Annotated in this window: 100 protein-coding genes, 1 other RNA gene and 1 pseudogene (2 of these 102 cut by a window edge); 71 read left to right on the forward strand and 31 right to left on the reverse strand. The window is 66.5% G+C overall.

Features of this window, described 5'->3' with window-relative positions; translation table 11 throughout:
• The 6 genes in view from HB681_RS01050 to HB681_RS01075 are tightly spaced (at most 53 nt apart) and all read left to right on the forward strand, a layout consistent with a single transcriptional unit that may run on beyond the window.
• On the forward strand, nt 1-295 hold the 3' end of the coding sequence (locus tag HB681_RS01050) for an ABC transporter substrate-binding protein (protein WP_213952889.1). Its footprint begins 1,289 nt before the window's first position; 295 of the gene's 1,584 nt are visible here — the last part of the coding sequence; its start codon lies off the left edge, out of view; it ends in the stop codon at nt 293-295.
• Nucleotides 296-305: 10 nt separating this feature from the next.
• Nucleotides 306-1,247: an ABC transporter permease gene (locus tag HB681_RS01055; RefSeq protein ID WP_213952890.1), complete on the forward strand. Its 942-nt coding sequence runs from the start codon at nt 306-308 to the stop codon at nt 1,245-1,247.
• Between the two features lie 32 nt (nt 1,248-1,279).
• Complete coding sequence (locus tag HB681_RS01060; RefSeq protein WP_256734798.1) at nt 1,280-2,218, forward strand: ABC transporter permease; 939 nt, start codon at nt 1,280-1,282, stop codon at nt 2,216-2,218.
• A gap of 4 nt (nt 2,219-2,222) precedes the next feature.
• Nucleotides 2,223-3,851 (forward strand): ABC transporter ATP-binding protein, encoded by a 1,629-nt coding sequence (locus tag HB681_RS01065; RefSeq protein WP_213952892.1) that lies wholly within the window; start codon nt 2,223-2,225, stop codon nt 3,849-3,851.
• Nucleotides 3,852-3,904: 53 nt separating this feature from the next.
• Complete coding sequence (locus HB681_RS01070) at nt 3,905-5,407, forward strand: M81 family metallopeptidase (protein WP_213952893.1); 1,503 nt, start codon at nt 3,905-3,907, stop codon at nt 5,405-5,407.
• A gap of 50 nt (nt 5,408-5,457) precedes the next feature.
• Entirely contained in the window at nt 5,458-6,642 is a 1,185-nt protein-coding gene (locus HB681_RS01075) for a M20 aminoacylase family protein (RefSeq protein WP_256734781.1), read from the forward strand.
• A gap of 60 nt (nt 6,643-6,702) precedes the next feature.
• Here HB681_RS01075 and HB681_RS01080 read toward each other — a convergent pair whose 3' ends face one another.
• Nucleotides 6,703-8,163 carry an amidase gene (locus HB681_RS01080; protein WP_213952894.1) on the reverse strand — a complete coding sequence of 487 codons (1,461 nt, stop codon included), beginning with the start codon at nt 8,161-8,163 and terminating at the stop codon, nt 6,703-6,705.
• A gap of 114 nt (nt 8,164-8,277) precedes the next feature.
• On the opposite strand from HB681_RS01080, the gene HB681_RS01085 reads away from it, so the two are divergent.
• The 6 genes from HB681_RS01085 (at nt 8,278) to HB681_RS01110 (ending at nt 14,179) form a co-directional block, all read left to right on the forward strand.
• Complete coding sequence (locus HB681_RS01085) at nt 8,278-9,279, forward strand: LysR substrate-binding domain-containing protein (RefSeq protein WP_213952895.1); 1,002 nt, start codon at nt 8,278-8,280, stop codon at nt 9,277-9,279.
• Between the two features lie 159 nt (nt 9,280-9,438).
• Nucleotides 9,439-10,890: an aspartate ammonia-lyase gene (locus HB681_RS01090; protein ID WP_213952896.1), complete on the forward strand. Its 1,452-nt coding sequence runs from the start codon at nt 9,439-9,441 to the stop codon at nt 10,888-10,890.
• Nucleotides 10,891-11,023: 133 nt separating this feature from the next.
• Entirely contained in the window at nt 11,024-11,917 is an 894-nt protein-coding gene (locus HB681_RS01095) for an amino acid ABC transporter substrate-binding protein (RefSeq protein WP_213952897.1), read from the forward strand.
• Between the two features lie 99 nt (nt 11,918-12,016).
• Nucleotides 12,017-12,736 (forward strand): amino acid ABC transporter permease, encoded by a 720-nt coding sequence (locus tag HB681_RS01100; RefSeq protein WP_213952898.1) that lies wholly within the window; start codon nt 12,017-12,019, stop codon nt 12,734-12,736.
• Nucleotides 12,737-12,738: 2 nt separating this feature from the next.
• Nucleotides 12,739-13,428, forward strand: a complete 690-nt coding sequence (locus HB681_RS01105) for an amino acid ABC transporter permease (RefSeq protein WP_213952899.1) — start codon at nt 12,739-12,741, stop codon at nt 13,426-13,428.
• Nucleotides 13,429-13,441: 13 nt separating this feature from the next.
• A complete protein-coding gene (locus HB681_RS01110) occupies nt 13,442-14,179 on the forward strand; it encodes an amino acid ABC transporter ATP-binding protein (protein WP_213952900.1) in 738 nt (245 codons plus the stop codon).
• A 146-nt stretch (nt 14,180-14,325) separates the two neighbouring features.
• Here HB681_RS01110 and HB681_RS01115 read toward each other — a convergent pair whose 3' ends face one another.
• The gene (locus HB681_RS01115; RefSeq protein ID WP_213952901.1) at nt 14,326-15,240 is read right to left on the reverse strand and encodes a LysR family transcriptional regulator; all 915 of its coding nucleotides are present in this window, start codon (nt 15,238-15,240) and stop codon (nt 14,326-14,328) included.
• 181 nt (nt 15,241-15,421) lie between these two features.
• On the opposite strand from HB681_RS01115, the gene HB681_RS01120 reads away from it, so the two are divergent.
• The 7 genes from HB681_RS01120 to HB681_RS01150 all read left to right on the forward strand — a co-directional run bounded on the left by HB681_RS01120 (nt 15,422) and on the right by HB681_RS01150 (nt 26,784).
• Nucleotides 15,422-16,279 carry an alpha/beta hydrolase gene (locus HB681_RS01120; protein ID WP_213952902.1) on the forward strand — a complete coding sequence of 286 codons (858 nt, stop codon included), beginning with the start codon at nt 15,422-15,424 and terminating at the stop codon, nt 16,277-16,279.
• A 155-nt stretch (nt 16,280-16,434) separates the two neighbouring features.
• Nucleotides 16,435-17,673 (forward strand): efflux RND transporter periplasmic adaptor subunit, encoded by a 1,239-nt coding sequence (locus HB681_RS01125; protein ID WP_213952903.1) that lies wholly within the window; start codon nt 16,435-16,437, stop codon nt 17,671-17,673.
• A gap of 29 nt (nt 17,674-17,702) precedes the next feature.
• On the forward strand, nt 17,703-20,939 hold the full coding sequence (locus HB681_RS01130; RefSeq protein WP_213952904.1) for an efflux RND transporter permease subunit: 3,237 nt from the start codon (nt 17,703-17,705) through the stop codon (nt 20,937-20,939).
• 36 nt (nt 20,940-20,975) lie between these two features.
• Nucleotides 20,976-22,436, forward strand: coding sequence for an efflux transporter outer membrane subunit (locus tag HB681_RS01135; RefSeq protein ID WP_213952905.1), 1,461 nt, complete (start codon nt 20,976-20,978; stop codon nt 22,434-22,436).
• Between the two features lie 305 nt (nt 22,437-22,741).
• Nucleotides 22,742-25,483 carry a type VI secretion system Vgr family protein gene (locus HB681_RS01140; protein ID WP_213952906.1) on the forward strand — a complete coding sequence of 914 codons (2,742 nt, stop codon included), beginning with the start codon at nt 22,742-22,744 and terminating at the stop codon, nt 25,481-25,483.
• A gap of 1 nt (nt 25,484) precedes the next feature.
• Nucleotides 25,485-26,285, forward strand: a complete 801-nt coding sequence (locus HB681_RS01145; RefSeq protein ID WP_213952907.1) for a hypothetical protein — start codon at nt 25,485-25,487, stop codon at nt 26,283-26,285.
• Between the two features lie 76 nt (nt 26,286-26,361).
• Nucleotides 26,362-26,784, forward strand: coding sequence for a hypothetical protein (locus tag HB681_RS01150; RefSeq protein ID WP_213952908.1), 423 nt, complete (start codon nt 26,362-26,364; stop codon nt 26,782-26,784).
• A 450-nt stretch (nt 26,785-27,234) separates the two neighbouring features.
• Here the strand turns inward: HB681_RS01150 and HB681_RS01155 are convergent, their stop codons facing one another.
• The 4 genes from HB681_RS01155 to HB681_RS01170 all read right to left on the reverse strand — a co-directional run bounded on the left by HB681_RS01155 (nt 27,235) and on the right by HB681_RS01170 (nt 30,650).
• On the reverse strand, nt 27,235-28,272 hold the full coding sequence (locus HB681_RS01155; protein WP_213952909.1) for a DctP family TRAP transporter solute-binding subunit: 1,038 nt from the start codon (nt 28,270-28,272) through the stop codon (nt 27,235-27,237).
• A gap of 25 nt (nt 28,273-28,297) precedes the next feature.
• Nucleotides 28,298-29,596, reverse strand: coding sequence for a TRAP transporter large permease (locus tag HB681_RS01160; protein WP_213952910.1), 1,299 nt, complete (start codon nt 29,594-29,596; stop codon nt 28,298-28,300).
• Entirely contained in the window at nt 29,593-30,147 is a 555-nt protein-coding gene (locus tag HB681_RS01165) for a TRAP transporter small permease (RefSeq protein ID WP_213952911.1), read from the reverse strand. Before HB681_RS01165 ends, HB681_RS01160 begins: the two co-directional genes overlap by 4 nt.
• Nucleotides 30,148-30,275: 128 nt before the next feature.
• Nucleotides 30,276-30,650 (reverse strand): GFA family protein, encoded by a 375-nt coding sequence (locus HB681_RS01170; RefSeq protein ID WP_213952912.1) that lies wholly within the window; start codon nt 30,648-30,650, stop codon nt 30,276-30,278.
• Nucleotides 30,651-30,710: 60 nt separating this feature from the next.
• Here HB681_RS01170 and pyrC point away from each other — a divergent pair, with 60 nt between their 5' ends.
• The 4 genes from pyrC to htpX all read left to right on the forward strand — a co-directional run bounded on the left by pyrC (nt 30,711) and on the right by htpX (nt 34,296).
• Nucleotides 30,711-31,751: a dihydroorotase gene (gene pyrC / locus HB681_RS01175; RefSeq protein ID WP_213952913.1), complete on the forward strand. Its 1,041-nt coding sequence runs from the start codon at nt 30,711-30,713 to the stop codon at nt 31,749-31,751.
• Nucleotides 31,748-32,578, forward strand: coding sequence for an NYN domain-containing protein (locus HB681_RS01180; protein ID WP_256354255.1), 831 nt, complete (start codon nt 31,748-31,750; stop codon nt 32,576-32,578). The genes pyrC and HB681_RS01180 overlap by 4 nt, the downstream gene beginning before the upstream one ends.
• Nucleotides 32,579-32,582: 4 nt before the next feature.
• The gene (locus HB681_RS01185; protein ID WP_213952914.1) at nt 32,583-33,317 is read left to right on the forward strand and encodes a DUF3025 domain-containing protein; all 735 of its coding nucleotides are present in this window, start codon (nt 32,583-32,585) and stop codon (nt 33,315-33,317) included.
• Between the two features lie 103 nt (nt 33,318-33,420).
• Nucleotides 33,421-34,296, forward strand: coding sequence for a protease HtpX (htpX, locus tag HB681_RS01190; RefSeq protein ID WP_213952915.1), 876 nt, complete (start codon nt 33,421-33,423; stop codon nt 34,294-34,296).
• A gap of 31 nt (nt 34,297-34,327) precedes the next feature.
• On the opposite strand, the gene HB681_RS01195 is transcribed toward htpX, so the two are convergent.
• From HB681_RS01195 to cysK, 3 genes are all read right to left on the reverse strand, one after another.
• Entirely contained in the window at nt 34,328-34,882 is a 555-nt protein-coding gene (locus HB681_RS01195) for a VUT family protein (protein ID WP_213952916.1), read from the reverse strand.
• A complete protein-coding gene (locus HB681_RS01200; protein ID WP_213952917.1) occupies nt 34,882-36,552 on the reverse strand; it encodes an NAD(P)/FAD-dependent oxidoreductase in 1,671 nt (556 codons plus the stop codon). The genes HB681_RS01195 and HB681_RS01200 overlap by 1 nt, the downstream gene beginning before the upstream one ends.
• Before the next feature lie 129 nt (nt 36,553-36,681).
• A complete protein-coding gene (gene cysK, locus HB681_RS01205) occupies nt 36,682-37,602 on the reverse strand; it encodes a cysteine synthase A (protein WP_213952918.1) in 921 nt (306 codons plus the stop codon).
• A 64-nt stretch (nt 37,603-37,666) separates the two neighbouring features.
• On the opposite strand from cysK, the gene rnpB reads away from it, so the two are divergent.
• Together rnpB and HB681_RS01215 are read left to right on the forward strand one after the other, a co-directional pair.
• An RNA gene (gene rnpB, locus HB681_RS01210) (RNase P RNA component class A) lies at nt 37,667-38,037 on the forward strand.
• Between the two features lie 49 nt (nt 38,038-38,086).
• Nucleotides 38,087-39,115, forward strand: a complete 1,029-nt coding sequence (locus tag HB681_RS01215; protein ID WP_213952919.1) for an NADP-dependent oxidoreductase — start codon at nt 38,087-38,089, stop codon at nt 39,113-39,115.
• 166 nt (nt 39,116-39,281) lie between these two features.
• Here the strand turns inward: HB681_RS01215 and HB681_RS01220 are convergent, their stop codons facing one another.
• Together HB681_RS01220 and HB681_RS01225 are read right to left on the reverse strand one after the other, a co-directional pair.
• Nucleotides 39,282-40,055: an RNA pseudouridine synthase gene (locus HB681_RS01220; protein ID WP_213952920.1), complete on the reverse strand. Its 774-nt coding sequence runs from the start codon at nt 40,053-40,055 to the stop codon at nt 39,282-39,284.
• On the reverse strand, nt 40,052-41,725 hold the full coding sequence (locus tag HB681_RS01225; RefSeq protein ID WP_213952921.1) for an MBL fold metallo-hydrolase: 1,674 nt from the start codon (nt 41,723-41,725) through the stop codon (nt 40,052-40,054). The genes HB681_RS01220 and HB681_RS01225 overlap by 4 nt, the downstream gene beginning before the upstream one ends.
• 189 nt (nt 41,726-41,914) lie before the next feature.
• Here HB681_RS01225 and HB681_RS01230 point away from each other — a divergent pair, with 189 nt between their 5' ends.
• The 3 genes from HB681_RS01230 to HB681_RS01240 are packed head-to-tail and all read left to right on the forward strand — an operon-like array spanning nt 41,915 to nt 44,006.
• Nucleotides 41,915-42,295, forward strand: a complete 381-nt coding sequence (locus tag HB681_RS01230; RefSeq protein WP_213952922.1) for a VOC family protein — start codon at nt 41,915-41,917, stop codon at nt 42,293-42,295.
• A 25-nt stretch (nt 42,296-42,320) separates the two neighbouring features.
• Nucleotides 42,321-43,508, forward strand: a complete 1,188-nt coding sequence (locus HB681_RS01235; protein ID WP_213953296.1) for an amidohydrolase family protein — start codon at nt 42,321-42,323, stop codon at nt 43,506-43,508.
• A 12-nt stretch (nt 43,509-43,520) separates the two neighbouring features.
• Nucleotides 43,521-44,006, forward strand: a complete 486-nt coding sequence (locus tag HB681_RS01240; RefSeq protein ID WP_213952923.1) for a nucleoside deaminase — start codon at nt 43,521-43,523, stop codon at nt 44,004-44,006.
• An 18-nt stretch (nt 44,007-44,024) separates the two neighbouring features.
• Here the strand turns inward: HB681_RS01240 and dkgB are convergent, their stop codons facing one another.
• A complete protein-coding gene (dkgB, locus tag HB681_RS01245) occupies nt 44,025-44,840 on the reverse strand; it encodes a 2,5-didehydrogluconate reductase DkgB (RefSeq protein ID WP_213952924.1) in 816 nt (271 codons plus the stop codon).
• Between the two features lie 158 nt (nt 44,841-44,998).
• Nucleotides 44,999-46,156: pseudogene (locus tag HB681_RS01250) on the reverse strand (MFS transporter); the annotation flags it as partial.
• Between the two features lie 96 nt (nt 46,157-46,252).
• Here HB681_RS01250 and HB681_RS01255 point away from each other — a divergent pair.
• Complete coding sequence (locus HB681_RS01255) at nt 46,253-47,167, forward strand: LysR substrate-binding domain-containing protein (protein ID WP_213952925.1); 915 nt, start codon at nt 46,253-46,255, stop codon at nt 47,165-47,167.
• Nucleotides 47,168-47,278: 111 nt separating this feature from the next.
• Here HB681_RS01255 and HB681_RS01260 read toward each other — a convergent pair whose 3' ends face one another.
• Nucleotides 47,279-47,875, reverse strand: coding sequence for a GNAT family N-acetyltransferase (locus HB681_RS01260; RefSeq protein ID WP_213952926.1), 597 nt, complete (start codon nt 47,873-47,875; stop codon nt 47,279-47,281).
• 193 nt (nt 47,876-48,068) lie between these two features.
• Between HB681_RS01260 and HB681_RS01265 the strand changes: the two genes are divergently transcribed.
• Nucleotides 48,069-48,413 (forward strand): I78 family peptidase inhibitor, encoded by a 345-nt coding sequence (locus tag HB681_RS01265; RefSeq protein WP_213952927.1) that lies wholly within the window; start codon nt 48,069-48,071, stop codon nt 48,411-48,413.
• A 178-nt stretch (nt 48,414-48,591) separates the two neighbouring features.
• Here the strand turns inward: HB681_RS01265 and HB681_RS01270 are convergent, their stop codons facing one another.
• Entirely contained in the window at nt 48,592-49,335 is a 744-nt protein-coding gene (locus HB681_RS01270) for a hypothetical protein (protein ID WP_213952928.1), read from the reverse strand.
• Between HB681_RS01270 and dapF the strand changes: the two genes are divergently transcribed.
• The 27 genes from dapF (at nt 49,334) to HB681_RS01405 (ending at nt 79,628) form a co-directional block, all read left to right on the forward strand.
• Entirely contained in the window at nt 49,334-50,209 is an 876-nt protein-coding gene (gene dapF, locus HB681_RS01275) for a diaminopimelate epimerase (RefSeq protein ID WP_213952929.1), read from the forward strand. The genes HB681_RS01270 and dapF overlap by 2 nt on opposite strands.
• The gene (locus tag HB681_RS01280) at nt 50,206-50,895 is read left to right on the forward strand and encodes a DUF484 family protein (RefSeq protein WP_213952930.1); all 690 of its coding nucleotides are present in this window, start codon (nt 50,206-50,208) and stop codon (nt 50,893-50,895) included. The genes dapF and HB681_RS01280 overlap by 4 nt, the downstream gene beginning before the upstream one ends.
• The gene (locus HB681_RS01285; RefSeq protein WP_256354256.1) at nt 50,892-51,521 is read left to right on the forward strand and encodes a YdcF family protein; all 630 of its coding nucleotides are present in this window, start codon (nt 50,892-50,894) and stop codon (nt 51,519-51,521) included. The genes HB681_RS01280 and HB681_RS01285 overlap by 4 nt, the downstream gene beginning before the upstream one ends.
• Nucleotides 51,499-52,524, forward strand: a complete 1,026-nt coding sequence (locus HB681_RS01290) for a tyrosine recombinase XerC (RefSeq protein WP_213952931.1) — start codon at nt 51,499-51,501, stop codon at nt 52,522-52,524. The genes HB681_RS01285 and HB681_RS01290 overlap by 23 nt, the downstream gene beginning before the upstream one ends.
• 22 nt (nt 52,525-52,546) lie before the next feature.
• Nucleotides 52,547-53,755 (forward strand): class I SAM-dependent methyltransferase, encoded by a 1,209-nt coding sequence (locus HB681_RS01295; protein ID WP_213952932.1) that lies wholly within the window; start codon nt 52,547-52,549, stop codon nt 53,753-53,755.
• Nucleotides 53,756-53,991: 236 nt separating this feature from the next.
• Nucleotides 53,992-55,038: a GTP-binding protein gene (locus HB681_RS01300; protein WP_213952933.1), complete on the forward strand. Its 1,047-nt coding sequence runs from the start codon at nt 53,992-53,994 to the stop codon at nt 55,036-55,038.
• Nucleotides 55,039-55,795: 757 nt separating this feature from the next.
• Nucleotides 55,796-56,341 (forward strand): RNA polymerase-binding protein DksA, encoded by a 546-nt coding sequence (dksA, locus tag HB681_RS01305; protein WP_256354257.1) that lies wholly within the window; start codon nt 55,796-55,798, stop codon nt 56,339-56,341.
• A gap of 3 nt (nt 56,342-56,344) precedes the next feature.
• Nucleotides 56,345-57,931: an STAS domain-containing protein gene (locus HB681_RS01310; protein ID WP_213952935.1), complete on the forward strand. Its 1,587-nt coding sequence runs from the start codon at nt 56,345-56,347 to the stop codon at nt 57,929-57,931.
• A 46-nt stretch (nt 57,932-57,977) separates the two neighbouring features.
• Nucleotides 57,978-58,523 carry an ATP-dependent protease subunit HslV gene (gene hslV / locus HB681_RS01315; protein WP_213952936.1) on the forward strand — a complete coding sequence of 182 codons (546 nt, stop codon included), beginning with the start codon at nt 57,978-57,980 and terminating at the stop codon, nt 58,521-58,523.
• A gap of 140 nt (nt 58,524-58,663) precedes the next feature.
• Nucleotides 58,664-59,992, forward strand: coding sequence for an ATP-dependent protease ATPase subunit HslU (gene hslU / locus HB681_RS01320; protein WP_213952937.1), 1,329 nt, complete (start codon nt 58,664-58,666; stop codon nt 59,990-59,992).
• A gap of 259 nt (nt 59,993-60,251) precedes the next feature.
• Nucleotides 60,252-60,683 (forward strand): division/cell wall cluster transcriptional repressor MraZ, encoded by a 432-nt coding sequence (gene mraZ, locus HB681_RS01325; protein ID WP_213952938.1) that lies wholly within the window; start codon nt 60,252-60,254, stop codon nt 60,681-60,683.
• A gap of 8 nt (nt 60,684-60,691) precedes the next feature.
• Nucleotides 60,692-61,615 carry a 16S rRNA (cytosine(1402)-N(4))-methyltransferase RsmH gene (gene rsmH / locus HB681_RS01330; protein WP_213952939.1) on the forward strand — a complete coding sequence of 308 codons (924 nt, stop codon included), beginning with the start codon at nt 60,692-60,694 and terminating at the stop codon, nt 61,613-61,615.
• A gap of 9 nt (nt 61,616-61,624) precedes the next feature.
• Entirely contained in the window at nt 61,625-61,966 is a 342-nt protein-coding gene (gene ftsL, locus HB681_RS01335) for a cell division protein FtsL (protein WP_213952940.1), read from the forward strand.
• A 1-nt stretch (nt 61,967) separates the two neighbouring features.
• Nucleotides 61,968-63,716: a penicillin-binding protein 2 gene (locus HB681_RS01340; protein WP_213952941.1), complete on the forward strand. Its 1,749-nt coding sequence runs from the start codon at nt 61,968-61,970 to the stop codon at nt 63,714-63,716.
• On the forward strand, nt 63,716-65,215 hold the full coding sequence (locus HB681_RS01345) for a UDP-N-acetylmuramoyl-L-alanyl-D-glutamate--2,6-diaminopimelate ligase (RefSeq protein ID WP_213952942.1): 1,500 nt from the start codon (nt 63,716-63,718) through the stop codon (nt 65,213-65,215). The genes HB681_RS01340 and HB681_RS01345 overlap by 1 nt, the downstream gene beginning before the upstream one ends.
• Nucleotides 65,215-66,642 (forward strand): UDP-N-acetylmuramoyl-tripeptide--D-alanyl-D-alanine ligase, encoded by a 1,428-nt coding sequence (murF, locus tag HB681_RS01350; protein ID WP_213953298.1) that lies wholly within the window; start codon nt 65,215-65,217, stop codon nt 66,640-66,642. The genes HB681_RS01345 and murF overlap by 1 nt, the downstream gene beginning before the upstream one ends.
• Nucleotides 66,643-66,660: 18 nt before the next feature.
• Nucleotides 66,661-67,839, forward strand: a complete 1,179-nt coding sequence (gene mraY / locus HB681_RS01355) for a phospho-N-acetylmuramoyl-pentapeptide-transferase (RefSeq protein ID WP_213952943.1) — start codon at nt 66,661-66,663, stop codon at nt 67,837-67,839.
• Nucleotides 67,840-67,846: 7 nt separating this feature from the next.
• A complete protein-coding gene (murD, locus tag HB681_RS01360; RefSeq protein ID WP_345944605.1) occupies nt 67,847-69,970 on the forward strand; it encodes a UDP-N-acetylmuramoyl-L-alanine--D-glutamate ligase in 2,124 nt (707 codons plus the stop codon).
• A complete protein-coding gene (gene ftsW / locus HB681_RS01365; RefSeq protein ID WP_213952944.1) occupies nt 69,967-71,268 on the forward strand; it encodes a putative lipid II flippase FtsW in 1,302 nt (433 codons plus the stop codon). Before murD ends, ftsW begins: the two co-directional genes overlap by 4 nt.
• Nucleotides 71,265-72,323, forward strand: coding sequence for an undecaprenyldiphospho-muramoylpentapeptide beta-N-acetylglucosaminyltransferase (murG, locus tag HB681_RS01370; RefSeq protein ID WP_213952945.1), 1,059 nt, complete (start codon nt 71,265-71,267; stop codon nt 72,321-72,323). The genes ftsW and murG overlap by 4 nt, the downstream gene beginning before the upstream one ends.
• Nucleotides 72,320-73,777, forward strand: a complete 1,458-nt coding sequence (gene murC / locus HB681_RS01375) for a UDP-N-acetylmuramate--L-alanine ligase (RefSeq protein ID WP_213952946.1) — start codon at nt 72,320-72,322, stop codon at nt 73,775-73,777. The genes murG and murC overlap by 4 nt, the downstream gene beginning before the upstream one ends.
• 8 nt (nt 73,778-73,785) lie before the next feature.
• Complete coding sequence (locus tag HB681_RS01380) at nt 73,786-74,796, forward strand: D-alanine--D-alanine ligase (protein WP_345944606.1); 1,011 nt, start codon at nt 73,786-73,788, stop codon at nt 74,794-74,796.
• Between the two features lies 1 nt (nt 74,797).
• Nucleotides 74,798-75,595 (forward strand): cell division protein FtsQ/DivIB, encoded by a 798-nt coding sequence (locus HB681_RS01385; protein ID WP_213952947.1) that lies wholly within the window; start codon nt 74,798-74,800, stop codon nt 75,593-75,595.
• Between the two features lie 18 nt (nt 75,596-75,613).
• Complete coding sequence (ftsA, locus tag HB681_RS01390; RefSeq protein ID WP_213952948.1) at nt 75,614-76,843, forward strand: cell division protein FtsA; 1,230 nt, start codon at nt 75,614-75,616, stop codon at nt 76,841-76,843.
• A gap of 192 nt (nt 76,844-77,035) precedes the next feature.
• On the forward strand, nt 77,036-78,247 hold the full coding sequence (ftsZ, locus tag HB681_RS01395) for a cell division protein FtsZ (RefSeq protein WP_213952949.1): 1,212 nt from the start codon (nt 77,036-77,038) through the stop codon (nt 78,245-78,247).
• Between the two features lie 261 nt (nt 78,248-78,508).
• Nucleotides 78,509-79,432 carry a UDP-3-O-acyl-N-acetylglucosamine deacetylase gene (lpxC, locus tag HB681_RS01400; protein WP_213952950.1) on the forward strand — a complete coding sequence of 308 codons (924 nt, stop codon included), beginning with the start codon at nt 78,509-78,511 and terminating at the stop codon, nt 79,430-79,432.
• A 19-nt stretch (nt 79,433-79,451) separates the two neighbouring features.
• Nucleotides 79,452-79,628, forward strand: coding sequence for a hypothetical protein (locus tag HB681_RS01405; protein ID WP_213952951.1), 177 nt, complete (start codon nt 79,452-79,454; stop codon nt 79,626-79,628).
• A gap of 221 nt (nt 79,629-79,849) precedes the next feature.
• On the opposite strand, the gene ruvC is transcribed toward HB681_RS01405, so the two are convergent.
• From ruvC to HB681_RS01445, 8 genes are all read right to left on the reverse strand, one after another.
• Complete coding sequence (gene ruvC / locus HB681_RS01410; RefSeq protein ID WP_213952952.1) at nt 79,850-80,392, reverse strand: crossover junction endodeoxyribonuclease RuvC; 543 nt, start codon at nt 80,390-80,392, stop codon at nt 79,850-79,852.
• Nucleotides 80,393-80,616: 224 nt separating this feature from the next.
• Nucleotides 80,617-81,651, reverse strand: coding sequence for a phosphatidate cytidylyltransferase (locus HB681_RS01415; RefSeq protein WP_213952953.1), 1,035 nt, complete (start codon nt 81,649-81,651; stop codon nt 80,617-80,619).
• 64 nt (nt 81,652-81,715) lie between these two features.
• Nucleotides 81,716-82,477 (reverse strand): lysophospholipid acyltransferase family protein, encoded by a 762-nt coding sequence (locus HB681_RS01420; protein ID WP_213952954.1) that lies wholly within the window; start codon nt 82,475-82,477, stop codon nt 81,716-81,718.
• A gap of 36 nt (nt 82,478-82,513) precedes the next feature.
• Nucleotides 82,514-83,263, reverse strand: coding sequence for a monofunctional biosynthetic peptidoglycan transglycosylase (gene mtgA / locus HB681_RS01425; protein WP_213952955.1), 750 nt, complete (start codon nt 83,261-83,263; stop codon nt 82,514-82,516).
• 9 nt (nt 83,264-83,272) lie between these two features.
• A complete protein-coding gene (aroE, locus tag HB681_RS01430) occupies nt 83,273-84,112 on the reverse strand; it encodes a shikimate dehydrogenase (protein ID WP_213952956.1) in 840 nt (279 codons plus the stop codon).
• Between the two features lie 46 nt (nt 84,113-84,158).
• The gene (locus HB681_RS01435; protein ID WP_213952957.1) at nt 84,159-85,013 is read right to left on the reverse strand and encodes a TonB family protein; all 855 of its coding nucleotides are present in this window, start codon (nt 85,011-85,013) and stop codon (nt 84,159-84,161) included.
• Nucleotides 85,010-87,064 carry an RNB domain-containing ribonuclease gene (locus tag HB681_RS01440; RefSeq protein WP_213952958.1) on the reverse strand — a complete coding sequence of 685 codons (2,055 nt, stop codon included), beginning with the start codon at nt 87,062-87,064 and terminating at the stop codon, nt 85,010-85,012. Before HB681_RS01440 ends, HB681_RS01435 begins: the two co-directional genes overlap by 4 nt.
• A 79-nt stretch (nt 87,065-87,143) precedes the next feature.
• Nucleotides 87,144-87,737, reverse strand: a complete 594-nt coding sequence (locus tag HB681_RS01445; protein ID WP_213952959.1) for a YqiA/YcfP family alpha/beta fold hydrolase — start codon at nt 87,735-87,737, stop codon at nt 87,144-87,146.
• A gap of 204 nt (nt 87,738-87,941) precedes the next feature.
• Here HB681_RS01445 and HB681_RS01450 point away from each other — a divergent pair, with 204 nt between their 5' ends.
• From HB681_RS01450 to HB681_RS01480, 7 genes are all read left to right on the forward strand, one after another.
• A complete protein-coding gene (locus HB681_RS01450; protein WP_213952960.1) occupies nt 87,942-88,697 on the forward strand; it encodes a response regulator transcription factor in 756 nt (251 codons plus the stop codon).
• Nucleotides 88,697-90,523: a histidine kinase gene (locus HB681_RS01455; RefSeq protein WP_213952961.1), complete on the forward strand. Its 1,827-nt coding sequence runs from the start codon at nt 88,697-88,699 to the stop codon at nt 90,521-90,523. Before HB681_RS01450 ends, HB681_RS01455 begins: the two co-directional genes overlap by 1 nt.
• 59 nt (nt 90,524-90,582) lie before the next feature.
• Nucleotides 90,583-91,560: a tripartite tricarboxylate transporter substrate binding protein gene (locus HB681_RS01460; RefSeq protein WP_213952962.1), complete on the forward strand. Its 978-nt coding sequence runs from the start codon at nt 90,583-90,585 to the stop codon at nt 91,558-91,560.
• A 72-nt stretch (nt 91,561-91,632) separates the two neighbouring features.
• The gene (rodA, locus tag HB681_RS01465) at nt 91,633-92,787 is read left to right on the forward strand and encodes a rod shape-determining protein RodA (RefSeq protein ID WP_213952963.1); all 1,155 of its coding nucleotides are present in this window, start codon (nt 91,633-91,635) and stop codon (nt 92,785-92,787) included.
• 82 nt (nt 92,788-92,869) lie between these two features.
• Nucleotides 92,870-94,180: a serine hydrolase gene (locus HB681_RS01470; protein ID WP_213952964.1), complete on the forward strand. Its 1,311-nt coding sequence runs from the start codon at nt 92,870-92,872 to the stop codon at nt 94,178-94,180.
• Between the two features lie 198 nt (nt 94,181-94,378).
• Complete coding sequence (gene tldD / locus HB681_RS01475; protein ID WP_213952965.1) at nt 94,379-95,839, forward strand: metalloprotease TldD; 1,461 nt, start codon at nt 94,379-94,381, stop codon at nt 95,837-95,839.
• Nucleotides 95,840-96,078: 239 nt separating this feature from the next.
• On the forward strand, nt 96,079-97,200 hold the full coding sequence (locus HB681_RS01480) for a 3-deoxy-7-phosphoheptulonate synthase (RefSeq protein ID WP_213952966.1): 1,122 nt from the start codon (nt 96,079-96,081) through the stop codon (nt 97,198-97,200).
• Between the two features lie 42 nt (nt 97,201-97,242).
• Here HB681_RS01480 and HB681_RS01485 read toward each other — a convergent pair whose 3' ends face one another.
• Nucleotides 97,243-97,752, reverse strand: a complete 510-nt coding sequence (locus HB681_RS01485; RefSeq protein WP_213953301.1) for a cupin domain-containing protein — start codon at nt 97,750-97,752, stop codon at nt 97,243-97,245.
• Nucleotides 97,749-99,194 (reverse strand): UDP-N-acetylmuramate:L-alanyl-gamma-D-glutamyl-meso-diaminopimelate ligase, encoded by a 1,446-nt coding sequence (mpl, locus tag HB681_RS01490; protein ID WP_213952967.1) that lies wholly within the window; start codon nt 99,192-99,194, stop codon nt 97,749-97,751. The genes HB681_RS01485 and mpl overlap by 4 nt, the downstream gene beginning before the upstream one ends.
• 69 nt (nt 99,195-99,263) lie before the next feature.
• On the opposite strand from mpl, the gene HB681_RS01495 reads away from it, so the two are divergent.
• The 7 genes from HB681_RS01495 to HB681_RS01525 all read left to right on the forward strand — a co-directional run bounded on the left by HB681_RS01495 (nt 99,264) and on the right by HB681_RS01525 (nt 105,676).
• Entirely contained in the window at nt 99,264-99,866 is a 603-nt protein-coding gene (locus HB681_RS01495; RefSeq protein WP_213953302.1) for a hypothetical protein, read from the forward strand.
• Nucleotides 99,863-100,417 (forward strand): TlpA disulfide reductase family protein, encoded by a 555-nt coding sequence (locus HB681_RS01500; protein ID WP_213952968.1) that lies wholly within the window; start codon nt 99,863-99,865, stop codon nt 100,415-100,417. Before HB681_RS01495 ends, HB681_RS01500 begins: the two co-directional genes overlap by 4 nt.
• Before the next feature lie 101 nt (nt 100,418-100,518).
• Nucleotides 100,519-100,980: an acetyl-CoA carboxylase biotin carboxyl carrier protein gene (accB, locus tag HB681_RS01505; protein ID WP_213952969.1), complete on the forward strand. Its 462-nt coding sequence runs from the start codon at nt 100,519-100,521 to the stop codon at nt 100,978-100,980.
• Between the two features lie 3 nt (nt 100,981-100,983).
• Nucleotides 100,984-102,333 (forward strand): acetyl-CoA carboxylase biotin carboxylase subunit, encoded by a 1,350-nt coding sequence (gene accC / locus HB681_RS01510; protein ID WP_213952970.1) that lies wholly within the window; start codon nt 100,984-100,986, stop codon nt 102,331-102,333.
• 12 nt (nt 102,334-102,345) lie between these two features.
• Nucleotides 102,346-103,227 carry a 50S ribosomal protein L11 methyltransferase gene (gene prmA, locus HB681_RS01515; protein WP_213952971.1) on the forward strand — a complete coding sequence of 294 codons (882 nt, stop codon included), beginning with the start codon at nt 102,346-102,348 and terminating at the stop codon, nt 103,225-103,227.
• A gap of 97 nt (nt 103,228-103,324) precedes the next feature.
• Nucleotides 103,325-104,725, forward strand: a complete 1,401-nt coding sequence (locus tag HB681_RS01520) for a DUF3426 domain-containing protein (RefSeq protein WP_213952972.1) — start codon at nt 103,325-103,327, stop codon at nt 104,723-104,725.
• A 48-nt stretch (nt 104,726-104,773) separates the two neighbouring features.
• Nucleotides 104,774-105,676, forward strand: coding sequence for a carbohydrate kinase family protein (locus tag HB681_RS01525; protein WP_213952973.1), 903 nt, complete (start codon nt 104,774-104,776; stop codon nt 105,674-105,676).
• Nucleotides 105,677-105,821: 145 nt separating this feature from the next.
• Here the strand turns inward: HB681_RS01525 and HB681_RS01530 are convergent, their stop codons facing one another.
• The 6 genes from HB681_RS01530 to HB681_RS01555 all read right to left on the reverse strand — a co-directional run.
• Complete coding sequence (locus HB681_RS01530; protein WP_213952974.1) at nt 105,822-106,280, reverse strand: histone H1-like DNA-binding protein; 459 nt, start codon at nt 106,278-106,280, stop codon at nt 105,822-105,824.
• Nucleotides 106,281-106,473: 193 nt separating this feature from the next.
• Complete coding sequence (locus HB681_RS01535; RefSeq protein ID WP_213952975.1) at nt 106,474-107,715, reverse strand: ribonucleotide-diphosphate reductase subunit beta; 1,242 nt, start codon at nt 107,713-107,715, stop codon at nt 106,474-106,476.
• Nucleotides 107,716-107,856: 141 nt separating this feature from the next.
• A complete protein-coding gene (locus HB681_RS01540; RefSeq protein WP_213952976.1) occupies nt 107,857-110,781 on the reverse strand; it encodes a ribonucleoside-diphosphate reductase subunit alpha in 2,925 nt (974 codons plus the stop codon).
• Between the two features lie 383 nt (nt 110,782-111,164).
• A complete protein-coding gene (gene ampD / locus HB681_RS01545; protein ID WP_213952977.1) occupies nt 111,165-111,758 on the reverse strand; it encodes a 1,6-anhydro-N-acetylmuramyl-L-alanine amidase AmpD in 594 nt (197 codons plus the stop codon).
• The gene (locus HB681_RS01550) at nt 111,755-113,287 is read right to left on the reverse strand and encodes a sigma 54-interacting transcriptional regulator (RefSeq protein WP_213952978.1); all 1,533 of its coding nucleotides are present in this window, start codon (nt 113,285-113,287) and stop codon (nt 111,755-111,757) included. The genes ampD and HB681_RS01550 overlap by 4 nt, the downstream gene beginning before the upstream one ends.
• A gap of 4 nt (nt 113,288-113,291) precedes the next feature.
• Nucleotides 113,292-114,302, reverse strand: partial view of an ATP-binding protein gene (locus HB681_RS01555; RefSeq protein WP_213952979.1) — the 3' portion only. It continues 690 nt past the right edge of the window; 1,011 of the gene's 1,701 nt are visible here — the last part of the coding sequence; its start codon lies off the right edge, out of view — the gene reads right to left on this strand; its stop codon occupies nt 113,292-113,294.

The following is a 114,302-nucleotide window of genomic DNA, read 5'->3' on the forward strand; positions in this document are numbered from 1 at the left end:
CGTGGCCGACAACATGAACCCGATGTTCTTCGCACCGATGACCGGCAACGGCGAGAAGGGCTGGTTCGGCTGGACCACCGACGAGCCGCTCGAAAAGCTCAAGGGCGAATTCCTGGCCGCCTCCACCGAGGAGCAACGCAAGCCGCTCGCCACCGCGATCCAGGAGCGCGTGCTCGACGCGGCGGTGTATGCGCCGATCGGCGAGTGGACCTTGTACTCGGCACTGCGCAAGGACGTGGTGACCGGCCTGGTGCCATCGCCCGTCGGTGTGTTCTGGGGTCTGAAGAAGAACTGATCCCAGCGCCATGCTCAGCTTCCTCCTGCGGCGCATCGTCGCCACGATCCCGGTGCTGGTCGTCGTCGCCCTCATCGTGTTCCTCATGACGCGGCTGGCGCCGGGCGATCCGGCGGCCAACATCGTCGGCGACAACGCCAGCGCCGAGAACCTGCAAAAGGTTCGCGAAAGCCTTGGCCTCAACGACGCGCTGCCCACGCAGTTCGCGCGCTGGAGCTGGAAGGTCGTGCAGGGGAACCTGGGTGAGTCTTTCTTCATGAAGAAGCCGGTGACCGAACTCATCGGCCAGCGCATCGAGCCCACCGTCTCCCTGGCCGGCGTCACGCTGGTGCTCACCATCCTGATCGCGGTGCCGCTGGGTGTGATCGCGGCCTGGCGGCACGGCGGCTGGCTCGATCGCGGGCTGATGGGCTTCTCCGCGCTGGGCTTCTCGATACCGGCCTTCGTGATCGGCTACGTGCTGATCTGGATCTTCGCGCTCAAGCTGCAGTGGCTGCCGGTGCAGGGCTACAACCGCATAGGGGACGGCGTCGGGCCGTGGCTGCGAAACCTGATCCTGCCGGCGATCACGTTGTCGATCATCTACGTGGCGCTGATCGCTCGCGTGACGCGTGCCGCCGTGGCCGAGGCGATGACGGAGGACTACGTGCGCACGGCGCGGGCCAAGGGCATTTCCGAGGCGCGCGTGCTCATCAAGCACGGGCTGGCGAATGCGGCGGTGCCGATCGTCACGGTGATCGGCATCGGCATCGCGCTGCTGATCGGCGGCGTGGTCGTGACCGAGTCGGTGTTCGCCATCCCGGGCCTGGGGCAGCTCACGGTCGATGCGGTGCTGTCGCGCGACTTTCCGCTGATCCAGGGCATCACGCTTTTCTTCTCGGTGATCTACGTCGCCGTCAACCTGCTCGTCGACATCAGCTACCTGGTGTTCGATCCACGCATCCGCTACTGACCGCAGGTCGAGGACACAAAGACATGACCGAGATGACTTCGGCGCTCGACGAGGCGCCCCTGCCCGTCGAAGCGGCGACCCCTTCCAGGAAGCGCCGCCCGTTGTGGAAGCGCGTGCTCGACAACTGGTCGGTGCGCATCGGCGGCTGCGTGCTGATGGTGCTCATCGTCATGGGCATCGCCGCGCCCTTGCTGGGCACCATCGACCCCGGCGCGATCGATCCCGGCAGCGCCAACCTGCTGCCCGGCACGCGTGGGGAGTTCAACAGCCTGGACGGCAATACCTTCGAGCACCTGTTCGTCATGGGCAGCGACAGCCTCGGCCGCGACATCTGGAGCCGCACGCTGTACGGTGCGCGCGTGTCGATCACGGTGGGCATCGCGGTGGCGCTGTTCACGCTGGTGTTCGGCCTCACGGTCGGCCTGCTGGCGGGCTACTTCCGCAAGCTCGACGGCATCGTCATGCGGCTCATGGACGGCGTGATGGCCATCCCCGGCATCCTCTTCGCCGTGAGCCTGGTGGCGCTGTTCGGCGGCACGCTGCCGATCGTGATCTTCGCCATTGCGGTGCCGGAGATTCCACGCATGGCGCGGCTGGTGCGGGCGGTGGTGCTGAGCGTGCGCGAGGAGCCGTATGTGGAAGCGGCCATCGCGCTCGATACGCCGACCTGGAAGATCCTCTTCAAGCACATCATGCCGAACGCCATTGCGCCGATGATCATCCAGGGAACCTACGTGTGCGCGACGGCGATCCTCGTCGAGGCCATCCTGTCCTTCCTCGGCGTCGGCCTGCCGGCCGAGATGGCGACCTGGGGGAACATCATGGCCGAGGGCCGTGCGCAGTTCAACCAGTTCCCGCACAACGTGCTGTTTCCGGGCATCTTCCTGGCGCTCACGGTGCTGTCGGTCAATGTGATGGGCGATGGGCTGCGTGACACCCTGGACCCCAAGTTCAACAAGCGCGGTGAATGAAGCCATGAATCCATCCACTTCGCCCACGCCCGTCCTCGCGGTGCGCGACCTCGCCATCTCGCTGCCGCGCGGCGCCGACCGTCCCAATGCGGTCGAGAAAATCTCCTTCGACGTGCCGCCCGGCAAGATCGTCTGCCTGCTCGGCGAGTCGGGCTCCGGCAAGTCGGTGATCGCCAACGCGATCATGGGTCTGCTGCCTTCGGGCCTGGCGCCCACGGCGGGTTCGATCAAGCTGCAAGGCAAGGAACTCGTGGGCGCGCCGCAGAACGAGTTTCGCAACCTGCGCGGCCCTTCGATGGCGATGGTGTTCCAGGAGCCGATGACCGCGCTCAACCCGGTCATGACCTGCGGCGACCAGATCGACGAGATGCTGGTGCAGCACGTGAAGATGGGCGCAGCCGAACGGCGGCAGAAGATCCTCGCGATCATGGCGCGCGTCAAGTTGCCGGAACCCGAGCGCATCTATGCCTCGTATCCGCACCAGCTGAGCGGCGGCCAGCGCCAGCGCATCGTGATCGCCATTGCATTGATCCTGAAGCCCGTGCTGCTGATCTGCGACGAGCCGACCACCGCGCTCGACGTGACCACCCAGGCCGAGATCCTCAAGCTCATCCTCGAGTTGCAAACGGAGAACGGCACCGCGGTGCTGTTCATCACGCACGACTTCGGCGTGGTGGCGGAGATCGCGGACGAGGTGGTGGTGCTGCAACTCGGCCACATGATCGAGAAGGGCGACAAGCACGAGGTGCTGACGCGTCCGCGCGAGCCCTATACCAAGATGCTGCTCGATGCGGTGCCCGAACTTGCCTCGCAGTCGCGCCTGCCCATTGCCGACGTGGAACCGCTGCTCGACGCGAAGAACATCTGCAAGACCTACGTGACCGGCTCCTGGCCGGGCAAGCGCCGCCGCGTCGATGCGGTGCGCGATGTGTCGCTGAAGGTGCGGCCGCAAGAGACCGTGGGCATCGTCGGCGAATCGGGCTCGGGCAAGTCGACGGTGGCGCGCTGCATTGCGCGGCTGATCGATCCGACCTCGGGCGACATCCATGCGAGCGGGCGATCGGTCGCGCACCTGAAGGGACGCGGCCTGTCGCCCTATCGGCGCGACGTGCAGGTGATCTTCCAGGACCCGTACCGTTCCCTGAACCCACGCCAGACGGTGGGCGATTCGATCATCGAAGGCCCGCTCAACTTCGGCGTGAGCCGCGACCAGGCCTGGAAGGAAGCCGAGGACCTGATGCACCTGGTGCGCCTCAAGCCCGAGGCGCTGCGCCGCTATCCGAGCGAGTTCTCGGGCGGCCAGCGCCAGCGCATCTCGATCGCGCGCGCACTGGCCTGCAAGCCCAAGCTGATCATCGCGGACGAAGCCGTATCGGCGCTGGACGTATCGGTGCAGGCGCAGATCCTCAGGCTGCTCGACGAGATCCAGCGCGCGACCCACATCGGCATCCTCTTCATAACCCACGACCTGCGCGTGGCCAGCCAGATCTGCGACCGCGTGATCGTCATGCATCAAGGCAAGATCGTGGAGCAGGGTGCGGTGGCGGAGGTGTTCTTCCAGCCGAAGGAGGACTACACGCGGCGACTGCTGGCGGCAGCGCCGGGCCGCGACTTCGCGTTCGCCCGAAGCTGATCCGCGCCGCAGCGAATCCAGAAAAAATCTGCCCAACCAAAAAAGGACCTGAATTGAGAGTCTTCATCGCCGGTTTCCAGCACGAAACCAACACCTTCGCCCCCACCAAGGCCGACTGGGCCGCCTTCGAAGCCGGCTCGGCCTTCCCGCCGTACCGGCGTGGCCAGGCCATCATCGACGCCTACCGCGGACTGACGCTGCCCATCAGCGGCTTCATCGACCATGCCGAGGAACGGGGCTGGTCGCTGGCGCCGTCGGCATGGGCCGGCGCGGTGCCCTCGGCGCACGTCACGCAGGACGCCTTCGAACGCATCGCCGCGGCGATCGACGAAGACCTGCTCGCGGCGCTGGCCGGTGGCCCCGTCGATGCGGTGTACCTCGACCTGCATGGCGCCGCGGTCACCGAGCACCTGGAAGACCCGGAAGGCGAACTGCTCACGCGCATCCGCGCGCGCGTGGGCGCGGCGGTGCCGATCGTGGCCAGCCTCGACCTGCATGCCAACGTGACGCGGCAGATGCTCGACGTATCCGATGCGCTGGTCGCCTACCGCACCTATCCGCACGTGGACACGGCCGACACCGGCCGGCTGGCCGCCAAGTTGCTGGAGCGCCGGTTGGCGCGCGGCAGCAAGGAGCCGATGGCGGTGCGCCGCCTCTCCTTCCTGCTCTCGCTCAACGCGCAGTGCACCATGATGGCGCCGGCCGACGGGGTGTATGAGACGCTGAAGTCGCTCGATGCGCGCCATGACTGCGTGCTGAGCTTTGCCATGGGCTTTCCGGCGGCCGACATCGCCGAATGCGGGCCGGTGGTCTGGGGCTATGGCGACGAGGCCGAGGCAGCGGTGCAGGCGCTGTTCGAGCGCGCCGACCAGCCGCGCAGCCAATGGATCCTGGACATCCTCTCGCCCGAGGCGGCGGTGTCCAAGGCAATGGCGCTGGCCGCAGACGCCAGCAAGCCCGTGGTCATTGCCGATACGCAGGACAACTCCGGCGCCGGCGGCGACAGCAACACCACCGGCATGCTGCGCGCGCTGCTCGCGCTCAAGGCCGGCGAACGCATGCCGGGCCAGGTGGCAATCGGCCTGCTGTTCGACCCCGAGGCCGCCGCTGCCGCGCATGCGGCAGGCGAGGGCGCGCAACTCGATGTGACGCTGGGCAAGTCGGTGCCGACCTGGGCCGGCCAGTTCAGCGATCCGCCGGTGCCGGTGCGCGCCGTCGTGCGCAAGCTCAGCGATGGCAAGGTCATGATGAAGGGCCCGATGGGGCGCGGCAGCAAGGTGTCGCTCGGCCCCAGCGCCTGCCTCGACGTCGATGGCGTGCTTGTCGTGGTGAGCTCGCAGAAGACACAGATGCTGGACCGCGAGTTCTTCCGCTACGTCGGCATCGAGCCCGAGGAAATGAAGATCCTCGTCAACAAGAGTTCGGTGCACTTCCGCGCCGACTTCACACCCATCGCCAGCACCATCCTCGTCGCCAAGGCCGCCGGCCCGATGGCGGTGGAGCCGGGCGACCTGCCCTGGACACGGCTGCCCGCGACGATGGCCCTGCGCCCCTGAACCGGGCCGGCGCTCCCTCTCAAGAACCACGAATCAACGCTCGACAAATCATGCCCAAGACACCGGACCATTACCTGAAGTACATGCACCAGCACGCCGCGGAGTTCATCACGGTGCGCCAGACCATCCACGAGAATCCCGAACTCGGCTTCGAGGAGCACGCCACCAGCGCGCTGGTGGCAGAGCGGCTCGGCGCCTGGGGCTATCAGGTCGAGCGCGGCCTTGGCGGTACCGGCCTGGTCGGCCAGCTGAAGCGCGGCAGCGGTTCGCGCAGCGTGGGCATCCGTGCCGACATGGACGCGCTGCCCGTCGAGGAAAAAACCGGGCTGGCCTACAGCAGCAAGCGGCCCGGCATCATGCATGCATGTGGCCACGACGGCCACACGGCGATGCTGCTCGGCGCGGCCAAGTACCTGGCGCAAGAGGGCGACTTCTCGGGCACGCTCAACCTGATCTTCCAGCCGGCCGAAGAAGGCATGGGCGGCGCGACGCGCATGATGGACGACGGGTTGTTCGAGAAGTACCCCTGCGATTCGATCTACGCCATGCACAACATGCCCGGCCGCCGCCAGGGCGACCTGGCGTTTCGCGAAGGCCCGACGATGGCGTCGTCGGACTACGCGACAGTGACGCTGTTCGGCGTGGGTGGCCATGGCGCGATGCCGCACTATGCAAAGGACCCGATCGTCGCGGCTGCCAGCATCATCATGGCGCTCCAGACCATCGTGTCGCGCAATGCCGACCCGCAGGAGACGGCGATCGTGACGGTGGGCGCGATCCATGCCGGCAAGGCGAACAACGTGATTCCGCAGACGGTCACCATGGAGATCAGCGTGCGCGCGCTGACGCGCGAGATGCGGGTGCAGATCGAGCAACGGTTGAAGGCGATCGTCATCGGACAGGCCGAGAGCTTTGGCGTGCGCGCGGAGATCGACTTCCGAAAGGGCTACGCGGTACTGGTCAACACGCCGGAGGAAACCGAATTCGCACGCAGCATCGGCCGCGCACTGGTCGGCGACGAGCATGTGGAAGCGCAAGCCAAGGCGGTGACGGGCAGCGAAGACTTCGCGTTCATGCTGGAAAAGCGTCCGGGGTCGTACCTGATGATCGGCAACGGCCGCGGCGATGAGCACGGCGCATGCATGGTGCACAACCAGGGCTACGACTTCAACGACAGCAACCTGCCGATCGGCGCGGCTTACTGGGCGTTGTTGGCTGAGACGTATCTGGTCTAGGTTCTCCCCGTTTGCGGCGGCGCCCATCGCATTTCGGGCGCTGCGCGCAGCGGGGCAATTTCAGCCGGGCAACCCCAACGCCAGCACCGGCGGCTGCAACGCCGACCATTCGCACGCGGTGTCATACGCATGCCCCAGGCGCAGCACCGCCAGGTCCGCATTCACCGGCCCCGCCAGCTGCAACCCCATCGGCAACCCCTGCGCGCCAAAGCCCGCGCGCAGGTTCAGCGTCGGCACGCCGGCCAGCGTGAAGGGCGTGACGATTTCCATCCAGTGGTGGTACGTCTTGCTGGGCACGTTGGCCACTTGTGGCGGCCAGTGCATCTCGGCATCGAAGGGGAACATCTGGGCGGTGGGGGCCACCAGGAAATCGAAGCGCTCGTACAGCCGCGCGAAGGCCCGATAGACGTTCGACCGGAACACCGAGGCCTGGTGCAGCGACGCGGCGTCGAGCTGCTTGCCCTGTTCCATCTCCCACAGCGCCTCGGGCTTGATGTGCGCGTGGTAGGCGGGGTCGGCGCCCAGCACGCTGAGCTTGCCGCTCACGATCAGTTGACGCAGGCGCAGCCAGGCGGTCCAGTTCTGTTCGCGCGGAACATCCAGCACACAGGGCTCGACCTCGCAGCCCAGCGCGCGGAAAGTCTGCAACGCGGCTTCGCACAGCTCGCGAACGCCGTCCTCGATGGGCAGGTCCGGCCAGATGCTGCCGAGCCAGCCGATGCGCAGGCCCTTCTTCACATCGCCATCCAGGTCGAGCGCGTCGGCCGAGGGCAGGGCGTCGGTCATCGACAGCGGCAGGCGGGTGTCGAAGCCGGCCTGCACGCACAGCAGGCGCGCCGTGTCTTCCACCGTGCGGCCCATCGGCCCCTCCGTGCCCAGTTGCTGGAAGAACAGTTCGTCGTCGGGTGACCCCGGCACGCGGCCGCGAGAGGGTCGCATGCCGATCACGTTGTTGAAGCCGGCCGGGTTGCGCAGCGAGCCCATCATGTCGCTGCCGTCGGCCACCGGGAGCATGCCCAGCGCCAGCGCCACTGCCGCGCCGCCGCTGCTGCCGCCGGCCGTCTTGCCCGGGTCCCAGGCATTGCGCGTGATGCCGAAGACCTGGTTGTAGGTGTGCGAGCCCAGGCCGAACTCGGGCGTGTTGGTCTTGCCGATGATGACGGCGCCGGCGGCGCGTGCGCGGGCGACATGCAGGCTGTCGGTGCGCGCCGGCGTCTTCGGCGCGAGCGGCGAGCCCATCGACGTGGGCAGTCCGATCGCGTGGCTCAGGTCTTTTACCGCGAGCGGGAAGCCGTGCATCCAGCCCATGCGCTCGCCGCGCGCGAGTTGCGCATCGCGCTCTCGGGCATCGGCCAGGCAGGCGTCTGCGTCGCGGCGCGAGACGATCGCGTTGAAGCGTGGGTTGAGGGCGTCGATGCGCGCGAGCGAGGCTTGCATGACCTCGACGCAGGACACCTCGCGGCGTGCGATGCGGCGGGAGAGCTCGGTGGCGCTGAGTTCGTTCAGTTCTGTGATTGGCATGGCACGGGCATCGTAGTCCTGTCGCAACCGGCTGCAAACCGGGCGGTTTCGGCGTTTTCCCTGCCTCCACAAGGCGTTTCAGGCCCATGCCGGAAGAACATAATCCTCCGACCTATGGAAACCAAGTGGCTGGAAGATTTCGTTAGTCTGGCTGAAACGCGCAGCTTCAGCCGCTCCGCGCAACTGCGGCATGTGACGCAGCCGGCGTTCTCGCGCCGTATCCAGGCGCTCGAAGGCTGGGCCGGCACCGACCTGGTCGACCGCACCTCCTATCCCACCAGCCTGACACCCGCGGGCCAGACGCTCTACGGCCAGGCGCTCGAAATGCTGCAGGGGCTGCAAAGCACGCGCGCCATGCTGCGCGGCCACACCGCGGCGGCGCAGGACGTCATCGAATTCGCAGTGCCGCACACGCTGGCCTTCACCTTCTTTCCGGCATGGGTCACGATGCTGCGCGAGCGCTTCGGGCCGATCAAGAGCCGGCTCATCGCGCTCAACGTGCACGACGCGGTGCTGCGCCTGGTGGAGGGCAGTTGCGACGTGCTCATCTCCTACCAGCATCCCTCGCAGCCGCTGCAGCTCGATGCCAACCGCTACGAGATGGTGAGCCTGGGCAACGAGCGGGTGTCGGCCTGGGTCAAGCCCGATGCCGATGGCGCCCCGCGCTACCGGCTGCCGGGCCGCGCCGGCCGCCCGCTGCCGTACCTCGGCTATGCGCCGGGCGCCTACCTGGGGCGCGTGGTGGACCAGTTGCTCAAGGAGTCGGGCACGGCCATCCATCTCGATCGCGTGTATGAGACCGACATGGCCGAGGGCCTCAAGGTGATGGCGCTGGAGGGCCATGGCATCGCCTTCCTGCCGGAGAGCGCGGTGCGGCGCGAGGTCAAGGCGCGCAGGCTGGTGAGCGCATTGCCGCCGGAGGTCCAGGGCCTGGATGTCACGCTGGAGATACAGGCCTACCGCGAGTTGCCCAGCGCCCCACCGGCTGCAAAGACTTCGGGTCGCGGCAAGGGCGCCGCCGCGGAGGCCGCGCCGGCTGGCAAGAGCGCGGCCGATGCTTTGTGGGCCTATCTGCGGGCCCATCCGGTGGCGGTCGCGCGCGACGGCGCGAGTTGAAGAACCTGTGAACGAATCGGCCGGGCACGCACACGTCCAATTCATTCTCAGGTTCTGAGCATCCATGTCAGCCGTGCATGACGGCCCCCGCATACGGCATTGGCGCTGGCCGGCATGCGAATCTACAGTCGCCGCACTTCTTCCAACCGAGGGCTCGCCATGGATTCCAACTTCCGCACCGAACACGACTTCCTCGGCGAAAAGCGGATTCCCGTCGCCGCCTACTGGGGCGTGCACACGGCCCGCGCGGTCGAGAACTTCGCGATCTCCGGCACCCGCATCTCGGCCATGCCCGACCTGGTGCGCGCGCTAGCCCATGTGAAGAAGGCGGCGGCGCGCGCCAACGCGGACCTGGGTGCGCTCGACCGGGATCGCGCCGGCGCGATCATCCTGGCCTGCGAGGACCTGATCGAAGGCAAGCTGCTCAACGAGTTCGTGGTCGACGTGATCCAGGGTGGCGCCGGCACCTCGACCAACATGAATGCGAACGAGGTGATCTGCAACCTCGCGCTGGAGAAGATGGGCCACGGCAAGGCCAGCTACGACGTGCTGCATCCGAACGACCATGTGAACGCGTCGCAGAGCACCAACGATGTGTATCCGACCGCGGTGCGGCTGGCGCTGTGGTTCGCCATCGGCCGGCTGCTGGTCTGCATGGCCGACCTGCGCAAGAGCTTCGAGGCCAAGGCGCTGGAATTCCGCGACATCCTGAAGATCGGCCGAACCCAGTTGCAGGACGCGGTGCCGATGACGCTGGGCCAGGAGTTCCTGACCTACGCGATCATGATCGGCGAGGACGAGGAGCGCTTGGCCGAAGCCCGCGCGCTGATCGAGGAAATCAACCTCGGCGCCACCGCCATCGGCACCGGCATCAACGCGCCGCATGGCTATGCCAACCTGGCCTGCCAGTACCTGGCCGAGCAGACCGAGGTGCCGCTGAAGCAGGCGGCCAACCTGATCGAGGCCACGCAAGACACCGGCGCCTTCGTGCAGCTTTCGGGCGTCCTCAAGCGCGTGGCCACCAAGCTCAGCAAGACCTGCAACGACCTGCGCCTGCTCTCCAGCGGCCCACAGGCCGGCTTCGGCGAGATCCGCCTGCCGGCGCGCCAGGCCGGCTCGTCGATCATGCCCGGCAAGGTCAACCCGGTGATTCCGGAGGTGATGAACCAGGTCGCCTTCGAGGTGATCGGCAACGACATCACGGTGACGATGGCGTCGGAGGCCGGCCAGCTCCAGCTCAACGCCTTCGAGCCGATCATGGGCTGGAGCCTGTTCAAGAGCATCCAGCACCTGGGCAACGCCTGCGTCACGCTGCAGAAGAATTGCGTCGAAGGCATCGAGGCCAACCGCGAGTTCCTGGCCAAGCGGGTGCGCGAGTCGGTCACGCTGGTCACGGCGCTGAACCCGATCATCGGCTACGAAAAGGCTGCGCTGATCGCCAAGACGGCGCTCAAGTCCGGCGGCGCCATCGACGAAGTGGCCGAGGCGCTGGGCATCATGACGCGCGAGCAGATGGCCGCCTTGCTCGTGCCCGAGCACCTGACGCAGCCCGTGCGATTAGTCACACCGGTGCCGCCGGCGGCGCAGCCTTCGGGCACAAAGCCTGCTTAACACTAGGTGACAATCACCTCACGCGTCGATCCTGGAGGGTGCCCCGCGCACCAAATGCGGGACACGGGTATTCCCGAAAACGTGAATGCTTAAAATTTCAGACGATTTCCACCTTTTTATTCAAGGAGCCTTCATGAAGAAACAGATTCTGGTGCTTGCCATTTCGGCATTGGCCGCTGGCGGCGCGTTCGCGGAGGAGACGCTGGCCAAGATCAAGGCCTCAGGCGTCATCACCGAAGGTGTGCGCGAATCGTCGGGCCTGTCGTACACGCTGGGCAACGGCCAGTACACGGGCTTTCACTACGACATCTGCGCCAACATCATCAAGGACCTCGAGAAGGCCGTGGGCAAGAAGCTGGAAACCAAGTACCAGCCAGTGACCTCGCAGAACCGCGTGCCGCTGGTGCAGAACGGCACCGTCGACCTCGAATGCGGCTCCACCACCAACAATGCCACGCGCGCCAAGGACGTGTCCTTTGCCGTGACCACCTACGTGGAAGAAGTGCGCATCGCGGTCAAGGCCAATTCGGGCATCAACTCGATCAAGGACCTCAACGGCAGGACCGTGGCCACCACCACCGGCACGACCTCGGTGCAGACGCTGCGCAAGAACGAACGCGCCGGCGGCATCGACTTCAAGGAACTCTATGGCAAGGACCACTCGGACAGCTTCCTGCTGCTCGAATCGGGCCGCGCCGATGCCTTCGTGATGGACGGCTCGATCCTGGCTTCCAACATCGCCAAGTCGAAGTCACCGAAGGACTTCGCGATCGTGGGTGAAGTGCTGAGCGTCGAGCCGATCGCCATCATGATCCGCAAGGACGACCCGGCGTTCAAGAAGGCCGTGGACGACAGCATCAAGGGCCAGATCAAGAGCGGCGAACTGAACAAGCTGTGGGACAAGTGGTTCCTGAAGCCGATCCCCCCGGCGAACGTCACCGTCAACCTGCCGCTGTCGGCCGCGACCAAGGACGCCTGGGCGAATCCGAACGACAAGCCGATGGAAGACTACCAGGTCAAGAAGTGATCGCACTGCGACGCTGACTTGCAGGACGCCCGCCCTTTCGGCGGGCGTCTTACTTCACAAGGGCGCTCGCCAACTTTCGACGTACAGAGGAGATTCCCGATGGGAAACTGGGCTTGGCTAACAGAGGATCCCGGGGGCAAGTACCCGACTTACTGGGAATGGATGCTGAGTGCCTGGGGCTGGACGGTGTCCGTCGCCCTGGTGGCCTTGGTGGTGGCCCTCGTGCTGGGCTCGCTGGTCGGCATCATCCGCACACTGCCCGACAACCCCTGGCTGGTTCGATTCGGCAATGCCTGGGTCGAGTTGTTTCGCAACATCCCGTTGCTGGTGCAAATCTTCCTCTGGTACCACGTGATTCCAGCCCTGGTCCCGTTCATGAAGGGCGTGCCGCCGTTCATCCTGGTGGTGCTGGCGCTGGGCTTCTTCACATCGGCGCGTATCGCAGAGCAGGTTCGCTCGGGCATCCAGGCGCTGCCCAAGGGCCAGCGCTACGCGGGCATGGCGGTGGGCTTCACCACGCCGCAGTACTACCGCTACGTGATCCTGCCGATGGCCTACCGCATCATCATGCCGCCGCTCACCAGCGAGACGATGAACATCTTCAAGAACTCGTCGGTGGCTTTCGCTGTGTCGATCTCCGAGATGACGATGTACGCCATGCAGGTCCAGGAAGAAACCTCGCGCGGTGTGGAGGTGTACCTGGCGGTGACCGTGCTCTACGTGATCTCCGCACTGACCATCAACCGGATCATGTCGTACATCGAGAGGAAGACCCGCGTGCCCGGCTTCATCGTCTCGGCCGGCGGCGGGGGACACTGATCATGATGCATCTCGACCTCTCCTTCTACAACTGGGACGTCATCAGCAGCTTCGTGCTGAAGGGCTTCTACTTCAGCGTGATGCTGACGGTGGTGGCCACGGTGGGTGGCGTGATCTTCGGCACCTTGCTCGCGCTGATGCGCCTGTCGGGCAAGAAGTGGCTGGATGCGCCGGCGGCGCTGTACGTCAACGGCATGCGCAGCATTCCGCTGGTGATGGTGATCCTGTGGTTTTTCCTGCTGATGCCGGCGTCGTTCTACGCGATCTTCGGCAAGGTGGGCGTGAACTACCGGTCCGAAATCTCCGCCGTGATCACCTTCATCGCCTTCGAGGCCGCGTACTTCAGCGAGATCATGCGTGCCGGCATCCAGTCGATTCCGCGCGGCCAGGTCCATGCGGCGCAGGCGGTGGGCATGAGCTACGGCCAGCAGATGAAGCTGGTGATCCTGCCGCAGGCGTTCCGCAACATGCTGCCCGTGCTGCTCACGCAGACCATCATCCTGTTCCAGGACACGTCGCTGGTGTATGCCATCGGCGCCTACGACCTGCTCAAGGGCTTCGAGACGGCGGGCAAGAACTTCGGGCGGCCGATCGAGGCTTACCTGCTGGCTGCCGTCGTGTACTTCATCCTTTGCTACACGCTGTCGTATTTCGTCAAGCGGCTGCACAAGAAGATCGCCATCATCAGATGATCGGAGTTAAGAAATGATTGAAATCAAGAACGTTTCTAAGTGGTATGGCCCGGTCCAGGTGCTGAACGACTGCTCGGTCAGCATCAAGCAGGGCGACGTGGTCGTGGTGTGCGGGCCGTCGGGCTCGGGCAAGTCGACGCTGATCAAGACGGTGAACGCGCTGGAGCCATTCCAGAAGGGCGAGATCACGGTCAACGGCATCGCGCTGCACGATCCCAAGACCAACCTGCCCAAGCTGCGCTCCAAGGTCGGCATGGTGTTCCAGCACTTCGAACTGTTCCCGCACCTGTCGGTGACCGAGAACCTGACGATCGCGCAGATCAAGGTGCTGGGCCGCAGCGCGGAGGAAGCCAAGACGCGCGGCCTGAAGATGCTCGACCGCGTGGGACTGATGGCGCACAAGGACAAGTTCCCTGGCCAGCTCTCCGGCGGCCAGCAGCAGCGCGTGGCGATTGCCCGTGCGCTGAGCATGGACCCGATCGTGATGCTGTTCGACGAACCCACCTCGGCGCTGGACCCGGAAATGGTCGGCGAAGTGCTCGACGTGATGGTGACGCTGGCCAAGGAAGGCATGACCATGATGGTGGTCACGCACGAGATGGGCTTCGCGCGCAAGGTCGCGAGCCGCGTGATCTTCATCGACGTGGGCGGCCGCATCCTGGAAGACTGCTCGAAGGACGAGTTCTTCAGCCATCCGGAGAACCGCCAGCCGCGGACCAAGGATTTCCTGAACAAGATCCTGGCGCATTGAGCGCGCATCCAGCCAATTCGAAGCCCCGCGACGCGGGGCTTTTTCATGGGCGGACGGGCGCGCGATGTGGCCCATCGGGAATAGTCGGAACAGCCGCGCGGTCGCCAGACGCGGCTCTTTTTCCGGCGACTGACCGCCGCGCCGGCTCAGGTCCGCTGCAGCTGCGGATGCTTCGCGAACAGCTCCGCCGCCCAGTCGACGAACGCCCGCACCTTCGGGCTCAGGTGGCGATTGGGCGGGTACACCACGTGCACCGGCAACGGATCGCGCGTCCATTCCGGCATCACCTCGACCAGCTCGCCCTTCTCGATGTGCGGCACGGCCTGGAAGCTCACGCATTGCGAGATGCCGAAGCCCGCCAGCACCGACGCCAGGTGCGCGTTGCTCTCGTTCACCGACACGCGATACGTCACCGACAGCTCGATGCGCTCATCGCCCCGGTTGAACTCGTGCGGGTAGTTGCGCCGCGAATTCGACGCGAAGAAACCGACGACGTGGTGCCGCTTCTCCAGCTCGCTTGGATGTTGCGGCATGCCGTAGCGCTGGATGTAGGCCGGCGAAGCCACCGTGACGAAGGGCATCGTGCCGATGCGGCGCGCCACCAGCGACTGGTCCTGCAACTCGCCGCCGCGGATCACGCAGTCGACGTTCTCGCCGATAAGGTCCACCGGCCGGTCGGTCACGCCCAGGTCGACCTGGATGCCGGGGTACTGGTCGCAGAAGGTCTGCAGCGCCGGAATGATGATGAGCTTGGCGGTGGACGAGCCGACGTCGACCCGCAGCCGGCCCTTGGGACTGGCCTGCGCGTTGGTCATGCTCGACTCCAGGTCGTCGAAGTCGTTCAGCAGGCGGGCGGCACGCTCGTAGTAGGCAGCGCCGTCCGGCGTGACCGTGACGCGGCGCGTGGTGCGGTTCAGGAGCTTCACCTGGACGCGCTCCTCCAGCGCCTGGATCTGCTTGGTGACCGTGCCCTTGGGCAGGTCGAGCGAATCGGCCGCGCGGGTGAAATTGCCGGCTTCGACGACGCGAACGAAGGCGCGCATCGCGTGAATGGGGTCCATGGGGTCAGCTCCTGAAACCCAGGCCAGGCGGCCGGGGGAGCGGGATTCTCACACGCAAGAAAACCCGCGATTGTTCGTCGGACGGAAACAGAGTGAGAGGTTTGGCGCTGTTTTCAAGGGCCTGGCAGCGCCTAATATCCAACCATCGCAGTTTTGTATTGACCCTTCACAGGTACGCGCCATGTCACCCCGCCCATCGTCCCAGCCAGCCAACGCAGAAGCGCCGGGCGTGGCCGAGTGCGACATGAAGATCGAACTGCCGAAGCGGGACCCGGTCAAGGTGCGCATCTATGGCACGCGCTCCGGCGTGGCCGCCTCGCCGCTGATCCTGCACTTCCATGGTGGCACCTTCGTCTGCGGCGACCTGGACGACGGGCGCATGGTGGCGCGGCTGCTGGCCGACATCGGTGCGGTGGTCGTGTCCTTCGCCTATCCGCTGGCAACGCAGAGCCCCTTTCCGGGCGCGATCGAGGTGGGCTTCGATGTGCTGGAGTGGCTCTACAAGAACCGTGTGAAGCTGGGCGGCAAGGGTGCACGGGTGTTCCTTGCCGGCGAAGAAGCCGGCGGCAACCTGGCTGCCGCGGTGGCGCTGATCGCGCGGGATCGCGGGCATCCACCGCTGGCCGGCCAGATCCTGCTGTCGCCGATGCTGGACCCTTGCGCCGGCACGCCGTCGCTGCGCAAGGCGACGGACGACGTGGCGCAGTGCAAGTGGGCGGCCGGATGGGCGAAGTACCTTGGCAAGCCGAAGGATGCGATGCATCCGTATGCGGTGCCCGGTGCGTCGTTGCGGCTCGGCCAGCTGGCGCCCACGCTGGTGCTGGTCGGGCAGGACGACGCGATGCGTGACGAGGCGCTGACGTATGCGGGCCGCTTGCGCGCGGCCGGCAATGAAGTGCAGAGCATCGTGCTGCCGCCCGCTTCGCAGTGGGCCGAGTCGCTGACGCAGGGGGCCACTGGCGAGTGCCCTTGCGCGGTGACGGTGAAGCAGCACTTCCGCGAGTTCTTCAGCGCGACGACGCCGCCCCCGGCGGATTGACCCCGACAGACGACTGAGTTGGCGCACAGCGCCAGCCGCTGCATTCCCGGCCGACGGAGACCTCGGCCTCGTTAACCAGAACAAAACGCTTTCCAGCGCCATGAGCGCTGGGTAGCCATCGCTTTCCCGAAATTGACCCAAAAGGACGAAACATCATGACCAAGCAACAAATTTCCTCCGTGGCGCGCAAGGGTCTCTGGCCGACGGTGACGGCGCTGACCGCGGCCGTGGCCCTTGCCTCGGGCGTGCTCTTCGTGGGCCTGCACACCGAAAGGGTGGATGCCAGCAACCCGCCGCCGGCGCCTCAGGCGATCCCCGTGTCGGTGGCCACTGTCGGCAATAGCGAGATCACCGAATGGGACGAGTTCTCGGGCCGGCTCGAAGCCGTCGAGCGCGTCGACGTGCGCTCGCGCGTGGCCGGCGCTGTGCAGGCCGTGCACTTCAAGGAAGGCTCGCTGGTGAAGCAGGGCGACTTGCTGATCACCATCGACCCCGCGCCCTATGCCGCCGACGTCGATCGCGCCGAAGCGCAGGTCGCAGCCGCACAGGCGCGCGTGTCGCAGGCGCAGAGCGAACAGGTGCGCGCCGCCCGGCTGTGGAATGAGCAGGCCATCGCGCAACGCGAGTTCGACGAGCGCAGCAATGGCAAGCGCGAAGCGGAGGCCAACCTGCGCGCCGCGCAGGCCGCCCTGCAGACCGCGCGGCTGAGCCTCGGCTACACGCAGGTGAAGGCGCCGGTGTCGGGCCGCATCGGCAAGATCGAAGTGACGGTGGGCAACCTCGTGGCAGCCGGCCCCGGCGCGCCGGTGCTGACCACGCTCGTATCGGTGAGCCCGATCTATGCGAGCTTCGATGCCGACGAGTCCGTGATCGTCAAGGCACTGCGGGACATGCCGGGCGGCGCGAGCGCGCGCAACCTGATCGGCCAGATTCCCGTGCAGATGGGCACGGCCGCCAGCACCGGCACACCCATCGAAGGAAAGCTGCAACTTATCGACAACCAGGTCGACGCGCGCAGCGGCACGGTGCGCGTGCGCGCCGCCTTCGACAACAAGGACGGTGCGCTGATCCCCGGCCAGTTCGCCCGCATCCGCATGGGCCAGGCCAAGAGCAGCAACGTGATGCTGGTGAGCGAACGCGCCATCGGCACCGACCAGAACAAGAAGTTCGTGATGGTGGTGAACGGCGACAACAAGACCGAGTACCGCGAAGTCACGCTCGGCGCGCCGGCCAATGGCCTGCGCGTGGTGGCCAGCGGCCTCAAGACGGGCGAGCGCGTGGTGGTGAACGGCCTGCAGCATGTGCGCCCCGGCGCGCTGGTGGCGCCGCAGACCGTGCCGATGGATGCGACGGCGCAAGCGCCGGCTGCACCGAAGCTGGCCTCGAACTCGTGAGCGTCTCGCGCGCTTCCTGAAAGAACAACATGAACCTTTCCAAGTTCTTCATCGACCGGCCGATCTTTGCGGGCGTGCTGTCGGTGCTGATGCTCATCGCCGGCCTGATCGCGCTGCGCAACCTGCCGATCTCCGAATACCCGGAAGTCGCGCCGCCCTCGGTCGTGGTGCGCGCGCAATACCCGGGTGCGAATCCGAAGGTGATTGCGGAGACCGTGGCATCGCCGCTGGAGGAATCGATCAATGGGGTCGAAGGCATGCTCTACATGGGCAGCCAGGCGACCACGGACGGCGTGATGACGCTGACGGTGACCTTCCAGCTCGGCACCGATCCGGACAAGGCGCAGCAGCTCGTGCAGAACCGCGTTTCGCAAGCCGAGCCGCGCCTGCCGGAAGAAGTGCGCCGCCTCGGCATCACGACCGTGAAGAGCGCGCCCGACCTGACGATGGTGGTGCACCTCGTCTCGCCCAATGACCGCTACGACATCAACTACCTGCGCAACTACGCGGTGCTGAACGTGAAGGACCGCCTTGCGCGCATCCAGGGCGTGGGGCAGGTGCAGATCTTCGGCGGCGGCGAGTATTCGATGCGCGTGTGGCTCGACCCGCAGAAGGTCGCGCAGCGCGGCCTCTCGGCCAGCGACGTGGTCGCCGCGATCCGCAGCCAGAACATCCAGGCCGCGGCTGGCGTGGTCGGCGCATCGCCGGGGCTCAACGGTGTCGACATGCAGTTGTCGATCAACGCGCAAGGCCGCCTGCAGAACGAGGAAGAGTTCGGCGACATCATCGTGAAGACCGGTGCCGATGGCGCGGTCACGCGGCTGCGCGACATCGGCCGGCTCGAACTGGGCGCGGCCGACTATTCGCTGCGCTCGCTGCTGAACAACGACGCTGCGGTCGGCATGGGCGTGTTCCAGGCGCCGGGCTCGAATGCGCTCGACATCTCGGCCAACGTGCGCAAGACCATGGCCGAGTTGGCCAAGAACATGCCCGAAGGCGTGGAGTACCGCATTGCCTACGACCCGACGCAGTTCGTGCGCGCATCGATCGAATCGGTGCTGCACACGCTGCTCGAAGCCATCGCGCTGGTGGTGCTGGTGGTGATCCTGTTCCTGCAGACGTGGCGTGCGTCGATCATCCCGCTGCTGGCCGTGCCGATCTCGGTGATCGGGACATTCGCGGTGCTGCATGTGCTGGGCTTCTCGATCAACGCGCTGAGCCTGTTCGGGCTGGTGCTGGCGATCGGCATCGTGGTGGACGACGCGATCGTGGTGGTGGAGAACGTCGAGCGCAACATCGAGGCGGGGCTGACGCCGCGCGAGGCGACATACCGTGCGATGAAGGAAGTGTCCGGGCCGATCATCGCGATTGCGCTGGTGCTGGTCGCGGTGTTCGTGCCGCTGGCTTTCATCAGCGGTTTGACGGGCCAGTTCTACCGGCAGTTCGCGGTCACCATCGCGATCTCGACGGTGATCTCGGCGATCAATTCGCTGACGCTGTCACCCGCGCTAGCGGCGTTGTTGCTGCGCGGCCATGACCAGCCGAAGGACGCGTTGACGCGCGGCATGGACCGTGTGTTCGGCTGGCTGTTCCGCGGCTTCAACAAGCTCTTTCATCGCGGCTCGGAGGCCTACGGCACCGGCGTGAAGGGTGTGATCTCGCGCAAGACGATCATGCTCGTGGTCTACCTCGCGCTGGTCGGCGTGACCTTCGGCCTGTTCAAGGCCGTGCCCAGCGGCTTCGTGCCGGCGCAGGACAAGCAGTACCTGATCGGATTTGCGCAACTGCCCGACGGCGCCACGCTGGACCGCACCGAGGACGTGATCCATCGCATGGGCGACATCATGAAGAAGAACCCGAACGTGCAGGACGCGATCGCGTTCCCGGGCCTGTCGATCAACGGCTTCACCAACAGCTCGAACTCCGGCATCGTGTTCGCGACGCTGAAGCCCTTCGACGAACGCAAGCGTGTCGACCAGAGCGGCGGCGCCATCGCGGGCCAGTTGAACCAGCAGTTCGCCGGCATCCAGGACGCATTCATCGTGATGTTCCCGCCGCCGCCGGTGGCGGGCCTGGGCACCACAGGCGGCTTCAAGCTGCAGCTGGAAGACCGCGCCTCGCTCGGCTACGACCAGATGGACGCGGCGGTGAAGGCCTTCATGGCCAAGGCGCAGAAGGCGCCCGAACTGGCCGGCCTGTTCACGAGCTGGCAGGTCAACGTGCCGCAGCTCTATGCCGACATCGACCGCACCAAGGCGCGGCAGCTCGGCGTGCCGGTGACGGACATCTTCGACACGATGCAGATCTATCTCGGCAGCCTCTACGCCAATGACTTCAACAAGTTCGGCCGCACCTATAGCGTGCGCGTGCAGGCCGATGCGCCGTACCGCGCGCGCGCCGAGGACGTGGGGCTGCTGAAGGTGCGCTCCAACGCGGGCGAGATGGTGCCGCTGTCGGCGCTGATGAAGGTGTCGTCCAGCTTCGGCCCGGAGCGTGCCATGCGCTACAACGGCTACCTCGCGGCCGACATCAACGGTGGGCCGGCCCCAGGCTATTCCTCGGGCCAGGCGCAGGACGCGATCGAACGCATCGCGGCCGAGACGCTGCCCAAGGGCATCGGCTTCGAATGGACCGAGCTGACCTACCAGGAGATCCTGGCCGGCAACTCCGCGTTCCTCGTGTTCCCGCTGGCGATCCTGCTGGTGTTCCTGGTGCTGGCTGCGCAGTATGAAAGCCTGACGCTGCCGATCGCGATCATCCTGATCGTGCCGATGGGCCTGCTCGCCGCGATGACCGGCGTCTGGATATCGGGGGGTGACAACAACGTGTTCACGCAGATCGGGCTGATCGTGCTGGTCGGGCTGAGTGCGAAGAACGCGATCCTGATCGTGGAGTTCGCGCGGGAACTGGAGTTTGCCGGGCGAACGCCGATACAGGCCGCGATCGAGGCAAGCCGGCTGCGCCTGCGGCCCATCCTGATGACGTCGCTGGCCTTCGTGATGGGGGTGCTGCCGCTGGTGCTCGCGACCGGCGCCGGCGCCGAGATGCGCAGCGCAATGGGCGTCGCGGTGTTCGCCGGGATGATCGGCGTGACGGCCTTCGGCCTGTTCCTGACACCGGTGTTCTACGTGGTGCTGCGCAAGCTGACGGGCAACAAGCCGCTCAAGCTGCATGGCGAGGTGCCGCATCTCGAAGCGTTCAAGACGGGCGCCGGGGGTGGCGCGCAGCATGCACAGCCGGCGGCGCCGCACCAGTCGCATGAATGAACGAACGAACGAGTGAATGAGGCAGGAGTTCCAACCATGACAACGAACCGTATTTCTTCCACCCTTCGCGGTGCATTGCTGCCGCTGGTTGCTGCCCTCGTGCTGGCCGGTTGCGCTTCGACTGCGGACTTGTCGTCGGGCGTCACGACGCCGGCACAGTTCAAGGAGCAGGTGACCGCCACTGCCTCAAGTGCTCCCGCGCAAACCGACGGCACCTGGTGGCGCGTCTTCAACGACAGCGAACTCAACGCCCTGGTCGAGCGCGCGGCCATCGCCAACACCAGCGTGCAGCAGGCGGCGGCACGCCTGGCCGAGGCGCGCGCCCTCGCGCGTTCGGTCGATGCCGATCGCTCGGTGCAAGTCGGCCTCGGCGCGGGCGGCATCCGGGGCGCCGGCCTGGACCGCGGCGACGGCAGCAAGCGGGCGGCGACGCTGATCACCGCCGGCGCGACGGTGTCCTACGAAGTGGACCTGTTCGGCCGCCTCTCGGGTGCCAGCAACGCCGCCGCGCTCGACGCGCAATCGCGCGAAGCCTTGCTGAACAGCGCGCGCCTGCTGGTCCAGGCTGAAGTGGCGCAGAGCTACCTTGCACTGCGTGCGCTCGACGCCGAACGCGCCATCGTGCGCGACACGGTCGAGGCCTACCGCGGCACGCTGAGCGTGACCCAGAGCCGCTACCGTGCCGGCGACCTGGCCGAACTCGACGTGGTGCGCGTGCAGACCGAACTGGCGTCGAACGAATCCGACGCGCTGGCGCTGGATCGCCAGCGCGCGCAACTCGAACATGCGCTCGCGGTGCTCACCGGCGCACTGCCTTCGGAGTTCAGCGTTGGCACCGTCGAATGGACGACTGCCCTGCCGTCGATTCCCGCGGGACTTCCTTCGACCATGCTCGAACGCCGGCCGGACATCGCCGCCGCGCAGAGAACCGCGGAAGCCGCGCAGGCACGCGTCGGCGTTGCAAAGGCGGCATGGTTCCCCACCTTCGCTTTGACAGGCGCCGGTGGATACGCGTCGACGGACCTCGGCGACCTGTTGCAGTGGTCGGCCCGATCGTGGGGCATCGGTGCGCTGGCGTCGTTGCCGCTGTTCGACGGCGGCCGGCGCGAAGCCGGCGTGAAGGGCGCATCGGCCCAGCTCGACGGGGCGCTGGTGAGCTATCGCGAGCAGGTGCTGGTCGCGTTCCGGGAAGTGGAAGACCAGCTCGCGGCGCTGCGACTGCTCGACGAGCAGTCGGTGGTGCAGGCCCGCGCCGTGGCATCGGCCCGCCGTGCGACCGTGCTGAGCGATGCGCGCTACCGCAATGGCTACGTCAGCCAACTCGACCTGCTCGATGCGCGTCGCAGCGAACTGCAGAACCGCCGCCAGCAACTGCAGGTGAAGTCGGCGCAATACCAGGCGACGGTCGCGCTGATCCGCTCGCTGGGCGGTGGCTGGGACGCACCGGCGGTGGTCGGCGAGGCGGCGGGGAGAACCGGCGCCGTTGTCGTGCAGTAAATCTGCTGCCACACGCGAGAAGTACATTGCCTCGCCAATGCAGTGGAGGTTGGCAGGCAATGTTGACAATTCGATGCGCTACCATGCCCCCGGCGCGCGCAAAGCGCGTCAAGGGAGGGTAGTCAAGAGCGCGCCGACATGCGTCGAGCCAAAGCGCAGCTGCCCGTGGATTCCATATCACGACGGCAGCCATGTCAGATCTATCTTCGCCCCCGTTCATGCCGGCCCCCGGCTCCCAGGTCTGGGAGATCAGCGGGCTGAATGTCGCGGTGCTTTCGCAGCATGCGCGGCTCATCACGCTCACCGTGCCCGAGGCGGCCAAGGTCGCCAATGACTCGATCGTGGTCGAGCGCTTCACCGGGCTTGAGTCGGTCAACAGCCTCTTCGACTTCACCGTCGACGTGCTGGCGACCTCCGGTGTGTTCGATCCGGTTCAACTGATTGGCGAGGAGGTGACCCTGCGCCTGCTGCTGGCCGACGGCAGCACGCGCGCCTGGCACGGCCAACTGATCGGCGTCGATGCGCTGGGCGGCGATGGCGGTGTCGAACGCTATCGCTTCCACCTGCAACCCTGGCTCGCCCAACTCGGCCTGCGTCGCGACTCCTTCGTCTACGCCAACAAGAGCGTGCGCGAGATCGTCAGCGAAGTCTTCGCGGACTATCCCGTCGCCAACTTCAGCTTCTCGGTGCTGCGGGAGCTGCCGGTGCTGCCGACCTGCACGCAGTACCGCGAATCCGACCTGGCCTTCGTGCGGCGCCTGCTCGCCCAGGCGAGCCTGAGCTTTCGGTTCGAGCACGAGCAGACCGAACGCTCGTCCTCCAGCACCGAAGTCTCCCCGTCGCGCCATCGCCTGGTCATCTTCGACGCGCATGCGAAGTTGCCGGATTGCCCTCTGTCTCCCATCCGCTTCCACGGCGTGCGCGCCACCGAAGTCAGCGACAGCATCACCCACTGGTCCGCCAAGCGCCAGATGGCCCCCAACAGCATCACCCGCAGCGCCTGGCGCACCGACACCCTGCATGCGCCGGCCGGCCAGAGCAGCACGAACCTGGACCTCGGCGACATCCCCGTCCTGGAGAACCACGACGGCGCCGGCGCCCACCGCTACGCCACGGGCGACGCCGCCCACCAACTCGCCGAGGCGCTGCTGCTCGCCCACGAATCGCGCATCAAGCGCTACCAGGGCCAAGGCAGCGTGCGCGTGCTCGCCGCCGGGCAGCGCTTCAAGCTCAGCCAGCACGACCGCTACGGCGTCGATGGCGACCAGCAGGAGTTCACCTGCCTGGCTGTTCGCCATGAAGCGGCCAACAACCTCGGCACGCAAGCCGCCGACATCCTCGAAGCCACCGACATCGAGAAGGGCAGCTACCGCAACACCTTCGAGGCCCACCCCGGCGAAGCAAAGATCGCTCCGGTCTTGATCCAGAAGCCCACCGCCCCGGAGTCGATGATCGCCATCGTGGTCGGCGGCAGCGACGACGACCCGAACACGGCTGTCCACACCCAGCGCGACCACAGGGTGCAAGTCAGGTTCGCCTGGCAGGCGCAACGCCAGAGCGAGGCGGACTACCTGCGCCAGTACAACCGGCAGGGCACCTTGGTGCAGGCCGGTCGCCATGTGAGTACTGCTGCCTCTGTCTGGGTCCAAGTCGCAACATCCCTGGCCGGCCCCAACTGGGGCCACCATCATCTGCCGAGGAAGGGCACTGAAGTCCTGCTGGTCTTCATCGAAGGCGACATCGACCGGCCGGTGATTGCGCATCAACTCTTCAATGCGCAGGACCTGCCGCCGTGGTCGGCCGGGGTCGACTCAAGCGCGAACCACCCCGGGGTGCTCTCGGGCTGGCACAGCAGGAGCCTGGATGGGTCGGGCTTCAACCAGTGGATGACGGATGACGCGCCAGGACAGGTTCGCACCCGGCTGGCCAGTTCCAATGCAGCGAGCCAGTTGAACCTGGGGCACCTGAACGCGCAGGCGCCTGAATCGGCCAGTCGCGGCACCTGGCGTGGCACGGGTGCTGAACTGCGCTCGGACGCGTGGGTGGCGGTGCGGGCGGGCGAAGGTTTCCTGATCTCCACGGTGGCGCAGAACCGGGGTCAGGGCACTACGCAGGACACGACCAGCGCGAGAGGGCAACTCGAAGCGGGCAAGCAGGCGGCGGAGCGACTCTCGGATGCGGCCAGCGGTGCCGAAGCACTGGCGCTGAAAGCCAACGACAGGCTGCAACCGCTGCTGGACGACCTCGATCCGGAGAAGAACGGCCACTACCCAGACACCGTCAACGGCCAGAGCGCCAAAAGCCCCGACGGCGGCGGTGTCGACAGCCGGGAAGACAAGCACCCAGTCCCGGCCTTCGCCCGGCCCCTGATGGTGCTGGACGCCAACACGAGCCTGAACCTCGCCACCCCGGCGAGCAGCATCATCTACGCAGGCGATGCCATCCACTGGACATCTCAACAACAAGCCCATCTGGCCGCAGGCAAAACGGTGAGCCTTGCAGCGGCCAAGAGCGTGGGCCTATTTGCAGCCGAGGGCGGCATCCAGGTCATCGCGCAGGACGGCCCGGTTTCGATCCAGGCCCACACCGACGAGCTGGAATGGCTGTCCAAGGAGGGCTTCACCGTCACAAGCAGCACCGACGAGATCCACGTGCTGGCCAAGGAGAAGATCACGCTGAAGGGCGGGCAGACCAGCATCACGCTGGATGGGGCCAACATCATCCTGAAGATGCCGGGGCTGCTTGATGTGAAGGGGACGAGCAAGGCGTTTGTGGGGCCGGACAAAAGCTATACGACCCTTCAGAAGTTGCCAGGGAATCTCAGTGAGGCGAGCTACGAAGAATCCTTTCGTTTCTTGAATTCGACCTCAGGGCGCCCGGAAAAAGGAGTTCGATATTTCATTGAACTTGATGATGGTGATTTCATGCACGGATTTACTGATGAAAATGGCATGACAGACAAAATCGCATCAGAAAAAAAGTTAAATGCTCGCGTATTCTGGAGTATTGAGGCGTTGAGGCGGGTTAGAAAAATATCGGGAGGCTAGGATGGATTCTCAATCAAAAAGTGCTACTTCAACGCTACACAGGCCGAGCGCCGCGACCAAAGACGTCGCACTGATGTTGGTTGAGCGCTCTGGAAGATATCGAATTGGCGAGCCTCAGCGTCCCTTCATTAAACATGACAATGGGTTTCTGGATGTTTATTCGCATCAGGAGCCAACCCTCGCGGATAGATATTCGCTGGAGGTATGGAAGGCTAAATTGGACGTCGCAGAAATAACTCGCCCCGAATGGGTTGATGCAACCGCTGCGTATCGTTGGTTTTTACACGGAAAGGGGAAGGACCGCCATTTTGAATACGACCGGTATGTTAAAGACGACCCCAATGGGAAGATTGGTTTGGAAAATATCATAGCGGATGCGGTTCTTCATATTCAAGTAATAGGGCGCAATAGAGAGGAATTCAGCGTAACGAGCGACCAATATGCTGTTGGCGCCTTCGGGCAAAGCCCCACGTTGCCCTATCCCGCAACGACCAACTGGCAAAGAGCACTAGGTGCCCACATTGTGTGGATTTCTGCCAAAGTTCTTGTTGAACTAAATTCGAAGCTTGATTTGGTCTACGACGCGGATCTCACTTTTCATGTTGAAGATAAGTTCAACTTTAATCCGGGCGGAAAAGATATCGCTACGAAAACAGACGACGCGGAGAACGGAAGATTTGAGATCACCGGTCTAGCTCATCAGTATATGAACATTGCAATTATGACCAGAAATGTTCGATGGGTTGGTGGCGCTTCAACTTGGGAGGTGAAAGGTGAAAAATATAGAAAGTCGAATAGATAATTGTTTCTCCGTGAGTGGTTGTACTCTTGGTAGGATGCTAATGTTCTTGGTGATTTTCCTTTGCTACGGGTGCAGCATGAACGAGCCGGAATTTATCGATAAACAGGAAGATCTAAAAAAATATGTCGACCTGAAGGTAGATGCAAAATCTATTAAATGGAAGATCCTTTCGCTTCCGGAGAGTTCGGGCGGATTTGACGTTCCGGGTCGCACGGACTACCTCAGCTTGATCGTGGTCATCGAATCAAACGAAATGGAAATAAAAAAGTTACAATCTCGAGCAGTTCCAAAAACCACGCGACTTATTCCGGTTCCTGCCGCATTTTTAAAAAATTGGCTGCCAAGGTTGGCTGTCGACGCGTTTTCTGGGAGGAATTTTGCGGGCAAAGTAACCGAAATTAATGAATTTGCAAGCCTGAAAGATGAAGCCTTCGATGCGATTGCGATTTCAGGTGGTTCTCAAATCGTGTTGTACGTTGGTTACGTTGTGCCAAATTGAGACGAAGCTCGGTAGCAACACGCGTTACGCAAAGTTTTTCGACGCGACATCGTGGGCCGGGTGCGTGTGGCGCGGGTACGGAAGATGTTTTGCGGTCGGTTCAAGTTCCGGACCGATCGCTACGCGCGATGAGCGCGATTCGCTGCTGCTACAGCGTTGCTTGCGGATGCTGGCGTTCAACGACGACACCGGAGGGACGTTGCGATCACGCCTGGCCCAAAGCGATCCAACGCATCTCACGTTGACTTGGCTGGACCATCCGAGGTATGGGAACGCCCCCCGCGGATCGACAGTGTGCGCCGGGGCAAGTTCGACCTGAGATAGCGCGACGCCAGCTTCCGATACCCGATTTAGACCTGAAGGCGGGGCGTGTGGGCTCCGGAGCCGGATTTCCGGCTGAACACTTGATGGTGATAAAGCCCCAGCACAGGGCTTCTTCGCCGCAAGCTGTTACTGCTTCCTCGAAGCAATCGCCTTCTCGGCCTTGTTGACCAGATCTGCCCCCACGGTCCCCTTCCACTTCGCATAGACCGGCCGGGTCGCCTTCACGAACGCCTCGCGCTCCGCGGGCGTCAGCTGCGTCACCGTCACCCCCATCCCCTCGATTTCCTTCAGAAGCGGCTTGCCGGGTTCGATCAGCCCCTTGCGCGCAATCGCGATCTCCTGCTTCCCGGCATCAATCGCAGCCTGCCGCACGATTGCCTGGTCCGCCGGTGTCCACGACGCCCAGATCTCCTTGTTGACCACGAAAATCAGCGGGTCGGCGACGTTGCCCCAGGTGGTCATGAACTTCTGGCCCACGTTCTGCATCTTCAGCACGGTGAACAGGAACAGCGGGTTCTCCTGCCCATCGACCGCGCCGCTGGCCAATGCCGGTTGCGCATCGGCCCAGCTCATCTGCGTGGGGTTGGCGCCCAGCGCGGTGAACATGTCGGCGAACAGGGGCGAGCCGACCACGCGGATCTTCATGCCCTTCAGGTCATCGGGCGACTTGATCGGCTTCTTCGAGTTGGTGACTTCGCGGTACCCGTTCTCGCCCCACGCGAGCGGCACCACGCCTGCCTTGTCGATGGTCGCGAAGATTTCCTTGCCGACTTCGCCTTGCGTCAGCGCATCGATCGCCGCGTAGTCCGGCATCAGGAACGGCAGCGAGAACAAGTTGAGCTGCTTCACCTGCGGCGACCAGTTGATGGTCGAGCCGACGGCCATGTCGATCACGCCCTGGCGCAGCGCGCTGAACTCGCGCGTCTGGTCGCCCTGGATCAGCGACACGCCGGGATACAGCTTGATGTTGATGCGGCCTTGCGTCCGTTCCTTCACCAGGTCCGCCCAGATCTTGCCGGCCTGGCCCCACGCCGTCGGCGGCGCCAGCACGAGCGACAGCTTGTATTCGGGCTTGTAGGCGGTTTGCGCGGGCACCGCGACTGAGAAGGTGGCGAGTGCGGTGGCCATGGCGGCAAGGCCGAGCAGCGAACGGCGGAACTTCATGTGGACTGTCTCCTGAGGAAAAAAATCAATACCCGAGTTTGGCGGGCAGCCAGAGCGCGAGTTGCGGCCAGGCGATCACGGCCACCATCACGAGGAACATCGCGAACAGCATCCAGCCGACCCAACGGACCGTGTCTTCCATGCGCACGTTGGCGATGCGGCACGACACCATCAGGTTCACGGCCAGCGGCGGTGTGAACTGGCCCAGCGCCACCTTCAGCGTGAGGATCACGCCGAACCACACCGGATCCCATTTGTAGAACTGCACGATCGGCCACAGGAGCGGCACGAAGATCAGGAAGATCGAGACGCCATCGAGGAACATGCCGACAGTGATCAGCAACACGATCAACAACGACAGCACGCCGTATTCGCCGAGGCCCGAATTGGTGATGGCCTTGGCAACGGGGTCGATCACGCCGAGCGTCGAGAGCGAGTACGCAAAGATGCCCGCAAGCGACACCACCAGCAGGATCACCGCCGACAGTTCGCCGGACTCGCGCAGGATCACGAACAGGTCCTTCACCTTGATCGTGCGGTAGATCACCATGCCCACGAACAGGCCGTAGAACACTGCGACCACGGCCGCTTCGGTCGGCGTGAACCAGCCGGCGCGCATGCCGCCGAGGATCAGCACCGGCGCGGCCAGGCCCCAGGCGGCTTCGCCCAGGCTCTTCCAGAACGGGGGACGCGGCAGCGTCGCTTCCAGTGCGCCCATCTTGTTGGCGCGCGCCATCCACACCGCCGGAATGATCAGCGCGAGTCCGGCCAGGATGCCGGGGATCATTCCGGCCGCGAACAGCGCTGGCACCGACGCGGTCGGCACCATCACCGAGTACACGATGAAGGCCACAGAGGGCGGAATGAGGATGTCGGTCGCGGCCGCGGCGCCGACCACGCTGGCCGAGAACGCAGGCGGGTAGCCGGCGCGCGACATCGCGGCGATCATCACCGCGCCGACAGCCGCCGCGTTGGCCGGCCCCGAGCCCGAGATGCCGCCCAGGAACATCGCCACCAGGATCGCCACCAGCGGCAGCATGCCCGGCCCGCGCCCGACGATGGCAATCGCGAAGTTCACGAGCCGCAGCGCCACGCCCGAGCGGTCGAAGATCGAGCCGACCAGCACGAACATCGGGATCGCCAGCAGCGGGTACTTGCCCAGGCCCGCATAGAAGTTCTGCGGCACGGCCAGCAGGCCGAACCATTGCGCGTCCCCGTTGGCCAGCGCGATGCACGCCGCACCGGCCAACCCGAGCGCCGCGCCGATCGGCACGCCGACGAGCATCATCACGACGAAGGCGACGAAGAGCAGGGTTGCGATCATTCAGCTTCCTTGCTGTCGCGGCGACCCCGGCGCACGAACAGCCCGCAGGCCCGCAGCGCAATCGCCGTCGACACGATCGGCAGCCAGATCGAATACCACCATTGCGGCACGCCGATCCCGGGCGAGGTCTCCTCGAACTTGTAGTCGTCCCACACCATCCGCAGGCTCAGCCCGGCGATCAGGAAGAACAGCGCCGCGACCATCACCGCGCCGAACTGCGACAGCCGCTTGCGCCGCGCCATCGAGCCGCTCTCGGAAAAGTACTCGATGCGGATGTGCCGGTCGCGCGCTACTGCGGCCGAGCCGGCCACCATCGCCAGCAGGATCATCAGGAACACCGAGAACTCCTCGGTCCAGGCAAAAGAGGAGTCGGTGAAATAGCGCACCACCACGTTCGCGAAGGTGATGCAGGCCAGCAGGCCCATGATGATCACGGTGGCCCAATCCTCGATGGCCAGCGGCACCTTGACCGGTTCGTCGGCGGATTCGATATCGGGGGGCAGGGGACTCGCGGCGTCCAGTACGGGGCCGGATTCGGTGGGAGAAGACATTGGGGGAATGGGAAGGGGACCGCGCCCGCCAGTCGGGCATGTTGGCGCGCCGAATGCTAACTGCAGTGAAATTTCAGGCCCATAGGGCTTACCTTGACCGGCCCTGCCGCCCTGCCGCCCTGTCGCGTCTATGTCAACTTGCCGACTTCCTGCTCCCAGTGACGCCCGTCGAAGGGCACGATCTCTGGCGATTCGGCTTGCAGGTCATAGTCGTCCAGGCAGCGCACGTTCACCGTGTAGAGCTCGGGCGCGGCGCGCGGGCGCGTGAAGGTTTGGATGCCGCACACGGTGCAGAAGTGGTGCTTGGCGACGCGCGTGCCGAACTGGTAGGTGCCGAGCGTCTCGTCGCCGCCGAGCAGCCGGAAATTCTCGGGCGCCACGCGGTGGTGCAGGATGCCTTTCTTCGTACAGACCGAGCAGTTGCACTGCGTGACGCGATCGATCACGGTGTCGATCTCGAAACGGATGGCGCCGCAATGGCAGCTTCCTTGATAGGTGGGCATCGGCTGATGCTACGTCGCGGCGCCGCGCGATGCGATGGGATCGGGTGGGAGAATTGCCCCATGACCCGCCCCGCAGACACCCTCACCATCACCCGTCCCGACGACTGGCACCTGCACGTGCGCGACGGCGCCGCGCTCGAAGCGGTCGTGCCGCATTCGGCCCGCCAGTTCGGCCGCGCGCTGATCATGCCCAACCTGCGCCCGCCCGTGACCACCGCGCAGCAGGCCATGGATTACCGCGAGCGCATCCTCGCCGCGGTGCCGGCCGGCGCGAAGTTCGAGCCCGTGATGTCGCTCTACCTCACCGACAAGCTGCCGCCGGAAGAGATCGCACTTGCAGCCGAGGCCGGCGTGCGCGCACTCAAGCTCTACCCGGCCGGCGCCACCACCAACAGCGATGCCGGCGTGACCGACATCCGCAAGACCTACAAGACGCTGGAGGCGATGCAGAAGCACGGCCTGCTGCTGCTGATCCACGGCGAAGTGACCGACCCGTCCATCGACCTGTTCGACCGCGAAGCCGCTTTCGTCGATCGCGTGATGATCCCGCTGCGCCGCGACTTCCCCGAACTCAAGATCGTGTTCGAGCACCTGACCACGAAGGAGGGCGCGCACTACGTGCGAGACGCCGGCAAGTTCACGGCCGCCACCATCACCGCGCACCACCTGCTCTACAACCGCAACGCCATCTTCACCGGCGGCATCTGCCCGCACTACTACTGCCTGCCGGTGCTCAAGCGCGAGACGCATCGCGTGGCCTTGGTCGAAGCAGCCACCAGCGGCAGCGACCGCTTCTTCCTCGGCACCGACAGCGCCCCGCATGCCGCGCACCTGAAGGAGCATGCGCTCGGCTGCGCAGGCTGCTACACCGCACTGACCGCGATCGAGTTGTATGCCGAGGCCTTCGACAATGTCGACGCCCTCGACAAGCTCGAAGGCTTCGCCAGCTTCCACGGCCCCGACTTCTACGGCCTGCCTCGCCACGCCGACACCATCACGCTGAAGCGCGAAACGTGGACCGTGCCCGAAACCGTCCCCTATGGCGACGCCACGCTGAAGCCTTTGCGCGGCGGCGAAACACTGAACTGGAAACTCACATGAACGACATGCCCAAGGTGATGCTCCTCATCGACGCCGACAACGTCTCGGCCGACGTGATGGAGCAGGCGGTGCACAAGGTGCTGGCCGAGCACGGCCACCTGCACGTGCGGCGTGCCTATTGCACCGCTGAAGTCGCCTTGAAGCATCAGTTGGTGTTCAAGCGCCTTGGCGTGCGGCCGATGGTGAACCTCGCCGCAGGCAAGAACAGCACCGACATCGCGCTTGCCGTCGACGCGATGGACCTGGCCGTCAGCGAGCGGCCACAGGTCGTGTACCTGGTGTCGTCGGATTCCGATTTCGCGCCGCTCGTGATCCGCCTGCGCGAGAAGGGCTGCCGCGTCTGTGGCATCGGCCAGCAGGGCAAGACGGGCGACGAGACCACCACGGCCTATGACGAGTTCACGGATCTGCAGCACCACGGCAAGGGCGATCGCCCGGCCGCCGCCGCAGCGCCATCGATGCCCGCCGCGCGCACCGCGGGTCGCAAGACCGCGGCGAAGGCCGCGAAAAGTGGCGCTGCGAGTGACAGCCCGGCAAAGACGCCGCGCGCCAAGGCCGCTCCTGCCTCAAAGAAGGCCAAGACTGCAGCGAAGAAAAGCGCCAAGGCATCGGCCGCATCCGAAGCCGCCGAATTCATACTCCAGGCTGTGCCCGCCTTGCGCGGTGGCAACGAGGTCGCGCTGAACGACATCGCCCAGGCCCTGCGCGCGGCCAAGCTGCTCGGCAAGCGCGCCAGTTCCATCAAGCTGTTCGAGCAACTGCCCGCGGAATTCGCCGTGCTGCAGCACCCGGACCGCATCCGCTGGATCGGCACGCCCGCACCCTGAGCGTGTGGCCCCCGTCGACTGGTCCCGAGAGTGGCTGACGCCGTGGCACGTGCCGGGCGAATCGCTGGAACTCGCTGCCAGGCGCACGTCGACCGCAGCGGCATTGCTGCAAGCAGCGCCGCCCGGCCTGCCGCGCTTCGTGCCGCACGACCATCTGCCCACCGGCGAAGCCTACGAAGCCTTCATCCACCGCACCGGCACCGTGCCCACGCGCGACAACCTTCATGACTTCTTCAACGGCCTCGTCTGGTTGAACGCCCCGCAGGCCAAGCGCCGCTTGAACCGGTTGCAGGCCGGCGAAATCGCACGCACCGGCATCGGCGCCACGCGCGGACCATTGCGTGACGCGCTCACGCTCTTCGATGAAAACGGCGCCGTGCTCGATGCGCCGCCCGCGCTTTGGCAGGCGCTCGTCGCACGCGACTGGCAGCGCCTTTTCGTCACCGACCGCGCGTTGTGGCAGCAATCGCGGCTGCTCATCTTCGGCCATGCCCTGATGGAAAAACTGGTCTTTCCGCGCAAGCAGGCCACGGCCCATGTGCTACTCGCGCCGGGCCCCGATCCCTCCATCGCCAATGACGACGCGGCCATCGCCGCCGCACTCGACGCCACGCACCTCGCGACCAAGCCCTTCGTGCCGCTGCCGGTGCTCGGCGTGCCCGGCTGGTGGGCCGACAACACGAACTTTTGCTTCTATGATGACTCCGACGTTTTTCGTCCACGCCGCTCCCCTGAGTAGAAGAACAACCCACACGGGATCGCGTTGAGCGCAGCTTGAATCGGCCCGCCCGGCCCTCATCTGCGCGCTGGTGTCACACGGTGTTCCCCACGGAGAAATCAACTTGAAACGCATCCTTCTTTTCGTCCTGACCAACGTCCTCGTTGTCACGGTGCTCGGCGTCGTCGCCAGCCTGCTGGGCGTCAACCGCTTCCTCACGGCCAACGGGCTCAACCTCACGTCGCTGCTCGGCTTCGCGCTGGTGATGGGCTTCGGCGGCGCGATCATCTCGCTGCTCATCAGCAAGCCGATGGCCAAGTGGTCCTCCGGCCTGCGCATGATCGACAACCCGCAGAACGCCGACGAGGCCTGGATCGTCGACACCGTGCGCAAGTTCGCCGACAAGGCCGGCATCGGCATGCCGGAAGTCGGCATCTTCGAAGGCGAGCCCAATGCCTTTGCCACGGGCGCCTTCAAGAACTCGTCGCTCGTCGCGGTGTCGACCGGCCTGCTGCAAGGCATGACCCACGAAGAGATCGAAGCCGTGATCGGCCACGAGGTGGCGCACATCGCGAATGGCGACATGGTCACGATGACGCTGATCCAGGGCGTGATGAACACCTTCGTGGTGTTCCTGTCGCGCGTGATCGGCTACGCGGTCGATTCATTCCTGCGCCGCGGCGACGACCGCAGCTCGGGCCCCGGCATCGGCTACATGATCACGACCATCGTGCTCGACATCGTGCTCGGCTTTGCCGCCGCCATCGTGGTGGCCTGGTTCTCGCGCCAGCGCGAGTTCCGCGCCGACGCCGGTGCCGCCCAGCTCATGGGCCGCAAGCAGCCGATGATGAATGCGCTGGCCCGCCTGGGCGGCCTGCCGGCCGGCGAGTTGCCGAAGGCGGTGGAGGCCATGGGCATCACCGGCAAGATGGGCCAATTGTTCGCTACGCACCCGCCGATCGAAGAGCGCATCGCGGCACTGCAGAACGCGCAGGGTTGAGGCGAGAAAACCGATCGCGCAGGGGCCGCGCTCAGCAGCCGGATGGCACGGTCGCCCGGCGCCCGATCAACAACCGGAACGGCAGCAGCATCAGCACGCCGACGCCGAGCTTGACCATCAGGTCACCCGCCGCCCAGCTGAGCCACGGTCCGCCTTCGCCCGCAAAGGCAATCCCCCAGAACACGATGCTGTCGAGCACTGCCGCGACGATGGTGGCGACCAACGGCCCGCGCCACCACAGCGCGCGGCGCAACCGGTCGAACACGCGGATATCCAGCAATTGCGAAGCGATGAATGCGAGGCCCGATGCCAGCGCGATGCGCACCGGCGCGAGCGCCAGCGATGCGACGACGGCCACCGCGAATCCGAACCAGGCCACGCGGCGCGCCACGCCTGGGCCGAATCGCCGGTTGACCAGGTCGCTCACCAGATAGGCCACCGGGTAGGTGAAGGCGCCCCAGGTCAGCCAGTCGTTGATGGCGAACTGCACGAGGATGTTGGAAGCGAGCACCACCACGGCCATGGCCAGCGTGGCCGCGGCGAACTGGACCATCGAAGGGCGGGCGAAGAAGGGCATCGGCTGCATCACAGGCTCGCCGTCCGTTCCTGCGCCGCATCGGCCAGCAGCTCGCGCGCCACGGCTTCCGCGACCTTGATGCCGTCCACGCCAGCCGACAGGATGCCGCCCGCGTAGCTCGCGCCTTCGCCGGCCGGATAGAGGCCGCGCACGTTCAGGCTCTGCAGGTCCTCGCCGCGCGTGATCTTGATGGGGGATGAGGTGCGCGTTTCCACGCCGGTCAGCACGGCGTCGTGCAGGTCGAAGCCCTTGATCTTGCGGCCGAATACCGGGAAGGCCTCGCGCATGGCCTCGATCGCATAGGCGGGCAGCGCCAGGTGCAGGTCGGTCGGCGTCACGCCCGGCTTGTACGAAGGCTCGACGCTGCCGAGCACGGTCGACGGGTTGCCTGCGACGAAGTCGCCGACCAATTGGCCCGGCGCGCGATAGTCGCCGCCGCCGAGCACGAAGGCGTTGGATTCCAGCTCGCGTTGCAGCGCGATGCCGGCCAGCGCATCCCCTGGCGCATCGGACGACCAGCCCGGGAAATCGCGCGGCTCGATGCCCACGACGAGGCCGGCATTCGCATTGCGCTCGTTGCGCGAATACTGGCTCATGCCGTTGGTGACGACGCGGCCCGGCTCGCTCGTCGCCGCGACCACCGTGCCGCCCGGGCACATGCAGAAGCTGTAGACCGAACGCCCGTTGCTCGCGTGGTGGACCAGCTTGTAGTCGGCCGCGCCCAGCAGCGGATGGCCGGCGTGGCGGCCCCAGCGCGCGCGGTCGATCAGGCCCTGCGGATGCTCGACGCGGAAGCCGATCGAGAAGGGCTTTGCCTCGATGTGCACGCCGCGCTCATGCAGCATCGCGAAGGTGTCGCGCGAGCTGTGGCCGAGCGCCATCACGACATGGTCGGCGCGCACCGGGTTCGACACGCCGGTGGCCTGGTCGAGCACCGTCAGCCCGCGGATGTGACCGTCCTCGATCAGCACGTCGGTCACGCGCTGCTCGAAGCGCACTTCCCCGCCGAGCGCGATGATTTCCGCGCGCATCGTCTCGACCACCTTCACCAGCTTGAAGGTGCCGATGTGCGGATGCGCGACGTAGAGGATCTCAGGCGGCGCGCCAGCCTTGACGAACTCCTCCATCACCTTGCGGCCGAGGAAGCGCGGGTCCTTGATCTGGCTGTAGAGCTTGCCGTCGGAGAAGGTGCCGGCGCCGCCTTCGCCGAACTGCACGTTCGACTCGGGGTTGAGCACGCTCTTGCGCCACAGGCCCCAGGTGTCCCGGGTGCGCTGGCGCACGGTCTTGCCGCGCTCCAGCACGATCGGCCTGAAGCCCATCTTGGCGAGCATCAGCGCCGCGAAGATGCCGCAGGGCCCGAAGCCCACGACGACGGGGCGCACGGGCAGTTCGGCGGGCGCCTGTGCCGGGACGCGATAGACCATGTCGGGCGTCGGTATCACGCGCGGATTCCCGTGCAGCTTGGCGAACAGCTTCGCTTCCTGCGAGGGGTCTGCGAGCGTCACGTCGACGATGTAGACCTGCAGCAAGTCGACCTTGCGCGCGTCGAAGCTGCGCTTGAAGACGTGGATGTCGGCAATGGCCTCGGGCTCGACGCCGAGCAGGCCCTGCACCGCGCGCGGCAGGGCGTCGGAAGGCGGGTCCAGGGGGAGTTTGATTTCGGAGAGGCGGATCATCGTGAGGCTTGTGGTTATCAAGCAGGACGGGGTGAAACGGACAGCGCCCGCGGTGGGCGGCGCGGGCGCTGGAGCGGCGATTTTCGCCGAGAACGGAAAAGGGCGCGCTGGAAGGGGCGCCCGGTGGGGTCACACCGGCAGGAACCCTTCCACCGACAGGTAGCGCTCGCCCGTGTCGTAGTTGAACCCCAGCACCACCGCATCGGCCGCCAGGTCCGGCAGCTTTTGCGCGATGGCGGTCAGCGTGGCGCCCGAGGAGATGCCGACCAGGATGCCTTCCTCGCGGGCGCAGCGGCGCGCCATCTCGCGGGCCGGTTCGGCATCGACCTGGATCACGCCGTCGAGCAGGCTGGTGTCCAGGTTCTTCGGGATGAAGCCGGCGCCGATGCCCTGGATCGGGTGCGGCGATGGCTGGCCGCCCGAGATCACCGGCGACGCCACCGGCTCCACGGCGAACACCTTGAGCTTCGGCCACTTCTTCTTCAACACCTGCGCGCAGCCGGTGATGTGGCCGCCGGTGCCGACGCCGGTGATGAGCACGTCGATGCCCTCCGGAAAGTCCGCGGCGATTTCCTCTGCCGTGGTGCGCACGTGCACCTCGATGTTGGCCGGGTTGTTGAACTGCTGCGGCATCCAGGCGCCGGGGGTGGAGGCGACGATTTCCTCGGCGCGCGCGATCGACGCCTTCATGCCGCCGGCGCGCGGCGTGAGGTCGAAGCTGGCGCCGTAGGCCAGCATCAGGCGGCGCCGCTCGACCGACATCGAGTCGGGCATGACCAGCACCAGCTTGTAGCCCTTGACCGCCGCGACCATCGCCAGCCCGATGCCGGTGTTGCCGGAGGTCGGCTCGACGATGGTGCCGCCGGGCTTGAGCGCGCCGGACTTCTCTGCGTCCTCGACCATCGACAGCGCGATGCGGTCCTTGATCGAACCGCCTGGATTGGCGCGCTCGGATTTGATCCAGACCTGCTGGGTCGCATTGCCGAACAGGCGCTGGATGCGGATGTGCGGCGTGCCGCCGATGGTGTCGAGGATGCTCTGGGCTTTCATGAAATCGGACTCCTGAAGGTCAACGAACGGTGGACCGCCATTGTGGCGAGATAATCCACCCCGTGAAGCACGCCGGACCGCCGCTGGTGCAAGCCCGCAAGGGGCGACGCCGAAAGGCGCCGCGTCGAAAGACCGCACTGGAGGAACGTCCGGACTGCACAGGACAGCGCAGGAGCTAACGGCTCCCCATCGTGAGGTGAGGATCAGAGCAACAGAGACGAGTCGGTGCCGGGGCAACCCGGCATCGGGTGAAACGGGCAATCTCTGCGCGCAGCAACACCAAGTAGGCCAGTTTCGAGGTGGTTCCGCTGAGCTGGCGGGTAGGTGGCATCGAGCCGTCCGGGTGACCGGCGGCCCAGATTAATGGCGGTCACGCCGGGTGCGTCGCAAGACGAATCCGGCGCACAGAATCCGGCTTACAGGCGTGCTTCACACTTTTCACATCGCGTCGTCGATCGCGGCGCGGCCCCAGGAGATCGACACCATGCAAACCCGCGAGATCGTGCTGGCGCGGCGCCCCGACGGAAAGGCGCGCGCGGACGACTTCAGCGTGCAAGCCCGTGAACTCGCACCGCTGCAGGCTGGATGCGTCCGCTTGCGTGCCCTCTACTGGGCCGTCGACCCCGGCATGCGGTCACGCCTGGGCGGCGTGCGCAGCTATGTCGAGCCGGTGGCGCTGGGCGGCGTGGTCGGCGGCGCGGCCGTCGCGCAGGTGTTGGAGAGTCGCAGCGAGCGTTTCGTCGCCGGCGATCTGGTGACCGGCCTGCTGGGTTGGCGCGAGGCGGGCGATTTCCCGGAGGCGGCGCTGAAGCAGGCGCCCGAACGCGGCACGATGCCCGCGAGCGCACTGCTGGGCTTGCTGGGAACGCCCGGCATGACGGCCTTCTTCGGCATGCGCGACGTCGGCTGTGTGCAAGCCGGCGAGACGGTGCTGGTCACGTCCGCCGCAGGCGCGGTCGGCGCAGCGGCCGGGCAGTTTGCGAGGCTGATGGGCGCCCGCGTGACTGGCGTGGCGGGCAGCGATGCCAAGGTCGAATGGCTGACCGGCGAGGCCGGCTTCGCGGACGCATTCAACTACAAGACGATCGACGACATGGCGGCCGAACTCGGTCGCCGTTTCCCGGAAGGCATCGATGTGCTGTTCGACAACGTCGGCAACCGCATGGTGGATGCCGCGCTGCCGCACATGAAGGTACGCGGGCGCATCGTGGTGTGCGGCCAGACCGAGGACTACAGCGTCGCGCCGCAGGAACGCCACGGGATCCGCAACACCAGCCACCTGATCTCGAAGCGGCTGCGCGTCGAGGGCCTGCTGGCCTACGACCATGCAGCGCGCTACGGCGAGGCCATTGCGCAGATCAACACATGGTGGCGGGAAGGGCGCCTGGTGGTGCGAGAGGACATCAGCCACGGATTCGACAGCCTGCCGGCTGCGTTCGTAGACCTCTTCGACGGGAAGGCCTTTGGCAGAAGGTTGGTGGCCGCGTCACAGGTGCAAGGATTGGCGCTGTGACGCCGGTCGGACCGGAGTGCCCGAAAGTGGCGTCGAGGCGTCCGCGGCCATGAAAGTCCTCGACAGGCTCGAAACCATCGTCCGATCCATCGGCAGGCTTCTCCAGCACCGAGATGGCGAGGTGGACGCCTGATCGGGGGCGCCCATCTATCTCACCGCCTGAATTTCAAACGCGCTCGCCCGGCGCCATGAAGCGCCACTCGCCGACCTCCAGCCCCGCCAGCGGCAGCCGCCCGACGCGGATGCGCTTCATCTGCAGGATGCGCAGCTCGGCCATGTCGCACATCTGCGCGATCTGCCCCGGCCAGCTGCCCTTGACGGCAAAGCGCAGGCCCGTGCGTGTCTCGGCCTGCTGACCGATGCTGACCTTCGCGGGCAGCATGGCGCGGCCGTCGATCACGGGTGACTGGTTCAGCCGGTGTAGCGCCACGCCGTTGACCAGCCCGGCCACGTCGACCATCACCTCGTTCTCGATCAGCCCGGCGTCCTCGACCAGCTTGCGCTGCACGCGCGGTTCCTGCGTGAACACGATCAGGCCGCTGGCGCCCTTCTCCAGCGGCGTGAAGCATTGCTGCCCCACGAAATGCCGCTGAAGGTGCGGACGCTGGGAGCGGTCGCTTTCGCTGTGCTTCGACGCGACCAGCAAGCGCTCCAGCGGCGCATCGAAGGCGATGCCGGCGGGCTTGTGCAGCAGCAGCGTCACAGGCTCGACAGCCACGGGGCGCGCCCCGCTGGCGATTTCCACCTGTTGTTCGTCGCGCACGCGTCGCGCCGGCACTTCCACGACCTTGCCGTCGACGCGCACCGCGCCGTTCTCGATCAGCAGTTCGGCCTCGCGGCGCGATACGTTGGCGATCGCGGCGACGCGCTTGGCCAGGCGGATGCCTTCTTCCTCCTCTGCGGCGTGCGAGGGAGCACCCCTGGCGCGGCGCTCGTTCATGGCTGCGCCAGCGTTCGAATGCGCTCGACGTGGGCTTGCAGGGAGCGTGCCGCCACCGGCCACATGCGCGAAGGCACGTCGTCGTAGGCGATCGGCAACCAGTCTTCCGATGTGCCCTCGGGCTGCTCGCGCATTGCGGCGGCGATCTTGGCCTCGCGCTTGAGGCGGTGCGCCTTGAGCCGCGCGATGGCGGTGCGCGCCTGTCCCAGCACGTAGCCGTGCGCTGGCAGGATGAACTCCACCGCATGCGCCACGCAGGCCTCGTCGAGCAGGTCGAGCGACTGCAGGTAGGCCGTCATGTTGCCGTCGGGCGGGTCGATCACGGTGGTGCTGCCGTTCAGGATGTGGTCGCCGCTGAACAGCAGGCCGTCTTCTTCCAGCAGCAGGCACAGGTGATTGGCCGCGTGGCCCGGCGTATGGATCACGCGCAGCGTGTGCGTCGGGGCCGGCACGCCGTCGGGCGGCAACGCGTGCGCGGAGAGCGTGATGCGCTCGTCGTTGGCCAGTACGCGGTCCGGCGTGAAACGTGCCGCGGGGCGCGCGCTCGGCGCCGAGGGAAGGCCGAGGATCGGCGGGCGCTGCTTCTTGCACAGCGCCTGCAGCGGCAGCGCGCCCGGGGAATGGTCGGAATGCGAATGGGTGCAGACGATCGCGCGGATGTCGCCCTGGGTGATGCGCCACAGGCGGCCGATGTGGTCGAAGTCGTTCGGGCCGGGGTCGATCACGAGGTAGCCGGTTGCTGCGTCGCCCACGATGTAGGTGTTGGTGCCGGGGCCGGTCATCGCGCCCGGATTGGGCGCAGTCAGGCGCATCACGTTCTTCAGCAGGCGTACCGGTTCCTCGCACTGCCAGTCGAGCGTGTGCACCAACTGGCCATCGGGGCACACCAGCGCGAGTTCGCCGAAGGGCGACTCGTGCTCCATGTAGCGCAACTCCTTGCCGCCCAGCAAGCCGCCGCGCGGGCAACTGGTCCACAGCGGATGCTCGCGCGCGCAGGCGGCGAGCACGGCGTCGACGCTGTCGAAGGCGGCCAGCTTTTCCAGCGTACGCACCGTCGGGAAGATCATGAAGAAGCGCTTCTTCGCATGGCGTTCCAGTGCATCGGCGGGGCGCACCCAGCAGGGCTCGAACTGCTCCGCCTCATCGGCCACCGGCACCTGGCCTTCGGGCATGCGCGCGACGAGGAAGGGCACGTCGAAGCGCTTTGGCATGTCGCGGTCGGTGATCCAGTGCGCGAAGGTGAAGACCTCGTCGGAGGCCAGCCGCAGCCCTTTCACCGCGCATTGGGCGGCCAGCGTCACGGCGGGCGGATTGCCGCGGTCCATGGCGGCCACCTCGGCGCCGCTGACCATGCGGCTGTCGTCGGTGTGGCGCGCGAGCAGCACGCCCAGCTCCTCGAAGCACTCGCGGATGGCCGCGATGGCCTGCGTCATTTGCAGCCGGCTTTGTGTGCGGCGCCGCGCGGCGATCGGTCGCGCCTCCACGTCGTTGTCGTCGATGCGCCCGCCCGGAAAGACGTACGCGCCCGGCGCGAAGCTGGCGTTGTCGGAACGCCGCGTCATCAGGACCTCGATGCCGGCGGGCGTGTCGCGCAGCAGCAGCACCGTCGCGGCGGGCAGCAAAGGGGCGGGCTGGCGTGACGGATGGATTTGTTGGCTTGAGCGGACCATCGCAGCATTATCGGGAGACTGGCCCGCGCGTGCTTTGCCGTGCGGAAACCGGGACTGCGGATAACCCGGATTGCCCACTCGCTTCCGGCGCGGTCCGAATCTTGCGGCGGCTCCAGCCCCGGGCGACCTGAACCGTTCAGGCGGTGTGGGCGCTATGCTCCCCGGAGCCAAGTCAAAGGAGAAGACGACATGCTGAAAAACAGCAAGGCCTTCAGCGGCTATTCGGTCGACGACATGAGCATTGCGCTGTCGTTCTACGGCGAGACGCTGGGCCTGGACGTGTCGGAAGACGACGGCCTGATGAGGCTGCACCTGGCCGGCGGCACCGAGGTGCTGGTGTACGTCAAGCCCAATCACGCGCCGGCCACCTATACCGTGCTCAACTTTCCGGTGAAGAACGTCGACAAGACGGTGACCGCGCTGAAGGAGCGTGGCGTTCGCTTCGAGTCCTACGACATGCCCGGGCTGGAGACCGATTCCAACGACATCTGCCGCGACCCGGGCGGCCCGGTCATCGCGTGGTTCCGCGACCCGGCGGGCAACATCCTCTCGGTGCTGCAGGAGCATTGATGAACTTCCGGCGCGGGACATGGACGTGGCCTCGCTGCTGATCCGCAACGTGCGTCCGGCGGGCGGTGCACCGCTCGACGTGCTGGTGCAGGGCGGGCGCATCGCCGTGCTCGGCCCGGCGTTGCAGGCGCCGACTGGATGCGCGACCGAGGAGGGCGGTGGCGCCTTGCTGCTGCCGGCCCTGGTCGAAGGCCACACCCACCTCGACAAGACGCTGTGGGGCATGGACTGGTACCGCAACGAGGTCGGCCAGCGCCTCTCCGACAAGATCGACAACGAGCGGGCGTTCCGCCATGCGAGCGGCCACGACGCGGCTGGCCAGTCGCTGGCGCTGGCCCGGGCCTTCCTGGCGCTGGGCACGACCCGCTTGCGCACCCATGTGGACATCGACACGCAAGCCGGCCTGCGGCACCTCGAAGGCGTCCTGCAGACGCGCGACGCCATGGCCGCGCTGCAGCAGCAGATCCAGATCGTCGCCTTCCCGCAGTCCGGCCTGCTGATCCGCCCGGGCACGGCCGAATTGCTCGACCGGGCCATGGCGGCCGGCGCCGACGTGCTGGGCGGCCTCGACCCCTGCGCCATCGACGGCGACCCGGTGCGCTCGCTCGATGTGCTGTTCGGCCTGGCCGAGCGCCACGGCTGCCCGCTCGACATCCACCTGCACGAACCCGGTGCGATGGGCGCGTTCTCGCTCGGCCTGATCCTGGACCGCACCCAGGCGCTGGGCCTGCAGAACAAGGTCGCGATCAGCCATGGCTTCTGCCTGGGCGACCTGGCGCCGGCCGAGCGCGACCCGCTGCTCGCGCGCATGGCGGCGCTGGGCGTGGTGCTGGTCACGACCGGCTCGGCCTCGCGCAACGTGCCGCCCCTGATGGTGTGCCGCCATGCGGGCGTGACGGTGTTCGGCGGCAACGACGGCATCCGCGACACCTGGTCGCCCTACGGCAACCCCGACATGCTGGAGCGCGCGATGCTGATCGGGCTGCGCTATAACCTGCGCCGCGATGATGAACTCGATGTCGCGCTCGATTGCGTGACCCACGCCGCCGCGCGCGCTTGCGGATTCGAGGCCTACGGACTGGTGCCGGGTGACCGGGCCGACCTGGTCCTGGTCGATGCGCAGACGGTGGCGCAGGCGGTGGTCGCCAGGCCAGCACGCAAGCTGGTGGTGGCCGGTGGGCAGGTCGTTGCGCGCGACGGCATCCTGATTTGAGGAGAGAACGTTTTGTACGACGAGACATTCATGCGGCGCGCCCTGGCGCTGTCGGCCCGGGCACTCGACACGCCCGGCACCGAACCCTTCGGCGCAGTGGTGGTGAAGGACGGCGCCGTGGTCGGCGAAGGCTTCAACCATTCGGTCGCACATTTCGACCCCACCTCGCATGGCGAGGTGGAAGCCATCCGCGACGCCTGCCGCAAGCTGGAGACGGTGGACCTGTCGGGCTGTGATCTCTATTCCTCGTGCGAGCCCTGCGTGCTGTGCGCGGCGGCGATGCATATCGTGGGCATTCGCAAGCTCTACTACGGTGCGTCGCTGGCGCAGTCGGGGGAGGCGTTTGCGGGTGTGTCCGCGGCCGACCGGCATCCGATCGACGTGGAGACCCTGCGTGCCGAAGCCGGCGCGCCGCTGCACAAGCGCGCGCTGCCGGCAGAGCAGAAGCTGGACGGCGAGGCGATCCCCATCCTGCGCGCCTGGGCGGCCTCGCGATAGTTCGGGCGGCTCAGCGGCTCAGTCCCACAGCGGCGCGAGGCCGTCCGGGCTGACGAGGCGCTCCCCGCGGTCGAGCGCCGCGATCTGCGCCATCTCCTCGTTGCTGAGATGCAGCGCTCGCGCCTTCAGATTGCTTTCCAGGTTGGCCGCTTTCGTGGACGACGGAATCACCGCATGGCCGAGTTGCATGGCCCAGGCCAGCGCCACCTGCGCAGTCGTGGCGCCGCGGGCCAGGGCGATGCGCTGCAGCACCGGGTCGCCCAGCACCTTGCCGTAGGCCAGGGTCATGTACGAGCTGATGCCGATGCCCTGGCGGCGTGCAAAGTCCGCGAGCTTGCGGTTCTGCAGGTAGGGATGCAATTCGACCTGGTTTGTCGCGATCGCCTGCGCACCCACCGCGTCGATGGCCTGCCGCATCAGGTCGATGTTGAAATTCGACACGCCGATGCGCTTCGTCAGCCCCTGCGCCTTGGCTTCGGCCAGCGCGCGCATGAATTCGGCCACCGGCACCGCGTTGGCGGGCGAGGGCCAGTGGATCAGCGTCAGGTCGACATGGTCGGTGCGCAGCTTCGCCAGGCTGTCCTTCAGGCTCTCCCCGAGCTTGGCCTTGGGATAGTTGTCGGTCCAGATCTTGGTGGTGATGAAGAGGTCCTCGCGCGCGACGCCGCTCTCGGCAATCGCCTGGCCCACCTCGGCCTCGTTGCCGTAGATCTGCGCCGTGTCGATGAGCCGAAAGCCGAGCGAAAGGCCGTTCTTCACCGAGTCGATGACGGTCTGGCCGGTCAGGCGGAAGGTGCCGAGGCCGAAGAGGGGAATGCTGTTGTTGGTGTTCATGGTAGGAGTACTTGAATGCGGGATTTGAAAGGGTTCATTCCTCAACGCAGCATGGAAGGGGAGCGAGGGCTGTGCGGGGGCACCCGCGGATCCGGCTTTGCCGGGCCGCCGGGTGCGCCCCCTGGAGGGGATGCGCCGAAGGCGCTGCGGGGGTGGGCCAGCCTGCGGTCGAGCAAGCCGCTCCATTGCGTCAGCGCAAGAGACACCAGCACCACCAGCGCGCCGATCCAGGGCGTATGCATCAGCCCCAGATGCGTGACGATCAGGCCGCCGGCCCAGGCCGCGCCGGCAATGCCGAGGTTGAAGGCCGCGATGTTGAGGCCCGAGGCCACGTCGACGGCCTGCGGCGTGAAACGCTCGGCCTGCTTGACGACGTAGACCTGCAGCCCCGGCACGTTGCCGAACGCGACCGCGCCCCAGGCCAGCACGGTCAGCAGGGCCAGCCACTTGTGTGGCGCTGTGAAGTTGAAGACCAGCAGCACCACGGCCAGCAGCGCAAAGATGATGCGCAGCGCCGGGATCGGCCCCATGCGGTCGGCCAGCTTGCCGCCCCAGATGTTGCCGACCGCGACGGACACGCCGTAGACCAGCATCACCCAGCCCACCGCGCCGGGGCTGAAGCCCGAGACTTCGGTGAGGATCGGCGCGAGGAAGGTGAACGGGATGAAGGTGCCGCCATAGCCGATGGCCGTCTTGGCATAGACCAGCAGCAGGCGCGGCTCGGCCAGCACCTTGGCCTGCTGTGCCAGCGAGGCCGGCGGCGTGTGGCGGATGTTCTTCGGCACGAACATCCAGCTGCCGATGAACGCGATCACACCCAGTGCCGACACGGCCAGGAAGGTCTCGCGCCAGCCGAAGTGCTGGCCGATGAAAGTGCCCAGCGGCACGCCCGTGACCAGCGCCACGGTGAGGCCGGTGAACATGATCGCGATGGCGCTGGCGGCCTTGTCCCTGGCGACCAGCCCGGTCGCGATGGTCGAGCCGATCGAGAAGAACACGCCGTGCGCGAGGCCGGTGAGCACGCGCGCGGCCACCAGCGTCTCGTAGCTCGGCGCCTGCCAAGCCAGCAGGTTGCCCGCGGTGAACAAGGCCATCAGGCCGAGCAGCAACAGCTTGCGCGGCACCTTGCCGGTGAGCGCGGTGAGCACCGGCGCGCCGATGGCGACGCCGAGCGCATAGAGGCTGACCAGCAGGCCAGCCGACGGAATGTCGATGCCGAGGTCCGCGGCAACGGTGGGAAGCAGGCCGACGATCACGAACTCGGTCGTGCCTATGGCAAAGGCGCTGAGCGTCAGCGCGAAAAGGGCAATGGGCATGAAAGGCAACTCCTGTGGGATGGCATGGAGTGTCGGCCGATCGTCTTTGCAGAAAAACCCGTCAGTCTGCACAATTCTGTTGACTGGGAGTCAACAATGAAAACTACCCTCGAGGAATTGCAGGCCTTTGCCGCCGTGGTCGGCACGGGCTCCATCACGGCCGCGGCCGACCAGCTGGGGCAGACCGTCTCTGGCGTGAGCCGCGCGCTCGCCCGCCTGGAAAAGAAGCTCGACACCACCCTGCTGCGCCGGACCACGCGCCGCATCGAGCTCACCGAGGAAGGCCATGCCTTCCTCGTCCACGCCCGCGCCATCCTGGCCTCGATCGACGATGCCGAGGAGCACATGGCCGCGCGCCGCCAGCAGCCCGCCGGGCGCTTGCGCGTGAACGCCGCCACGCCCTTCATGCTGCATGCCATCCTGCCGCTGGTGCCCGAGTTCCGCCGCACGTACCCGCAGATCGCGCTGGAGCTCAACACCGACGAGCTCAACATCGACCTGCTGGAGCGGCGCACCGACGTAGCCATCCGCATCGGAGAGCTGCGCGATTCCACGCTGCACGCACGGCCGCTCGCGATCAGCCGGTTGCGTGTGCTCGCCAGTCCGGCCTACCTCAAGGCGCACGGCCGTCCGAAGGCGGTGGCCGACCTCGGCAAGCACACGTTGCTCGGTTTCACGCACCTCGATTCCTTGAACCGCTGGCCCTTGCGCGGCACGCATGGCGACGAATGGGCCATCACACCGACGATCGGCGCCTCCAACGGCGAGACGCTGCGCCACCTGGCCTTGCAGGGCAGCGGCATCGTCTGCCTGTCGGACTTCATGACGGCCGGAGATCGAGCGCGAGGCGACCTGGTGCAGGTGCTTGCGAAGGACACCGTCGATGTGCGGCAGGCCATCAACGCCGTCTACTACCGCAACACGCAGTTGGCGGCGCGCATCGCCTGCTTCCTGGACTTCCTCGCCGCGCGCTTCGGCGGAGGGGCAGGGTGCTGGTCTCGGAAGGTGTGAAGATTTCGTAGCGAGGGCGCCGATGTCGGGTCGAGGACCGGAACCGCACTCTCGTGCGGTGAGGACCGCAGGCCCGAGATCGGCGTCCGCAGTAGAAAGATTCAGACCTTCTCAGGCGTCCGGCAAGGATTCGAGCTTGATGCGATAGCGCAGCTCGCGGTTGCCGCCGATGGCGGGCACGGTGATGAATTCCTCGACCAGCACGCCGCCGTTGCGCGCGATCACGCGTTGCGACGCCAGGTTGTCCGGCGTCGTCGTGATCTCGACGTAGCGCAGGCCTTCGGCGACTGCGTCGCGCAACAGCAGCCGCAAGGCTTCCGTGGCGTAGCCGCGCCCGCTCTTCCACGGCACCACGCCGTAGCCGATGTGGCCCAGGCAATACGGCGGCAAGGCGTTGCTTCCCTTCTGCCAGCGCAAGCCGATGCTGCCGCAGAACTCCCCGTCCCAGATCCAGCGCCGATAGCCCGGCAACTTGGGCACGGTCGAGCCGTCGGGCATCGTCACCGGCGGGCCAGCACCTTCGCGGTCGACCAGGCCGGCCAGGAAGGCGTCCGCGTCGCGCCGTATCTGTTCGATTTCCTCGCGCCCGGCGTCGGCACGGAGGTTGTTGGGTGACCAGCCGCGCTCCAGTGCCGCGAGGTAGCCTGGCAGGAATGCGTGGCCCGGCCAGACCAGGCGAGGCAATGATGAGGGCGTGCGGGTGTTCATCGCGTGACGGTAACTCGTGCGTGCCTGGGAACCACGGGAGGTGATCCTGCGCACCGCTATTTGGATGGCGATTGCCCCGCGTCTCGTCCGAGGCACCTTCGGCCTATGTCATGTCGTACAGAGGGGCACACCGCCAGCGGGACGGCCGGGGGCTACCATGCAAGCCATCGATAAATGGCAAAACGGGAAAACCATGAACTGGCTGGAACGCACGCAATTCACATGCGGACTGCTGCTTGGCGTGGCCGCCGTGGCCGGCTGCCAGATGCGCGGCGACGTTCGGCCCTTGTCTTCCGAACTGCCGCCGCCGCCGAATTTCGCCGGCACCATGCCCCAGGAATGCCGCGCCACCGAAGCCCGCTTTGCGCTGGGCAAGCCGATCGACGCAAGCACGCTCGAGGAAATGCGTCTGCGTGCCGGCGCCCGCAGCGCCCGCAGCGTGCGCCCGACCGATCCGCCCCCGCGCGACGTGGATGCCACTCGCCTGAACGTCGATATCGAGGCGAGTGGTCGCATCGTCGGCGCGCGCTGCGGCTGATGAGGGAGACTCTGATCAGGTCCCCCGCGGACCGCGCATCCTCCGCCCGGGCGGTCTGCGGCGTTGCAAATCCTCGCCATGGCTTGGGCCAAGGCTGCGGTTTGCGCCTTGCATCCCATCCCGAGCCGAGGCGCGCGTCCTCGCGGGGGACTTGATCAGAGTCTCCTGAGCGCCGCCTTCAGTCGCTGATCTCCCGCGCATTCGGCGCAAGCCGTCCCGACACGCCGATCGGCGTCCGGATGGCGATGCGCGCGCGCGGCATGTACCGGTGCAGCAGATGCTCGATGTCGACGTAGCCACCCGCGTTCAGCCGCTCGACCATGCGCTCGATCATCTGCCCGTAGGCGCTGCGCACCACGGGCAGCAGGCAGGCATCGAAGGACCAGAGGCGCGACATCAGCTGGAAGTTGTCCGCGGCGTCGTTGCCCGTCACCTCCGGCGCAAACTGGCTCGCGTACCGGCCCGAGAAGACCATTTGTCCGCGGTAGCCCGGATCACCGTAGTCGCCGATGCAGAAGCGCTCGTCCAGCCGATACCTCCCTGACAGCTTGAAGATTCGATCGACCCCGTCCAGCAGCGCTTCCTGGCTGTGCAGGAAATGCTGGAAGCAGGTCATCTCGGTCAGGTTCTTGACCACGTCGGGATTGGGCGCCTTGTAGATCGCCTGCACGTCGTGCAGCCCCGAGTAGTCGAACAGCCGCGTCACCGCCGGCGACAGCACGCGGGCCTGCGCCGGCTGCAGGCCGTCGCCGCACATGTCCAGCAGATGGATGGCCGCATCCGGCACGCGCTGGCGGATCGAATCGATCGTGCCGATCGTGTCTCGCAGTCGCTCCTCGGGCGCGAACATGCCGGACCTGGCGTTGATCGCGCTCGTCACGATGAAGGCAGCCTGCATGCCGCGCAGGATAATCGCGCCCATGCGAATTCGCTTCACCAAGATGCAAGGGGCCGGCAATGACTTTGTCGTGCTCGACGAGACCCGTGGCAGCCTCGGGCTCACGGCTGCGCAATACCGCTTCCTCGGCAACCGCCACTTCGGCGTCGGCGCCGACCAGATCCTGACCGTGCGGCCCTCGCCCGCGCCGGGCATCGATTTCCAGTACGTGATCCACAACGCGGACGGCGGCGAGGTGGAGCAGTGCGGCAACGGTGCACGCTGCTTCATGCGCTTCGTGCGCGAGCGCGGCCTCACCACCAAGGAGGCAGTGCGCGCGCAGACGCTGTCTGGCGTCATCGAGCCCCGCATGGGCGCCGATGGCCGGGTCACCGTCGACATGGGCGCGCCTGTCTTCGAGCCCGAGAAGGTGCCCTTCGACCCGGCCGGCCTCACGCCGCAGCCCGAAGGCGCCTGGGAAACCTGGCACCTGGCCATCAGCACCCATGCCGAGAGCGCCATCCTTCCCGTCACCGTGCTGTCGATGGGCAATCCGCATGCGGTGCAGGTCGTGAACGACGTCGACACTGCGCCAGTCGCCACGCAAGGCCCGCTCATCGAGCACCACCCGCGCTTCCCGCAACGCGTCAACGCCGGCTTCATGCAGGTCGTGAGCCGCTCGCGGATCCGCTTGCGCGTATTCGAGCGCGGCGCCGGCGAGACGCTGGCTTGCGGCACCGGGGCTTGCGCGGCGGTGGTGTCGGGCATCCGACTCGGCCTGCTCGACAATCGCGTCGACGTGGAAACGCGCGGGGGGCTCCTCACCATCGAATGGGCGGGCGTTGGCCTGCCCGTGTTCATGACCGGCCCGGCCGTGACCGTGTTCGAAGGCGACATCGAGGTACCCGAGCAGCCATGAAACCCACCCATTCCGACGCCATGAACCCGATCACCGAAGACGACATCGCCAACTACCTCGCCAACACGCCGGACTTCTTCGAACGCCATGCGCAACTGCTTTCGCAGGTGCAACTGACCAGCCCGCACGGCAACCGTGCCGTCAGCCTGCAGGAGCGCCAGGCCGAGATGCTGCGCGAGAAGATCAAGGCGCTGGAGCACCGCGTGATGGACATGGTGCGCCACGGCACCGAGAACGTCGTCACCGCCGACCGGCTGCAGCGCTGGACAAGAGGCTTGCTCACCACGCGCGATGCGCGCGGCCTGCCCTGGCAGATCGCGGCCGACCTGCAGACGCTGTTCATGGTGCCGCAGACCGCCATCAAGGTGTGGGACTGCGACGCGACCTACTGGAGCGAGGGCTATGCCCAGTGGGTCACCGACGACGTGAAGACGCTGGCCACCTCGCTCACCGCACCGTACTGCGGGCTCAATTCCGGCTTCGAGGCGGCCAACTGGCTGGGCGATGCGCGCGCGGCCGTGTCGATCGCGCTGATCCCCCTGCGCGCCGAGCCGGGCGCGCCGGCCTTCGGCCTGCTGGTGCTCGCATCGCCCGATGCGCAGCGCTTCAACCCCGAGATGGGCACCGACTTCCTCGAACGCATCGCCGACCTGGCGTCGGCAGCGCTCTCGCGGCTGCGGCCTTGACGCTGCTGGCCCGCGCCATGGCATGGCGCTGGCGTCTGCTGGGCGCGGCGCTTCTCCTTTGCGCGCTGCATGTGGCGCTGGCCGCCATGATCTGGCAGCACGCGAGCGAACGCATCGCGCATCCGCCCACGGGTACGGCCGATGGCGCCCTGGTGCTCGGCAACCGGGCCTATGTGGGCGGCGAGATCAATCCCTGCCTCACCAACCGCGTCGACCGCGGCATCGAGCTCGCACGCAGCGGCCAGGTGCGGCAACTGGTCGTGTCGGGCGGCAAGGACATCGAGGACGCGCGCATCGAGGCACAGGTGATGGAGGCCTATGCGCGGGAGACTGGCTTCAGCGGCCCCGTGCTGAAGGAGGCGCTGTCGTCGTCGACGCGGCAGAACCTCGCCATGTCATGGCCGGTGCTGGAGGCTGCCGGCATCAAGCGCGTGATCGTCGTTTCCGACCCGTACCACCTCTGGCGGATCGAGCGGCTGGCGCGTGCGAGCGGATTCGACCGCGCCTTCGACGTGCAATACGCGGCGGCGTCGCCGACTTGCGGGAAAAGCCCCTTCCTGTTCTTCAAGGGCGTGGTGCGCGAGCCGCTGGCGATCGTCAACAATGCGCTGGCCGGGTATTTCTGACGGCCAACGCGTGCCTGGAAGGAAATTCGCTGTGGATTCGGACCTGATCGAGCGCTATCTGGAACATGTGCGCGTGGAACGCCGGCTGGCCGCGCGCACGGTCGAGCTGTATGCGATCCACCTGCGCACGCTGGCCGAAAAGGCCGCCGCGGCGAGCCTGCCGCTGCAACAGGTGCAGACCGCCCACATCCGGCGCTGGATGGCCCAGCTTCACGCGGCAGGGCGCGAGTCGCGCGGCATCGCGCTGGTGCTGTCGTGCTGGCGCAGCTTCTATCGCTGGCTGGGCAACGAGCGCCTGGTCGATGCCAATCCGGTGCAGGACGTGCACGCACCCAAGGCCGACCGTCCGCTGCCCAAGGCATTGGCCGTCGACGACGCCGTGCGGCTGGCGGAACACCGCGATCCTGAGGCCGACCCGTGGACGGAGGCGCGCGACCACGCGATCGTCGAACTGCTCTATGGCTGTGGCCTGCGCGTGAGTGAACTGGTCGGGCTCGACGTGCGGGCCAGCGCGGTGGCGCGCGGCTGGGTCGACCTGGCCGCTGGCGAAGCGCATGTGCTTGGCAAGGGTGGCAAGCGCCGCAGCGTGCCGGTGGGCGCCAAGGCCCGTGAAGCGGTGGGGGCCTGGCTGGCCGTGCGCGACGACTGCGCCGCGCTGCCGGCGGCCACCCTGCGCGACCCGGTCGGCGCCACGGCCCTCTTCATCGGCCGCAATGGCGCGCGGTTCTCGGCGCAGGCGGTGTGGAAGGCCTTGCGCCTGCGCAGCCTGAAGGCCGGCTTGCCGGCGCCGGTCCATCCGCACATGCTGCGGCACTCCTTCGCGAGTCACCTGCTGCAGTCGAGCAGCGACCTGCGCGCTGTGCAGGAGTTGCTCGGCCACGCCAACATCACCACCACGCAGGTCTACACGCGGCTGGATTTCCAGCACCTGGCCAAGGCGTATGACGCGGCCCATCCACGCGCCAAGGCGCGCCCCGAGACACGAAAGGCCAGGAAGGCCTGAACAACATCACCAGGGAACCCCCATGAAAGCATTGCGGCTGCGGCCGGGCAAGGAGCGGTCGCTGCTGCGCCGCCATCCATGGATCTTCGAATCGGCCATTGCCAAGGGCGGCGGGGACGCGGGCGAGACGGTGCGCGTCGAGTCGCATGAAGGCAAGTTCCTCGCATGGGCCGCATTCAGCCCCGCATCGAAGATCCGTGCCCGCGCCTGGAGCTTCGACGAAGCCCAGCGCATCGATGCCGCCTTCTTCGCCGGGCGTGTCGCTCGGGCGGTGCAGGCGCGCGGCCTGTTCGACTTGCAGAGCGACGGCGTGCGTCTGGTCCACGGCGAGGCCGACGGCCTGCCCGGGCTGATCGTCGACCGCTACGGCGACACGCTGGTTGCGCAATTCCTGTCGGCCGGCGTCGAGCGCTGGAAGGCAGTGCTGCCCGATGCCTTGCTCGCCGCCACCGGCTTGACCAGGCTCTACGAGCGTTCCGACGCCAGCGGCCGCGAGCGGGAAGGCCTGAAACCGACCACCGGCTGGCTGCGCGGCGACGGTCCGACCGAGCTCACCATCCGCGAGCACGAGTGGCAACTCTCGCTCGACATCGCCACCGGCCACAAGACCGGCTTCTACCTCGACCAGCGCGACAGCCGGAAGCGTTTCGCGGAGATCGCGGGGCATCGCAAGTTCCGCCGCGTGTTGAACTGCTTCTGCTACACGGGCGGATTCACCGTCGCGGCGCTATCCGGCCTGCGTGCCGCCGATGCGTTGGAAGGAGCGGTGTTGACCTCGGTCGATTCCTCGTTGCCCGCACTCCAGCGCGCCGAAGCGCATGTCGCGCTCAACGGATTCGCCGGCGCCGACAACCAGTACCTCGACGCCGACGTCAACGCCACCTTGCGCCGCTTCATCGCGGACGGCAAGACCTTCGACGCCATCGTGCTGGACCCGCCGAAGTTCGCCCCGACGGTCGCCCATGCCGAGCGCGCCGCCCGCGCCTACAAGGACATCAACCGCCTGGCCCTTCAGTTGCTGGTGCCCGGCGGCGTGCTGCTGACCTTCTCGTGCTCCGGCGGCATCAGCGCCGACCTGTTCCACAAGATCGTCGCCTCGGCGGGTATCGACGCCGGCGTCGACGGCTACATCAGCGAGCGCCTCGGCGCCGCGCCGGACCATCCGATGACCATCGAGTTCCCGGAGGGCGAGTACCTCAAGGGGCTGGTGGTGGTGCGCCGGCCGGCGTGAATTCGGGCAGCCGAACGCCGAAGTCGCAAAGGTTTCGCAGAAGGCGCAAAAAAGAGAATCAAAGAATTCCTTGAGTATTTCTTTGTCTTCCTTCTGCGACCTCTGCGAAACCTTTGCGACTTCGGCGTTCGGCTGCCCGCTCCCGCATCCCGGCAAGCCCAACCCCACGACAGCAGACCTATTCCCCGCCCGCTAAACTTTCCGCCCTTTCCCTGTTTTCGCGACCGGAGCACCTCATGGCCCTCATCCCCGCCACCATCCTCACCGGCTTCCTCGGCTCCGGAAAAACCACCTTGTTGAAGCGCATCCTGACCGAGGCGCACGGCCAGAAGATCGCCGTCATCGAGAACGAGTTCGGCGAGGAGAACATCGACAGCGACATCCTCGTCACCGAGTCGAAGGAGCAGATCGTGCAGATGAGCAACGGCTGCATCTGCTGCACCATCCGCGAAGACCTGCGCGAGGCGCTGCAGGTGCTGGCTGCCAAGAAGCGCAAGGGGCTGCTCGACTTCGACCGCGTGGTCATCGAGACCACCGGCCTGGCCGACCCCGGCCCCGTTGCGCAGACCTTCTTCATGGACGACGAGATCGCCGAAAGCTACCTGCTCGACTCGATCCTGACGCTGGTCGATGCCAAGCACGCACCCCAGCAGCTCAATGACCGGCAGGAGGCCCGCCGCCAGGTCGGCTTCGCCGACCAGATCTTCATCAGCAAGAGCGACCTGGTCGCCGCCGACGAGACCGAGGCGCTGATCCATCGCCTGAAGCACATGAACCCCCGCGCGCCGCAGCAGAAGGTGCATTTCGGCGAGGTGCCGCTGTCTTCGGTGTTCGACCTGCGCGGCTTCAACCTGAATGCCAAGCTCGACATCGACCCCGACTTCCTCAAGGAAGACGACCACGATCACCACGATCACGAACACGGCGAGAACTGCGACCACCCTTCGCATGCGCACGAAGGCCACGGCCACCATCACCACACGGACGACGACGTCAAGAGCTTCGTCTACAGGTCCGACCGCCCCTTCGACCCGGCCCGGCTGGAGGACTTCCTCGGCGCCATCGTCAACATCTACGGCCCGCGCATGCTGCGCTACAAGGGCGTGCTGAACATGAAGGGCACCGAGCGCAAGGTGATCTTCCAGGGCGTGCACCAATTGATGGGCAGCGACCTCGGCCCGGCCTGGGGCGCGGACGAAGCCCGCCAGAGCCGCATGGTGTTCATCGGCATCGAACTGCCGCGCGAGATCCTGGAACAGGGTCTCGACCAGTGCCTGGTTTAGCCTTTGCCCCAGGTCGCTGCGCCACCGCGTGACGCGACTCCCGCCCCCTCACCGGGGCCGACATCGGTGGCCCGGCAGAGCCGGTTCCACGATGTCCCTGGTGAAGAGCCGCCCGCGCGCACCCCGAGGCTGCCCCATCGCGGGTGATACCGACAGCCCGAAGGAACTGGTTTCGCGATGTTCCGGACGTGAAATGATCCGGGGGGAGCGTTATCGGCCGCAACTCGACACTTTCGTCTATACAATCGCGCGCCTGTTCCGGGAGCCGCTTTCGTTTGCCATGCAGAAGAGAAGTCACTACCGGCACAGTAGAGAGCGCGTTCGTGGTCTGAATTCGGGGGTATAACCCGTGGTCGCTGCTGGCGAGCTTGCACTAAAAATCGGGAACCCGCGAGGCATGTGTTCGCCAACGTTCTTGCGGGGAGAGTACCTGTAGAGCGCGATCCAGCCCGTCCTAGGAGCCAGTACCGTGAAGAAACCCGCCGCCGAGGCAGCGCCCGCCACACCGGCCGTCAAGAAGACAGCCGGCAAGGAGGCTGCGCCAGAAGCGCCCAAGGCTTCCGCCACGAAACCCGGCCCCGCCCCGCCCCCCCTCGCCAAATCCGCAAAACCGGCCAGTCATCCTGCCGTCCCTTCCGCTTCTGTCACGACCCCCATGAAAAAAACGGCTGCCGCCCCCACTCCCGCTCCGGCCCCTGTCACGCCGGCCCCCCGCGTTGGACGCGTTTCGCGCCTGTCCCAGCTGACTGTGCCGTCCATGGCCCAGTCCGTGGCCTCGACCGCCGCCAAGTCCAGCTTCACGCAGGTCGCATCGACCGCGCTGGTGCCGCCGCCGCACGTCGCGCTCAAGAAAGACCCCAAGCTTGCCAACAACTGGAAGACAAAGACGCCGGAACAGTTGAGCGATGCCGAAGTCATCGCCATGCCCGACAGCGAGTACATGAACGACAAGCAGATGGCCTTCTTCCGCCTCAAGCTGGTGGGCCTCAAGCAGGGCATCCTCGAGAACGCCGGCGAAACCACCGAGCACCTGCGCGAAGACACGGTCGTGGTGCCCGATCCGGCCGACCGCGCCACCATCGAGGAAGAGCATGCCCTCGAACTGCGCACCCGCGACCGTGAGCGCAAGCTGCTGAAGAAGATCGAGCAGTCGATCCAGCGCATCGACGCCGGCGACTACGGCTACTGCGACGAGACCGGCGAGCCGATCGGCGTCGGCCGCCTGCTGGCCCGACCCACGGCCACCCTTTCCCTCGAAGCGCAACAGCGCCGAGAGCTCAAGCAGAAGATGTTCGGCGACTAAGAAATGGCCAAAGAGGAGCCCGGCCGCCTGCTGTCCAAAGTAGCCAAGTTCGTCCGCAACCCGCTCAAGGACTGGGCGGAACTGGATGAGCAGGATGCTGGCTCGTCCGACACTGGCTACAGCCGGGAGATGCTCAAGGAAATGATCGAGCGGCGTCAGCGCAACGACTTCGTGCGCCGGCGCGAGTTCGACATGCTGCGCAAGCTCCGCCAGCGCGAAGCCTCCGGTTCGCGCGAGGCCACACCGTCCTCCTTCAGCATCAGCAGCACCACCGGCAAGACTGCAGGCCGCGCACTCACGCTCAAGAAGATCGACGAGATCGAAGAGCAGATGTCGCAGCAATGGTGGAAGAACCGGCAGCAAGGCTCCAACGGCGAACCGATGACTCCCGCCGCCATGGCGGCGCAGCAGGCGCGCGCCTACGCCGACACCGAGCCGGGCCAGGCGCCACCCGTCGCTGGCGACGCGGCGTCCGGGGAGTCGCACCTGCCCCGCCCGCCAGGTATCGACAGCGGCCTCGAGGAAGCCGCGATCCGTTTCGCGCACGGCGACGACCCCGGCGCCGAGGCCATCCTGCTCCAGACACTGGCGCCCGAGGCGCCGCAGGCCGACAACGTCGAGATCTGGCGCGCGCTGCTCGACTTCTATCGGGCCACTGGCGACTTCGACAAGTTCTCGCAGACCAGCATGCGCTATGCCCAGCGCTTCAAGAAGCCGGGCCCCGAATGGATTTCGCTGCGTGCCCTGGCGCGGGAAGTGCAGGTGGCCGGTGCGGCCGAACTCGACAGCCGCGGCGCCGGCGGGCCGGACGGGGCGGACTGGTCCTGCCCCGAGCAACTCACCCGAGGCGGCCTCGCCGGACTGACGCAGGCCCTCTCGGGCGCCGGCCCGGTCTGGACCCTCGAATGGCACAACCTGGCCGGCATCCATGCCGAAGCCGCCGGTCCCTTGCGTGCGCTGATGGAGCATTGGGCCGCATCGCCGGTGCAGCTGCGATTCGCGGGCGCCGAGCAGCTGCTGGCCGTGCTGGCCGCGGCCACGCCCACCAACAACCGCAACACCGAGCCGGTCTGGTGGCAGTTGCGCATGGCCATCCTGCGCGTGATGAACGATGTCGACGGCTTCGAGTTGACTGCGCTCAACTACTGCATCACCTACGAGGTGTCGCCGCCTCCATGGGAAGACCCCGCTGGCAGCTATGCCGCGGCGGATCTGGCAGCGGCGCCGCAGCCGAAGCCGTCGGGCATGTCGCTGGCCAGCATGCGCATGGGCCTCGGGACTTCCGTCGAACCGGCGCCGGCGCCCGCCGTCGCGGGCCACCGCCTGCTGGTGGGTGAGTTGACTGGCGAATGCCACGACGTGCTGCACGAGCTCGACGCGGAACTGGTCGATGCGCAGGTGCCAACGGTGTCGTGCGCCGCCCTGGTCCGCATGGACTTTGCGGCGGCTGGCACATTGCTCAACTGGGCAATGGCGCGCGCCGCACGCGGCCAGCGTGTCGAGTTCGTGGATGTGCAGCGCATGCTCGCCGCCTTCTTCAAGGTGATCGGCATTGCCGATCACGCCTCGGTCGCGGTGCGCTCGAATTAACAGGCAAGGGGCTTGCATCGCCCCTCGACAACCCCAGATGGCTTCGATGGAACAGTTTCACGGAACGACGATCGTCAGCGTGCGCCGCAAGACCCCTGACGGCGACCAGGTCGCGATCGGCGGCGACGGCCAGGTCACGCTGGGCAACATCGTCATCAAGGGCACTGCGCGCAAGGTGCGGCGGCTCTATCACGGCAAGGTGCTGGTGGGCTTCGCCGGGGCCACGGCCGATGCCTTCACGCTGTTCGAGCGTTTCGAGGCCAAGCTCGAGAAGCACCAGGGCCAGCTGGCCCGCGCCGCGATCGAACTCACCAAGGACTGGCGCACAGACCGCGTGCTGCGCCGCCTCGAAGCCATGCTCGCCGTGGCCGATGCAACCACTTCCCTGATCATCACCGGCAACGGCGACGTGCTGGAGCCGGAAGGCGGCATCGTGGCCATCGGCTCGGGCGGCGCCTACGCGCAGTCGGCGGCCAAGGCCCTGCTGGACCACACCGACATGCCGGCCGACCAGATCGTCAAGCGCTCGCTCGAGATCGCGGGCGAGCTCTGCATCTACACCAACATGAACCACACCGTCGAGGTGTTGTAGCCCACCCCCAAGCTGCGCGCACTGCGTGCGCTCCGCCAACCCCTTCGAGGGGACGCCGCTCGCGGCCCGGCCATGCCGGTTCCGCGGCGACCGCTGGAAAGGGGGCTGCATGCGCATAGACAACCAAAAGATTCGTTGCCATGTCCATGACCCCCCAGGAAATCGTTTCTGAACTCGACAACCACATCGTTGGCCAGCCGCAGGCCAAGCGCGCCGTGGCCATCGCGCTGCGCAACCGCTGGCGCCGCCAGCAGGTGGACGACAAGCTGCGCGCCGAGATCACGCCAAAGAACATCCTCATGATCGGCCCGACGGGCGTCGGCAAGACCGAGATCGCGCGCCGGCTGGCCCGCCTGGCCGATGCGCCCTTCATCAAGGTCGAGGCGACCAAGTTCACCGAGGTGGGCTATGTCGGCAAGGACGTCGATTCGATCATTCGCGACCTGGCCGAGATCGCGGTCAAGCAGACCCGCGAAAGCGAGAGCGCCAAGGTGCGCATGCGGGCGGAGGACGCGGCAGAAGACCGCATCCTGGACGTGCTGCTGCCCTCGGCGCGCAACGCCGAGGGCGTGGTCGAGGCCGACAGCAACAACGCCACCCGGCAGGCTTTCCGCAAGAAGCTGCGCGAGCATCAACTCGACGACAAGGAAATCGAGATCGACCTGGCCGAGGCGCGCGCGCCGCTCGAGATCATGGGCCCGGCCGGCATGGAGGAAATGACCGAGCAGTTGCGCGGCATGTTCGGCCAGCTCGGCAACCAGAAGCGCAAGACCCGCAAGCTCAAGATCTCCGAAGCCTTGCGGCTCCTCATCGACGAGGAAGCCGGCAAGTTGCTGAACGAAGACGAAGTGCGCGCGCAGGCCATCACCAGCGCCGAGCAGAACGGCATCGTCTTCATCGACGAGATCGACAAGGTGGCCACGCGCAGCGAATCGCAGGGCAGCCCCGATGTGTCGCGCCAGGGCGTGCAGCGCGACCTGCTGCCGCTGGTCGAGGGCACCGCCGTCAGCACCAAGTACGGCGTGGTGCGCACCGACCACATCCTGTTCATCGCCAGCGGCGCCTTTCACCTGAGCAAGCCGAGCGATCTGATCCCTGAACTGCAGGGGCGCTTTCCGATCCGGGTGGAACTGTCGTCGCTCTCGGTCTCCGACTTCGAGAGCATCCTCACGCAGACCCGCGCCTCGCTGGTCAAGCAATACCAGGCCTTGCTCGCTACCGAAGGCGTCACGCTGGAATTCACGCCCGAAGGCATCACGCGACTCGCCAGCATCGCCTTCGAGGTCAACGAGCGCACCGAGAACATCGGCGCCCGCCGACTTTCGACGGTGATGGAGCGCCTGCTCGACGAAGTCAGCTTCGACGCGACCAAGCTCGAAGGGCAGACCGTTCGCATCGACGCGGCCTACGTCGACGCCCGCCTGCAGGCATTAAGTCACGACGAGGACCTTTCCCGGTTCATCCTGTAAGCAACAACTGCGGCTGCAGCCGCTTCACGCAACACATTCATTGCGTGAGCTAAGTGCTTCATTTGCAACGACATTCGCGTTTTCCAGCCTGCGAAAACACCGCTAAGTCGTTGATTCCATTGCAAAAAATTGCCGCGACCGCCTGTTGCGACGTACTTGTTTCCTGCTACAGTGCAAAAAAGTGCATTTAAGTGGGAAAAAGTGTCTGTAGAAGCTCCGTTTTGGAGGTTTTCAGCGTCTCACAACCAAGGTCGTTTTCGTGTTTCAAGGCGCTTCATCGCTGAATCTGGATGCAAAGGGGAGGCTGTCCGTGCCGACCCGGCACCGTGACGTCCTCAGCGCGACCGCCAACGGCCAACTCACCATCACGCGCCACCCGCACGGCTGCCTGATGATCTTTCCGCGTCCCGCATGGGAGCAGTTTCGCGAGCGCATCGCCGCCATGCCGCTCAAGGACCAATGGCTCAAGCGCCTGTTCCTCGGCAATGCGATGGACGTCGACATGGACGGCACCGGCCGCATCCTGGTTTCGCCGGAGTTGCGCGCGGCGGCCAGCATCGGCAAGGACACCTTGCTGCTCGGCATGGGCAGCCATTTCGAGCTCTGGGACAAGGCCACGCACGACGCCAAGGAAGCCGAGGCACTGGCCGCCGGCATGGCCGAGGGCGCGTTCCAGGACTTGGCCTTCTGAAGGCGATCGTGGACAACGCATGGACCCACACGACCGTCTTGTTGAACGAAGCGGTCGAAGCCCTGTTTGCCGACGCACCGGCAGCAGCGGGCACCTACGTGGACGCCACCTTCGGGAGGGGAGGCCATTCCCGGCTCATCCTCTCAAGACTGGCGCCGGATGGCCGCCTCATCGCGTTCGACAAGGACGCGGAAGCGGTCGCCGAAGCAACGCGCATCACGGATGCGCGTTTTTCCATCCGTCACCAGGGATTCCGGGACCTGGGCGAGTTGCCGTCCGGCAGCGTGGCCGGCCTGCTGATGGACCTGGGCATCAGTTCGCCCCAGATCGACAACCCGGCGCGCGGATTCAGTTTTCGATTCGACGGCCCGCTCGACATGCGCATGGACACCACGCGCGGCGAGAGCGTGGCCGACTGGCTGGCAACAGCCGAACAACAGCAGATTGCCGAGGTAATACGTGACTATGGCGAAGAACGGTTTGCTGTTCCGATTGCAAAGGCGATTGTTGCTCGCCGACAGGAACGGAGCCCAGTTTCAACCACCACCGAACTGGCCGAGCTCGTGGCTGGCGCGGTCAAAACCCGCGAGCAGGGCCAGAACCCTGCAACGCGCACATTTCAGGCTCTTCGGATTTTCATCAACGCCGAGCTTGAAGAGCTGCAACAGGCGCTAGAAGCGAGCATCGACGTGTTGCAACCTGGAGGCCGGCTCGCTGTGATCAGCTTCCACTCGCTGGAAGACCGGATCGTCAAGCAGTTCATCGCGAAGCATTCGCGCGAGGTGTACGACCGCCGCGCGCCCTTTGCCGCGCCGGTGGCCATGAAGCTGCGCAGCGTGGCGCGCATCTTCCCGTCAGACGCCGAAGTGGCGGCCAACCCGCGCTCCCGCAGCGCCGTGCTGCGCGTGGCCGAGCGCACCGACACCGTCTAGAGGCAAGGGATGGCCCGGTTCAACCTGCTCCTGCTCATCGCCGTCCTTGCGACGGCGTTGCTGCTCGTGCATACGCAGTACAGGTCGCGCCAGCTTTTCACGGAGATGGAGCGGGTCAACGCGGAAGCGCACCGGCTCGAAGTCGAGTTCGACCGCCTGCAGGTCGACAAGCGGGCCCAGGCCACGCCGCTGCGCGTCGAGAAGCTGGCCAAGGAACAACTCAAGATGGCGACCACCACCCCCGCCATCACGCTCTACGTCCGCCAGGACGGCAGCGTGATCCCGGCCGTGGTGTCGCCAGCGCCACCCGTGCCTGCGGGCGGCGGCGCGACGACGAAGAAGGGGCATTAGCATGACCCGCCGCAGCGTCCAATACACCACCAGCCCGCTGCTTGCGAGCAAGACGCCCGTGTGGCGCAGCAAGTTCATCGTGGCCGGCGTGGCCATCGGCTTCGTCGCGCTGGCAGGCCGCGCCGCCTATGTGCAGGTCATCAACAACGCCTTCTTCCAGCGCCAGGGCGAAGTGCGCTATGCCCGCACGCTGGAGCTGCCCGCCAACCGCGGGCGCATCCTCGACCGCAACGGCCTGATCCTCGCGTCGAGCGTCATCGCACCGAGCATCTGGGCCATTCCGGAAGACATCGAGCGCGACGACCCCGAGGTGCGCGCCAAGCTCAAGCAGGTGGCCAAGCTGCTCGGCATGTCGCAAAAGGACTTCGACAAGAAGCTGGCCGACGAGGACAAGACCTTCGTCTGGATCCAGCGCCAGGTCGATGAGCCGATTGCCAAGCAGATCGCCGCGCTGGACATCCAGGGCATCTACCAGCGCAAGGAATACAAGCGCCAGTACCCCGAGGGCGAAGCGGCCGCGCACGTGGTGGGCTTCACCAACGTGGAAGACCACGGCCAGGAAGGCATCGAACTGGCCTTCGACAAGGACCTGGCCGGCAAGACCGGCTCGCGTCGTGTGATCAAGGACCGGCTCGGCCGCGTGGTCGAAGGCTTGGGCGAGTCGATTCCCCCGATCGAGGGCAAGGACATCCAGCTCAGCATCGATAGCAAGGTGCAATTCTTCGCCTACCAGAAGCTGCGCGATGCAGTCACCGCCAACAAGGCCAAGGCCGGCAGCGTGGTGGTGCTCGACTCCATCACCGGCGAAGTGCTGGCCCTGGCCAACTACCCGAGCTACGTGCCGGACAAGCGCCAGAACCTGACCGGCGAGCAGTTGCGCAACCGCGCACTGACCGACACCTTCGAGCCCGGTTCGACGATGAAGCCGATCACCGTGGCCACCGCGCTCGAACTCAAGCGCGTGACGCCGCAGACACTGATCGACACCGCGCCCGGCAAGCTGACCATCACCGGCTCGACCATCAGCGACACGCACAACTACGGCACGCTGACTGTCGAAGGCGTGATCCAGAAATCGAGCAACATCGGCGCCACCAAGATCTCGCAGCGCCTGGCGCCGCGCGAGATGTGGGAGTCGTTCAGCTCGCTCGGCTTCGGCCAGAAGCCGCAGCTCACCTTCCCTGGCGCCGTGACCGGGCGGCTGCGCCCGTGGAAGAGCTGGCGGCCGATCGAGCAGGCGACCATGTCGTATGGATATGGGCTGTCGGCCTCGCTGTTCCAGATGGCGCATTCGTACACCGCCTTCGCCCACGATGGCAGCCTGATCCCGGCGACGATGCTCAAGAGCGACGAGCCGGCCGTCGGCGTGCGCGTGTTCTCGGCCGAGAACGCGAAGGCCGTGCGCCGCATGCTGCAGATGGCGGCAGGGCCGGGCGGCACGGGCCCGCTGGCGCAGACCATCGGCTATTCGGTCGGCGGCAAGTCCGGCACGGCGCACAAGCAGGTCGGCAAGGGCTATGCGAGCAACAAGTACCGCTCCTGGTTCACCGGCATGGCGCCGATCGAGAAGCCGCGCATCATCGTCGCGGTGATGCTCGACGAGCCGACGGCCGGCAGCTACTTCGGCGGCATCGTGGCCGCGCCGGTGTTCAGCGAAGTCGTGCAACAGACGCTGCGCATGATGAATGTCGCGCCCGACCTCGCGGTGAAGCCGCAGGTCGTGACCAAGGGCGTGGAGGAGAGCTTCTGATGGACGACATCCGCTTCAAGTCGCCCAACGAAGCCGGTCACTGGCTGCGTTCGCGCGTGGGCGGGCACCTGCATGCCGACAGCCGCCGCGTCGGCGACGGCGATGCCTTCATTGCGTGGCCCGGCGCGGCGACCGATGGCCGCGCGCACGTCGAGGCGGCGCTCGCGCAGGGCGCCGCGGCTTGCCTGGTCGAGCGCGAGGGTGTCGAGGCCTTCGGCTTCGAGAGTGATTCGGTGGCCGCCTACGAAGGGCTGAAGGCGGCCACCGGGCCGATCGCCGCGTCGTTCTACGGCTGGCCGTCGACCCAGCTCGCACTGCTGGCCGTGACCGGCACCAACGGCAAGACCTCGACGGCCTGGTGGCTGAGCGAGGCCTTGTCCACGCATGCCGGACTGGGCCCGTGCGCGGTGGTGGGCACGCTGGGCATCGGCGTGCCGCCGGACCTGGAATACACGGGCCTCACCACGCCCGATCCGGTGATGCTGCAGCGCGAGTTGCGCGGCTTCGTGTCGCGCGGCTTTGGCGCCTGCGCCATCGAGGCTTCGTCGATCGGCATCGCCGAGCGCCGGCTCGACGGCTGCGAGATCCGCGTGGCCGTGTTCACCAATTTCACGCAGGACCACCTCGACTACCACGGCAGCATGGATGCCTACTGGCAGGCCAAGGCCGAATTGTTCCGCTGGCCTGGCCTGCGCGCGGCGGTCATCAACATCGACGATGTGCATGGCGCCAGCCTGATGGGCAATCTGCTCGACGAATACTGTGGCGGGCTGGACGTCTGGACGCTCACGGCCGCCGGTGGCCCGGCGCGCTTGAGCGCGCATGACATCGGCTATGGCCCGGAAGGATTGCGCTTCTCGGTGACGGAGCAAGGCGGCGGCACGGAGCAACTCGCGACCCGGCTCATCGGCCAGTACAACGTGTCGAACCTGCTGGGCGTGATCGGCACCTTGCGCGCCCTCGGGCTGTCGCTCGCCGATGCGGTGAATGCCTGCCGCGGCCTCGGCAGCGTGCCCGGCCGCATGGAGCGCGTCGCCGTCGAGGGCCAGCCGCTGGTGGTGGTCGACTATGCCCACACGCCGGACGCGCTCGACAAGGCGCTGGAAGGCCTGCGGCCCCTGGTCACGGAACGCGGCGGCAAGCTCTGGTGCCTGTTCGGTTGCGGCGGCGACCGCGACCCGATCAAGCGGCCGATGATGGCGGCCGTGGTGGAGAAGGCGGCCGATCGCGTGGTGGTGACCAGCGACAACCCGCGCACCGAAAAGCCGGCCGCGATCATCAGCCAGATCATGCTGGGCCTGGCCCAGCCCGACGAAGCGCAGATCGAACCCGACCGCGCCAAGGCCATCGCCGACACCATCGCCCAAGCCGCGCCGCAGGACGTGGTGCTGCTGGCAGGGCGTGGCGACGAAGCCTGGCAGGAAGTGGCCGGCGAGAAGATCGCTTTCTCGGACCGCGTGCATGCGGCGGATGCGCTGGCGCGGAGGGTGCGTCCATGATGATGACGCTCGCGCAAGCCCAGGCCTGGATTCCGGGCGCACGCCTGGTTGGCGATGCGGCCACGCCCATCGCCCGCGTGCACACCGACACGCGCTCGCTCGCGGCGGGCGACCTGTTCGTGGCGCTCAAGGGCGAGCGTTTCGATGCCAACGAATTTCTGGCCAATGCCAGGGCCAGCGGCGCCGCCGCGGCCGTGGCGCATGGCGGGCTGGAGGCCGCGGGACTGGCGGGGCTGGAAGTCGGCGACTCGCTGGCCGCGCTGGGCGCCCTGGCGGCAGGATGGCGCAACCAATACATGCTGCCGCTGGTCGCGGTCACCGGCAGCAACGGCAAGACCACGGTCACGCAGATGATCGCGAGCATCCTGCGCAACGCGGCCGGCGACGATGCGCTGGCGACCGCCGGCAACTTCAACAACGAGATCGGCGTGCCGCTCACGCTCTTGCGCCTGCGTGCGCAGCATCGGCTCGCGGTGGTCGAACTCGGCATGAACCATCCGGGTGAGATCGCACGCCTGTCTGCGATCGCACGGCCGACGGTGGCGTTGGTCAACAACGCGCAGCGCGAGCACCAGGAATTCATGGCCACGGTGGAAGCGGTGGCGCTGGAGAACGGCGCGGTGCTGGCCGCGCTGCCGGTCGATGGGACGGCGGTGTTCCCACATGGCGATGAGTTCACGCCGCTGTGGACGCGGCTCGCAAGCGAAGGCGAGGGTGCGCGACGCCATTGCCTCACCTTCGGCGAAGACCCGGCGGCCAGTGTGTCGCTGGTGGCGGCCGAGTGGCTGGGCCAGGCCTGGCGTGTCACCGCCCGCACGCCGCTCGGCGACTTGCGCTGCACGCTGCGCATCGCGGGCCGTCACAACGTGCTGAACGCGCTCGCGTCGGTGGCCTGCGGGCTGGCGGCCGGCGTGTCGCTCGACCACATCGCCCATGGCCTCGATGCCTTCGAGCCCGTGAAGGGCCGTTCGCGCGCCAGTGCGCTGCAGCTGGCCAATGGCCGCACCGTCACGCTGGTGGACGACAGCTACAACGCCAATCCCGACTCGGTGCGCGCGGCCATCGACGTGCTGGCTACGCTGCCGGCGCCGCGCATGCTTGTGCTTGGCGACATGGGCGAGGTGGGCGACCAAGGCGAACGCTTCCATGCGGAAGTCGGCGCCTGGGCCCGCGAACGCGGCATCGACAATTTTTTTGCGCTCGGCGCGGCCACGACCCACAGCGTTGTGGCCTTCGGCAAAAACCCGGGCCGGGCGCGCCATTTCGAAAGCATCGACTCGCTCAACGCGGCGGTGCTCGCACTGCTGCCGCAAGCCGGCAGCGTGCTTGTCAAGGGTTCGCGCTTCATGCGCATGGAGCGCGTGCTGCAGGCGATTGCCGAAGCCGCGCCCCCATCACAACAAGAGGAGACCGGTCATGACCATTGAAACGCTCGGTTTCAACACATGCTGCTGAGCCTCGCCCAGTGGCTGCAAACGCTCACGCCCGAGTTCGGGTTCCTGCGCGTGTTCCAGTACCTCACCTTCCGTGCGCTGGGGGCATCGATGACGGCGCTCGTCGTGGGGCTGGCTGCTGGCCCCTTCGTGATCCGCCGGCTGGCCGCGCTGAAGATCGGCCAGCCGGTGCGCGGCTACGGCATGGAGACGCACCTGAGCAAGAGCGGCACGCCGACCATGGGCGGCGTGCTGGTGCTGTTCTCGATCGTGCTGGCGACGCTGCTCTGGTTCGACCTGTCGAATCGCTTCGTCTGGATCGTGCTGTTCGTGACGCTGGGTTTCGGTGCGATCGGCTGGGTCGACGACTGGCGCAAGGTGGTGCGCAAGGACCCGGAAGGCATGCGCTCGCGCGAGAAGTACATGTGGATGTCCGTGGTCGGCCTGCTGGCCGCGTTCTACCTGCTGTTCAGCATCTCGGAGAGTTCCAACTGGCGCGTGCTGCAGCTGTTCTATGCCTGGGTGCGCTCCGGATTCGACCTCAACTTTCCGCCGAAGACCAACCTGCTGGTGCCCTTCTTCAAGGAGATCAGCTATCCGCTCGGCGGCATCGGCTTCGTCATCCTCACCTACCTGGTCATCGTGGGCGCGAGCAATGCGGTCAACCTCACCGACGGGCTCGATGGGCTGGCGATCATGCCGGTGGTGATGGTGGGCTCGGCGCTGGGCGTTTTCGCGTACGTGACGGGCAGCGTGGTGTATTCGCGTTACCTGTTCTTCCCGCACATCCCTGGCTCGGGCGAGTTGCTGGTGTTCTGCTCGGCGATGGCGGGCGCAGGCCTCGCATTCCTCTGGTTCAACACGCATCCGGCGCAGGTGTTCATGGGCGACGTGGGCGCGCTCGCGCTGGGCGGCGCGCTCGGCACCATCGCCGTGATCGTGCGGCAGGAGATCGTGTTCTTCGTGATGGGCGGCATCTTCGTGGTGGAGGCGATCTCCGTGATGATGCAGGTCAGCTATTTCAAGTACACGAAGAAGCGCTTCGGCGAGGGCCGGCGCATCCTGAAGATGGCGCCGCTGCACCACCACTTCGAGAAGAGCGGCTGGCGCGAGACGCAGGTGGTCGTGCGCTTCTGGATCATCACGATGCTGCTGTGCCTCGTGGGTTTGTCCACGCTGAAGCTGAGGTGAGGCGAGCGTGAAGCATCTCAAAGACCTGCCCGTCCTGATCCTCGGCCTTGGCGCCTCGGGGATGGCGATGGCACGCTGGTGCGTGCGCAACGGCGCGGTCGTGACCGTGGCGGATACGCGCGAGGCGCCGGCGCAGTTGGGCAAGCTGCAGGAAGAATTGCCCGGCGTGGCTTTCGTCGGCGGAGCCTTCACGGCGGCGCTGGTGGAAGGCAGCGCCATTCGTGCGGTGTATCGCTCGCCGGGGTTGTCGCCAGCGACCATTGCGCCGGTCGTGAATGCGGCGCGTGCGATGGGACTGTCTGTCGGTGGAGAGCTGGACCTGTTCGCGCGGGCGCTGCTGGACCTGCGGACGGTGGATGCGCCGGTGGTTGAGGAACAGGCATCGACTACTGAAGCGGAAGTTCAGGCGGACCTGCCTTTTGATGCAGCGGAGCCCGTCGCTTCGGTCGCATCGCCCAGTGAAGCGACACAGGCGCCGCCTGCGGTCGAACCGCTGCCTGCTGATGAAGCGGTCGCCGTCGACACGCAGCCCGAACCGGCGGGCATGACGGACATCGAAGCGGAGCCCATCGCCCTGTCGGCCGACACCGGCCCGGAGCCGCTCCCTGAAGCGAAGACCGCCACCGCAACGGCAGTGGCAAGTCTTGAGCCGGTCGCCGACGCGGAACACGGCGAAGAAACGCCGCAGGGCGACACAAGGTCCGGCGTCCCTGCCGAGTCCTTTGCGGCGCCAGCCGCACCCACGTCTGCGTGGGCCGAAACCACATCCGTGTCCAGCGAGCCTGCTGCCCCAACGATCACCGCGCCGACGCACCAGCCCGGCAAGCCCTACGTCCGCACGGCGGCCAAGGAAGCGGCCGAGTTCGTTGCACGCATCGCCGAACTCTCCGTCCCCGTCGCGCTTGCCGCGCCCGAGGAAGAAGCGCCGCGGCCCGTGCTCGCGGCAGAACCGTTGCCGGCCAAGGGCTACACGCCCTCGGTCCTCGCCATCACGGGCACCAACGGCAAGACCACCGTCACCTCGCTCACCGGCCAGTTGGTCGAACGCGCGGGCAAGACCGTCGCGGTCGCCGGCAACATCGGTCCGACGCTGCTGGACACCCTGAGTGCGCACATCGACACCGACACGCTGCCGGATGTCTGGGTGCTGGAGTTGTCCAGCTTCCAGCTCGACGGCGTGCAGGGCTTCGAGCCCACGGCCGCCACGGTGCTGAACCTGACGCAGGACCACCTCGACTGGCACGGCGACATGGCCGCCTATGGCGCGGCCAAGGCACGCATCTTCGGCAGCAAGGGCCTGCTGGTCCTGAACCGCGACGACGATGCCGTCATGCGCATGCTGCCCGCGCCGGTGCGCGTGAAGCTGCAACGGCCGCAACATCGCACCTACATCAGCTTCGGCGCCGGCATGCCGCTGCGCCCGGGCGACTTCGGCATCGAACGCGTGAACGGCATGGCCTGGCTGGTGCGCGCGTTGGAGGCTGACGAGACCCAGAAGCGCAAGCGCGGCGCCGTGCAGGAAGAAGAGATCTTCGTGCAGCGCCTGCTGCCGGCCAACGCCTTGCGCATTCGCGGCCAGCACAACGCGCTCAATGCGCTGGCCGCGCTGGCACTGGCAAGCGCCGCAGCCTGCCCGCTGGGCCCGATGCTCTACGGCTTGCGTGAATACAGCGGCGAGCCGCATCGCGTGGAACCGGTGCACATCGTCGACGAGGTCGAGTACTTCGACGACAGCAAGGGCACCAACGTCGGTGCCACCGTTGCAGCGCTCATCGGGCTGGGTGTCGACCGGCGCATCGTCCTCATCCTCGGCGGCGAGGGCAAGGGGCAGGACTTCTCGCCGCTGGCCGCGCCCGTGCGCCAATACGCGCGCGCCGTCGTGCTCATTGGCCGTGACGCGCCCATCATCGAGGAGGCACTGGCGGGCACGGGCGTCTCGCTGGTGCATGCCGGGTCGATGGAAGAAGCAGTGCGCGCGGCCGCGAAGCGGGCCCACCACGGCGATGCCGTGCTGCTGTCGCCGGCCTGCGCCAGCTTCGACATGTTCAAGGACTACGCACACCGCGCGGCCGTGTTCTGCGAGGCCGTGGAAGAACTCGCGAATGCACCTGCGGATGGAGACGGCGAATGAACCAGGCCGTGTCCAACACCCCGAACACCCCGCGCGAAGGCGGCCGCTTCAGCGGCTTGTTCCGCCGGGCCAAATCCGGCATCGACGCGTTGCCGATGCACCTGCCGGTACGCCTGGGCGGCGCCGACATCTCGCAGACCAAGGCCACGCCGATGCGCGTGCTCGGCTTCGACCAGGCCCTGCTGTGGGTCACGCTGGCGCTGCTGATATGGGGGCTGGTGATGGTCTATTCGGCCTCCATCGCCCTGGGCGACAACCCGCGCTTCTCGCGCATGAACTACAGCCAGTATTACTTCGTGCTGCGGCATGCGTTGTTCCTCGGCGTCGCCTTCGTGGCCGCGCTGCTGGCCTTCCAGGTGCCGATGAAGACGTGGGAGCGCGCGGCGCCCTGGCTGTTCATCGCCTCCCTGCTGCTGCTGGTGGCCGTGCTGATTCCGCATGTGGGCCGCAGCGTCAACGGCGCGCGCCGCTGGATTCCGCTGGGCTTCATGAGCTTCCAGCCTTCCGAGCTCGCCAAGCTGGCGATGGTGCTCTATGCGGCCAGCTACATGGTGCGCAAGATGGAGATCAAGGAGCGCTTCTTCCGCGCCGTGCTGCCGATGGGCGTGGCGGTGGTGGTGGTCGGCATGCTGCTGCTGGCCGAGCCGGACATGGGCGCCTTCATGGTGATCGCCGTGATCGCGATGGGCATCCTGTTCCTGGGTGGCGTGAATGCGCGCATGTTCTTCGTGATCGCCATGCTGGTGGTGGTGGCCTTCGGCATGATCGTGGCCTCTTCGCCGTGGCGCCGCGAGCGCATCTTCGCGTACCTCGATCCGTTCGGCGAGAACAACGCGCTTGGCAAGGGCTACCAGCTGTCCCACTCGCTCATCGCCATCGGGCGCGGCGAGGTGTTCGGCGTGGGCCTGGGCGGCAGCGTCGAGAAGCTGCACTGGCTGCCCGAGGCGCACACCGACTTCCTGATGGCCGTGATCGGCGAGGAGTTCGGCCTGGTCGGCGTGCTGCTGGCCATCGTGCTGTTCTTCTGGCTCACCCGCCGCATCATGCACATCGGCCGCCAGGCCATCGCGCTGGACCGCGTGTTCTCGGGGCTGGTCGCGCAAGGCATCGGTATCTGGATCGGCTTCCAGACCTTCATCAACATGGGCGTGAACCTGGGCGCATTGCCGACCAAGGGACTGACGCTGCCGCTGATGAGCTTCGGAGGATCGGCGATCCTGATGAACCTGATCGCGCTGGCCGTGGTGCTGCGTATCGACTACGAGAACCGCGTGCTCATGCGAGGTGGGCGCGTATGAAGACGGCACTCGTCATGGCGGGCGGAACTGGCGGGCACATCTTCCCGGGCCTGGCCGTGGCCGAGGAGCTGCGCACACGCGGCTGGCGCGTGCACTGGCTTGGCGCCCCCGGCAGCATGGAGCAGCAACTGGTGCCGCCGCGCGGATTCGCCTTCGAGCCGGTGCAGTTCGGCGGCGTGCGCGGCAAGGGTCCGATGACGCTGGTGATGCTGCCGCTCAAGCTGCTGCGTGCGTTCATGCAGAGCATCGCGGTCGTGCGCCGCGTGAAGCCCGACGTGGTCATCGGCCTCGGCGGCTACATCACCTTCCCCGGCGGCATGATGAGCGTGCTGCTCGGCAAGCCGCTGGTGCTGCATGAACAGAACTCGGTCGCGGGCATGGCCAACAAGGTGCTGGCGAGCTTGGCAGACCGCGTGTTCAGCGCGTTCCCCGATGTGCTGAAGAACGCAAAGTGGGTGGGCAATCCGTTGCGTGCCGCATTCCTGTCGCAACCGGGCCCGCAAGAACGCTTTGCCGGACGCAGCGGGCCGCTCAGGTTGCTCGTGGTCGGTGGCAGCCTCGGCGCGAAGGCGCTCAACGCGGTAGTGCCCAAGGCGCTGGCCTTGATCGCCCCGGCGCTGCGTCCGGTCGTCACCCACCAGGCCGGCAGCAAGCAGATCGACGAGTTGCGCGCCAACTACGCGGCAGCTGGCGTCGAAGGCAAGCTGACGCCCTTCATCGAGGACACCGCGAGCGCCTATGCGGAAGCCGACCTCATCGTCGCGCGCGCCGGCGCCAGCACCGTCACTGAAATCGCAGCCGTGGGCGCTGCCACGCTGTTTGTTCCTTTTCCCTCGGCGGTCGACGACCACCAGACCACCAACGCCCGCTTCCTCGTCGATGCGGGCGGCGGATGGCTGGTGCAGCAGACCGAACTGACGCCTGAATGGTTGGCTGATTTGCTACAGAAGACATCACGCGACGAACTTGTCGCACGGGCCCTCAAGGCGGCCACGATGAAGAAAACAGAAGCGGTCGACGAAGTCGTCCGCGCGTGTGAGGAGCTCGCCAGATGAAGCATGCGATTCACCACATTCACTTCGTCGGCATCGGCGGCGTCGGCATGAGCGGCATCGCCGAGGTGCTGCTCAACCTCGGCTACACGATCTCCGGCTCCGATCTTTCCGACAGCGCCACGTTGCGCCGGCTCGCGGGCCTCGGCATTCGCACCCACGTGGGCCATGACGCGGCCAACATCGCGGGTGCCGATGCCGTCGTCACTTCGACGGCCGTGCAGGGTGGCAGCAATCCGGAGGTGGTGGCGGCGCGCGCCAGGAAGATCCCGGTGGTGCCGCGCGCACTGATGCTGGCCGAACTGATGCGCCTCAAGCAGGGCATCGCCATCGCCGGCACGCACGGCAAGACGACGACCACCAGCCTGGTGGCCAGCGTGCTCGCCGCCGCGGGTCTGGACCCGACCTTTGTCATCGGCGGCCGCCTCAACAGCGCGGGCGCCAATGCACAACTGGGCAGCGGCGACTACATCGTGGTCGAAGCCGATGAGTCGGACGCCTCGTTCCTGAACCTGCTGCCCGTCATGGCCGTGGTCACGAACATCGACGCCGACCACATGGAGACCTATGGCCACGACTTCGGCAAACTGAAGAAGGCCTTCGTCGACTTCCTGCATCGCATGCCGTTCTACGGCGTCGCGATCCTGTGCACCGACGATCCGGCGGTGCGCGACATCGTGCCGGAGGTGTCGTGCCCCGTCACGAGCTACGGCTTCAACGAAGGCGCGCAGGTGCGTGCCATCAACGTGCGCGCGGTGGGCGGGCAGATGCACTTCACGGTGCAGCGCCGCAACGGCGTCACCCTGCCCGATCTGGACATCGTGCTGAACCTGCCCGGCGAGCACAACGTGCTCAATGCGCTGTCGGTGATCGCGGTGGGCGTCGAGCTCAATGTCCCCGACGAAGCCGTGCAGCGCGGGCTGGCCGAATTCACCGGCGTGGGCCGCCGCTTCCAGCGCTACGGCGAAGTCGCTGTGCGGGGCAAGCAGGCTGAAGGTGGCTTCACGCTGATCGACGACTACGGCCATCACCCGGTCGAGATGGCGGCCACGATCGCCGCGGCGCGCGGCGCGTTCCCGGGCCGTCGGCTGGTGCTGGCCTTCCAGCCGCATCGCTTCACCCGCACGCGCGACTGCTTCGAGGATTTCGTCAAGGTCATCGGTACCGCTGACGCGGTGCTGCTCGGCGAGGTCTACGCGGCCGGCGAGCAGCCGATCGTGGCCGCCGATGGTCGTTCGCTGGCGCGCGCACTGCGCGTGGCCGGCAAGGTGGAGCCCGTTTTCGTGGATGACATCGGCGCGATGCCGCAGGCCATTCTCGACAACGCGCGCGATGGCGATGTGGTGATCTGCATGGGTGCAGGTTCGATTGGCGCCGTGCCGGCCCGGGTCGTGGAACTCGGCGGCGCGGCGTCGCAAAAAGCGGAGCGCTTCACGCGCGAGGGGCGGGCATTGTGAGCGTCGATGTGAAATCACTGGGCAAGGTGGCCGTGCTGTTCGGCGGCAGTTCTGCCGAGCGGGAAATCTCGCTGCTGTCGGGCAATGGCGTGCTGGAGGCGCTGCGCTCGCGCGGCGTCGATGCGCATGCCTTCGATCCGGCGCAGCGCGACCTGGCCGACCTGAGGCGCGAGGGCTTCGCACGCTGCTTCGTCGCGCTGCATGGCCGCCACGGCGAGGACGGCACCGTGCAAGGCGCGCTCGAACTGCTCGGCATTCCCTATACCGGCTCCGGCGTGCTGGCTTCGAGCCTGGCCATGGACAAGGTCATGACCAAGCGCCTGTGGCAGGCCGATGGCTTGCCCACGCCCAAGTACGTGCGCCTCGCGCACGACCAGCAAAGCCGCGAGCAGATCCGCGCCGTGCCGGACGTGCTGGGCCTGCCGCTCATCGTCAAGCCGCCGCGAGAAGGCTCGTCGATTGGCGTGACCAAGGTGCAGGGCTATTCAGAGATGCAGGACGCGGTCGCGCTGTCCGCGAAGTACGACGCCGATGTGCTCTGCGAGGAGTTCATCGAGGGCGAGGAAGTGACCTGCGCCGTGCTCGGCCAGGGGCTGCAGGCCGTGGCCCTGCCGGTGGTGCGCATCGCCGCGCCCGAAGGCGCCTACGACTACCAGAACAAGTACTTCACCGACGACGTGAAGTACCACTGCCCGAGCGGCCTGCCGGAAGCGGAAGAGCGCGCCATCCAGCACATCACGCTGGCCGCGTACCACACGCTCGGCTGCCGCGGATGGGGCCGCGCGGACCTGATGATCCGCGCCAGCGACCGCAAGCCCTTCCTGCTCGAGATGAACACCTCGCCCGGCATGACCAGCCACTCGCTGGTGCCTATGTCGGCGCGCGCGGCAGGCACCAGCTACGAGGACCTGTGCCTGCGCGTGCTGGCCTCGGCCGCGCTGGATTCGTCGGCCGGGCGCGACGCCAACGCTCCCTCGGCGGGCAGCGATGGCGCAACGGCGCGGAGCGCGGGGAACTGACATGGCCGACAGCATCGCCGTCCCCTTCGACGTCAGGCTCATGAACATCACCGCGAACCTGGTGTTCGTGGTGTGTGCGCTCGTGCTGCTGGCCGCCGGGGCCTGGTGGGTGCTGCGGCAACCGTTCTTCCCGTTGGCCGCGATCCGCGTGGACGGCCAGGTGACCCACAACAACGAGATCACCTTGCGGGCCAATGTCGCGCCGCAACTGTCAGGCAACTTCTTCACCGTCGACCTGGCCAAGGCGCGCGCGGCCTTCGAGTCGGTGCCATGGGTGCGCAAGGCCGTGGTGCGGCGCGAATTCCCGAACCGCCTGCGCGCCACGCTGACCGAGCAGGTGCCGGTGGCGCATTGGGGCGACGAATCCACGTCCAGGCTGGTCAACAACTTCGGCGAAGTCTTCGAAGCCAACGTGGCCGAGGTCGACGACGAACTGCCGCGGCTCGACGGCCCGGTCGACCAGGCCGGCCAGGTGCTCGGCATGTACCGCGTGCTCGTGCCGATCTTCCAGCCCTATGAATTGCAGATCGACGAACTGGAACTGTCCGGACGCGGCAGCTGGAAGGTGGTGCTCAGCACCGGCGCCATCATCGAACTCGGTCGCGGCCAGGCCGACCAGGTCGCGTTGCGCCTGCAGGTGTTCCTGAAATCCGTGACGGCAGTGGCCCAGCAATACGGCCGCAACCTGTCGTACGTTGAAGCTGCCGACCTGCGGCACCGCGATGCCTACGCACTGCGCATGCGCGGCGTCACCACGGTCGTCAACGATCCCAAGAAACCCGACCCCAAGAAGAAATAGAGAACCCAAGGACTTTTCATGCCCAAAGAATACAAAGACCTTGTCGTCGGACTCGATATCGGAACTGCCAAGGTAATGGTGGTCGTGGCCGAGGTGCTGCCCAATGGCGAACTGAAGCTGGCTGGCCTCGGCGTGGCGCCGAGCAATGGCCTGAAGCGCGGCGTGGTGGTGAACATCGACGCCACCGTGCAGAGCATCCAGCAGGCGCTCAAGGAGGCCGAGCTGATGGCCGACTGCAAGATCGGCCGCGTCTACACCGGCATCACCGGCAGCCACATCCGCGGCATCAATTCGAGCGGCATGGTGGCGGTGAAGGACAAGGAAGTCACCCCCGCCGATGTGGCCCGCGTAGTGGAGACGGCCCGCGCCATCAACATCTCCAGCGACCAGCGGCTGCTGCTGGTGGAGCCGCAGGAGTTCGTGATCGACGGCCAGGACGTGAAGGAGCCGATCGGCATGAGCGGCATGCGCCTGGAAGCCAAGGTGCACATCGTGACCGGCGCCCAGAGCGCGGCCGAGAACATCATCAAGTGCGTGCGCCGCTGCGGCCTGGAAGTGGACCAGCTGATGCTGAACCCGCTGGCCTCGGCGCAGGCGGTGCTGAGCGAGGACGAGCGCGAACTCGGCGTGTGCCTGGTCGACATCGGCGCTGGCACCACCGACGTGGCGATCTTCACCAACGGCGCGATCCGCCACACGGCCGTGATCCCGATTGCCGGGGACCTGATCACGAGCGACATCGCGATGGCCCTGCGCACGCCGACCAAGGACGCCGAGGACATCAAGGTCGAGCACGGCTATGCCAAGCAACTGTTGGCAGACCCGGACACGCAGGTCGAAGTGCCGGGCCTCGGCGACCGTGGGCCGCGCATGCTGAGCAAGCAGGCACTGGCCGGCGTGATCGAGCCGCGCATCGAGGAGATCTTCTCGCTGGTGCAGCAGGTGGTGCGCGAGTCGGGCTTCGAGGAAGTGCTGTCGTCAGGCGTGGTGCTGACCGGCGGCAGCGCCGTCATGCCCGGCATGGTGGAACTGGGCGAGGACATCTTCCTCAAGCCGGTGCGGCGCGGCATCCCGAAGTATTCGAGCGCGCTGTCCGACATGGTCGCGCAGCCCCGTGCCGCGACGGTGATGGGCTTGCTGGAAGAAGCGCGCTTTGCACGCATGCGCGGCTTCAAGGTCGCGCAGAAGAACGGGTCGGTCAAGACCGCGTTCGGCCGCTTCAAGGACTTCATCGTGGGGAACTTCTGATCATGCGCACCTGCACACTGAACCCGGCCAGGCCCCATGTTCCCCATGCCCGCGCGGGACCGCCGCGCCATTTCAACGAGCGATGGCGACGCACAGGCCCTCCGCCATAGAGCGACACCGGTGACTGCGCAAGACGACAAAAGAAATTCATTCATCACATAACGGCAACTGCAAAAAATGAAGGAGTCAGAAATGACCATCGAAATGATCGAAATGGAAGAGTTCAACCAGGGCACGCAAATCAAGGTGATCGGCGTGGGTGGGGGCGGCGGCAATGCAGTCGCGCACATGATCGAGCGCGGTGTGCAGGGTGTGCAGTTCGCCTGCGCGAATACCGATGCGCAGGCGCTGTCGCGCAGCAATGCGCCCAAGCTGATCCAGCTCGGCAACAACGGCCTTGGCGCGGGCGGCAAGCCGGACAAGGGCCGTGACGCGGCCGAGGCGGCGCTCGACGAGATCCGCGCGGCCATCGACGGCGCGCACATGCTGTTCATCACGGCCGGCATGGGCGGCGGCACCGGCACCGGCGCGGCGCCCGTGATCGCGCGCGTGGCAAAGGAGATGGGCATCCTGACCGTGGGCGTGGTCACCAAGCCCTTCGACTGGGAAGGCGGCAAGCGCATGAGCAATGCCGACAGCGGCCTGGCGGAGTTGGAAGCGAACGTCGATTCGCTGATCGTGATCCTGAACGAGAAGCTGCTGGAAGTGCTGGGCGACGACGTGACGCAGGCCGAAGCATTCGCGCATGCCAACGACGTGCTGAAGAACGCGGTCGGCGGCATCTCGGAGATCATCAACGAGTACGGCGGCGTGAACGTCGACTTCGAAGACGTGCGCACCGTGATGGGCGAGCCCGGGAAGGCCATGATGGGCACGGCCGCCGCCAGCGGCCCGGACCGCGCCCGCATCGCCGCCGAACAGGCCGTGGCCTGCCCGCTGCTCGAAGGCATCGACCTGTCGGGCGCCAAGGGCGTGCTGGTGCTGGTGACGGCATCGAAGGGCTCGCTGAAGCTGGCCGAATCGAAGCTTGCGATGAACACCATCCGTGCCTACGCCTCTGCCGATGCGCACGTGATCTACGGCGCTGCCTACGATGAGAACCTGGGTGACGAGATGCGCGTGACGGTGGTCGCCACCGGCCTGTCGCGCCAAGGGGTGAGCCGCAAGCCGGAACTCGAGGTGATCCGCCGCACCGGCACCGACAACGTCGGCTTCAGCTTGCCGACCCTCAACACGGGCGCGGTCGGGCATGGCGGCCACGGCAACACGAAGTACGACAACATGTCGGTGCCGAGCGTGTGGCGCACCAATCGCACGGCGGCGACCGCCAAGGTGGATGCGCTGTCGTCGGGTGGCATGGAAGACATCGAGATCCCCGCCTTCCTCCGCCGCCAAGCTGACTGATATGGCATTGAGCTACTGCGCGCCCCAATCTCGCACCTGCGCTGCTCGCCGTACAGGAGTACGGCTGCGCTGCTCGGCGCGAGCTTGGGGCGCTCGCTACGCTCACTGCCACATCAGTCGGGCCGGGGTGGCACATGACCTCGGGGCGCCTCGCTTCGCTCGCTTTCCTATCCGGCTGTACCGGGAGGGCGCATGTCGGCTATTGGGGCGATAGCCCGACGGGTGGTGCGCTCGGGGGCTGCGGCTCCTAAAATCACGGCCGTGCTGCAACAACGAACCCTCAAGGCCATCACGCGCGCGGTCGGCGTGGGGCTTCACAGCGGGCAACGCGTGGAACTCACGCTGCGCCCGGCGCCGGTGGATACCGGCATCGTCTTCCGGCGCGTGGACTTGCCTGAGCCGGTGGACATCGCGATGACGCCGGAGGCGGTGACCGACACACGGCTGGCGTCGACCATTTCCTCAGGTGGCGCCAAGGTGCAGACCATCGAGCACCTGATGTCGGCCTGCGCGGGGCTGGGCATCGACAACCTGCGCATCGACATCACGGCCGACGAGGTGCCGATCCTGGACGGCTCGGCTTCTTCTTTCGTGTTCCTGCTCCAAAGCGCGGGCATCGTGTTGCAGGCCGCGCCGCGCCGCTTCATCCGGGTGATCAGCCCGGTCGAGGTGCACGAGGGCAAGGACCATGACGCCAAGTGGGCGCGGCTCGACCCGTACCACGGCTACAAGCTCAGCTTCGAGATCGACTTCGACCATCGCGTGGTGAGTTCGACCGGACAGCGTTTCGAGTTCGACCTGGGCAGCGGCTCCTACAGCCGCGACATCGCGCGGGCGCGTACCTTCGGGTTCACCAAGGAAGTCGAGTACATGCGCAGCAAGGGGCTGGCGCTGGGCGGCGGGCTCGACAACGCCGTCGTCATGGATGACACCAAGGTGCTCAATGCCGGCGGATTGCGCTACGACGACGAGTTCGTCAAGCACAAGATCCTCGATGCGATGGGCGACCTCTACGTCGTTGGCCGCCCGCTGCTGGCCGCCTACAGCGCTTTCCGCTCCGGGCATGGACTCAACAACAAGCTGCTGCGCGCCTTGATGGAGCAACCCCAGGCCTGGGAAATCGTCACCTTCGACGACGAGAAGCGCGCGCCCGCCGGTTTCGCCGAGGTCGCGCGCGCCTGGTAGCCCGGCAAGCCAGCAGCCAATGCTTCTCTTTCGCTGGGCCATCCTGCTGTTGCTGCTGGTGGCCGGCGTGTCATTCGCCTTCTATGCCGGCACCGGCCAAGCCAGGTACCGGCGCTTCGGCTGGATCGTGCTCAAGTGGACGCTGCTGGCGGCGTTCGGCTTCTTTGCGGTGCTGATTGCGGAGCGCGGGTTCTGATCAATCCTTGCAGGTGATCGAAGGTTCTTCTTGATTGCGAGCTTGACCGTACGCGAAGGACGCGAAGGTTCCGCGAAGGACGCGAAAAGAACCCCAAGAAAGGAATCCCTTCCTTATCCTTTGAATTGAATCTTTCGCGTCCTTCGCGGAGCCTTCGCGTCCTCTGCGTACGGTCAAGTCCGATCCCGCATCCGCGGCCATTGCTGCTGCGCAGTCCGAACTCAGCGCGTACGCCCCTGCCGATACCCGCCCCCGGAGCCTTTCGTCACCGCCGCCCCCAAGCGCTCCATCGACCTGCCGACATGCGCATGCGTGATCGCGATGCCCAGCGCATCGGCCGCATCGGCGCCCGGCAGGCCCGGCAGGTTCAACAGCCGCTTCACCATCTCCTGCACTTGCGCCTTGGCCGCATTGCCATGGCCGGCGACGGCCTGCTTCATCTGCAGCGCGGTGTACTCGGCCACGCTGAGCTTGTTGACGACCAGCGCCGTCAGGCAGGCGCCGCGCGCCTGGCCCAGCATCAATGTCGATTGGGGGTTGACGTTGACGAACACGATCTCGACCGCCGCAGCCGTCGGCTGGTAGCGCTCGGCAATCTCGCCGATGCCATCGAACAGCACCTTCAGCCGCAATGCCAGTTCGCCGCCGACCATGTGCTTGGTGCTGATGGTGCCGCTGGCCACATAGCGCAGCGAATGGCCATCCGCGTCGACCACGCCGAAGCCGGTGGTCTGCAGGCCGGGATCAATGCCGAGGATGCGCATCTGAGCAAGGGCAAGGTGCCCCCTGGGTGGGTCGACGGCGGCATGCAGGGGAGGAAGGCATTGACACAGGAATGTAGTCGAACTGCCCCATGCAAGGGCGTCGGCGAGGACGATCAAAAGAAAGAAGAAAAGAATCTCTTTCGGAGTTCCTTCGCGTCCTTCGCGAACCTTCGCGTCCTCTGCGTACGGTCAAGTCCGATTCCGCATTCCCGGCGACCACCTGTTCAAAGCCCGAAATACCAGCGCACCGAATGAAAGAAGATCGGCGCCGCAAAGCACAACGCATCCACCCGGTCGAGCAGGCCGGCGGCTCCGGTCACGCCCACGCCCTTCTGGCCCCAATGCGGTATGCCACGATCGCGCTTCAGTGCCTTCATCACGAGGTGGCCCATCGAGCCCGCCACGCAGGCGATCAGCGACATCGCCATGGCCTGTCCGTACTTGAAGGGCGTGATGAAGGACATCAGGCCGCCCACCACGGTGCCGATGGCCATGCCCGCGCTCCAGCTGGCCCAGTTGAAGCTTCGGCTCACGTTGGGCGCGAAGGGTGGGCGCGTCAACCAGCGCCGCAGCTGGCTGCTGCCTTCGGCCGGCGGGTAGACGAAATGCCGCGCGATCAGGTGCTGCACCACCATGCAGGCCTGCACCACGAACACCAGGAAGAAGACGAGGAACGCGCTCTTGCCCTCGAAGCCCGGGAACGACAGCAGCAGCAAGGCCGGCACGTGGCTCATGCCGTAGACGCAGACCATGATGCCCCACTGCAGCTTGGCATTGCGTTCGAGGAAATGGCTCGGGTCGTTGGCCAGCGCGCTCGCCGTGGGAATGGCCAGGAACACGTAGACCGGGATGAACACGGTGAACAGGTTGAAGTGCGCCGTGCCCACCAGGATGAACTGCAGCGGCAGCACCACGAAGAAGGCCAGGATCAGGCTGCGGTGGTCGCCGCGCCGCGTCGGGGACAGCGTGATGAATTCGCGCAGCGCCAGGAACGCGAGCAGGCCGAACAGGAAGGTCGCGAAGCCGGGCCCCAGCACCCAGCCGGTCCAGAACATCACCGCCATGCCCCAGCTGGTGCGAAGCAGGCGGCGGAAGTCGTTGAAGTCCTGCAGCCATGCTTCGCCGCGGTCATGGTTGCGGCGCTCCCGCAGGCCGATGATCAGCGTGGCGATGCTCACGATGGTCAGGATGCCGAAGACGATCAGGAACAGGGCGCCGACCTGTTGGCCCGGTGTCAGGCTGCGCAAGGATTGATTCATGAACGGGGCTTCTTCAACTCGGAAGGTGTGAATGCGCGGGCATGGCGGGGGCGCTCACACGATCTCAAACATCGCGCAGCGCGAGCACGGCGGCACGGGCGCGCTCCAGGAACGGGCGGCGTTGCTCGCCTTCCTGCACCTGCATCGGCGCGCCGAAGGTCACGGAGCAGAGGATCGGCACAGGCACCACTTCACCCTTGGGCATGACTCGCTGGATGTTGTCGATCCACGCCGGCACCAGCACCACGTCGGGGAACATCTTCGCCAGCGCATAGAGGCCGGACTTGAACTTCTGCGGCTCGCCGGTGTTGCCGCGCGTGCCCTCCGGAAAGATGATGATCGAGTCGCCGCTCTTGAGGGCTTCGACGAGCGGCGTCAGCGGGTCGCTGCTGTCCAGGACGGCGGCGGGCGCCGCGGCCACGGCCTCGGGTTCGGCTTGGGGTTCGGGTTCGGACGGCACCAGCGGCAACTGGATCGCCTGGACGGGCTCCATCGATGGCTCGACCCGTTCAGCCGGCGGGGGAGGCGAGGGCGGCGGTGCTGCCGCCTGGCCGCGATCCACATACACCGCATGGAACACCTCGGTCGTGATCCAGCGCTTGACCGGCGTGTTGGCCCAGTAGTCGCGCGCAGCGATCGGCCGGGTGATCACGCGCAATTCCTCGGGCAGCGCGGCCCAGATCATGACGATGTCGGCATGGCTCTGGTGATTCGCGAAATAGATGCGCTGTTCCGCCTTGGGCGGGCAGCCATACCAACGTGCCTGCGAGCCGGTGAGCAAGCGCACCACGCCGAGCAAGACCCATCCCACTATTTTTGCCAACATGGCCGCGATGATACGGGCGCGCAGGCCCGATCTGCCTCAGGGCAGATCAGCCGACGGCATGCGCGCGACGATGGTCGCACTGCGACCCAGGATGTAGGCCGAGGTCGGCCGGCGCTCGAAGAATTTCGGGCTCGGCAACATCACCGCGAGCCGTGCCGCCTCGTTGGCATTCAGCCGCGCGGCCGGCTTGTTGAAGTAGTGCCGCGACGCGGCCTCTGCGCCGAACACGCCTTCGCCCCATTCGACGTTGTTGAGGTAGATCTCGAGGATGCGCTGCTTGCTGAGCAGCAGTTCCAGCAGCGTCGCCAGCACCAGTTCCTGGCCCTTGCGCAGCAGGGTGCGCTCGCCCGAGAGCAGCAGGTTCTTGGCGAGTTGTTGCGTGATGGTGGAGCCGCCGCGCAGCCTCGGCGGGCGCGCCGGCTTGCCGCTGGCTGCTGCCTGCGCCGCCCGCCTGGCGGCGATCTCCTCGGCCTTGGCATTGCGCTGGCGGGCCTTCTCGATCGCCTCCCATTCCACGCCCTGGTGGTAGATGAACTCGCCATCCTCGCTGGCGATGACGGCGCGCTTGAGCGTCTCCGAGATCTGCGCGTAGGGCACCCAGTCCTGCTGCCACTCGTGCCCGCCATTGGCACGGCCATGCGTTGCGATCTGCCAGGCCTCGGAGCGTTGGAATGCCGTCGATTCAGGATTGATCGCGGCCATCGCCGCGATGCGCACGACGAAGAAGAGTTCGAGAGCCAGTCCTGCCACCAGCAGGCACAGCACCCAACGGAACACGACCCGCATCGCCCGTCGTCAGCCCGCGACCAGCGCGCGCAGTTCCGCCAGCACCTGCGCGGAGGGCGGCCGCACGCCGCGCCAGGTTTCAAAGGCCTCCGCCGCCTGCTCGACCAGCATGCCGAGGCCGTCGCGCGGCACCGCGCCGTTCTCGCGCGCCCAGTCCATGAAGCCGGCCGCGGCCGGCCCGTACATCATGTCGACGGCCAGCGCGCCGGGCTTCAACACGCTGGCGGCCACGGGCACGCCGCCGCCGCCCAGGCTCGACGCGGTGGCGTTGACGACCACGTCGAAGTTGCCGCTGACGGTATCGAGTTCCTGCGCTTCGATCTCGGCGTGGTGCGACAAGGCGAGCGCCGCATGCCGCTGCACCAGCGTCACTGCCTTGCCAAGTGTTCGATTGGCCACCACCACGCGCCGCGCACCCGCTTCGAGAAAGGGCCCGAGCACGCCCGACGCACCACCGCCCGCACCAACCAGCAGCACGTCGCGGCCCTGCAGTTCGACGCCGGCATTGCGCTGGATGTCGTTGACGAGACCCGCACCGTCGGTGTTGTCACCATGGATGCCGTCGTCACGAAAGCTCAGCAGGTTCACCGCTTGCGCCAACGCGGCGCGCGGGGTGACGTGCTGCGCAAGCGCCGCCGCATCGAACTTGAAGGGCACCGTGACATTGCAACCGCGCGCCGTCCCCGCGGGATCGGCGCGCAACGCGGCCACCGCCGTAGCAAAGCCACCGAGCGGCACCAGGCGCCGGCCATAGTCCAGCGCCTCCCCGGTGAGTTCGGCAAAGCGCATGTGGATCCAGGGCGAGCGGCTGTGCTCGATCGGGTTGCCCATCACGCAATACAGGTCCATGGCCTTCTCCCTTCTTGTCTGTCTCGAAGTCGCGATCAGAGTGCCGTCAGGGTGCGGAGGGCCGGGCCTCGAGCGTCTCGTCGCGGGTGAAACGGAAGCGGGAGGGCAGCACGATCTGGTCGGTCTGCCTGCGCATCGCGTCGGTGAACTTGCCGAAATTGCCGATGCTGCGCACGATCGCCTGGGCGCGCTTGTCGAGCAGCGTGTTGCCTGAGCTTTCGACGATCTCCGCACCCACCACGCTGCCGTCGTAGTTGATCGTGACCAGCATGGTCAGGGCGCCGTACAGCTTCTTGCCCGCGGCCTCGGGGAAGTTCTCGGTGCCGCGCGCCTCGATGCGCCGGCGCAGCGCATCGACATACATCGCATAGGCGGCCTCGCGCGTGGCGGGGCTGATGTAGCGCTTCTTGGGTCGCGCGTTTTCCTCGTTCACACGCTTCTCGATCTCGGCCAGCAGTTCCAGCAACTGGCGGCGCTGTTCCTCGCGGTCGCTGCTTTGCGCCGGGTCGCCCGAGTTGCGCGGATCGGGCAGGGGCATGGTGGCGAGTTGCTGCCGGATCTGCGCGAGCAGGAGCTGCTGCTGCGCCTGCATCGATTCGACCTGGCGCTGTGAATCCTCGGACGCATCGCCTACCGCCGTGAAGGCCGAGGGCGGCAGTGGGCTGGTGGCACGGCCGCGCTCCAGGTCGCCGCCGCCGGCCAGCGAGCGCTGCGCGATGGCCTGCGCCTTGTCCGGCTTCTCGTTGGTCGCCGCATTGACCAGGATGACCTCGAGCGCGGTCTCCTTGAACGCGCGGTCGAAGGCCTCGGGATCGGCAAATCGCACGGCCAGCAACACGCCGTGGGCGAGGATCGAAATCCCCAGCGCGATCTGCAGGACGCTGAAGTCGCGCAGGTTCATGCGGGCACGTTGTCCGGGGTGGCCTCGCTGTCCGCCATATCCACGGCGATGGCGATCGGGCCGGCGACTTCCTCTTCGTCGCCGCCATCGTCCTCGATGGCCGCCGCGTCGGGCGCTGCATCGAGGCGTGCGATCACGGTGCCGTGCACGTCGAGCGCGATCTCGTCGATGTCGCCGAGCTTCACCCGCAAGTGCGCCCCGCGCTCCTGCTGGCCGGCCACCGGGAACACCAGCGGCAGGTTGTCGGCGCGCACCAGCGCACCGTTCGGGAAGTCCTTCATCACGGTCGCGTCCAGTTCGGTGATGCCGTTCTGCTGCAGGTACTTGAGCGTCCAGAACCGTTCCATGCCGGCCTGGTAACCGTTGTAGGTGCTGTAGGCCGCATCGAAGCCGGAGAGGATCGAGAACAGGTCGGCGTCCTTCGGCTTGAAGGGCGCGGCCAGCGCGGCGGTCTTGCCGTGGCGAGCGGCGGCGATGATCTGCCACTGGTTGACCAGGTCGGTGTAGCGGCGCAGCGGGGAAGTGCTCCACGCATAGCTCTTGACGCCGATGCCTGCGTGCGGCGCCGGCCTGGTGCCCATGCGGACCTTCACACCCGGCGCCAGGCTGGCCTGGCTGCGGTAGAGGCCCGGCACGCCGAACTCGCCGAGCCAGCTGCCCCAGGTGCTGTTGGCCAGGATCATGGCCTCGGCCACGATGAGGTCCAGCGGCGCGCCACGGCGGCGGGTGCTGATGCTGACCTTTTCTTCACCGCTCGGCTCGCCGACATTCCCCTCAAGCCGGAAGTTGTAATCGGGTCGGTTGAAGTTCTCCGGCTTGCCGCGCACGACTTCGCGCTGCGCCTTCAGGCTGCGCGCCAGGCGGAACAGGAAGCCGAGCGGCTCGCGCAATTGCGTGGCCACCGCCGGCGCGTCGCCGTCGGGCACGCTGGCGTCGGTCAGCCATTCCTCGCTGACGAAGGCGTCGAGCTGGTCGTGCCGCAGGTTGGCAACGATCGGCACGCGTTCCAGTTTGGTCTCGGTGCCCTTCAGTTCGAGCGAGGCTTCGTCGAAAGTCACGTAGAGGGAGACGGCCGGGCAGTCGCGCCCTTCCTGCAGGGTGTACGCGTTCACGATGTCGTCCGGCAGCATCGTGATCTTGTAGCCCGGCATGTAGACCGTGGACATGCGGTTGCGCGCCACCTGGTCGATCGCGCTGCCGGGCACCAGCGCCAGGCCCGGCGCCGCGATGTGGATGCCGACGACGACCGTGCCGCTGCCCAGGCCCCGCACGGAGAGCGCATCGTCGATTTCCGTGGTCTGCGAATCGTCGATGGAAAAGGCCTGCACGCCCTCGGCCAGCGGCAGTGCGTCGGTGATCGCTGGCGCCTGCAGGGCCGGGAAGGCGGTGCCTTTGGGGAAGTTCTCGAACAGGAAGCGCTTCCAGTGGAACTGGTAGGCCGAGTCGATGGCCCCGGCGCGCTCCAGCAGTTCCAGCGGCGGCCGCTGCGAGGCGCGCGAGGCATCGACCACGGCGCGGTATTCGGGCGCGTTCTTGTCGGGCTTGAACAGGATCTTGTAGAGCTGGTCGCGCACCGGCGCCGGGCATGTGCCCTCGGCCAGTTGCTTCGCCCATTCGTCGATCTGCGCCTGCACCTGCTTCTTCTTCTCGATGGCCGCGAGCGCCTGCTGCACGATCTCCGCGGGCGCCTTCTTGAAGCGGCCCTTGCCGGCGCGGCGGAAGTAATGCGGCGCATCGAACAGGCCGAGCAGCGCGGCAGCCTGCTGCGCCAGCGTGGGCTTGTCCTGGAAATAGTCGGCCGCCAGGTCGGCGAAGCCGAACTCTCCCTCGGGCGAGAACTCCCAGGCGAGGTCGAGGTCCATGGTTGCAGCCAGGGCACGCGCCTCGCTGATCAACTCGGCCGGGCCGGGCTTCTCGAAGCGCAGCACGATGTTGGCGGCCTTGACCTTGACGCGCTTGCCGGTGTCGAGCTCGACCTGGGCCGAGGCTTCCGCCTCCGACAGCACGCGACCGCCAAGGTATTTGCCGGCTTCTTCAAACAATACAAACATGGTGACGATTGTCCCATGGGCCCGAGGCGTGAAAACCGAGGGCTTGTGCGCGGATTACCCCGAGGAGTCCGGGGGCGAACTACAGGTTCAGGAACGCCATGACCTCGTCCAGGTGCGCCCGTTCGAAATCCGACAGCGCGTGGTCGCCCTGGTTCAGCAGCTTGATGCGGCTGCCGGCATAGCGCGCCGACATCTCGCGCCAGTCGAGCACCTCGTCACCCTTGGCCACGATCGCGAAGCAGCGCTCCGGCCGCGGCAGCGCCCCCACTTCCAGCGCCTTCAGCTCGCCGATGTACTCCGGGCGGAAATGGAACTGCTGCGCCGGGTCATGCCACTGGGTCTGCGTGCCGATGTGGTGCGCCAGGTCGCGCGCCGGGTCGACCGCCGGGTTCAACAGCACCGCGGGGCAGCGGGTCATTCCAGCCACGTAGGTGGCGTAGAAGCCGCCCAGCGACGAGCCCACCACCGCCATCGACTCGCGCGGCCAGGACGCGATGCCGCGCATGACCATGTCGATGGCCTCGCGCGGCGAGGGCGGCAACTGCGGGCACCACCAGTGAACCTCCGGGTGCGATGCCGCGACGCGGCGCGCCATCACTTGCGCCTTGGTCGAGTTCGGAGACGAGCGGAAGCCGTGCAGGTATAGCAGATGGGTCGCGGGAAGATGTCGCATGCTATGAAATTTATAGCGGGTTATGCAGGGGCCACGGTCACTGCGCGCTGCCTTGTTCTGGAGGGAGGTGTCATCGTAGGGCGGGCGGGCGGACCCCGGCAGGAGCCCGTGCGGCTAGTTTGTAACAAGTGTCGACTCACTCCGCCTCGCCATGCATCCCATGAATTCGGCAGTCAACAATGTGTATTAACTGTTACTCGATTTATGCTCAGGCCCATGTCCCCCACAGAAACGACCTTGACATCGCCCCCGCCCTGGGGCGTCCTGGTCGTGGAGGACGACAACCATGCCCGCGCGTTCTTCGAGGCGAGCGTGCGGCGCAGCCCGCGGCTGCAGTGGCTTGGCGGCGCGGCCTCCGTGCGCGAGGCGCTGGACTGGCTCGACGGCGACGCGGTGGCTCCGGACGTGCTGCTGGTGGACCTCGGCCTGCCCGACGGCAGCGGACTCGACGTGATCTCGGCCGCAGTGGCCCGCTACCCGCAGTGCGAGCCCCTCGTGATCTCGGTCTTCGGCGACGAGGACAGCGTGCTCGCGAGCATCGAGGCCGGAGCACTTGGTTACATCCACAAGGACGCCGCGCCAGAGGACATCGCCCTCACCATCCTCGAGATGAAGGCCGGAGCCTCGCCGATCTCGCCGATGATCGCGCGGCGCGTGCTGGCGCGATACCGGCTGCTGCAGTCGGGCGGCCGGGCCGAGCCCGATGCGGCGCCCACCACGCCCCCGCCAGGCCCGGACGGCGCGGCGCGAGCGCTGCTCTCGCGCCGCGAGCAGGAGGTGCTGACGCTGATCGCCCGCGGCTTCTCGTACGCCGAGATCGCGCGCCTGCAAGGCCTCAGCGTGCACACGGTGCAAACCCACATCAAGCACCTCTATGGCAAGCTGGCGGTTCACTCCAAGAACGAGGCGGTCTTCGAGGCCATGCGCCTGGGCCTGCTGCACCACCCGGGCGCGGCCTGATGCGCGGCTGGCGCGCCGCGGCCATGGCGCTGCTGGTGTGCTGGGCCTGCGCCTTCGCGTCTGCCCACACCGGAGCGGCCGTCCTGGAATTGCGGCAGGGCAGCGTCAGCAGCACCGTCGATGGCCAGGCCACCACGGCGCCGGTGGAACTGCCCTACAACTGGGACCACGAACAACATGCGCGGCCCGGCATGGCCAGTTTCTCGCTGCCCTTCACGCTGCCCGGGCGGCCCGACGGCCCCTGGGCCCTGTACCTGCAACGCATCGGCAGCACCTTCGAAGTGCGCCTCAATGGCGAACTGCTGCGCGTGCATGGCGACCTGTCGCACGGCAACGGTGCGGACTATGCGAAGTCGCCGAGGTCGCTGATGATCCCGGCGCAGTTGCTGCGCGCCGGCACCAACCTGCTCGAAGTCCGCCTGCGGGCCGATTCCGGGCGCCGCGCCGGCTTGTCCCCGGTCCTGATCGGCCCGGCCGACGATGTGCTGGCGGCCTTCAGCGTCGACTACGCCTGGCGTTTCACCGGCTCCGTCCTGCTGGTGGGTTTCAGCGTCGTCGTCGGTGCCATCGCGCTGGCCTTGTGGCTCACGCAGTCCGACAGCGGCGTGGCCGGCGGGCGCCGACGCGAACCCGTCTATTTCTGGGCCGCGCTGGCGGAATTCTGCTGGGCCTTGCGCGTGGCCGATGCCGCCATCGCCACGCCGCCGATCGGCTGGGTGGGCTGGGGCACGCTGATGACCGCCTGCTATTCGGGCTGGGCCGCGTCGGCGATGCTGTTCTGCCACCATGTCGCGGGCTGGGACCGGCACCCCCGCATGCGCTGGATGGGGTGGTCCATGGCCCTCATGTTCTTCGGCTCCATTGCCTGCTGCTGGATCTCGCTGAGCCGCGCCGACCCGCGCTGGCTGACCGGGTGGCTGGCGCTGGAACTGGTCGGCGTGATCGGCTACATCGGCGTCTTTGCCGTGGCCACGGTGCGCCGGCCCGACACCGGGCGCGTGCTGGTCGGCTCGGCCGCGGTGCTGACGGTGCTGGTGGCGCTGCGCGACTGGGCCGTGATCCGCCTGAGCGACAGCTACGGTGAAACCACCTGGGTGCGCTACACATCGGTGTTCTTCGGCATCGCCTTGCTGGCCATCGTGCTCGAGCGCTTCCAGGCCGCCAGCACCCAGGCCAGGAACCTGCTCGGCACCCTGGCCGCCCGCGTGGCCGATCGGGAGCGCGAACTGGCCTCGACCTACGCCCGGCTCGACGCCACCAGCCGCGAGCAGGCGCGCACGCTCGAGCGTGAACGCATCCTGCGCGACATGCACGACGGCGTCGGCTCGCACATCAGCGCGGCCATCCACCAGATCCAGTCCGGCCAGGCCCGGCCATCGGAGCTGATGCGCACGCTGCGCGATTCGCTGGACCAGCTCAAGCTGTCGATCGACGCGATCCACATGCCGCCCGGGGACGTGGGTGCGTTGCTGGCCGCGTTGCGCTATCGGCTGGAGCCGCGGCTGGCCGCATCCAGCGTGGGGCTGGAGTGGGCGGTGGATGAACTCGAACCCGTGGCGCGCCTGGACGCCCCTGCCATGCGGCAACTGCAATTCCTGCTGTTCGAGGTCATCTCCAACGTGCTGCAGCACGCCGGCGCCAGCGTGCTGCGCATCGAGGCCGCTATGCACGAGGGCGTGCTGCGATTGCGCGCCGTGGACAACGGCCGCGGCTTCGACGCCAGCCAGCCGCCGCGCGCCCTGCGCCAGCGCGCGCAGGCCATCGGCGCGCACCTGGCGCTGGAAAGCCAGCCGGGGCGGACGGTGGTACAGCTCGCCTTTCCGTGACGGCGGCCTCGGCAGGCGCGTTTCCTGCTAACTGCGGTCAGCACTTTCCAGAGGACGCCATGAACCGCTTCAACCCCTCGCGGCGCACCGCGCTGCATTGGCTCGCAGCCAGCGCTGCCGCAGCCACTTTCCCCGCCTACGCACAATGGCCGGACCGGCCCATCCGGATCATCGTGACTTTCCCTCCGGGTGGCTCGAGCGACGTGCTGGCCCGCCTCATGGCGGAGCAACTGGGCAAGAAGCTGGGGCAGCCGGTCGTCGTCGACAACAAGCCCGGCGCGGGAGGCACCATTGGCGGCACGCTCGTGGCCACGGCGCCGCCGGATGGCTATACGCTGCTGCTCTCCAACACGACGCCCATCGCGCTCGGCCCGTTCACCCTGGAGAAGCAGCCCTACGATCCGGTGGCTGACTTCACCCACATGGCCTACCTGGGCGCCGCGCCGCTCGTCATCATGGCCAGCAAGCCGTCCGGCATCAATACCTATGCCGAGTTCGAGGCCGTCGCCAGGAAGCAGGGGCGCATGGACTTCGGCTCCGGCGGCCCCGGCTCCATCGGGCACATCCACGGCGAACTGCTCAAGAAGACGACCGGCCTGAACATGGTGCACGTGCCCTATCGCGGCGGCGCGCCGATGACCACCGACCTGATCGCCAACACCATCCCGATCGGCATCGATGTCATCACCTCGTACATCCCCTTCTTCAAGGGCGGGCAGCTTGTTCCCCTGGCAGTGACAAGCGCTCAGCGCGCGCCGCTGATGCCTGAGGTGCCCACCATGGTGGAGTTGAAGCAGCCCAAGCTGGTTCTCGAGAACTTTTTCGGCCTGTCCGGCCCGCCCAGGATGCCTGCCGACGTGGTGGCCCGGATCAACTCGGCATGCAATGAAGTGCTGGTGATGCCCGATATCCAGAAGAAGTTGACGGAACTGGCCATCGTGGCAAAGCCGGAGACCGTCGCGATGTTCAATGACTTCGTGAAAGAACAGGTGGGTGTGCTGGGCCCGACGGTCAAGGCCGCGGGAATCAAGCTTTAGCGGGCGTTTCCAGGCGGCGCATGTTGCCTCCCCGCGGTCATTCTCGGGTGGGCGGGGCGATAATTGCGCCCCATGTCGGCCGTCTTCCAGCAACCTTCCCTCGCGCGCCGCATCGCGCCCATCTTCCAGGGCTTCGATGGCTACCTGGCCTTCGCCGTGCTGCTCTTGGTTTGCGCGGGCTTGGTCACGATGTATTCGTCCGGCTATGACCACGGAACGCGCTTCATCGACCACGGCCGCAACATGCTGCTGGCGGCGTTCATCATGTTCGTGGTGGCGCAGATACCGCCGCAGCGCTTGATGGCGTTTGCGGTGCCGCTCTACACCGTGGGCGTCGCGCTGCTGATCGCGGTGGCGGTGTTCGGCATCACCAAGAAAGGCGCGAGGCGCTGGATCAACGTCGGCGTGGTCATCCAGCCCAGCGAGATCCTCAAGATCGCCATGCCGCTGATGCTGGCCTGGTGGTTCCAGCGCCGCGAAGGCCAGTTGCGGCCGCTCGACTTCATCGTGGCCACCGTGCTGCTGGGGGTGCCGGTCGGCCTCATCATGAAGCAGCCCGACCTCGGCACCGCGCTGCTGGTGCTGGCGGCGGGCATGTCGGTGATCTTCTTTGCGGGGCTGTCCTGGAAGCTGATCGTGCCGCCGGTGGTGATCGGCCTCGTCGCGGTGGCGCTGATCGTCGGCTACGAATCGACACTGTGCGCAGACGGCTTCGACTGGCGCGTGCTGCACGACTACCAGAAGCAGCGCATCTGCACGTTGCTCGATCCGACCAAGGACCCGCTCGGCAAGGGCTTCCACATCATCCAGGGCATGATCGCCATCGGCTCGGGCGGCATCGGCGGCAAGGGCTTCATGCAGGGCACGCAGACGCACCTTGAGTTCGTGCCCGAGCGCACCACCGACTTCATCTTCGCGGCCTATTCCGAGGAATTCGGGCTGGTCGGCAACGCGTTTCTGATCGTCTCCTTCGTCTTCCTGATCTTCCGCGGACTGGCCATCGCGATGGACGCGCCCACGCTGTTCTCGCGCCTGCTGGCCGGCTCAGTCACGATGATCTTCTTCACCTACGCCTTCGTGAACATGGGCATGGTGAGCGGCATCCTGCCGGTGGTAGGCGTGCCCTTGCCCTTCATCAGCTATGGCGGCACGGCGATGGTCACGCTGGGACTGGCGCTGGGCATCCTGATGTCGATCTCGCGCGCGCGGCGTCTGATGCAGTCGTAGCCCATGTCCCCGGCGCGATAGCCTCGGACCCCGGCACCGGCTTCAATCGGTGCGCATTCCCCAAAATCAACGGAGACAAGACATGGCGTTCCTCATCGCCCGCGCGAGCGCGGGCATTGCACTGGCCGCGGCCACCGCATTCAGCATGGCACAGACACCTCCCGCGCCGCTCTCGTCCACCGACAGCGACCCCGTCAAGCTCGGCTGGATGCAGGGCTCGCCAGCGCCGGCCGACAAGCAGGTCAGCTTCCAGAACGCCGGCCAGTTTCCGCAGGTCCGCTGGGCCCTGCAGCACATGCGTGAACTCGTGCCCAGCCGCAACGTCTGGCGCGGCTCGGGCGCGGCCACCGAACTGCCGCGCGCCGAGCGCGACTGGTCGGGCTTCACCTTCACGGACGATCGCGGTCAGAAGGTCGGCATCGATGCCTATGCCGAGCGCAGCTACACCGACGCCATCGTCGTGCTGCACAAGGGCCGCGTGGTGCTGGAGCGCTACTGGAGCGGCATGACGCCGAACACGCCGCACGCGGTGTTCTCGGTCACCAAGTCCCTCACCGGCGTGCTGGCCTCGCAACTCATCGCAGAAGGCAAGCTCGACCCGAACGCGAAAGTGTCGAGCTACATCCCCGAACTCGCCGGCACCGCGTGGGAAGACGCGACCGTCCAGCAGACGCTCGACATGACGGCCGGCGTCAGGTTCCGCGAGGACTATGCCGACCCGACCTCCGAAATGAACCAGTACGCGATGGCCTCGGGCCTGGTGCCGACGCCGCCGACGTGGAACGGCCCGCGCGACACCATCACCTTCCTGAAGACCTTGAAGAAGGAGGGCGAGCACGGCGCCGGCTTCAGCTACAAGACCGTCCACTCCGAGATCATCGGCTGGCTGGTGAACCGGGTCACGGGCAAGCCGTTCTCGCAAAACCTCAGCGAGCGCGTCTGGAGCCGCATGGGGGCCGAGAACGACGCTGCGATCAACATCGACCGCCTCGGTTTCGAGTCGATGGGCTCCGGCTTCAACGCCACCGCGCGCGACCTGGCCCGCTTCGGCGAGATGCTGCGCAACGACGGGCAGGTCGGCGGCGTGTTCAGCCGGCAGCAGTTGGTCTCCAAGGCGGCGGTCGACCTGATCCGCGCCGGTGGCGACCGCGAGAAGTTCAAGGCCGGCAACCAGGCTGCGCGCCCCGGCTACTCGTACCGCAACCAGTGGTGGATCCTGCACAACGCCGACGGCGCATTCGAGGCCTCGGGCATCTACGGCCAGTACATCCACGTCAACCCGAAGGCCGAAGTGGTGATCGTCAGGCTCGGCTCCACGCCCGGCGCGGCAAACGGCCCGCTGCACGGCTTGCATATGCGCGCCTTCCAGGCCATCGCCGACACGGTGCGCTGAAGCAATCGGACAGCCGAACGCAGAAGAAAGACAAAAGTACGCAGAAGTCGCAGAAGGGCAATTCAAGATTATTTTGGTATTCCTTTTGCGATTTCTGCGAAACCTTTGCGACTTCTGCGTTCGGCTGCCCGCATCCGGCTGCCCCGTGCGCTAACCCCCCGGCACACAGCGATCATCGGCGCGAGCAATAATGCCCCGATGATCTCCCGCGAACCCACCATCGAGCGCCTCGCCACGGCGCAAAGCCTCCTGCTCACGCCTTTCGGACTCGACGAGTCCCACCTGTCGCGTGCGCTGGCCGAGATCACCGCGCACAAGGTGGACGACGCCGACCTCTACTTCCAGTACACGCGCAGCGAAGGCTGGAGCCTGGAAGAGGGCATCGTGAAGACCGGCAGCTTCAGCATCGACCAGGGCGTCGGCGTGCGCGCGGTCAGCGGCGAGAAGACGGCCTTCGCCTATTCGGACGACATTTCCGAAGCCTCGCTGCTGGACGCCGCGCGCACGGTCCGCTCGATCTCCTCCGCCGGCCGCTCGGCCCGTGTGAAGGCGCCGGTGCGCAAGATCGCCTCCAGCCGCTCGCTCTACAACGGCATCGACCCGATCTCCACGCTAAACAGCACCGCCAAGGTCGAACTGCTCGGCCGGGTCGAGAAGCTGGCCCGCGCGCGGGACCCGCGCGTGTCGCAAGTGATGGCCGGGCTCGCCAGCGAATACGACGTGGTGCTGGTAGCCCGCGCCGATGGCACGCTCGCCGCGGACGTGCGCCCGCTGGTGCGACTGTCCGTCACCGTCATCGCCGAGCAGAACGGCCGCCGCGAAATGGGTTCGGGCGGTGGCGGCGGCCGCTTCGGCCTGGCTTACTTCGACGAAGCCCATATTGCCGAGTACGTCGAGCAGGCGGTCAGCGCCGCGCTCGTCAACCTCGAATCGCGCCCCGCACCTGCCGGCGAGATGACCGTGGTCCTCGGCCCGGGCTGGCCCGGCATCCTGCTGCACGAAGCCATCGGCCACGGCCTGGAAGGCGACTTCAACCGCAAGGGTTCGAGCGCGTTTTCGGGCCGCATCGGCCAGCGCGTCGCGGCCAAGGGCGTCACTGTGCTGGACGACGGCACCATCGCCGACCGCCGCGGCTCGCTCAACGTGGACGACGAGGGCAACGCCAGCCAGCGCAACGTCCTGATCGAGGACGGCATCCTCAAGGGCTACATCCAGGACTCGCTCAACGCGCGCCTCATGAAGGTCAAGCCCACCGGCAACGGCCGCCGCGAAAGCTATGCCCACGTACCGATGCCGCGCATGACCAACACCTACATGCTCGGCGGCAAGAAGGACCCGAAGGAAATCGTGGCCAGCATCAAGAAGGGCCTCTACGCCACGAACTTCGGCGGTGGCCAGGTCGACATCACCAGCGGCAAGTTCGTGTTCTCCGCGAGCGAGGCCTACTGGGTTGAAAACGGCAAGATCCAGTACCCGGTGAAGGGCGCGACCATCGTCGGCAACGGCCCCGATGCGCTCACGCGCGTGACCATGATCGGCAACGACATGGCGCTCGATTCGGGCGTGGGCACCTGCGGCAAGGAAGGACAGAGCGTGCCGGTCGGCGTGGGCCAGCCCACGCTGCGCATCGACGGCCTGACCGTCGGCGGCACCGCCTGAGCAGGCGATCCCGGCGGTCCGGCTGAGCCAGATCCGCGGTTTCCCGCCAGCAACTCTTGTGCTACATTCGCCACCCATGTCTTTGCGCGCAGCTTACTTTTTTTCGTACTTTTGGTTCCGGATGTCCGGCGGCCTAGAGGCGAGCGCGTAGAACACAGACGCACACCCCCAAAGACCGCCGGCGCTCACGCCCCGGCGGTTTTTTTATGCCTTCTCGAAATCCAACCTGGAGCACCACGATGACCCCTCCCAACACCCAGCAGCCCGGCGACAGCTGGTATGCGAACGTCGAAAAGACCAGCCAGACCGACGACGAACGCATCAAGGACATCAACGTGTTGCCCCCTCCCGAACATCTGATCCGCTTCTTCCCGATCCGCGGGACACCGGTCGAGACGCTGATCACCGGCACGCGCCGCGCTATCCACAACATCATGGCGGGCAAGGACGACCGGCTGCTGGTGGTCATGGGCCCGTGCTCCATCCACGACCCTGCGGCCGCAGTCGATTACGCGCGCCGGCTCAAGGCCGAGCGCGAGAAATACGCCGATTCGCTGGAGATCGTGATGCGCGTCTACTTCGAGAAACCGCGGACCACGGTCGGCTGGAAGGGCCTCATCAACGACCCGTACCTCGACGAGAGCTACCGCATCGACGAAGGCCTGCGCATGGCGCGCCAGTTGCTCATCGATATCAACCGCCTCGGCCTGCCGGCCGGCAGCGAATTCCTCGACGTGATCTCGCCGCAGTACATCGGCGACCTGATCTCTTGGGGGGCGATCGGCGCGCGCACCACTGAAAGCCAGGTGCATCGCGAACTGGCCTCGGGCCTGTCGGCGCCAATCGGCTTCAAGAACGGCACGGACGGCAACATCCGTATCGCCACCGACGCGATCCAGGCGGCGGCGCGCGGGCACCACTTCCTCTCGGTGCACAAGAACGGCCAGGTCGCGATCGTGCAGACCAACGGCAACCGGGATTGCCACGTCATCCTGCGCGGGGGCAAGGCGCCCAACTATGACGCGGCCAGCGTGGCCGAAGCCTGCAAGGACCTCGAAGCGGCCAAGTTGCCGCCCACGTTGATGGTGGATTGCAGCCATGCCAACAGCTCCAAGCAGCACCAGAAGCAGATCGACGTGGCGCGAGACATCGCAGCGCAGATCGGCGGGGGGAGCAAGCGCGTGTTCGGCGTGATGATCGAGAGCCATCTGATTGCCGGCGCACAGAAGTTCACGCCCGGCAAGGACAAGATCGCCGGCCTCGAATACGGCAAGAGCATCACCGATGCGTGCATCGGCTGGGACGATTCAGCCGCAGTGCTTGAAACGCTGTCCCAGGCGGTCAAGCAGCGCCGCGGCTGAGGGCCCTTGTGGCGCAGCGCCTTGGGCACATTCCGGGGTGCATCAGATCAGGCTGGCCAGTTCCGGCCAATGATGGCGCAGGACTGCGGCTTCGTCGCCGTCCGGCGCCATGAGTGAGAAGTCCGCGAAGTCGAAGCCCGGCGCAACCATGCAGGCGGCCAGGCTGTAGTCGCCGCTGCTGTGCGCGACGAGCGGCCGCGCGGCCTGCCACTGGCCGGCAGGCACCATTTGCTGCGGCCGCGTGCCATGCGCGTCGACCGGCCCAAGGCGCGCATGGGCAGGCGCGGTGCGCAAGGCAGCGTCGCAGGTCCAGAGCGCGATCGGCACGCCTTCGAGGTGGACCCACACCTCATCGGACAGCACCCGGTGCCACCGCGACTGCTGCCCCGCTTCGAGCAGGAAATAGATGCTGGTCAGCGCGTCGCGCCGCGGCCGGCCCTGCTGCGGGTCCACCTGCCCCGTCGAGCGGAACACTTCGCGATACCAGCCACCTTCCGGATGCCGCTGCAGCCGAAGCACTTCGATCAATTCTTGCGCACGCATGGCGTTCAGCTCCCCCCGTCCAGGGCCGACAGGAGCTTTTCGTGGATGCCGCCGAAGCCGCCGTTGCTCATGCAGACGATGTGGTCGCCCGGCCGTGCTGCGTACACCACTTGCGCGACCAGCGGCGCAATCTCGCCGGCCACCTGCGCGCGTGCGCCCATCGGCGACAGCGCCGCGGCAGCATCCCAGCCGAGTCCGGCCGTGTGGCAGAACGCGAGGTCGGCCTGTTCCAGGCTCCACGGCAATTGCGCGGCCATGGCGCCGAGCTTCATCGTGTTGCTGCGTGGCTCGAACACGGCCAGGATGCGGTCGGGCCGGTTTCCGCGGGCATCGAGCTGGCGGCGCAGGCCGTCGAGCGTGGTGTGGATGGCTGTTGGATGGTGCGCGAAGTCGTCATACACCGAGATCGCGCCGCCATTGCGCTCCACGGTGCCACGTAATTCCATGCGCCGGCGCACGTTGCGGAAGGATGCGAGCGCGGCGGCTGCTTCCGCCGGCGGCACGCCCAGATGGTCCGCCGCCGCGATGGCGGCCAGCGCGTTCATCTGGTTGTGCAGGCCCGAGAGCGCCCATTCCACGCGTCCGACCACCTCGCCCTGGCGCAGCACGTCGAAGGCATCGTGAGATCCGCTCGCCTGCCACTCGCCGCCTGCACCAAAACGCGCCAGTTCGCTCCAGCAGCCCTGGGCCAGCACGCGGCGCAGGCTGTCTTCCGTTGCGTTGGCGACCACGCGGCCGCTGGCGGGCACCGTGCGCAGCAGATGGTGAAACTGCCGTTCGATGGCGGCCAGGTCATCGAAGATGTCGGCGTGGTCGAACTCGAGGTTGTTCAGCACCGCGGTCCGCGGCCGGTAGTGCACGAACTTGCTGCGCTTGTCGAAGAAGGCGGTGTCGTATTCGTCGGCCTCTATGACGAACGGAGCCCCCATGCGCGCCAACTCGTGCGACTGGTCGCCGACCGAGCCCGGTCCGCCTGCGCCCAGCCGCGCCGACACCTCGAAATTCAACGGGACCCCACCCACGAGGAAGCCCGGCGCCCGGCCAGTGGCTTCGAGAACCCAGGCGAGCATCGATGTTGTCGTTGTCTTGCCGTGCGTGCCGGCCACCGCCAGCACGTGCCGGCCCTGCAGCACCTCTTCGGCCAGCCATTGCGGGCCGCTGGTGTAGCGCAGGCCGGCGTCGAGGATCGCTTCCATGAGCGGGAACTTGGCGCTGCCGTCGTCCAGCCGTGCGCGCGACACCACGTTGCCAACCACGAAGACATCGGGCTTGAGCGCCAGCTGCTCCGCGCCGAAGCCTTCGATCAAGTCGATGCCAAGTGCGCGCAACTGGTCGCTCATCGGCGGATAGACGCCGGCATCGCAACCCGTGACCTTGTGGCCGGCCTCCCGCGCCAGCGCCGCGACGCCGCCCATGAACGTACCGCAGATGCCCAGAATATGAATATGCATCGGTCGATTTTAGGGATGCGGCCGACCGCGACGCCTGTGTGCAAGCCGCCTTGCGGGCAGAATGCCGGCATGGATATGTCCAAGCGTGAAATCGCCGCTGCCGCCGCGCGCCTGGTGGTCGAGGAAGGGCTCGAGTACGGGCCGGCGAAGCGTCGCGCGCTGCGCGATCTCGGGCTGCCCCAGCGCACCGCCTTGCCCAACAACGACGAGGTCGAAACCGAGGTTCGCGACTACATCGCGCTCTATTGCGCCGACACCCAGCCCGCCGAATTGCGCGCGCTGCGCGAACTGGCTCTTCAATGGATGGAGCGGATGGCGCCGTTCAGGCCCCATGTCGGCGGTGCGGTGTGGCACGGCACGGCGACCCGCTTGTCCGACATCTACATCCAGCTTTTTTGCGACGACTCGAAGTCGGCCGAGATTTCGTTGATCGACCACCATGTCGACTACGAACCCCGCATGGTCACGGGCTTCCATGGCGAGCAGGTCGAGGCGTTGAGCGTGCACGCCCCATGCCGCCCGCTCGGTGAGGAAATCGGCGTCCACCTGCTTGTCTACGACCTGGACGATTTGCGCGGCGCGCTCAAGCCCGACGCGCAGGGACGCGCGCCGCGGGGCGATCTGAGCGCATTGCGACGGGTGATTGAACAGGAAAGAGCAGGCAGGGAATGAACGACAGTCCGAATCCGGGCCGGCGTGGCTGGCTTTTCGGCGGCGTGGCGTTCCTGGCCGCAGCGGCCGGCGCTGGCGGCGCCTGGTGGAAAGGGCGCCCAGGTACGTCCGACGCGAATGAGCCGATGGACGCGGCGTTCTGGGCGCGGCGTTTCGAGCGTCCGGAAGGCGGCGAAATGGACTTCGCGGCGCTGCGCGGCAAACCGCTGCTGGTCAATTTCTGGGCGACATGGTGTCCGCCCTGCATTGAAGAATTGCCGATGGTTGATCGTTTCTTTCGCGATCAGGCGGCCAACGGCTGGCAAGTGATCGGTTTGGCCATCGATCAGCCGAGCGCGGTACGCAAGTTCCTGGAGCGCACGCCGGTTTCCTTTCCCATCGGCCTTGCCGGCATGGAAGGTACGGAGTTGCTGCGCCAGCTTGGCAATACGGGTGGCGGCCTGCCGTTCACAATGGTTGTCAACGCGGAGGGCGGCGTGGCCGCACGTAAGATGGGCAAACTCGAACCCGCGGACCTCGATGCCTGGCGACGAGCGTCCGTTCACGGCTAGAATCCGCCCATAACGCGGCATTTGGCACTAAAACGCCAACAATCGCCGATTTTCAGGCGAGTTGATACATATGACCGGCAAAAGCTGGCGCTTGGAGGCCCATGGATCTTCGTAAGCTAAAGACACTGATCGACCTCGTGTCTGAATCCAATATTTCCGAACTTGAGATCACCGAAGCCGAAGGCAAGGTGCGCATCGTCAAGGCCGGCGCGTCGGCGCCCATGCAGTATGTGCAGACGCTCGCGGCACCCCAGCCTGCGCCCGCGCCAGCGCCGGGACAGGCTGCTGAAGCCTCGGCGCCCGCGCCCGCCGCGGTGGCCGCGCCCGCTGGCCACACGGTCAAGTCGCCGATGGTCGGCACTTTCTACCGCGCTTCAAGCCCCGGCGCCCCGTCTTTTGTCGAAGTCGGCAGCCAGGTAAAGGAGGGCGACACGATCTGCATCATCGAGGCCATGAAGATCCTCAACGAGATCGAAGCCGACAAGTCCGGCACGATCACGCAGATCCTCGGCGAGAACGGCCAGGCCGTCGAGTACGGCCAACCGCTGTTCATCATCGAGTGACCGATGTTTAAGAAGATTCTGGTCGCGAATCGGGGGGAGATCGCCCTGAGAATTCAGCGCGCCTGCAGCGAGATGGGCATCAAGGCCGTCATGGTCTATTCGGAAGCCGACCGCGACGCCAAGTACGTCAAGCTGGCCCAGGAAGCGGTCTGCATCGGCCCGGCGCCGTCGTCCCAGAGCTACCTCAACATGCCGGCCATCATCTCGGCGGCGGAAGTGACCGACGCCGAGGCGATCCACCCCGGCTACGGCTTCCTGAGCGAAAACGCCAACTTCGCCGAGCGCGTCGAGCAAAGCGGCTTCCAGTTCATCGGCCCAACGCCCGATAACATCCGCACGATGGGCGACAAGGTCTCGGCCAAGCAGGCCATGATCAAGGCCGGCGTGCCTTGCGTGCCGGGCTCCGAGGGCGAACTCTCCGACGACGCCGCCACCAACAAGCGCATTGCGCGCGCGATCGGCTATCCCGTCATCATCAAGGCCGCGGGCGGCGGCGGCGGGCGCGGCATGCGCGTGGTGCACACCGAAGCGGCCCTGGTCAACGCGATCCAGATGACCAAGGCGGAAGCCGGCGCGGCGTTCAACAACGCGGCCGTCTACATGGAGAAGTTCCTCCAGAACCCGCGCCACATCGAGATCCAGGTCCTGGCCGACAAGTTCAAGAACGCGGTGTACCTCGGCGAACGCGACTGCTCGATGCAGCGGCGCCACCAGAAGGTGATCGAGGAGTCGCCCGCGCCCGGCATTCCGCGCAAGCTGATCGAGAAGATCGGCGAGCGTTGCGCGGCCGCCTGCAAGAAGATCGGCTACCGCGGCGCTGGCACCTTCGAGTTCCTCTACGAAGACGGCGAGTTCTACTTCATCGAGATGAACACGCGGGTGCAGGTCGAGCATCCGGTCACCGAGTTCACCACCGGCATCGACATCGTCAAGACGCAGATCATGGTGGCGGCCGGGGAAAAGCTACCCTTCACGCAGCGCCAGATCGAGATGCGCGGCCATGCGATCGAATGCCGGATCAATGCCGAGGACGCGTGGAAATTCACGCCGTCGCCGGGCCGCATCACGATGTGGCATCCACCGGGCGGACCCGGCGTGCGCGTCGACTCGCATGTCTACACCAACTACTTCGTGCCGCCGAACTACGACTCGATGATCGGCAAGATCATCTGCTACGGCGACACCCGCGAGCAGGCCATGGCGCGCATGCGCACCGCCTTGAACGAGACGGTGGTCGAGGGCATCCAGACCAACATCCCGCTGCACCGCGAGTTGATGGTCGACGCCAAGTTCATGGCCGGCGGCACCAACATCCACTATCTCGAAGAGTGGTTGGCGGCGCACAAGCGCTGAGCGGCCCAGCCGGTGTTCGAACTTCGCTTGCTGGTTCCCGAGGACGGCGTAGAGAACGTCAGCGACGCGCTGGACGCGTTGGACGCACTGAGCGTTTCGGTCGAAGACGCGGATGCGCAGACCGATTCGGAGCAGGCGCTGTTCGGCGAACCCGGCATGCCGCCGCCGAAGGAAGGCTGGCAGCGCTCGCGCGTGATCGCGCTGTTTCCTAACGAGGCTGCCGCGCGCGAGGCTGCCACGGTACTGGAGTTGCAGGACTTCTTCCAGGGTTGCACCATCCTCGGCGTGATGGATGTCCCGGAGCAGGACTGGGTGCGGCTGACGCAATCGCAGTTCGCGCCGGTCGAGATCACGCCCGAGTTCTGGATCGTGCCGACCTGGCATGAACCGCCCGCGCAGGCCAGGCAGGTGATCCGGCTCGATCCGGGCCTGGCCTTCGGCACGGGCACGCATCCGACCACGCGCATGTGCCTGCGCTGGATTGCGGTGCATGGACTCGCGGGGCAGCGCGTGCTGGACTACGGCTGCGGTTCCGGCATCCTGGCGATCGGCGCGGCAAAGTATGGCGCGGCGCGCATCGACGCAGTCGACATCGACGAAGCCGCTGTCGAATCGACCCGTCTCAATGCCGAGGCCAACGCCGTTCAACTGAATGCGGGGCTTCCGGACGTAGCCGAAGGCCGCTACCAGACCGTGTTGGCCAACATCCTGGCGACGCCGCTCAAGCTGTTGGCGCCCCTGCTGTGCGGCCATGTCGCGCCCGGTGGATCGCTGGTGCTGGCCGGCATCCTCGAGCGGCAGGCCGAAGAGCTGAAAGAGGCCTATGCGCCGTATGCGCGCCTGCAGGTCAGCGACAGCGAGGACGGCTGGATTCTCATGACCGCCACGGTCTGAGGGTTCGCTCGCAGTGTTGCCTGCGCTGGACATCGCGTGAACGGGGCGCGGTCCCTGGCGCTTCGGCTGCGGGCGCGCCACCTACAATGCCCGCCCAATGAGCCTTGTCACCCGCTGCCCTTCCTGTGAAACCACGTTCAAGGTGGTTCGCGACCAGCTTCGGATATCGGATGGATGGGTTCGATGCGGTCGTTGCAGCCAGGTGTTCGATGCAACCCTGGAACTGCGCGAAGCGCCCGATGCGGTCAGCATGCCGGCCGCGCCTGCCGGGGAAGCCGTGGAGCCGAAGGTCGCCGAGGCAGCTGAAGAGCATGACGAGCCTCTGATCGAGATCGACCTTCCGATTGACGCGCCGGAGCCGCAGCTCGCGCGGATGGCGCTGACGCGCAAGGATTCGCAAGGCGAAGACGAAGGCGAAACGAATCCGAAGTCCGAGCCAGAAGCAGGGCCAGGACCGGAGACAGAGCCGGAGTCGGAGTCGGAGCCAGGGCCGGAACCGGCGTCAGGGCCGGAGCAGGAGCAGGAGCAGGAGCCAGGACTTGAGCCAGAGTCAGAGCCGCAGCCGGAGTCAAATCTGCAGTTGCAGCCAGCCTTCCCCGATGCCGCCACATTCGCGCCGCACCCGGACTGGCCGTCGCTGGACTTGATCGCCGATGACCCGTGGCCTTCGTCGTTCACCGAGTCGCCGACGGCTGAGCCAGCGAGCGCCGCGCCCTCGACCGAATCCGTGCCTGCACTGGCGCAGCACTCGCTCACCAGTTCCATCGCGGCATTGGACGATTTCTCGGCATTCGTCGATCAATCCGGCAACGCGCAACTGCAAAAGGCCTTGCGCCAGGCGCGCATCGAAGCCGTGCGAAATGCCCGCGCGCGCAGGGCCGCGGCCGCTGCAGCATCCGGGGAGGAAGCGCCGCTCCCCGCGCCCGTGGTCACCTCGGCCAGCATCATCGAAGCGCCGGCCGAACCTGCAGCAGCCTTGCCGCCCTTTGCACAAGCGCCCGCTGCGGTCCGAAGCGAGCGCAGGTCCGGCGGCTTCATCATCGTCGCGCTCATCCTTCTTGCCGTGCTGCTCGGCCTGCAGTGGGCGCGCCACGAACGCGACGCGCTTGTCGCACGCGAGCCTTCCCTGCGGCCGGTGGTGGAAGTGCTGTGCAAGTTCACGGGCTGCGAGATATCGGCGCTTCGGCAGATCAGCGCGATCACCATCGACGGCGCGTCATTCGCCCGCGACAAGACCGGCGACGGCTACCGCCTCGACTTCACCTTGCGCAGCAATGCGACGACGCCGCTGGCCATGCCGGCCGTGGAGCTGTCCTTGCTCGACACGCAGGAGCGCACCGTGGTGCGGCGCGTGCTGATGCCGGCCGACTTCGGCGCGCCCGCGGTGCTCGGGGCCAAGGCCGAACGCGTCGCATCGTTGCCGCTCGCGCTCAGCGGACCCGATGCCGCCGCGATGTCGCCGGTGGCCGGCTACCGGGTAGTGGCCTTCTATCCTTGAGCGCTTCGCGCGCTTTCGTCCAATCCTTCCAACACCTCAGGGCTCAACATGGCAGCAGTGATTTGCGGTTCCCTCGCGTTCGACACGATCATGAATTTCGAGGGCCGCTTTGCCGACCAGATCCTCCCTGACCAGTTGCACATCCTGAACGTGTCCTTTCTCGTGCCCGGCTTGCGGCGCGATTTCGGCGGCTGCGCCGGCAACATCGCGTATGCGCTCAATGCGCTCGGCGGCAAGGCCCTGCCGATGGCGACGGTCGGCAGCGATGGCGCCGACTACGTTGCACGTCTCAACGAACTGGGCGTTGGCACCGAGTTCGTCCGCACGGTGGCGGATGCCTACACGGCGCAGGCGATGATCATGACCGACCGTGACAACAACCAGATCACGGCCTTCCACCCGGGTGCCATGCAGCAGGCGCACATCACGCGCATCGCGGCACGTCCGGACCTCAAGGTCGGCATCATCTCGCCCGATGGCCGCGATGCCATGCTGCAGCATGCCGAGCAGTTCAAGGTCGCGAGCATTCCCTTCGTCTTCGATCCGGGCCAGGGCTTGCCGATGTTCAACGGCGACGAGCTGTCGCACTTCATCGAGCAGGCCGACTGGGTCACGGTGAACGACTACGAAGGCAAGATGCTCAGCGAACGCACCGGATGGAGCAGCGCCGACATTTCGCGGCGCGTGCGAGGTCTCGTCGTCACACTGGGCGCGGAGGGATGCGAGGTCTGGATCGACGGTGTCATGTCGCATGTGCCGGCGGTCACGCCAGCGGCCGTGGTCGATCCCACGGGCTGTGGCGACGCCTGGCGTGGCGCGCTGCTGTTCGGCCTGGAGCAAGGCTGGCCGCTTGCGAAGTGCGCGGCCCTGGGCAATCAGGTCGGCGCGCTCAAGATTGCGCAGCGCGGCCCGCAGAACTACACGGTCGACAGGAAAGCACTCGGCCTCTGATACCGGCGCCATGCCATTCCATTCGAGGAACATGGCGGGTCCGGCACTACCGGGCCGATGGTGCCCGGGCTTGAGCAACTCGAAATAATAAAAAAGCCCGACACCTTGCGGTGCCGGGCTTCGCCGATCAGGGCCTCTGAATGACTCAGGGCTTGCTGGCCGTCGGGAACGGCCATGCAGCTTGAGGGTTCAGCGTCGTTTGTGCCGCAGGGGCAGGGGCGACGGCGGCCTTGGCGGGTGCTTTCGCAGCCTTCTTGGCGGCAGGCTTGGCAGCAGGCTTCTTCGCGGCTTTCTTGGCCGCAGCCTTCTTTGCAGGGGCCTTCTTGGCAGCGGCCTTCTTCGCCGGCGCCTTCTTTGCAGCGGCCTTCTTGGCCGGCGCAGCCTTCTTGGCAGCGGCCTTCTTCGCCGGAGCTGCCTTCTTCGCCGCGACCTTCTTGGCCGGCGCCTTCTTTGCAGCGGCCTTCTTCACCGGAGCTGCCTTCTTCGCCGCGACCTTCTTGGCCGGAGCCTTCTTCGCAGCCGGGGCCTTCTTTGCCGCGACCTTCTTCGCCGGAGCCTTCTTTGCAGCGGCTTTCTTCGCCGGCGCTTTCTTTGCAGTTGCCATTTCTTTCTCCTTGATCAAGTTGAAAAATCAACCTCTTGAAGCACTCCACGCCCGCTTGTGAGCGTGAAGCGATTCATGGCGTTGGATATCAAGCTCCAGCACCATGAACACCGTCGCCTTTTCAGTCGCCGCACTCTCTGGTGCGATGTGCGCTGATGGCAATTCTTGAATGCATTGTTGTTCTGAAAACGTCTCAGTCCCAGGAAAGGGCACCACCCGATTGGTATTCGATCACACGGGTTTCGAAGAAATTGCGCTCTTTCTTCAGGTCGATCATTTCGCTCATCCACGGGAACGGATTCTCTTCGTTCGGGAAGAGTGTCTCAAGGCCAATCTGCTGTGCGCGACGATTCGCGATGTAGCGCAGGTAGCCCTTGAACATGGATGCGTTCATGCCGAGCACGCCGCGCGGCATGGTGTCTTCGGCGTAGCGGTATTCGAGTTCGACGGCCTTGAGGAAGAGGGTCTTGATCTCGGCCTTGAACTCTGCGGTCCAGAGGCCGGGGTTCTCGAGCTTCAATTGGTTGATCAGGTCGATGCCGAAGTTGCAGTGCATCGACTCGTCGCGCAGGATGTACTGGTACTGCTCGGCGGCGCCGGTCATCTTGTTCTGGCGGCCCAGCGCAAGGATCTGCGTGAAGCCGACGTAGAAGAACAGGCCTTCCATCAGGCAGGCGAACACGATGAGCGACTTCAACAGCGTCTGATCGGTCTCGTGCGTGCCGGTGTGGAAGTGCGGATCGCTGATGGCCTCGATGAACGGAATCAGGAACTGGTCCTTCTCGCGGATCGACGGCACTTCGTTGTATGCGTTGAAGATCTCGCTTTCGTCCAGGCCGAGCGACTCGACGATGTATTGGTACGCGTGCGTGTGGATCGCTTCCTCGAAGGCCTGGCGCAGCAGGAACTGGCGGCACTCGGGTGCGGTGATGTGGCGGTAGGTGCCCAGCACGATGTTGTTGGCGGCCAGCGAGTCGGCGGTCACGAAGAAGCCGAGGTTGCGCTTGACGATGCGGCGCTCGTCTTCGGTGAGGCCGTTCGGGTCCTTCCACAACGCGATGTCGCGCGTCATGTTCACCTCTTGCGGCATCCAGTGGTTGGCGCAGGTGGCGAGGTACTTTTCCCAGGCCCACTTGTACTTGAACGGCACCAGCTGGTTGACGTCGGTCTGGCCGTTGATGATGCGCTTGTCGGCGGCCTTCACGCGGCGTGCGGCAGGCACGGTGGGCATTGCGCTGGCAATAGTTGCAGCCGTGCGCGAAGGAACGGTGGCGCCGTCATCGAGCATGCGCGACGCGACGGCGGCTTGAGGAATTTGCGGAGTCGGGACTTCCATCGAGCGGCCGGTTGGTGCGCCGTGATTCGTGGAGTGCTGCAATCCGTGTTGCATGTCCTTCGATGAGGAGGGCTTGACTTCTTCGTCCCAGGTCAACATAGAAAAATCCAGTGCTCAAATTATGTGAGCAACGATGTGATATGCAAAGTGCTCGTTCACATCGCGCTCCAATTATCTTGTTCTTATGTTGCTCACGAGCATCGACTCTTGTGAGTCGATGCCGCGCAATTCACACAACGATTACTGACACGCTTCGCATGTCGGGTCATCGACACCGCAGAAAGCGATGTCGGTTGCAGGCATCGCATTCATCTGCGCTTGCGCTGCGAGCGCAGCCGCTTCGAGTGCGCTCATCTTCGGCGTGGCATCGCCACCCGATGACACTGCGTTCAAGCGGCCCGATTGCACCGTCGATTTCTCGGCGTGCGTGGCGCTCTGCGTGCGCAGGTAGTACGTGGTCTTCAAGCCGCGCAGCCATGCAAGCTTGTAGGTGTCGTCGAGCTTCTTGCCCGAAGCGCCGGCCATGTAGATGTTGAGCGACTGCGCCTGGTCGATCCACTTCTGGCGGCGCGATGCGGCTTCGACGAGCCACGTGGTCTCGACCTCGAAGGCCGTGGCGTACAGGGCCTTGATGTCTTGCGGCACACGATCGATCGGACGCAGCGATCCGTCGAAGTGCTTCAGGTCCATCACCATCACGTCGTCCCACAGGCCCAGGCGCTTGAGGTCGTGCACCAGGTAGTGGTTGATGACGGTGAATTCACCGGAGAGGTTCGACTTGACCGACAGGTTGCCGAAGCAGGGTTCGATCGAGGCGTCGACGCCGATGATGTTCGAGATCGTCGCGGTCGGTGCGATGGCAACGCAGTTGGAATTGCGCATGCCGTCGGTCTTGATCTTCTGGCGCAGTGCGTCCCAGTCGAGCGTGGCCGATCGGTCCACTTCGACGTAGCCGCCGCGGGCCTTCTCGAGCAGGTCGAGCGTGTCGATCGGAAGGATGCCCTTGTCCCACAGCGAGCCCTTGTAGCTCGAGTACTTGCCGCGTTCGCGTGCCAGGTTGGTCGAGGCCCAGTAGGCGTGGTAGCAGATCGCTTCCATCGATTCGTCGGCGAACTGCACGGCCTCTTGCGACGCATAGGGAATGCGCAGTTCGTACAACGCGTCCTGGAAGCCCATCAGGCCCAGGCCCACCGGGCGATGGCGCATGTTGGAGTCGCGCGCCTTCTTCACGGCGTAGTAGTTGATGTCGATCACGTTGTCGAGCATTCGCATCGCGGTCGAGATGGTGCGCTTGAGCTTTTCCTGGTCGACCTTGCCGTCCTTCAAGTGCTGCAGCAGGTTGACCGAGCCGAGGTTGCACACGGCGGTCTCGGTGTCGCTGGTGTTGAGCGTGATCTCGGTGCAGAGGTTGGACGAGTGCACGACGCCGGCATGCTGCTGCGGCGAGCGCACGTTGCAGGCGTCCTTGAACGTGATCCAGGGATGGCCCGTCTCGAACAGCATCGTGAGCATCTTGCGCCACAGGTCGGTGGCGGGCACGGTGCGCGAGGGCTTGATGTCGCCGCGCGCGGCCTTCTCTTCATAGGCCACGTAGGCGCGCTCGAAATCGGCGCCGAACAGGTCGTGCAGGTCGGGCACGTTGGAGGGCGAGAACAGCGTCCAGTTGCCCTTCTCCATCACGCGGCGCATGAACAGGTCGGGGATCCAGTTGGCCGTGTTCATGTCGTGCGTGCGGCGGCGGTCGTCGCCGGTGTTCTTGCGCAGTTCCAGGAACTCCTCGATGTCGAGGTGCCAGGTTTCGAGGTACGTGCAGACCGCGCCCTTGCGCTTGCCGCCCTGGTTCACCGCCACGGCCGTGTCATTGACGACCTTGAGGAAGGGCACGACGCCTTGCGATTCGCCGTTGGTGCCCTTGATGTGGCTGCCCAATGCGCGAACGCGGGTCCAGTCGTTGCCCAGGCCGCCGGCGAACTTCGACAGCAGCGCGTTCTCCTTGATCGATTCGTAAATGCCGTCGAGATCGTCGGGCACGGTCGTGAGGTAGCAGCTCGACAGTTGCGAGCGCAGCGTGCCGCTGTTGAACAGCGTGGGCGTGCTCGACATGAAGTCGAAGGAGGACATCACTTCATAGAACTCGATGGCGCGGGCTTCGCGGTCGATCTCGTTGAGCGCCAGGCCCATGGCGACGCGCATGAAGAAGGCTTGCGGCAGTTCGATGCGCGCCTTGCGCACGTGCAGGAAGTAGCGGTCGTACAGCGTCTGCAGGCCGAGGTAGTCGAACTTCAGGTCGCGTTCGGCCTTGAGTGCGCCGCCGAGCTTGACCAGGTCGTACTGCAGCAGCTTCTCATCGAGCAGTTCGTTCTCGACGCCCTTCTTGATGAAGTGCGGGAAGTAGTCGGCGTAGGCGGTGGCGCGTTCGGCCGGCGCCACTTCGCGGCCCAGGATCTCGCGGAAGATCGTGTGCAGCAGCAGGCGGGCGGTGGCGAAGGTGTAGTCGGGGTCCTTCTCGATCAGCGTGCGGGCGGCCAGGATCGAGGCCTTGTAGACCTCGTCGAGCGGCACGCCGTCGTAGAGGTTGCGCATCGTCTCGGCCTGGATCGGCGCGGCCGTGATGCTGGCGCCCAAACCCTCGCAGGCCGATTCGATCAGGCCCTTGAGTTCCTCGATGTCGAGCGCGACACGTTCGCCGCGGTCCAGCACGTGCAAGGTGGGCACGGCAGTTGGCGCGGCCTGCACGTTCTGGCTGGCGCGCTCCTGGGTGCGGCGCTCGCGATAGAGCACGTAGGCACGTGCGATTTCATGGTGGCCGCCGCGCATCAGGCCGAGCTCGACCTGGTCCTGCACGTCCTCGATGTGGAAGGTGCCGCCGCCCGGACGTGAACGCACCATCGCGCGCACCACGGCCTGGGTCAGTCCTTCGACGGTCTCGCGCACGCTGGCGGAAGCCGCGCCCTGGGTGCCGTGCACGGCCAGGAAGGCTTTCATCAGCGCGATGGCGATCTTGTTTGGCTCGAACGAGACCACTGCGCCATTGCGGCGGATGATCTGGTAGTGCGCGAGCGCATCCGCCGACAGCGTGCCGGCGACGTCGCGCGGCTGGTTGCTGGCAGCGGGGGTGGAGGACGAGGGGCGTGGCGTGGCGGGGGTGTTCAGTGCTGTCTGCATTCGGATCCTCGGGTTGCGACTGTTGTTGTGGCGAGCGGCGCTTGGGGCATTGCGAGCCGAGCGTGCCGCAGCATGGATGTAAGTTTGTTTGTAACGGAATATGTCCGACCGAGCGCACACTATATCTAGTGTCCATAGGGCCTACAAGCCACTAGATGTAGTGTTTGTCATGAATCTCAAACGCCACATCCCGCGGGTTTTTCTGGATGCCGCGCGCGAGCGCCCGTGGTTGCTGGACTACTTTGTCACGATCCAGTAATGATGCGGGTTGCCGGTCGATTTGGGCCCGCAGACCGCATGGTTGCTGCACGCGGGCGTTGATTTCCGCTGCGCCAGGGGCTTGGAGCGCGACCCATCGCGACGGCTTTCGCGATTGAGAAAATTCAGCGGAGGCCGGTGCTTTCGGGGAACATCGTGTGGGGCCAGGCCAACGCGCCTTGCAGGGCGAGCCAGTCGAAACCGCTGCCCGGGTCCTGTTTGCGGCCGGGGGCGATGTGCTCGTGCCCCGCGATGAAGGCCACCGGGTAGTGCTGCGCGAGCACCGGGCACAGGCTGGCCAGGGTCTCGTACTGGGCGTCCTCGAAGGGCTCGCCTTCCAGGCCCTCGAGTTCGATGCCGATCGAGTCGTCATTGCAATTGTCGCGGCCGCGCCAGCGGGAGGCGCCGGCATGCCATGCGCGCTCGTCGCAGCTGACGAACTGCCACAACTCGCCGTCGCGCCGCACGTAGAAGTGACTGGAGACCTGCAGGCCGCGGATGCGGTCGAAATACGGGTCGGCATCCCAGTCGAGCCGGTTGGTGAAGAGCTCCTGCACCTGATGGCCACCGTAGACGCCCGGCGGCAGGCTGATCGAATGCAGCACGATCAGGTCGATTTGCGCGCCGGCGGGGCGGGGGCCGAAATTGGGAGATTCCAGGCGCCGGGCGAATCGGTACCAGCCCGCCTGCCAGAGGCCGGCGTCCGACTTTCCATTCATCCGGCGTCGTCCAGCGTTCCGACGCCGCCGTCGTCGCCGTGCGGCGTGCTGATGCCGAGACGGGCGATGCGGTAGCGGATCTGGCGCAGGCTCAGGCCCAGCCGCGCGGCTGCGGCGGTGCGGTTGAAGCCGCTCTCCTGCAGGGCGCGGACCAGCACTTCGCGCTCGTGCTGGTCGAGGTAGGACTGCAGGTCCGAAGGCATCGCCGGCCGCGCCGTCGGGCGCTCGCGCGCTGGCGTCACCGCCTCGGCCGCTGTCAAGGGTAGGGCGGCCGCTTCGAAAGGCGCTGCGCTGTTGCTCATGAAGTCCAGGTGCAGTTCGTCCCCGTCATTGAGGGCGACCGCGCGGTGCAGAAGATTCTCGAGTTCGCGGACGTTGCCTTCGAGCGGATGGTCCGCGAGCCGCGCGATCACGTCGGAGGTCAGGCGCGGCACCGGCATGCCGCCGTCCTGCGCGATGCGCGCCAGCAGCGCGTTGCACAGCGCAGGCAGGTCCTCGCGTCGGTCGCGCAGCGGCGGCACCGAGATCTCGATCACGTTGAGCCGGTAGAACAGGTCCTGCCGGAAACGGCTGGCCTGCACCTCGGCATGCAGGTCCTTGTGCGTTGCGCTGACGATGCGCACGTCGACCGCGTCTTCCTGCGTGGAACCGATCGGCCGCACGCTGCGCTCCTGGATCGCGCGCAGCAGCTTGGACTGCATCGCGAGCGGCAGGTCGCCGATCTCGTCGAGGAACAGCGTGCCGCCGCGCGCCGCCTGGAAATAGCCGTCGCGGTCGGCCGCGGAGCCGGTATAGGAGCCCTTGCGCGCGCCGAAGAATTCGGCTTCCAGCAGGTTCTCGGGGATGGCGCCGCAATTCACCGCGACGAAAGGGCCGTCGCTGCGCTGGCTGCAGGCATGCACGGCGCGCGCGACCAGTTCCTTGCCGGTGCCCGACTCGCCGCGCACCAGCACCGGCGCCATGCCGCGTGCGACCTTGGCGATGTGCGACTTGATGAGCCGCATCGGCTCCGACTCGCCGACCAGGCGTTCCAGCGCCCGGTCGCCCAGCGTCGTGGACGGGGTCGGTCCGCGGCCCTCGCCGACGGACGGAACGGCAGCCGGGTGGGCCGCCTTGGCCGCCGGCACGGCCGCCTGCGGTTGGCGTTGCACGGCCGAAGCCACCACCGCGCGGAACTGTTTGAGGTCGACCGGCTTGGTGAGGTAGTCGAAGGCGCCGGCCTTGAGCGCCTCGACCGCGTTCTCGGCGGAGCCGTAGGCGGTCATCACCACGCAACGCTCGCTGCGCTGGTCCTTCTGGATGCGCTGGATGATCTCCATGCCGAGCCCGTCGGGCAACCGCATGTCGGTGATGACGGCGTCGAAGCGGCCGGCGTCGAGATGCTCACGCGCTTCCGACAGGCTGCCCGCCGCTTCGACGCGATAGCCCTCGCGTAGCAGGGTGAGTTCGTAGAGCGTGCGCAGGTCGGGCTCGTCGTCGACGACCAGGATCTGCGCCGGCAGGACGGCGGTGGGATGGTGGGTGCTCACGCCGCTATTGTGTCAGCCGCGTCTCCGCGGCGGCAAAGACGACGAAGAATTCGTTGCCCTCGGGCCCGGTCGCGGCAAGCGGCCGGCGCTCGTAGCCGATGGTGGCGCCGTGCCGCTCGCAAAGCTCCCGGCAGATGAACAGGCCCAGCCCGCTGGAGCGGCTTTCGGACGAGAAGAAGGGCTCGAACAGGTGCCGCTGCACCGCCGGCTCCAGCGGCATGCCGTCGCTCCACACCTGCAGGGTGGCGCGGCCGCGCTGCGCGGTCGCGGTCGTCACCTGGATGGAGCCGTCGCGGTCGCCCGCATAGCGCGCAGCGTTGTCGAGCAGGTTGACCAGGATGCGGCGCAGGTGCTCGACCTCGAAGCGCACGTCGCGCCCGCCGGCGTCCAGGGCCAGCAGCACCCCCTGGCGCCGGGTCTGGCGCACCCATTCCTCGGCCAGCGTGCGCACCGTGGCGTCCAGCGCGACCAGGTCGCCCAGCGGCAGCGAGCGTTGCTGCCGGGCGCGCGACACGTCGAGCACGTCGTCGACGATGCGCGCCAGGCGCTGCGCGTTCTGCTGCACCATCGCCGTCAGCTGGCGGTGCGACGGGTCGACGAGGTCCTCGCCGAGCAGCGCGCTGGCCTGGGTGATGGCGGCCAGCGGATTGCGGATCTCGTGCGCCACCGCCGCCGACATGCGGCCCATGGCGGCCAGCTTCTCGGTGCGGATGCGCGCCTCCAGTTCGCGCAGGTCCTGCAGGAACATGACGCAGAGGCTGTCGATGCGCCGGTCGTTGGCCGGCGTCAGGCGGGTGCGCACGCGCACCTCGCGTGGCGCGCCGCCGGCCTGCGCGATCGGCATCTCCTGGGACTGCGGCTGGCGCTGCGAGAAGGTCTCGTCGGCCAGCACCGCCAGCGAATGCCACGCCGGATGGGCATCGAGCTCGAAGGGCAGCGCCATCGCGGCCAGGCCGCGCCCGAGGATCGCGTCGGCCGCCGGGTTGGCCGAATGGACGCGGCCCTCGGCGTCGAT

Source organism: Variovorax sp. dw_954, assembly GCF_018449755.1.
Classification (GTDB): Bacteria; Pseudomonadota; Gammaproteobacteria; order Burkholderiales; family Burkholderiaceae_C; genus Variovorax.

Excerpts from the sequence above, each read along its gene's own strand:
- HB681_RS01055 (WP_213952890.1), top strand. The coding sequence starts at position 306 with ATGCTCAGCTTCCTCCTGCGGCGCATCGTCGCCACGATCCCGGTGCTG.
- HB681_RS01060 (WP_256734798.1), top strand. The coding sequence starts at position 1,280 with ATGACTTCGGCGCTCGACGAGGCGCCCCTGCCCGTCGAAGCGGCGACC.
- HB681_RS01065 (WP_213952892.1), top strand. The coding sequence starts at position 2,223 with ATGAATCCATCCACTTCGCCCACGCCCGTCCTCGCGGTGCGCGACCTC.
- HB681_RS01075 (WP_256734781.1), top strand. The coding sequence starts at position 5,458 with ATGCCCAAGACACCGGACCATTACCTGAAGTACATGCACCAGCACGCC.
- HB681_RS01080 (WP_213952894.1), bottom strand. The coding sequence starts at position 8,163 with ATGCCAATCACAGAACTGAACGAACTCAGCGCCACCGAGCTCTCCCGC.
- HB681_RS01085 (WP_213952895.1), top strand. The coding sequence starts at position 8,278 with ATGGAAACCAAGTGGCTGGAAGATTTCGTTAGTCTGGCTGAAACGCGC.
- HB681_RS01090 (WP_213952896.1), top strand. The coding sequence starts at position 9,439 with ATGGATTCCAACTTCCGCACCGAACACGACTTCCTCGGCGAAAAGCGG.
- HB681_RS01095 (WP_213952897.1), top strand. The coding sequence starts at position 11,024 with ATGAAGAAACAGATTCTGGTGCTTGCCATTTCGGCATTGGCCGCTGGC.
- HB681_RS01100 (WP_213952898.1), top strand. The coding sequence starts at position 12,017 with ATGGGAAACTGGGCTTGGCTAACAGAGGATCCCGGGGGCAAGTACCCG.
- HB681_RS01105 (WP_213952899.1), top strand. The coding sequence starts at position 12,739 with ATGATGCATCTCGACCTCTCCTTCTACAACTGGGACGTCATCAGCAGC.
- HB681_RS01110 (WP_213952900.1), top strand. The coding sequence starts at position 13,442 with ATGATTGAAATCAAGAACGTTTCTAAGTGGTATGGCCCGGTCCAGGTG.
- HB681_RS01115 (WP_213952901.1), bottom strand. The coding sequence starts at position 15,240 with ATGGACCCCATTCACGCGATGCGCGCCTTCGTTCGCGTCGTCGAAGCC.
- HB681_RS01120 (WP_213952902.1), top strand. The coding sequence starts at position 15,422 with ATGTCACCCCGCCCATCGTCCCAGCCAGCCAACGCAGAAGCGCCGGGC.
- HB681_RS01125 (WP_213952903.1), top strand. The coding sequence starts at position 16,435 with ATGACCAAGCAACAAATTTCCTCCGTGGCGCGCAAGGGTCTCTGGCCG.
- HB681_RS01130 (WP_213952904.1), top strand. The coding sequence starts at position 17,703 with ATGAACCTTTCCAAGTTCTTCATCGACCGGCCGATCTTTGCGGGCGTG.
- HB681_RS01135 (WP_213952905.1), top strand. The coding sequence starts at position 20,976 with ATGACAACGAACCGTATTTCTTCCACCCTTCGCGGTGCATTGCTGCCG.
- HB681_RS01145 (WP_213952907.1), top strand. The coding sequence starts at position 25,485 with ATGGATTCTCAATCAAAAAGTGCTACTTCAACGCTACACAGGCCGAGC.
- HB681_RS01150 (WP_213952908.1), top strand. The coding sequence starts at position 26,362 with ATGAACGAGCCGGAATTTATCGATAAACAGGAAGATCTAAAAAAATAT.
- HB681_RS01155 (WP_213952909.1), bottom strand. The coding sequence starts at position 28,272 with ATGAAGTTCCGCCGTTCGCTGCTCGGCCTTGCCGCCATGGCCACCGCA.
- HB681_RS01160 (WP_213952910.1), bottom strand. The coding sequence starts at position 29,596 with ATGATCGCAACCCTGCTCTTCGTCGCCTTCGTCGTGATGATGCTCGTC.
- HB681_RS01165 (WP_213952911.1), bottom strand. The coding sequence starts at position 30,147 with ATGTCTTCTCCCACCGAATCCGGCCCCGTACTGGACGCCGCGAGTCCC.
- HB681_RS01170 (WP_213952912.1), bottom strand. The coding sequence starts at position 30,650 with ATGCCCACCTATCAAGGAAGCTGCCATTGCGGCGCCATCCGTTTCGAG.
- pyrC (WP_213952913.1), top strand. The coding sequence starts at position 30,711 with ATGACCCGCCCCGCAGACACCCTCACCATCACCCGTCCCGACGACTGG.
- HB681_RS01180 (WP_256354255.1), top strand. The coding sequence starts at position 31,748 with ATGAACGACATGCCCAAGGTGATGCTCCTCATCGACGCCGACAACGTC.
- HB681_RS01195 (WP_213952916.1), bottom strand. The coding sequence starts at position 34,882 with ATGCAGCCGATGCCCTTCTTCGCCCGCCCTTCGATGGTCCAGTTCGCC.
- HB681_RS01200 (WP_213952917.1), bottom strand. The coding sequence starts at position 36,552 with ATGATCCGCCTCTCCGAAATCAAACTCCCCCTGGACCCGCCTTCCGAC.
- cysK (WP_213952918.1), bottom strand. The coding sequence starts at position 37,602 with ATGAAAGCCCAGAGCATCCTCGACACCATCGGCGGCACGCCGCACATC.
- HB681_RS01215 (WP_213952919.1), top strand. The coding sequence starts at position 38,087 with ATGCAAACCCGCGAGATCGTGCTGGCGCGGCGCCCCGACGGAAAGGCG.
- HB681_RS01220 (WP_213952920.1), bottom strand. The coding sequence starts at position 40,055 with ATGAACGAGCGCCGCGCCAGGGGTGCTCCCTCGCACGCCGCAGAGGAG.
- HB681_RS01225 (WP_213952921.1), bottom strand. The coding sequence starts at position 41,725 with ATGGTCCGCTCAAGCCAACAAATCCATCCGTCACGCCAGCCCGCCCCT.
- HB681_RS01230 (WP_213952922.1), top strand. The coding sequence starts at position 41,915 with ATGCTGAAAAACAGCAAGGCCTTCAGCGGCTATTCGGTCGACGACATG.
- dkgB (WP_213952924.1), bottom strand. The coding sequence starts at position 44,840 with ATGAACACCAACAACAGCATTCCCCTCTTCGGCCTCGGCACCTTCCGC.
- HB681_RS01255 (WP_213952925.1), top strand. The coding sequence starts at position 46,253 with ATGAAAACTACCCTCGAGGAATTGCAGGCCTTTGCCGCCGTGGTCGGC.
- HB681_RS01260 (WP_213952926.1), bottom strand. The coding sequence starts at position 47,875 with ATGAACACCCGCACGCCCTCATCATTGCCTCGCCTGGTCTGGCCGGGC.
- HB681_RS01265 (WP_213952927.1), top strand. The coding sequence starts at position 48,069 with ATGAACTGGCTGGAACGCACGCAATTCACATGCGGACTGCTGCTTGGC.
- dapF (WP_213952929.1), top strand. The coding sequence starts at position 49,334 with ATGCGAATTCGCTTCACCAAGATGCAAGGGGCCGGCAATGACTTTGTC.
- HB681_RS01270 (WP_213952928.1), bottom strand. The coding sequence starts at position 49,335 with ATGGGCGCGATTATCCTGCGCGGCATGCAGGCTGCCTTCATCGTGACG.
- HB681_RS01280 (WP_213952930.1), top strand. The coding sequence starts at position 50,206 with ATGAAACCCACCCATTCCGACGCCATGAACCCGATCACCGAAGACGAC.
- HB681_RS01290 (WP_213952931.1), top strand. The coding sequence starts at position 51,499 with ATGCGCTGGCCGGGTATTTCTGACGGCCAACGCGTGCCTGGAAGGAAA.
- HB681_RS01295 (WP_213952932.1), top strand. The coding sequence starts at position 52,547 with ATGAAAGCATTGCGGCTGCGGCCGGGCAAGGAGCGGTCGCTGCTGCGC.
- HB681_RS01300 (WP_213952933.1), top strand. The coding sequence starts at position 53,992 with ATGGCCCTCATCCCCGCCACCATCCTCACCGGCTTCCTCGGCTCCGGA.
- dksA (WP_256354257.1), top strand. The coding sequence starts at position 55,796 with ATGGCCCAGTCCGTGGCCTCGACCGCCGCCAAGTCCAGCTTCACGCAG.
- HB681_RS01310 (WP_213952935.1), top strand. The coding sequence starts at position 56,345 with ATGGCCAAAGAGGAGCCCGGCCGCCTGCTGTCCAAAGTAGCCAAGTTC.
- hslV (WP_213952936.1), top strand. The coding sequence starts at position 57,978 with ATGGAACAGTTTCACGGAACGACGATCGTCAGCGTGCGCCGCAAGACC.
- hslU (WP_213952937.1), top strand. The coding sequence starts at position 58,664 with ATGTCCATGACCCCCCAGGAAATCGTTTCTGAACTCGACAACCACATC.
- ftsL (WP_213952940.1), top strand. The coding sequence starts at position 61,625 with ATGGCCCGGTTCAACCTGCTCCTGCTCATCGCCGTCCTTGCGACGGCG.
- HB681_RS01340 (WP_213952941.1), top strand. The coding sequence starts at position 61,968 with ATGACCCGCCGCAGCGTCCAATACACCACCAGCCCGCTGCTTGCGAGC.
- HB681_RS01345 (WP_213952942.1), top strand. The coding sequence starts at position 63,716 with ATGGACGACATCCGCTTCAAGTCGCCCAACGAAGCCGGTCACTGGCTG.
- murF (WP_213953298.1), top strand. The coding sequence starts at position 65,215 with ATGATGACGCTCGCGCAAGCCCAGGCCTGGATTCCGGGCGCACGCCTG.
- mraY (WP_213952943.1), top strand. The coding sequence starts at position 66,661 with ATGCTGCTGAGCCTCGCCCAGTGGCTGCAAACGCTCACGCCCGAGTTC.
- ftsW (WP_213952944.1), top strand. The coding sequence starts at position 69,967 with ATGAACCAGGCCGTGTCCAACACCCCGAACACCCCGCGCGAAGGCGGC.
- murG (WP_213952945.1), top strand. The coding sequence starts at position 71,265 with ATGAAGACGGCACTCGTCATGGCGGGCGGAACTGGCGGGCACATCTTC.
- murC (WP_213952946.1), top strand. The coding sequence starts at position 72,320 with ATGAAGCATGCGATTCACCACATTCACTTCGTCGGCATCGGCGGCGTC.
- HB681_RS01385 (WP_213952947.1), top strand. The coding sequence starts at position 74,798 with ATGGCCGACAGCATCGCCGTCCCCTTCGACGTCAGGCTCATGAACATC.
- ftsA (WP_213952948.1), top strand. The coding sequence starts at position 75,614 with ATGCCCAAAGAATACAAAGACCTTGTCGTCGGACTCGATATCGGAACT.
- ftsZ (WP_213952949.1), top strand. The coding sequence starts at position 77,036 with ATGACCATCGAAATGATCGAAATGGAAGAGTTCAACCAGGGCACGCAA.
- HB681_RS01405 (WP_213952951.1), top strand. The coding sequence starts at position 79,452 with ATGCTTCTCTTTCGCTGGGCCATCCTGCTGTTGCTGCTGGTGGCCGGC.
- ruvC (WP_213952952.1), bottom strand. The coding sequence starts at position 80,392 with ATGCGCATCCTCGGCATTGATCCCGGCCTGCAGACCACCGGCTTCGGC.
- HB681_RS01415 (WP_213952953.1), bottom strand. The coding sequence starts at position 81,651 with ATGAATCAATCCTTGCGCAGCCTGACACCGGGCCAACAGGTCGGCGCC.
- HB681_RS01420 (WP_213952954.1), bottom strand. The coding sequence starts at position 82,477 with ATGTTGGCAAAAATAGTGGGATGGGTCTTGCTCGGCGTGGTGCGCTTG.
- mtgA (WP_213952955.1), bottom strand. The coding sequence starts at position 83,263 with ATGCGGGTCGTGTTCCGTTGGGTGCTGTGCCTGCTGGTGGCAGGACTG.
- aroE (WP_213952956.1), bottom strand. The coding sequence starts at position 84,112 with ATGGACCTGTATTGCGTGATGGGCAACCCGATCGAGCACAGCCGCTCG.
- HB681_RS01435 (WP_213952957.1), bottom strand. The coding sequence starts at position 85,013 with ATGAACCTGCGCGACTTCAGCGTCCTGCAGATCGCGCTGGGGATTTCG.
- HB681_RS01440 (WP_213952958.1), bottom strand. The coding sequence starts at position 87,064 with ATGTTTGTATTGTTTGAAGAAGCCGGCAAATACCTTGGCGGTCGCGTG.
- HB681_RS01445 (WP_213952959.1), bottom strand. The coding sequence starts at position 87,737 with ATGCGACATCTTCCCGCGACCCATCTGCTATACCTGCACGGCTTCCGC.
- HB681_RS01450 (WP_213952960.1), top strand. The coding sequence starts at position 87,942 with ATGCTCAGGCCCATGTCCCCCACAGAAACGACCTTGACATCGCCCCCG.
- HB681_RS01455 (WP_213952961.1), top strand. The coding sequence starts at position 88,697 with ATGCGCGGCTGGCGCGCCGCGGCCATGGCGCTGCTGGTGTGCTGGGCC.
- HB681_RS01460 (WP_213952962.1), top strand. The coding sequence starts at position 90,583 with ATGAACCGCTTCAACCCCTCGCGGCGCACCGCGCTGCATTGGCTCGCA.
- rodA (WP_213952963.1), top strand. The coding sequence starts at position 91,633 with ATGTCGGCCGTCTTCCAGCAACCTTCCCTCGCGCGCCGCATCGCGCCC.
- HB681_RS01470 (WP_213952964.1), top strand. The coding sequence starts at position 92,870 with ATGGCGTTCCTCATCGCCCGCGCGAGCGCGGGCATTGCACTGGCCGCG.
- tldD (WP_213952965.1), top strand. The coding sequence starts at position 94,379 with ATGATCTCCCGCGAACCCACCATCGAGCGCCTCGCCACGGCGCAAAGC.
- HB681_RS01480 (WP_213952966.1), top strand. The coding sequence starts at position 96,079 with ATGACCCCTCCCAACACCCAGCAGCCCGGCGACAGCTGGTATGCGAAC.
- mpl (WP_213952967.1), bottom strand. The coding sequence starts at position 99,194 with ATGCATATTCATATTCTGGGCATCTGCGGTACGTTCATGGGCGGCGTC.
- HB681_RS01495 (WP_213953302.1), top strand. The coding sequence starts at position 99,264 with ATGGATATGTCCAAGCGTGAAATCGCCGCTGCCGCCGCGCGCCTGGTG.
- HB681_RS01500 (WP_213952968.1), top strand. The coding sequence starts at position 99,863 with ATGAACGACAGTCCGAATCCGGGCCGGCGTGGCTGGCTTTTCGGCGGC.
- accB (WP_213952969.1), top strand. The coding sequence starts at position 100,519 with ATGGATCTTCGTAAGCTAAAGACACTGATCGACCTCGTGTCTGAATCC.
- accC (WP_213952970.1), top strand. The coding sequence starts at position 100,984 with ATGTTTAAGAAGATTCTGGTCGCGAATCGGGGGGAGATCGCCCTGAGA.
- HB681_RS01520 (WP_213952972.1), top strand. The coding sequence starts at position 103,325 with ATGAGCCTTGTCACCCGCTGCCCTTCCTGTGAAACCACGTTCAAGGTG.
- HB681_RS01525 (WP_213952973.1), top strand. The coding sequence starts at position 104,774 with ATGGCAGCAGTGATTTGCGGTTCCCTCGCGTTCGACACGATCATGAAT.
- HB681_RS01530 (WP_213952974.1), bottom strand. The coding sequence starts at position 106,280 with ATGGCAACTGCAAAGAAAGCGCCGGCGAAGAAAGCCGCTGCAAAGAAG.
- HB681_RS01535 (WP_213952975.1), bottom strand. The coding sequence starts at position 107,715 with ATGTTGACCTGGGACGAAGAAGTCAAGCCCTCCTCATCGAAGGACATG.
- HB681_RS01540 (WP_213952976.1), bottom strand. The coding sequence starts at position 110,781 with ATGCAGACAGCACTGAACACCCCCGCCACGCCACGCCCCTCGTCCTCC.
- ampD (WP_213952977.1), bottom strand. The coding sequence starts at position 111,758 with ATGAATGGAAAGTCGGACGCCGGCCTCTGGCAGGCGGGCTGGTACCGA.